Annotated in this window: 105 protein-coding genes and 2 tRNA genes (2 of these 107 only partly in view); 53 read left to right on the top strand and 54 right to left on the bottom strand. The window is 67.0% G+C overall.

Going from position 1 to position 112346, the window contains the following annotated elements; genetic code table 11:
- On the top strand, positions 1-760 hold the 3' portion of the coding sequence (locus tag Q0Q48_RS05200) for an ABC transporter permease (protein ID WP_295135012.1). The gene continues 362 nt to the left of window position 1, outside the view; the window shows 760 of its 1122 coding nt (coding positions 363-1122); its start codon lies beyond the left edge, outside the window; the stop codon is at positions 758-760.
- Between the two features lie 692 nt (positions 761-1452).
- The gene (locus Q0Q48_RS05195) at positions 1453-1809 is read left to right on the top strand and encodes an Arm DNA-binding domain-containing protein (RefSeq protein ID WP_295135009.1); all 357 of its coding nucleotides are present in this window, start codon (positions 1453-1455) and stop codon (positions 1807-1809) included.
- Positions 1810-2127: 318 nt separating this feature from the next.
- Here Q0Q48_RS05195 and Q0Q48_RS05190 read toward each other — a convergent pair.
- Positions 2128-2204, bottom strand: a tRNA-Arg gene (locus tag Q0Q48_RS05190).
- Between the two features lie 325 nt (positions 2205-2529).
- On the opposite strand from Q0Q48_RS05190, the gene Q0Q48_RS05185 reads away from it, so the two are divergent.
- The 6 genes from Q0Q48_RS05185 (at position 2530) to lon (ending at position 8163) form a co-directional block, all read left to right on the top strand.
- Positions 2530-3261 (top strand): hypothetical protein, encoded by a 732-nt coding sequence (locus tag Q0Q48_RS05185; RefSeq protein WP_295135006.1) that lies wholly within the window; start codon positions 2530-2532, stop codon positions 3259-3261.
- A 28-nt stretch (positions 3262-3289) separates the two neighbouring features.
- On the top strand, positions 3290-3712 hold the full coding sequence (locus Q0Q48_RS05180) for a DUF4864 domain-containing protein (RefSeq protein ID WP_295135003.1): 423 nt from the start codon (positions 3290-3292) through the stop codon (positions 3710-3712).
- A 285-nt stretch (positions 3713-3997) separates the two neighbouring features.
- Positions 3998-4300: an antibiotic biosynthesis monooxygenase family protein gene (locus tag Q0Q48_RS05175; protein WP_295135000.1), complete on the top strand. Its 303-nt coding sequence runs from the start codon at positions 3998-4000 to the stop codon at positions 4298-4300.
- 91 nt (positions 4301-4391) lie between these two features.
- Positions 4392-5267: a DMT family transporter gene (locus tag Q0Q48_RS05170; RefSeq protein WP_295134997.1), complete on the top strand. Its 876-nt coding sequence runs from the start codon at positions 4392-4394 to the stop codon at positions 5265-5267.
- A gap of 74 nt (positions 5268-5341) precedes the next feature.
- A complete protein-coding gene (locus tag Q0Q48_RS05165; protein WP_295134994.1) occupies positions 5342-5764 on the top strand; it encodes an Hsp20/alpha crystallin family protein in 423 nt (140 codons plus the stop codon).
- 17 nt (positions 5765-5781) lie between these two features.
- On the top strand, positions 5782-8163 hold the full coding sequence (gene lon, locus Q0Q48_RS05160) for an endopeptidase La (protein WP_295135216.1): 2382 nt from the start codon (positions 5782-5784) through the stop codon (positions 8161-8163).
- A 52-nt stretch (positions 8164-8215) separates the two neighbouring features.
- Here the strand turns inward: lon and Q0Q48_RS05155 are convergent, their stop codons facing one another.
- Positions 8216-9664: an amidohydrolase family protein gene (locus tag Q0Q48_RS05155; protein WP_295134991.1), complete on the bottom strand. Its 1449-nt coding sequence runs from the start codon at positions 9662-9664 to the stop codon at positions 8216-8218.
- Between the two features lie 89 nt (positions 9665-9753).
- Between Q0Q48_RS05155 and Q0Q48_RS05150 the strand changes: the two genes are divergently transcribed.
- Positions 9754-11319, top strand: coding sequence for an ABC transporter substrate-binding protein (locus Q0Q48_RS05150; RefSeq protein ID WP_295134989.1), 1566 nt, complete (start codon positions 9754-9756; stop codon positions 11317-11319).
- 47 nt (positions 11320-11366) lie between these two features.
- Here Q0Q48_RS05150 and Q0Q48_RS05145 read toward each other — a convergent pair whose 3' ends face one another.
- The 11 genes from Q0Q48_RS05145 to phbB form a co-directional block, all read right to left on the bottom strand.
- On the bottom strand, positions 11367-12212 hold the full coding sequence (locus Q0Q48_RS05145) for a GNAT family N-acetyltransferase (protein WP_295134986.1): 846 nt from the start codon (positions 12210-12212) through the stop codon (positions 11367-11369).
- A gap of 51 nt (positions 12213-12263) precedes the next feature.
- On the bottom strand, positions 12264-14831 hold the full coding sequence (gene mgtA / locus Q0Q48_RS05140; RefSeq protein WP_295134984.1) for a magnesium-translocating P-type ATPase: 2568 nt from the start codon (positions 14829-14831) through the stop codon (positions 12264-12266).
- A gap of 37 nt (positions 14832-14868) precedes the next feature.
- Positions 14869-16215: an LLM class flavin-dependent oxidoreductase gene (locus Q0Q48_RS05135; protein ID WP_295134981.1), complete on the bottom strand. Its 1347-nt coding sequence runs from the start codon at positions 16213-16215 to the stop codon at positions 14869-14871.
- Between the two features lie 81 nt (positions 16216-16296).
- Complete coding sequence (locus Q0Q48_RS05130) at positions 16297-17691, bottom strand: amidase (protein WP_295134978.1); 1395 nt, start codon at positions 17689-17691, stop codon at positions 16297-16299.
- A complete protein-coding gene (locus tag Q0Q48_RS05125; RefSeq protein WP_295134975.1) occupies positions 17688-17870 on the bottom strand; it encodes a hypothetical protein in 183 nt (60 codons plus the stop codon). The genes Q0Q48_RS05130 and Q0Q48_RS05125 overlap by 4 nt, the downstream gene beginning before the upstream one ends.
- Before the next feature lie 58 nt (positions 17871-17928).
- A complete protein-coding gene (locus Q0Q48_RS05120) occupies positions 17929-19128 on the bottom strand; it encodes a patatin-like phospholipase family protein (RefSeq protein ID WP_295134972.1) in 1200 nt (399 codons plus the stop codon).
- Positions 19129-19151: 23 nt separating this feature from the next.
- On the bottom strand, positions 19152-20336 hold the full coding sequence (locus tag Q0Q48_RS05115) for a class I SAM-dependent rRNA methyltransferase (RefSeq protein ID WP_295134969.1): 1185 nt from the start codon (positions 20334-20336) through the stop codon (positions 19152-19154).
- Positions 20337-20338: 2 nt separating this feature from the next.
- Positions 20339-21994 carry a gamma-glutamyltransferase gene (gene ggt, locus Q0Q48_RS05110; RefSeq protein ID WP_295134966.1) on the bottom strand — a complete coding sequence of 552 codons (1656 nt, stop codon included), beginning with the start codon at positions 21992-21994 and terminating at the stop codon, positions 20339-20341.
- On the bottom strand, positions 21991-22794 hold the full coding sequence (locus Q0Q48_RS05105; RefSeq protein WP_295134964.1) for a methyltransferase domain-containing protein: 804 nt from the start codon (positions 22792-22794) through the stop codon (positions 21991-21993). Before Q0Q48_RS05105 ends, ggt begins: the two co-directional genes overlap by 4 nt.
- 1 nt (position 22795) lies before the next feature.
- Positions 22796-23194, bottom strand: coding sequence for a carboxymuconolactone decarboxylase family protein (locus Q0Q48_RS05100; RefSeq protein WP_295134961.1), 399 nt, complete (start codon positions 23192-23194; stop codon positions 22796-22798).
- 71 nt (positions 23195-23265) lie between these two features.
- Positions 23266-23991, bottom strand: coding sequence for an acetoacetyl-CoA reductase (gene phbB / locus Q0Q48_RS05095; RefSeq protein WP_295134958.1), 726 nt, complete (start codon positions 23989-23991; stop codon positions 23266-23268).
- Between the two features lie 145 nt (positions 23992-24136).
- On the opposite strand from phbB, the gene Q0Q48_RS05090 reads away from it, so the two are divergent.
- Positions 24137-25357, top strand: a complete 1221-nt coding sequence (locus tag Q0Q48_RS05090; protein WP_295134955.1) for an MFS transporter — start codon at positions 24137-24139, stop codon at positions 25355-25357.
- 43 nt (positions 25358-25400) lie between these two features.
- Positions 25401-25838, top strand: a complete 438-nt coding sequence (locus Q0Q48_RS05085) for a hypothetical protein (protein ID WP_295134952.1) — start codon at positions 25401-25403, stop codon at positions 25836-25838.
- A 61-nt stretch (positions 25839-25899) separates the two neighbouring features.
- Here Q0Q48_RS05085 and Q0Q48_RS05080 read toward each other — a convergent pair whose 3' ends face one another.
- The 4 genes from Q0Q48_RS05080 to Q0Q48_RS05065 form a co-directional block, all read right to left on the bottom strand.
- Positions 25900-27078 (bottom strand): acetyl-CoA C-acetyltransferase, encoded by a 1179-nt coding sequence (locus Q0Q48_RS05080; RefSeq protein WP_295134949.1) that lies wholly within the window; start codon positions 27076-27078, stop codon positions 25900-25902.
- 34 nt (positions 27079-27112) lie between these two features.
- Positions 27113-28297: an acyltransferase family protein gene (locus Q0Q48_RS05075; protein ID WP_295134946.1), complete on the bottom strand. Its 1185-nt coding sequence runs from the start codon at positions 28295-28297 to the stop codon at positions 27113-27115.
- 114 nt (positions 28298-28411) lie between these two features.
- Positions 28412-29269, bottom strand: coding sequence for a LytTR family DNA-binding domain-containing protein (locus tag Q0Q48_RS05070; RefSeq protein ID WP_295134944.1), 858 nt, complete (start codon positions 29267-29269; stop codon positions 28412-28414).
- Positions 29253-30437, bottom strand: a complete 1185-nt coding sequence (locus Q0Q48_RS05065; protein WP_295134942.1) for an alpha/beta fold hydrolase — start codon at positions 30435-30437, stop codon at positions 29253-29255. Before Q0Q48_RS05065 ends, Q0Q48_RS05070 begins: the two co-directional genes overlap by 17 nt.
- A 432-nt stretch (positions 30438-30869) precedes the next feature.
- Here Q0Q48_RS05065 and phaR point away from each other — a divergent pair, with 432 nt between their 5' ends.
- Both phaR and Q0Q48_RS05055 read left to right on the top strand, forming a co-directional pair.
- A complete protein-coding gene (gene phaR, locus Q0Q48_RS05060) occupies positions 30870-31520 on the top strand; it encodes a polyhydroxyalkanoate synthesis repressor PhaR (protein ID WP_295134939.1) in 651 nt (216 codons plus the stop codon).
- Between the two features lie 7 nt (positions 31521-31527).
- A complete protein-coding gene (locus Q0Q48_RS05055; protein WP_295134937.1) occupies positions 31528-31716 on the top strand; it encodes a DUF1289 domain-containing protein in 189 nt (62 codons plus the stop codon).
- A 40-nt stretch (positions 31717-31756) separates the two neighbouring features.
- Here the strand turns inward: Q0Q48_RS05055 and Q0Q48_RS05050 are convergent, their stop codons facing one another.
- Positions 31757-33931, bottom strand: a complete 2175-nt coding sequence (locus tag Q0Q48_RS05050; RefSeq protein ID WP_295134934.1) for an adenylate/guanylate cyclase domain-containing protein — start codon at positions 33929-33931, stop codon at positions 31757-31759.
- Between the two features lie 85 nt (positions 33932-34016).
- On the bottom strand, positions 34017-34826 hold the full coding sequence (locus tag Q0Q48_RS05045) for an enoyl-CoA hydratase/isomerase family protein (RefSeq protein WP_295134931.1): 810 nt from the start codon (positions 34824-34826) through the stop codon (positions 34017-34019).
- A gap of 81 nt (positions 34827-34907) precedes the next feature.
- On the opposite strand from Q0Q48_RS05045, the gene Q0Q48_RS05040 reads away from it, so the two are divergent.
- A complete protein-coding gene (locus Q0Q48_RS05040; protein WP_295134928.1) occupies positions 34908-36512 on the top strand; it encodes a serine hydrolase domain-containing protein in 1605 nt (534 codons plus the stop codon).
- Between the two features lie 52 nt (positions 36513-36564).
- Here Q0Q48_RS05040 and Q0Q48_RS05035 read toward each other — a convergent pair whose 3' ends face one another.
- The 7 genes from Q0Q48_RS05035 to Q0Q48_RS05005 all read right to left on the bottom strand — a co-directional run bounded on the left by Q0Q48_RS05035 (position 36565) and on the right by Q0Q48_RS05005 (position 43192).
- Positions 36565-37593 (bottom strand): amino acid ABC transporter substrate-binding protein, encoded by a 1029-nt coding sequence (locus Q0Q48_RS05035; RefSeq protein ID WP_295134925.1) that lies wholly within the window; start codon positions 37591-37593, stop codon positions 36565-36567.
- 55 nt (positions 37594-37648) lie between these two features.
- The gene (locus Q0Q48_RS05030; RefSeq protein ID WP_295134922.1) at positions 37649-38428 is read right to left on the bottom strand and encodes a succinate dehydrogenase iron-sulfur subunit; all 780 of its coding nucleotides are present in this window, start codon (positions 38426-38428) and stop codon (positions 37649-37651) included.
- A gap of 32 nt (positions 38429-38460) precedes the next feature.
- Positions 38461-40305 (bottom strand): succinate dehydrogenase flavoprotein subunit, encoded by a 1845-nt coding sequence (sdhA, locus tag Q0Q48_RS05025; RefSeq protein ID WP_295134919.1) that lies wholly within the window; start codon positions 40303-40305, stop codon positions 38461-38463.
- A gap of 3 nt (positions 40306-40308) precedes the next feature.
- Positions 40309-40695, bottom strand: coding sequence for a succinate dehydrogenase, hydrophobic membrane anchor protein (sdhD, locus tag Q0Q48_RS05020; RefSeq protein ID WP_295134916.1), 387 nt, complete (start codon positions 40693-40695; stop codon positions 40309-40311).
- A 10-nt stretch (positions 40696-40705) separates the two neighbouring features.
- A complete protein-coding gene (gene sdhC / locus Q0Q48_RS05015) occupies positions 40706-41104 on the bottom strand; it encodes a succinate dehydrogenase, cytochrome b556 subunit (RefSeq protein ID WP_295134913.1) in 399 nt (132 codons plus the stop codon).
- A gap of 136 nt (positions 41105-41240) precedes the next feature.
- Complete coding sequence (locus Q0Q48_RS05010; RefSeq protein WP_295134910.1) at positions 41241-42314, bottom strand: MaoC family dehydratase; 1074 nt, start codon at positions 42312-42314, stop codon at positions 41241-41243.
- Positions 42311-43192, bottom strand: coding sequence for a CoA ester lyase (locus Q0Q48_RS05005; RefSeq protein WP_295134907.1), 882 nt, complete (start codon positions 43190-43192; stop codon positions 42311-42313). The genes Q0Q48_RS05010 and Q0Q48_RS05005 overlap by 4 nt, the downstream gene beginning before the upstream one ends.
- 68 nt (positions 43193-43260) lie before the next feature.
- Here Q0Q48_RS05005 and pdxY point away from each other — a divergent pair, with 68 nt between their 5' ends.
- Complete coding sequence (gene pdxY / locus Q0Q48_RS05000) at positions 43261-44124, top strand: pyridoxal kinase PdxY (RefSeq protein WP_295134904.1); 864 nt, start codon at positions 43261-43263, stop codon at positions 44122-44124.
- Positions 44125-44131: 7 nt separating this feature from the next.
- Positions 44132-44827 carry a LysE family transporter gene (locus Q0Q48_RS04995; RefSeq protein ID WP_295134902.1) on the top strand — a complete coding sequence of 232 codons (696 nt, stop codon included), beginning with the start codon at positions 44132-44134 and terminating at the stop codon, positions 44825-44827.
- A gap of 1 nt (position 44828) precedes the next feature.
- Here the strand turns inward: Q0Q48_RS04995 and Q0Q48_RS04990 are convergent, their stop codons facing one another.
- Positions 44829-45410, bottom strand: a complete 582-nt coding sequence (locus tag Q0Q48_RS04990) for a malonic semialdehyde reductase (RefSeq protein ID WP_295134898.1) — start codon at positions 45408-45410, stop codon at positions 44829-44831.
- Between the two features lie 150 nt (positions 45411-45560).
- Here Q0Q48_RS04990 and Q0Q48_RS04985 point away from each other — a divergent pair, with 150 nt between their 5' ends.
- From Q0Q48_RS04985 to Q0Q48_RS04975, 3 genes are read left to right on the top strand one after another with little or no spacing between them, the layout of a single operon-like run.
- On the top strand, positions 45561-46502 hold the full coding sequence (locus Q0Q48_RS04985) for a radical SAM protein (protein WP_295134895.1): 942 nt from the start codon (positions 45561-45563) through the stop codon (positions 46500-46502).
- Positions 46499-47176, top strand: coding sequence for a TIGR04283 family arsenosugar biosynthesis glycosyltransferase (locus Q0Q48_RS04980; RefSeq protein ID WP_295134892.1), 678 nt, complete (start codon positions 46499-46501; stop codon positions 47174-47176). The genes Q0Q48_RS04985 and Q0Q48_RS04980 overlap by 4 nt, the downstream gene beginning before the upstream one ends.
- Positions 47176-47769: a TIGR04282 family arsenosugar biosynthesis glycosyltransferase gene (locus tag Q0Q48_RS04975; protein WP_295134890.1), complete on the top strand. Its 594-nt coding sequence runs from the start codon at positions 47176-47178 to the stop codon at positions 47767-47769. Before Q0Q48_RS04980 ends, Q0Q48_RS04975 begins: the two co-directional genes overlap by 1 nt.
- Here the strand turns inward: Q0Q48_RS04975 and Q0Q48_RS04970 are convergent.
- From Q0Q48_RS04970 to Q0Q48_RS04955, 4 genes are all read right to left on the bottom strand, one after another.
- On the bottom strand, positions 47766-49199 hold the full coding sequence (locus Q0Q48_RS04970) for a tetratricopeptide repeat-containing glycosyltransferase family protein (RefSeq protein ID WP_295134888.1): 1434 nt from the start codon (positions 49197-49199) through the stop codon (positions 47766-47768). The two genes, Q0Q48_RS04975 and Q0Q48_RS04970, sit on opposite strands and share 4 nt — an antisense overlap.
- A gap of 108 nt (positions 49200-49307) precedes the next feature.
- The gene (locus Q0Q48_RS04965) at positions 49308-50321 is read right to left on the bottom strand and encodes an aspartate-semialdehyde dehydrogenase (RefSeq protein ID WP_295134885.1); all 1014 of its coding nucleotides are present in this window, start codon (positions 50319-50321) and stop codon (positions 49308-49310) included.
- Between the two features lie 98 nt (positions 50322-50419).
- Positions 50420-51391 carry a tripartite tricarboxylate transporter substrate binding protein gene (locus tag Q0Q48_RS04960; RefSeq protein ID WP_295134882.1) on the bottom strand — a complete coding sequence of 324 codons (972 nt, stop codon included), beginning with the start codon at positions 51389-51391 and terminating at the stop codon, positions 50420-50422.
- Between the two features lie 13 nt (positions 51392-51404).
- Positions 51405-52820, bottom strand: a complete 1416-nt coding sequence (locus tag Q0Q48_RS04955) for a sulfatase-like hydrolase/transferase (protein ID WP_295134879.1) — start codon at positions 52818-52820, stop codon at positions 51405-51407.
- A 104-nt stretch (positions 52821-52924) separates the two neighbouring features.
- On the opposite strand from Q0Q48_RS04955, the gene Q0Q48_RS04950 reads away from it, so the two are divergent.
- The 5 genes from Q0Q48_RS04950 to Q0Q48_RS04930 all read left to right on the top strand — a co-directional run bounded on the left by Q0Q48_RS04950 (position 52925) and on the right by Q0Q48_RS04930 (position 57454).
- Entirely contained in the window at positions 52925-54136 is a 1212-nt protein-coding gene (locus tag Q0Q48_RS04950) for a CoA transferase (protein WP_295134876.1), read from the top strand.
- Positions 54133-55347 carry a CaiB/BaiF CoA-transferase family protein gene (locus Q0Q48_RS04945; RefSeq protein WP_295134873.1) on the top strand — a complete coding sequence of 405 codons (1215 nt, stop codon included), beginning with the start codon at positions 54133-54135 and terminating at the stop codon, positions 55345-55347. Before Q0Q48_RS04950 ends, Q0Q48_RS04945 begins: the two co-directional genes overlap by 4 nt.
- 9 nt (positions 55348-55356) lie before the next feature.
- Entirely contained in the window at positions 55357-55692 is a 336-nt protein-coding gene (locus Q0Q48_RS04940; protein ID WP_295134870.1) for a DUF962 domain-containing protein, read from the top strand.
- Positions 55693-55785: 93 nt separating this feature from the next.
- Positions 55786-56715 carry a thioredoxin gene (gene trxA, locus Q0Q48_RS04935; protein ID WP_295134867.1) on the top strand — a complete coding sequence of 310 codons (930 nt, stop codon included), beginning with the start codon at positions 55786-55788 and terminating at the stop codon, positions 56713-56715.
- 10 nt (positions 56716-56725) lie between these two features.
- Positions 56726-57454: an LON peptidase substrate-binding domain-containing protein gene (locus Q0Q48_RS04930; protein ID WP_295134863.1), complete on the top strand. Its 729-nt coding sequence runs from the start codon at positions 56726-56728 to the stop codon at positions 57452-57454.
- A gap of 3 nt (positions 57455-57457) precedes the next feature.
- Here the strand turns inward: Q0Q48_RS04930 and Q0Q48_RS04925 are convergent, their stop codons facing one another.
- The 3 genes from Q0Q48_RS04925 to Q0Q48_RS04915 are packed head-to-tail and all read right to left on the bottom strand — an operon-like array spanning position 57458 to position 59644.
- Complete coding sequence (locus tag Q0Q48_RS04925) at positions 57458-58372, bottom strand: aminotransferase class IV (RefSeq protein ID WP_295134860.1); 915 nt, start codon at positions 58370-58372, stop codon at positions 57458-57460.
- Between the two features lie 44 nt (positions 58373-58416).
- Positions 58417-59358 (bottom strand): CDF family Co(II)/Ni(II) efflux transporter DmeF, encoded by a 942-nt coding sequence (dmeF, locus tag Q0Q48_RS04920; RefSeq protein ID WP_295134856.1) that lies wholly within the window; start codon positions 59356-59358, stop codon positions 58417-58419.
- 10 nt (positions 59359-59368) lie between these two features.
- The gene (locus Q0Q48_RS04915; protein WP_295134853.1) at positions 59369-59644 is read right to left on the bottom strand and encodes a metal/formaldehyde-sensitive transcriptional repressor; all 276 of its coding nucleotides are present in this window, start codon (positions 59642-59644) and stop codon (positions 59369-59371) included.
- Positions 59645-59769: 125 nt separating this feature from the next.
- Here Q0Q48_RS04915 and Q0Q48_RS04910 point away from each other — a divergent pair, with 125 nt between their 5' ends.
- From Q0Q48_RS04910 to murJ, 4 genes are all read left to right on the top strand, one after another.
- On the top strand, positions 59770-59988 hold the full coding sequence (locus tag Q0Q48_RS04910) for a Trm112 family protein (protein ID WP_295134850.1): 219 nt from the start codon (positions 59770-59772) through the stop codon (positions 59986-59988).
- A 44-nt stretch (positions 59989-60032) separates the two neighbouring features.
- Positions 60033-60395: a DUF971 domain-containing protein gene (locus tag Q0Q48_RS04905; protein ID WP_295135214.1), complete on the top strand. Its 363-nt coding sequence runs from the start codon at positions 60033-60035 to the stop codon at positions 60393-60395.
- A gap of 20 nt (positions 60396-60415) precedes the next feature.
- Positions 60416-61669, top strand: coding sequence for a flavin-dependent oxidoreductase (locus Q0Q48_RS04900; RefSeq protein WP_295134847.1), 1254 nt, complete (start codon positions 60416-60418; stop codon positions 61667-61669).
- Between the two features lie 162 nt (positions 61670-61831).
- Positions 61832-63418, top strand: a complete 1587-nt coding sequence (gene murJ / locus Q0Q48_RS04895; protein WP_295134844.1) for a murein biosynthesis integral membrane protein MurJ — start codon at positions 61832-61834, stop codon at positions 63416-63418.
- Here murJ and Q0Q48_RS04890 read toward each other — a convergent pair.
- Positions 63387-64328 carry a succinylglutamate desuccinylase/aspartoacylase family protein gene (locus tag Q0Q48_RS04890; RefSeq protein WP_295134841.1) on the bottom strand — a complete coding sequence of 314 codons (942 nt, stop codon included), beginning with the start codon at positions 64326-64328 and terminating at the stop codon, positions 63387-63389. The genes murJ and Q0Q48_RS04890 overlap by 32 nt on opposite strands.
- A gap of 67 nt (positions 64329-64395) precedes the next feature.
- On the opposite strand from Q0Q48_RS04890, the gene Q0Q48_RS04885 reads away from it, so the two are divergent.
- Complete coding sequence (locus tag Q0Q48_RS04885; RefSeq protein WP_295134838.1) at positions 64396-65679, top strand: MFS transporter; 1284 nt, start codon at positions 64396-64398, stop codon at positions 65677-65679.
- Between the two features lie 3 nt (positions 65680-65682).
- Here the strand turns inward: Q0Q48_RS04885 and Q0Q48_RS04880 are convergent, their stop codons facing one another.
- Positions 65683-67473 carry a peptide ABC transporter substrate-binding protein gene (locus Q0Q48_RS04880; RefSeq protein WP_295134835.1) on the bottom strand — a complete coding sequence of 597 codons (1791 nt, stop codon included), beginning with the start codon at positions 67471-67473 and terminating at the stop codon, positions 65683-65685.
- Between the two features lie 220 nt (positions 67474-67693).
- Between Q0Q48_RS04880 and trpS the strand changes: the two genes are divergently transcribed.
- Positions 67694-68767 (top strand): tryptophan--tRNA ligase, encoded by a 1074-nt coding sequence (gene trpS / locus Q0Q48_RS04875; RefSeq protein WP_295134832.1) that lies wholly within the window; start codon positions 67694-67696, stop codon positions 68765-68767.
- 3 nt (positions 68768-68770) lie between these two features.
- Here the strand turns inward: trpS and Q0Q48_RS04870 are convergent, their stop codons facing one another.
- Positions 68771-70522 carry a heparinase II/III family protein gene (locus tag Q0Q48_RS04870; protein WP_295134829.1) on the bottom strand — a complete coding sequence of 584 codons (1752 nt, stop codon included), beginning with the start codon at positions 70520-70522 and terminating at the stop codon, positions 68771-68773.
- Between the two features lie 189 nt (positions 70523-70711).
- On the opposite strand from Q0Q48_RS04870, the gene Q0Q48_RS04865 reads away from it, so the two are divergent.
- Entirely contained in the window at positions 70712-71173 is a 462-nt protein-coding gene (locus tag Q0Q48_RS04865; protein ID WP_295134827.1) for an Hsp20 family protein, read from the top strand.
- A 34-nt stretch (positions 71174-71207) separates the two neighbouring features.
- Complete coding sequence (locus Q0Q48_RS04860; protein ID WP_295134824.1) at positions 71208-71435, top strand: DUF1150 family protein; 228 nt, start codon at positions 71208-71210, stop codon at positions 71433-71435.
- 36 nt (positions 71436-71471) lie between these two features.
- On the opposite strand, the gene Q0Q48_RS04855 is transcribed toward Q0Q48_RS04860, so the two are convergent.
- The 3 genes from Q0Q48_RS04855 to Q0Q48_RS04845 all read right to left on the bottom strand — a co-directional run bounded on the left by Q0Q48_RS04855 (position 71472) and on the right by Q0Q48_RS04845 (position 74316).
- Positions 71472-71942, bottom strand: a complete 471-nt coding sequence (locus Q0Q48_RS04855; protein WP_295134822.1) for a PTS sugar transporter subunit IIA — start codon at positions 71940-71942, stop codon at positions 71472-71474.
- A gap of 129 nt (positions 71943-72071) precedes the next feature.
- A complete protein-coding gene (gene rpoN, locus Q0Q48_RS04850; protein WP_295134819.1) occupies positions 72072-73610 on the bottom strand; it encodes an RNA polymerase factor sigma-54 in 1539 nt (512 codons plus the stop codon).
- An 82-nt stretch (positions 73611-73692) separates the two neighbouring features.
- Complete coding sequence (locus tag Q0Q48_RS04845) at positions 73693-74316, bottom strand: ribonuclease H-like domain-containing protein (protein ID WP_295134816.1); 624 nt, start codon at positions 74314-74316, stop codon at positions 73693-73695.
- A 275-nt stretch (positions 74317-74591) separates the two neighbouring features.
- Here Q0Q48_RS04845 and Q0Q48_RS04840 point away from each other — a divergent pair, with 275 nt between their 5' ends.
- A complete protein-coding gene (locus Q0Q48_RS04840) occupies positions 74592-74852 on the top strand; it encodes a hypothetical protein (protein ID WP_295134813.1) in 261 nt (86 codons plus the stop codon).
- Positions 74853-74927: 75 nt separating this feature from the next.
- Here Q0Q48_RS04840 and Q0Q48_RS04835 read toward each other — a convergent pair.
- A tRNA-Leu gene (locus Q0Q48_RS04835) sits at positions 74928-75012 on the bottom strand.
- 136 nt (positions 75013-75148) lie between these two features.
- Here Q0Q48_RS04835 and Q0Q48_RS04830 point away from each other — a divergent pair.
- The 9 genes from Q0Q48_RS04830 (at position 75149) to Q0Q48_RS04790 (ending at position 86435) form a co-directional block, all read left to right on the top strand.
- Positions 75149-76102: a complex I NDUFA9 subunit family protein gene (locus Q0Q48_RS04830; RefSeq protein ID WP_295134810.1), complete on the top strand. Its 954-nt coding sequence runs from the start codon at positions 75149-75151 to the stop codon at positions 76100-76102.
- Positions 76103-76357: 255 nt separating this feature from the next.
- Complete coding sequence (locus Q0Q48_RS04825) at positions 76358-77800, top strand: NAD(P)-dependent oxidoreductase (protein ID WP_295134807.1); 1443 nt, start codon at positions 76358-76360, stop codon at positions 77798-77800.
- A gap of 3 nt (positions 77801-77803) precedes the next feature.
- Complete coding sequence (locus Q0Q48_RS04820; protein ID WP_295134804.1) at positions 77804-78415, top strand: glutathione S-transferase family protein; 612 nt, start codon at positions 77804-77806, stop codon at positions 78413-78415.
- A gap of 18 nt (positions 78416-78433) precedes the next feature.
- Entirely contained in the window at positions 78434-78619 is a 186-nt protein-coding gene (locus Q0Q48_RS04815) for a 4-oxalocrotonate tautomerase (protein ID WP_295134801.1), read from the top strand.
- Between the two features lie 82 nt (positions 78620-78701).
- Complete coding sequence (gltB, locus tag Q0Q48_RS04810) at positions 78702-83246, top strand: glutamate synthase large subunit (RefSeq protein WP_295134797.1); 4545 nt, start codon at positions 78702-78704, stop codon at positions 83244-83246.
- A gap of 37 nt (positions 83247-83283) precedes the next feature.
- The gene (locus Q0Q48_RS04805; RefSeq protein WP_295134794.1) at positions 83284-84174 is read left to right on the top strand and encodes a DMT family transporter; all 891 of its coding nucleotides are present in this window, start codon (positions 83284-83286) and stop codon (positions 84172-84174) included.
- 4 nt (positions 84175-84178) lie between these two features.
- Positions 84179-84988, top strand: a complete 810-nt coding sequence (locus Q0Q48_RS04800; protein ID WP_295134791.1) for an enoyl-CoA hydratase/isomerase family protein — start codon at positions 84179-84181, stop codon at positions 84986-84988.
- A gap of 75 nt (positions 84989-85063) precedes the next feature.
- On the top strand, positions 85064-85765 hold the full coding sequence (locus Q0Q48_RS04795) for a CoA transferase subunit A (RefSeq protein WP_295134788.1): 702 nt from the start codon (positions 85064-85066) through the stop codon (positions 85763-85765).
- A 10-nt stretch (positions 85766-85775) separates the two neighbouring features.
- The gene (locus Q0Q48_RS04790; protein WP_295134785.1) at positions 85776-86435 is read left to right on the top strand and encodes a CoA transferase subunit B; all 660 of its coding nucleotides are present in this window, start codon (positions 85776-85778) and stop codon (positions 86433-86435) included.
- Positions 86436-86586: 151 nt separating this feature from the next.
- On the opposite strand, the gene Q0Q48_RS04785 is transcribed toward Q0Q48_RS04790, so the two are convergent.
- The 5 genes from Q0Q48_RS04785 to cobS form a co-directional block, all read right to left on the bottom strand.
- Positions 86587-87273, bottom strand: a complete 687-nt coding sequence (locus Q0Q48_RS04785; protein ID WP_295134782.1) for a lipid-binding SYLF domain-containing protein — start codon at positions 87271-87273, stop codon at positions 86587-86589.
- A gap of 95 nt (positions 87274-87368) precedes the next feature.
- Positions 87369-87938: a bifunctional adenosylcobinamide kinase/adenosylcobinamide-phosphate guanylyltransferase gene (gene cobU, locus Q0Q48_RS04780; RefSeq protein WP_295134779.1), complete on the bottom strand. Its 570-nt coding sequence runs from the start codon at positions 87936-87938 to the stop codon at positions 87369-87371.
- Positions 87938-88792, bottom strand: a complete 855-nt coding sequence (locus Q0Q48_RS04775; RefSeq protein ID WP_295134776.1) for a class I SAM-dependent methyltransferase — start codon at positions 88790-88792, stop codon at positions 87938-87940. Before Q0Q48_RS04775 ends, cobU begins: the two co-directional genes overlap by 1 nt.
- Positions 88789-89460 (bottom strand): histidine phosphatase family protein, encoded by a 672-nt coding sequence (locus Q0Q48_RS04770; protein ID WP_295134773.1) that lies wholly within the window; start codon positions 89458-89460, stop codon positions 88789-88791. The genes Q0Q48_RS04775 and Q0Q48_RS04770 overlap by 4 nt, the downstream gene beginning before the upstream one ends.
- A 36-nt stretch (positions 89461-89496) precedes the next feature.
- The gene (cobS, locus tag Q0Q48_RS04765) at positions 89497-90321 is read right to left on the bottom strand and encodes an adenosylcobinamide-GDP ribazoletransferase (RefSeq protein WP_295134770.1); all 825 of its coding nucleotides are present in this window, start codon (positions 90319-90321) and stop codon (positions 89497-89499) included.
- Between the two features lie 54 nt (positions 90322-90375).
- Here cobS and cobT point away from each other — a divergent pair, with 54 nt between their 5' ends.
- Positions 90376-91398: a nicotinate-nucleotide--dimethylbenzimidazole phosphoribosyltransferase gene (cobT, locus tag Q0Q48_RS04760; protein ID WP_295134767.1), complete on the top strand. Its 1023-nt coding sequence runs from the start codon at positions 90376-90378 to the stop codon at positions 91396-91398.
- Positions 91391-91852 (top strand): nuclear transport factor 2 family protein, encoded by a 462-nt coding sequence (locus Q0Q48_RS04755; RefSeq protein ID WP_295134764.1) that lies wholly within the window; start codon positions 91391-91393, stop codon positions 91850-91852. The genes cobT and Q0Q48_RS04755 overlap by 8 nt, the downstream gene beginning before the upstream one ends.
- Positions 91853-92404: 552 nt before the next feature.
- On the opposite strand, the gene katG is transcribed toward Q0Q48_RS04755, so the two are convergent.
- Entirely contained in the window at positions 92405-94588 is a 2184-nt protein-coding gene (gene katG / locus Q0Q48_RS04750) for a catalase/peroxidase HPI (protein WP_295134761.1), read from the bottom strand.
- Positions 94589-94768: 180 nt separating this feature from the next.
- On the opposite strand from katG, the gene Q0Q48_RS04745 reads away from it, so the two are divergent.
- Entirely contained in the window at positions 94769-96370 is a 1602-nt protein-coding gene (locus tag Q0Q48_RS04745) for an ABC transporter substrate-binding protein (RefSeq protein ID WP_295134758.1), read from the top strand.
- A gap of 187 nt (positions 96371-96557) precedes the next feature.
- Here Q0Q48_RS04745 and Q0Q48_RS04740 read toward each other — a convergent pair whose 3' ends face one another.
- The 5 genes from Q0Q48_RS04740 to Q0Q48_RS04720 all read right to left on the bottom strand — a co-directional run bounded on the left by Q0Q48_RS04740 (position 96558) and on the right by Q0Q48_RS04720 (position 101781).
- Positions 96558-97889: an FAD-binding oxidoreductase gene (locus tag Q0Q48_RS04740; RefSeq protein ID WP_295134755.1), complete on the bottom strand. Its 1332-nt coding sequence runs from the start codon at positions 97887-97889 to the stop codon at positions 96558-96560.
- A 129-nt stretch (positions 97890-98018) separates the two neighbouring features.
- Complete coding sequence (locus Q0Q48_RS04735; protein WP_295134752.1) at positions 98019-98798, bottom strand: ABC transporter permease; 780 nt, start codon at positions 98796-98798, stop codon at positions 98019-98021.
- A complete protein-coding gene (locus tag Q0Q48_RS04730) occupies positions 98795-99601 on the bottom strand; it encodes an ABC transporter permease (protein WP_295134749.1) in 807 nt (268 codons plus the stop codon). Before Q0Q48_RS04730 ends, Q0Q48_RS04735 begins: the two co-directional genes overlap by 4 nt.
- Positions 99602-99663: 62 nt before the next feature.
- Positions 99664-100668, bottom strand: coding sequence for an ABC transporter ATP-binding protein (locus Q0Q48_RS04725; protein ID WP_295134746.1), 1005 nt, complete (start codon positions 100666-100668; stop codon positions 99664-99666).
- Between the two features lie 48 nt (positions 100669-100716).
- On the bottom strand, positions 100717-101781 hold the full coding sequence (locus Q0Q48_RS04720; RefSeq protein ID WP_295134743.1) for an ABC transporter substrate-binding protein: 1065 nt from the start codon (positions 101779-101781) through the stop codon (positions 100717-100719).
- Positions 101782-101946: 165 nt separating this feature from the next.
- Here Q0Q48_RS04720 and Q0Q48_RS04715 point away from each other — a divergent pair, with 165 nt between their 5' ends.
- From Q0Q48_RS04715 to Q0Q48_RS04695, 5 genes are read left to right on the top strand one after another with little or no spacing between them, the layout of a single operon-like run.
- Positions 101947-102996 (top strand): extracellular solute-binding protein, encoded by a 1050-nt coding sequence (locus Q0Q48_RS04715; RefSeq protein WP_295134740.1) that lies wholly within the window; start codon positions 101947-101949, stop codon positions 102994-102996.
- On the top strand, positions 102993-104075 hold the full coding sequence (locus Q0Q48_RS04710) for an ABC transporter ATP-binding protein (protein WP_295134737.1): 1083 nt from the start codon (positions 102993-102995) through the stop codon (positions 104073-104075). The genes Q0Q48_RS04715 and Q0Q48_RS04710 overlap by 4 nt, the downstream gene beginning before the upstream one ends.
- A gap of 10 nt (positions 104076-104085) precedes the next feature.
- The gene (locus Q0Q48_RS04705; RefSeq protein ID WP_295134734.1) at positions 104086-105531 is read left to right on the top strand and encodes an amidase; all 1446 of its coding nucleotides are present in this window, start codon (positions 104086-104088) and stop codon (positions 105529-105531) included.
- A 1-nt stretch (position 105532) separates the two neighbouring features.
- Positions 105533-106372, top strand: coding sequence for an ABC transporter permease (locus tag Q0Q48_RS04700; protein ID WP_295134731.1), 840 nt, complete (start codon positions 105533-105535; stop codon positions 106370-106372).
- Entirely contained in the window at positions 106369-107169 is an 801-nt protein-coding gene (locus Q0Q48_RS04695; RefSeq protein ID WP_295134727.1) for an ABC transporter permease, read from the top strand. Before Q0Q48_RS04700 ends, Q0Q48_RS04695 begins: the two co-directional genes overlap by 4 nt.
- A gap of 25 nt (positions 107170-107194) precedes the next feature.
- On the opposite strand, the gene Q0Q48_RS04690 is transcribed toward Q0Q48_RS04695, so the two are convergent.
- Positions 107195-108088 carry a LysR substrate-binding domain-containing protein gene (locus Q0Q48_RS04690; RefSeq protein WP_295134725.1) on the bottom strand — a complete coding sequence of 298 codons (894 nt, stop codon included), beginning with the start codon at positions 108086-108088 and terminating at the stop codon, positions 107195-107197.
- Positions 108089-108189: 101 nt separating this feature from the next.
- Between Q0Q48_RS04690 and Q0Q48_RS04685 the strand changes: the two genes are divergently transcribed.
- The 3 genes from Q0Q48_RS04685 to Q0Q48_RS04675 are packed head-to-tail and all read left to right on the top strand — an operon-like array spanning position 108190 to position 112169.
- A complete protein-coding gene (locus Q0Q48_RS04685) occupies positions 108190-109515 on the top strand; it encodes an FAD-binding oxidoreductase (protein ID WP_295134722.1) in 1326 nt (441 codons plus the stop codon).
- On the top strand, positions 109512-110591 hold the full coding sequence (locus tag Q0Q48_RS04680; protein WP_295134719.1) for a M14 family metallopeptidase: 1080 nt from the start codon (positions 109512-109514) through the stop codon (positions 110589-110591). Before Q0Q48_RS04685 ends, Q0Q48_RS04680 begins: the two co-directional genes overlap by 4 nt.
- Positions 110592-110600: 9 nt before the next feature.
- Positions 110601-112169 (top strand): ABC transporter substrate-binding protein, encoded by a 1569-nt coding sequence (locus Q0Q48_RS04675; protein WP_295134716.1) that lies wholly within the window; start codon positions 110601-110603, stop codon positions 112167-112169.
- Between the two features lie 12 nt (positions 112170-112181).
- On the opposite strand, the gene Q0Q48_RS04670 is transcribed toward Q0Q48_RS04675, so the two are convergent.
- On the bottom strand, positions 112182-112346 hold the final stretch of the coding sequence (locus Q0Q48_RS04670; RefSeq protein ID WP_295134714.1) for a carboxymuconolactone decarboxylase family protein. 393 nt of this gene lie beyond the right edge of the window; 165 of the gene's 558 nt are visible here — the last part of the coding sequence; its start codon lies off the right edge, out of view; the stop codon is at positions 112182-112184.

The following is a 112346-nucleotide window of genomic DNA, read 5'->3' as shown; positions in this document are numbered from 1 at the left end:
TGCCACGCGCATGAGCCAGGCCTTCACCGGCGCCGGCTATGTCCAGAGCATCGTGGCCAGCGAAATCGATGCCTTCGTCCGGCGCTACCGCGCCAATGTCCCGGCATCCGTCGAGCTTACCTTGCGCGCGCGCTTCAACCCGTCGCTCACCATCTCCTGGTTCGGGTCGGTGATCGAGGTCGTCAACAACGTCACCATGCTGTCGATCATCCTGACCGGAGCGGCGCTGATCCGAGAGCGCGAGCACGGCACCATCGAGCATCTCCTGGTCATGCCCGTCACGCCGCTCGAGATCATGGCGGGCAAGATCTGGTCGATGGCGCTGGTGGTGCTGACAGCCTGCGCGCTTTCGCTGCTGCTCGTCGTGCAGGGGCTGCTCGCCGTGCCGCTGCAGGGCTCGGTCGCCCTGTTCCTGGCCGGCGCCGCCGTGCACCTCTTCGCCACCACGTCGCTCGGCGTGTTCCTGGCGACCGTCGCGCGATCCATGCCGCAGTTCGGGCTGCTGCTCATCCTCGTGCTCCTGCCCCTGGAGATGCTGTCGGGCGGCACGACGCCGCGCGAGAGCATGCCCGAGATCGTGCAGTACCTGATGCTGGCGGCCCCGACGACGCACTTCATCATGCTCGCCCAGGCGATCCTCTTCCGCGGCGCCGGGTTCGAGACGGTGTGGCCTCAGTTCATCGCGCTGGCCGTCATCGGCCTTCTCCTGTTCACCATGGCCCTCGCCCGCTTCCGCAAGGCCGTCGGCGAGACGGCCTAGCCGCAGCGCGGGGCACGGGCACTCCTGCGACCAGAGGAGCGATCGGGTGGCCCCGGAAAGGGCCGATTGGCGACCGAGCCGGCAGGCCTGAAACGCTCCCGCCAGGAGGGGCAAGACCCGAGGACATCAACCAGATCCTGAGGCGCCAATCGGGAGGCACACAATATCGAGTGCCGGAACCTCCTGTGTAAGGGGGTGCGACCTTCGTTTCATTTGTTTCGCTTATTTCGTTTATTTCGTTTGTTGGACGGGACTCGGACGCATCCAACGGAAGGCCAGGCCTCCTGCCTGGTTCCTCACGTGACGTCATCGCCTGCAGCGATCGGCGTGGCTTCGCGGACGCCAGAAGATACGCCGGCCATCGAAGCACTCGAAGTTCCATGGGGCCATGGACCGAAGAGTATCTTCGGTGCGGCCAGCAATCCTTACCGCGACCAGGAAGCGACCAACGCTCCCCCGGAAGGGGCTGTTGGGCTGCTAGGTCATTGAAGAGAAATGGCGCGCCCGGAAGGAGTCGAACCTCCAGCCTTCTGATTCGTAGTTAAAGATTTTGCCATTCCGCCCGGTTCTCTCTCATACCAACACGTCCCTAAAACGTTTATTTTATTGGCGTTCTGGCGTCATGATGATACCTCCACAGGCAGGAACATTCTTCTGTGGTGGGTCCCCCGTGGGTCCCATGAAGGCCCAAAATGAAGTCCAAGAAGCTCACCAAACAGCAAATCGATAGCGTCCAGCCCTCCGCGAAAGATGTGTATTTGTGGGATACCTCCCCGCCGGGGTTTGGCGTGAGAATTCGCAGCTCCGGGGCCAAGACCTTCATTTTCAGCTACCGCCCTGGTGGCGGGCGTTCAGCCAGCAAGAAGCGGCACACGATTGGGCGCTACGGAAAGATCACGCTGGAGCAGGCACGCACGCTGGCCCAGCAGCTTGCGGGGCATGTCGCGGCGGGGGGAACCCACCTGCGAGAACTGAAGCTAGAAGCGGAAATGTCAAAACTTCGAGGCCGACTTCCTTCTGTTGGGCTGCACGAAGTCTGCGCATCTTAAATGCCAGTGGCCCAGAAACCACAGCTGCCCGTCGCGCAACTGGTGCGACCTTTACATTACCGAGCGTCCTGATCTGACGCGGGCTAGCCATTAGAATTCGCTCCCTCTACAATTACGCTAGAGCAGACCTAGCCTGCGGCGCTTCTGGTTGCGGGCCATGCAGCTAGCATGAGGGTCGCGTAGTGGTGTTGCAAATTGCTGAATACACGGTGGGTCCCTGGTGGGTCCCCGGATCCGCCCGAACAGCTACAGCAATTTAGAGGAAAAAATCGGACAACAAGAAAGCCCCGTCTTTCGAGGCTTTCTTGTTAGGAGAAATGGCGCGCCCGGAAGGAGTCGAACCTCCAGCCTTCTGATTCGTAGTCAGATGCTCTATCCAGTTGAGCTACGGGCGCACGGCCGAGCCCCGAGGGGTCCGGCGAAGAGGGCGCACACTAGTGAAACTGTTCCGGCGATGCAAGCCGAGTCGACGGGGCATCATGGGCTGCGACCGGGCGCCGCCCCACCCCTCGAACAGGCCGCGAAACCGCCCCGGCGCCGAAGGCGCGACAACGCCAAGTCGTTCAACTGGTTGGGAAAAAGCCGGTCGGTTTTGCTTGCTTTCAATCGGCATGACTGCCATCTGGTTTTGGGGCATGTGCCCCGAGTCGGGCCTGTTTCGTGCGGGTGCCGCATCGGAGCACCAGAACGATGATACCGGGGGCGGGTTCGAGGCCGAAGATGGCGCTAAGAGTTCCACGATCCGCGCTTCTCCTGGCAGCGATCGTCCTCGGCGGATGCACAGAGGGCAGCGTCTTCGCACCGGCCGGCAGCCCCCCTCCGTCGAATACCAATCCCGCCATCACCCAGACCGGCACGCAGACGGTCCGCAAGACCATCGAGCAGCTGCGCAGCGACCAGGCCGCGCTCAACAGCGGCATCGCCGCCCAGCAGGGCCAGTTCAACACGACCCGGGCACAGCTGGCCACCGACGCGCGCACCTATTCCGGCCTGGTGAGCGGTATCACCTCGCGCCTTCAGGCCGGCACGACTCCGGGCAACCCGGACCTCGTGAACCAGTGGAACGCCGCGCAGGGCAGGCTCGACGCCGTGACCCTGGGCGTCGGCACGCTGAATTCGCTGGCCAGCCAGGTGACGACCCAGGCCTCGGTGGCGGGCTACCTGCTCGAGAACGTGCGCCTTGCCCTGATGGTGGGCGGCGCGACCGATGCCGATCATCGCAGCCTGCGCGCCATCGAGAGCGAGACGCGACGCTCGATGCAGCAGATCGACCGGCTGATCGCCGATCTCAACGCCGAGATCGCCCGCGAGAACACGTTCCTCGGCCGCGAGCGCACCAACCTGGCCGCCCTGTCCTACAACGTGAACATCGGCCGCCTCGGCGCGCCCGTCGGTGGACCGGGCGGAGCTGCCCCGTCGCAGCCGACCCGGCGGCCCGTCCCGCTTCAGTAGCCCCGCGCTTGGGCGTAGACTTGCGCCTATGGTCCTTCGCTTCTTCATCCTTTTCGGCGTGATGCTCGCCCTGGTATTGCCGGCACAGGCGCAGGTGTCGACGTCGGACCAGACCGCCATTCGCGAGGTCATCGAGCGTCAGGTCGAGGCCTTCCGCCGCGACGACGGTGCCGCTGCCTTCGGGTACGCCTCGCCGAACATCCAGGGCATGTTCGGCACGGCCGAGACCTTCATGGACATGGTGCGGCAAGGCTACCAGCCGGTCTATCGGCCGCGCGTCTTCGAGTTCCGCGAGATCGTCACCCTGCAGGGGATGGTGACGCAGAAGGTCCATGTGATCGGCCCCGACGGCCGGCCGGTCACCGCCCTCTATCCGATGGCCCAGCAGCCCGACGGCAGCTGGCGCATCGAGGGCTGCTACCTGCAGGCGCCCGAAGACCCTCAGGCCTGATCGTCCGCAGTCTCGCCCGCAATTGGGACCGGTAGGCCACTCTCGCTTTGGGCCGGGGCGGCCGCCCCGGCCCAAAGCGAGCAAACAGACTGATCAATTGCCCAACGGTGTCAGGGAAGTATCCAGACTATTCTGTCAGGCATCTATCGGGCTGCTCAGGGTCATTCCGTGCGTCGCCCCCCTCTCCTGGCCTCTCCCCCTAGCGGGGGCGAGGAACATGAAAGAGGGTCAACGCGCGCGCAGCTTCGGGCGAGGCATCAGGCAACAAGAGAGAGGACCGACCGTATGATCAGCCTAATAAATGTCTTCACGGTAGATCCAGCCAACCAGTACCGGCTCCTCGATTTGCTTGCGCGCGCGACCGACGAATTCGTCAGCCGGGCACCTGGCTTTGTTTCTTCGACCCTTCATCGGAGCCTCGACGGCACGAAGGTGACGATGTATGCACAGTGGCGCAGCGCGGAAGATTATGAGTCCATGCGTCAGGATCCTGGACCGCGACCCTTTCTCGAAGAGGCGCTCACGATCGCGAAATTTGAGCCGGGCATGTATGAGGTCGTGCGCACATTCTCGCCCATTGACAGGTAAGGCGCGCGCCCGCGCGTGAATCCAGAATCCCGCTGCTGGTCCGCGGCGTAATGAGTACTCACCCTAGCCCGCCATCTCGACCGCAACATCCATGTCTCGCGTTTCGCCCAAGGTGCTGGCGCTGCTCGGCACCCTGACCCTCATGTGGGGCACGAACTGGCCGCTGTTCCGGATCGCGCTCGCCGAGCTGCCGGTCTTCACCTTTCGCACCCTCGTCCTGTTGTCGGGTGTCACCGTCCTGGCAGCCATCCTGCTGGCGCGGCGCGAGACCTTCGCCGTGCCGCGAGACAAGTGGCCGGTGCTCCTGCTGGCCTCGACGATGAACATCGGCATCTGGAACATCGCGACATCGCTCGCCGTCCTCTACGTCCCCTCGGGCCACGCCTCGGTGCTGGCCTACACCATGCCGCTCTGGGTCGCGGTGCTGGGCTTCGCGGTGTTCGGCCAGAAGCTGACGGGCCGGCTGCTCGCGGCCATCCTGATCGGGGCCGCCGCGGTCGCCGCGTTGATGATTCCCAACTTCCAGAGCTACGCGACCGCCCCGGCCGGCCTGTTCTGGGGCTTGCTGGCGGGCTTCTGCTGGGCCGTCGGCACCCTGGTCGTGAAACGCACGAGCTGGCCCGGCATGGGCCTGTCGCTCACCTTCTGGCAACTCGTGCTGATGCTGCCGCCGATTGCCTTGGGCGCGCTGATCTTCGACGGGTTGCCGGCGCACCTTCCGTCGGCAAAGGTGCTCGTCGCCACGATCTATACCGGCGCCATCCCGATGGCGATCGGCACCAGCATCTGGTTCACTCTCGTGAAGCTGCTGCCAGCGCAGGTCGCCGCGATCTCCTCCATCGCCATCCCGATCGTGGCGATCGTGAGCGGCATCGTGATCCTGCAGGAGCCGCTCTCCACCCTGCAGGCGATCGCGATCGGCTCGACGGCGATCTCTCTCTGGCTCGCCCTCGTGCCCGGACGATAGCGGCAGCGGACAACGGTAGTTGCCTCCGGCTGCCGCAATTCCCACATTGGTGCGGGTATTGGAGGCCCGGGCTCATGAAGAGAGGCGATCCACGAGACTGGATGTGGTCGGAAGCGCTGCAGATGCTGGCGCAGGCCGAGCGACTGCATCAGCAGGTTTTCCGGCCGCAGACCGCGGGCCGCCTGCGTCCCAGCTGGGAGCCGCCGGTCGACGTGCTCGAGACAGAGCGCGAAGTCCTGATCCTGGCGGCGCTACCCGGCGTCGACGTGCAGAAGGTCGAGGCCGTGATCGAGAACGGCACGCTCGTCCTGTCTGGCGAGCGCACGGTGCCGGCCGAACTCAGGACCGCCAGGATCCATCGCATGGAGCTGCCGCAGGGCCGCTTCGAGCGCCAGGTGGCGCTTCCGCCCGGCGTGTACGGCGAGGTGCGACGCTTCGAGGCGAACGGTTGCCTCGTCGTGACCCTGGCCAAGGCCGGCGCACGGAGGCAGCCATGAGCCCGCAGGATGAAGTGATGCAGCCCGTGACCGCGAAGCCCGCCACCACGCCGGAAGCGAAGCCCCTGCCGTCCGACGCGCTGATCGTCGTGCCGGTGCGCGACCTCGTGCTGTTTCCCGAGATGGTATTCCCGGTGAGCGTCGGCCGCCCCTCGTCGGTCGCCGCCATCCAGCAGGCCGTGCGCGAACAGCGCCAGATTCTGCTGGTGCTGCAGCGCGACCCCGCGAAGGAAGAGCTGGCGCCCGCCGACCTCCACGCGGTCGGCACGGTCGTCAACATCCTGCGCTACGTCACGACGCCCGACGGCAACCATCACATCGTCTGCCAGGGCGTGCAGCGCTTCCGCATCACCGAGGTCGTCGAGGGATACCCGTTCCTGCTGGCGCGCGGCCTGCACCTGGCCGAGCCGACCGGCAGCGGACCGGAGATCGAGGCGCGCTTCCTCGTTCTGAAGCAGCAGATCCGCGACACGCTGGAACTGCTGCCACAGGTCCCGCAGGAACTGCGGCAGACGGTCGAGAGCACGACCTCCGCGGGCGCACTGGCCGACCTCGCCGCCTCCTATCTCGATTCCAAGCCGGAGGAGAAGCAGGAGATCCTGGAGGCGCTCGACCTCGTGCCGCGCCTCGACAAGGTGACCCAGCTCCTGTCCAAGCGGCTCGAAGTGTTGCGCATCAGCAGCGAGATCGGCAAGCAGACCAAGAGCTCGCTCGACGCCCGCCAGCGCGAGATGGTTCTGCGCGAGCAGATGGCCGCCATCCAGCGCGAGCTGGGCGAGGACGATTCGAACAAGCAGGCGATCGCCGATCTCGACAAGGCGATCACCGAGGCGAAGATGCCGCCGGAGGCCGAGACCGCCGCCCGCAAGGAACTGCGCCGACTGCAGCGCACGCCCGAGGCCTCGGCCGAGCACGGCATGATCCGCACCTATCTCGACACGCTGGTCGAGCTGCCCTGGGCGCTGCCCGAGACGCAGCCGATCGACATCGCCGAGGCGCGCAAGGTGCTCGACGCCGATCATTTCGGCCTGGAGAAGATCAAGAAGCGCATCGTCGAGTATCTCGCCGTGCGCAAGCTGGCGCCCGAAGGCAAGGCGCCGATTTTGTGCTTCGCCGGACCGCCGGGCGTCGGCAAGACGTCGCTCGGCCAGTCGATCGCCCGGGCGATGGGCCGCAAATTCGCGCGCGTGAGCCTGGGCGGCGTCCATGACGAGGCCGAGATCCGCGGCCATCGGCGCACCTATATCGGCGCGCTGCCGGGCACGATCATCCAGGCGATCCGCAAGGCGGGTTCGCGCGACTGCGTGATGATGCTCGACGAGATCGACAAGATGGGCAGCGGCGTGCACGGCGATCCGTCGGCGGCGATGCTGGAAGTGCTCGACCCCGAACAGAATGGCACGTTCCGCGACAACTACCTCGACGTGCCGTTCGACCTGAGCCGCGTCGTCTTCATCGCGACCGCCAACATGCTGGACACGATTCCCGGCCCGCTGCGCGACCGCATGGAGATCATCCAGCTCAGCGGCTACACGGCCGGCGAGAAGCTGCAGATCGCCAGGCGCTATCTCGTGCGCCGCCAGCTCGAAGCCAACGGCCTCACCGCCGAGCAGGCCGGCATCGACGACGAGGCGCTGCGCCTGATCATCGACGGCTACACGCGCGAGGCCGGTGTCCGCTGGCTCGAACGCGAAATCGGCCGCGCCCTGCGCCACGTCGCGGTGCAGGTGGCCGAAGGCTCGGCGACCAAGGTGCAGATCGGCAAGGCCGACGTCGAGGAGCTGCTGGGGCCCGTCCGCTTCGAGAACGACGTGGCGATGCGCACCAGCGTGCCCGGCGTGGCCACCGGCCTCGCCTGGACGCCGGTGGGCGGCGACATCCTGTTCATCGAGGCGACGCGTTCGCCCGGCAACGGACGGCTGATCCTCACCGGCCAGCTCGGCGACGTGATGAAGGAGAGCGCGCAGGCGGCATTGAGCGTCATCAAGAACAAGGCGAAGTCGATCGGCATCGACGCCGCCCTGTTCGAGAAGAACGACATCCATGTCCACGTGCCGGCCGGCGCGACGCCCAAGGACGGGCCGAGCGCCGGCGTGGCGATGTTCATGGCGCTGGCGTCGCTGATGACCGGCCGCACCATCCGCAGCGATACCGCCATGACGGGCGAGATCAGCCTGCGCGGCCTCGTCCTGCCGGTCGGCGGCATCAAGGAGAAAGTCGTGGCCGCCGCGGCCGCGGGCATCACCCGCGTGATGCTGCCCGCGCGCAACAAGCGCGACTACGACGACATCCCCGAGGAAGTCCGCAACACGCTCGAGTTCATCTGGCTCGAGAAGGTCGACGACGCGGTGGCGCAAGCGCTGACGCCCGACGCACCGGACGACAGCAACGAGGGGTAGACCTTCTTCATGTTCCTCTCCCCCTATCGGGGGAGAGGAGCTCGATAGAGAATCAAGCAATCGGCAGCGACAGCGGCGCGATCTCGTCGCCGGGACGGTGGGCGTAGTCGAGCTTGACCGAATCACGCAGCATCCGGGCCTGAGCCTCGGCGAGACGTTCCATGGCGGCCTTCGGGTCGAGATGGACGGGATCGCCGTCCTTCAGCACGACTTCGCCGTCGACCAGTACGATGCGCACCGCGCGGTCGGCGGCGTGGAACACGAAGGAGCGCAGCGGGTCGCGGGCCGGCTGCATCAGCGGATGCTCGAGGTCGACCAGCACGATGTCGGCCATCATGCCCGGCGCCAGCGCGCCGATATCGTCGCGGCCGAGCGCGGCCGCGCCACCGAAGGTCGCGGCCTCGAAGGCCCCGGCCGTGTCGAGGCTGCGGATGTCCTCGCTCATCAGGCGGCCGGCGACGATGGCCAGCCGCATCTCCTCGATCAGATTGTGCGGCGCGCAGTCGGTGCCGAGGCCGACATTGACGCCGCGCGCGCGATAGCGGCCGACATGGTCCATGGCGAGGCCGTAGCGTGCAAAGGGCTGTGGGCAGTGCGCCACCGACGCACCGGCCTCGGCGATCAGGTCGAGATCCTTGCGGGTGTGCCAGTTAACTTGCGGGTGGTCGTCCAGCAGGATGCAGTGCGCCATGATCGTGTCGGCCTTCATCAGGCCCTGCTCCGCGGCCCACTGGATGGGCGTCCTGTTGTGGCGGCGGATCATCTCGCGGACCTCGACCACCGACTGGCCGATATGGGTCGAGAAGCGGCGGCCCGTTTCATCCGCATGCTTGCGCCCCGCGGCAAACAGTTCCGGCGTCACCGTGTCGATCTGCGCCGGAAAGACCACGGCGTCGAGACGCCCCGAATTGTGCGACTCGGCTTCGTCCATCACGCGCTTGGCCTTCTCGAACTGGGCGAGGCCCGCCGCCTCGTCCCATTTCCAGGTCACGGTCTGCGGTGAGGCCATGCCCCAGCGCGCCGAGGCGAAGGTCGGCGCCGCGAAGAAACGCATGCCGCTCAGCGCCATCGTCTCCAGCCAGCCGTCGAACGGCATGGTGACGTCGCACGCGGTCGTGGTGCCGGCGCGCAGCATCTCGGAATAGGCCATCGTCGCCGCGCCCTGGCGGCCATCGTCGCCGAGCCGAAAGGCCTGCAGCCGCTCCATCAGGCCGGTCATCTGCTGTTCCGGCACGCCGTGATCCTCGCGGACACCGCGATAGCCGGGCTCGGTCGAGGGATGGGAGTGGATGTTGATCAGGCCGGGCAACGCCAGCATCCCCCGCCCGTCGATCACCGTCTCACCCGGTCCCGCCGGTCGCGCGCCGGCCGGCGTGATCTCGACGATGCGGCCGTCCTTCAGATGCAGGTCGACCTCGCGCCGGTAGACGTGGCGCTTCTCGGCACCGTCCCGGACCACGGCCCAGGAGACGTTCCGAATCGAATTGGGCCGCATCGACATGAGTTCTGCTCCCGCAAAGGCATGCCTGTTGCATAGGCACCGCAACGGGACGATAGAATCGGGAAAACGAGAGAACAAGGAGGCAGGCGATGCGGAAGATGAAATGGGCGGCTCTTGCCGCGGCGACGACGGCACTGTTCTCGGCCACGGCCGAGGCTCAGACCCTGAAGGTCGTGATGCATTCGGATGTGAAGATCGTCGACCCGATCTGGACCACCGCCTACATCGTCCGCAACTACGGCTACATGGTCTACGACACGCTGCTGGCGGTCGACGACAAGCTCGACGTCAAGCCGCAGATGCTCGAGGGCTGGAAGGTCAGCGACGACAAGCTCACCTACACCTTCACCCTGCGTGACGGCTTGAAGTTCCACGATGGCGCGCCGGTGAAGGCGGAAGACTGCATCGCCTCGATCAAGCGCTGGGCGTCGCGCGACGCAATGGGCCAGAAGCTCATGAGCTTCACCAAGGATCTCGCCGTCGTCGACGACAAGACCTTCACCCTCACGCTCAAGGAACCCTACGGTCTGGTGATCGAATCGCTCGGCAAGCCGAGTTCCAACGTACCGTTCATCATGCCCAAGAGGGTCGCCGAGACACCGGGCAACACGCAGATCACCGACTTCACCGGCTCCGGCCCATTCGTATTCCGCAAGGACCTGTGGCGGCCGGGCGAGAAGACGGTCTACGACAAGTTCAAGGACTACAAGCCGCGCGCCGAGCCGCCCTCGGCCCTGTCAGGCGGCAAGAACGTCTATGTCGACCGGGTCGAGTGGATCAATATCACCGACCCGCAGACCGCTGCGAATGCGCTGCAAACCGGCGAGATCGACATCCTCGAACAACCGCTGATCGAGATGTTGCCGCTGCTGGAGAAGGACAAGAATATCGAGGTCAAGGACCTCAATCCGCTGGGCAGCCAGTACAGCCTGCGATTCAACGTGCTGCACAAGCCGTTCGACAACGCCAGGATCCGCCAGGCCGCGCTCTACGCACTGAACCAGAAGGATTTCCTCCTGGCCGCCATCAACGACCCGAAATACTTCAAGGAGTGCAAGGCGCTCTTCATCTGCGGCACGCCCTATGCCACCGACGCGGGCTTCGAGGACAAGCTCGAATCCAATTTCGCGAAATCGAAGGAGATCCTCAAGCAGGAAGGCTATGACGGCACGCCCGTCGTGCTGCTGTTCGCGACCGACACCAACACCGGCCGCCTGACGCCGATCGCGAAATCGCTGCTGGAACGCGGTGGCTTCGTTGTCGACATGCAGGCGATGGATTGGCAGACGGTGCTGTCGCGCCGCGCCCGCAAGGAGCCCCTGAACGCAGGCGGCTGGAGCGCGTTCATGACTTCCTGGGTATCGGCCGACCTGCTCAATCCCATCGTCTCGGCCTTCGTCGGCGCTGCCTGCGAGAAGGCCGCGATCGGCTGGCCGTGCGACACCAAAATCGAGGAACTGCGCGACGCCTTCGCCAAGACGACCGATCCCGCCAAGCGCAAGGAACTGGCGACCGCGGTGCAGGTGCGCGAGTCGGAATATCCGACCTTCGCCCAGCTCGGCCAGTTCAACGTCCCGATGGCGTTCCGCAAGACCATCACCGGCAGCCTGTCCTCGCCGGCCCCGGTCTTCTGGAACATCAAGAAAGCGCAGTAGGCAACTCTTTCACCTCCCCCGCCTCACGGGGGAGGAAAGCTGAATCGTCAGCCGAGTTCGAGGCTGGTGATGCCGAACAGGCCGGCATAGTCGACGTCAGGGTCGGCACCCGTATACATGCGCGCGGTCTCGAACGAGGGTTTGAGGCCGATCTGTTGGGCAAGCTTCACGGCCGGCTTGTTGCGATCAGGTACGTCGATCGCAACGGCCGTCGCACCGAGCGTCGTGGCAAGCGCACCCACCAGCGCTGAAGCGATCTCCGGCGTCGCGGCGTAGAGCGGCCCGACGCGCGACGCCGCGGCGCAGGCGCGCATCACGGCAAAGCCCGCGATCTCGCCGTCGCGCAGGGCGACCAGGGCCGCGCGCTCCGGCAGCGAGATCCACGAAGCGAGGAATGAGTCCCGCGCCTCGGGAAAGAATCGGCGATCGTAGGCGGCGAGCCGGTCGAAGCCGACGCTGCGGGCATCGACCAGGGCGACACCCGCCGGCGGCTTGCCGGACGGTGGCGCGCCTTCATGGCGGATATTGTTCCAGGCCAGCCGGAAACCCGATTTCCGATAATTGCCCTGCTGCGCGACGACACCGTCGAGCCCGACATTGCGGCCCGTGAGTCGCGCCATGCCGGCCTGCCAGACCCGGATGCCATAGCCCTTTCCGCGCACCGCCGGCCGGGCGATGTAGAAGCCCAGGAAGCCGAAGCCCGGGCCGTATCTGACCACGGAGATGCAGGTCAGGGGCTCGCCGTCGAGTCGGCCGATCAGGAAGGCGCCGGGGTCCGTGGCAAAGAAGGCGTGGGCATCGGTGTTGCCCGGATTCCAGCCTTCGTCATTGGCCCAGGAAGCCATGCGCTGAACGTCGTCGGCGCTGCCGACGTTGATATCGAAGACCGGCATGACGCCTCCCCCTCACTCCTGCCCGGAAATCTGCGGATATTCGGCGGATGGTCAAGGTGCGTTAAGCCCAGCCCCCACACGAAGTCCGTCGGCCCGCCGCCGGATCGCCGGCGCGATCGCGAACTGCTTCAGGAGTTCGGCGCACACCAGATAGGCCACGACCAGAGCGGCGACGCTGGCGGTGACGGCAGGCGGCGGCGCCTGGAAGCCGAACCAGGCGTCGGCCTGCGTGAAGGGCAGGACCATCGCCACCAGCAGCGCGGCGAGCGACGACAGGGTCAGGGCGGGATGCGGCCAGTTGCGCCACGGGCGGCCGTTGGTGCGGATGATGAAGATCACCAGGATCTGGGTCGCCATGGACTCCAGGAACCACACGGTGCGGAACTCCTCGGGCACGGCGTGAAAGACCAGCAACAGGCCGGCAAAGGTCAGCAGGTCGAAGGCGGACGATAGCGGCCCCATGATACCCGCGAACACCATCAGACCGCGCATGTTCCAGACCTGGGGCGACGCCACCGCCTCGGGGCGCACGGTGTCGAAGGGAATGCCGATCTCGGAGAAATCGTAGAGCAGATTGTTGAGCAGGATCTGCGTCGGCAGCATGGGGAGGAAGGGCAGGAACAGCGACGCGACCGCCATGGACAGCATGTTGCCGAAGTTCGAGCTGGCTCCCATGCGCACGTACTTCAGGATGTTGGCGAAGGTGCGCCGGCCCTCCTCGACGCCGTCGGCCACCACTTCGAGATCGGGTGCCAGCAGGATCATGTCGGCAGCGGCCTGGGCCACCCCGGTGGCGCCGTCGACCGACAGGCCGATGTCGGCGACCTTGAGGGCCGGCGCATCGTTGATGCCGTCGCCCAGGAAACCCACGACATCGCCTCGCGACTGGAGCGCCTTGATCAGCCGCGATTTCTGGTCGGGGGCGAGCCGTCCATAGGCATCGACCGTCTGGACCTGGACCGCCAGCGCATCGTCGCTGAGCTCGTCGATGTCCGATCCCGACAGAACCATCTCCGGATTGAGCCCGACCAGGCCGGCCAGCCGCTTCACCACGACCGGATCGTCGCCCGACAGGATCTTGACCCGGATGCCGGCCGCCGCCAGCCGTGCGATGGCCGCAGTGCAGGTGGCCTTGGGCGGATCCGCGAAGGCGCAGATCCCCTCGAACGTAAGGCGGGTTTCATCGCTCGCCTCCAGCTCATGCGAGGTACCGGACCAGGGACGCGAGGCGACGGCCACCGCCCGCAGCCCCTGCTCCGCCAGCGCCCGCACGCGCGCCTGGGCGGCGAGATGACCGGCCGCATCCATGGCGACCAGCCCCGCCGCCGTCCGCATCGACGTGCAGAGCGGGATGAGCGCTTCCGGCGCGCCCTTGGCGATCAGCAGCTTCTCGTCCGGCCCCTCGGCCAGCACGGAGCCCACGCGTCGATTGAAGTCGAAGGCATGGCGCGCGAGCAGGCTCCAGCCCTCGGCAGCCCCCGGCGAGCCGGCCACCAGGGCGGCGTCGAGCGCCCCGCGATCGCCGCCGAGCGCGGCGGAGATCGCGCCGAGACGCGCCGCGCGGTCGTCAGCGGCGCCTTCGGCATCGAGGCTCTGCGCCAGGGTGATCTCCGCCGACGTGAGCGTCCCGGTCTTGTCGGTGCACAGGACCGTCATGGCGCCGAGATCGTGGATCGAGGCCAACCGCTTCACGATCACCTTGCGCGCCGCCATGCGCAGCGCCCCGCGCGACAGGGTGACGGTGGTGATCATGGGCAGGAGTTCCGGCGTCAGGCCGACGGCCAGTGCCACGGAGAACATCAGCGATTCCAGCACCGGCCGGCCGAACAGCACATGCGTGGCCAGCACCACCAGAACGAGGGCGATGGTGAGTCGCGCCGTGAGCAGGCCGAACGTGTGCAGGTCGCGCTGGAACGGCGATGGCGCCTGCGCCTCGGCCAGTGCCGAAGCGGCGGCGCCGAACAGGGTCGAGCGACCCGTGCCGACGACCAGTGCGAGGGCCTCGCCGGTCTGGGCGACGGCGCCCCGAAACAATGCATTGGAGGCTTCTCCGGCATTGCGGGCCGTCACCCTGCCCGGGCGCTTCTCGACGGGATAGGGCTCGCCCGTCAGGGCTGCCTCGCCGACGGTGAAGGCAGCCGCCTCCAGCACTAGCGCGTCGGCCGGAATGATATCGCCCGCGCGCACCCGCACGAGATCGCCTGGTACCAGAGTTTCGACCTCCACACGCACGAAGGCGCCGTCGCGCTTCGCCTCGGCCTTCAGCGCCACCGACCGCCGCAGCTCTTCGGCCGCCCGGAGCGCCCGGCCTTCCTGGAAGGTATCGAGGCCGATCGACAGCGCCAGAATGGTGACGATGATGGCGCCGCCGATACCGTCGCCGGTTCCGGCCGACACGATGCCGGCCGCCAGCAGGATCAGCGACAGCGGCTCGAGCAGGCGCCGGAAGATGGCGACCGCGGCGTTCGCACGCCGCGGTGGCACATCAGAGTTCGGTCCGTGGCGGGCGAGCCGTGCCGATGCCTCGGCCGAGGTGAGTCCGTCCGGACCACAACCCAATTCGGCCGCCGCCTCCTCCTTGCTGCGGGTCCAGAACGGAACGTGGTTCGGGGCGCCCATGCGGGGACATTATAGCCCCGCCTGCTCTCGCCGGGAGCTATTCCGCCGCCTCGCGATGGGCCGGGAAGAACTGGTTCTCCGGCCGCGGCAGGCCGAGATTCTCGCGCAAGGTCGTGCCTTCATACTCGGTGCGGAAGAGACCGCGGCGCTGCAGCTCGGGCACGACCTTGTCGACGAAGTCGTCCAGCCCGCCCGGCAGGTAGGGGAACATGACGTTGAAGCCGTCGCAGGCTTCGGTCACGAGCCACTCCTCCATCTGGTCAGCGATCATCGCCGGTGTGCCCAGCATGCCGAGCCCGCCATAACCGCCGAGGCGACCGGCGATCTGGCGCACGGTCAGGTTCTCGCGCTTGCCGAGTTCGATCACCCGCTCGCGACCGCTCTTGCTCGCCTCGGTCTCGGGAATGTCGTCGGGCAGCGGCTTGTCGGGATCGAACTGGCGGGCATCGACGCCCAGCGCCATCGAGACGGCGGCGATCGAGCTGTCGTAGTTCACGAGACTGTCGAGCCGTGCCCGCTTCTCCTTCGCCTCGTCGAGGGAGTCGCCCACCACCACGAAGGCGCCGGGCAGGATCTTGATGTGGTCGGGATTGCGGCCGATCTTCGCGGCGCGGCCCTTCACGTCGGCATAGAAGGCACGTGCGCCGTCGATCGGGCCGCCGGCGGCGAACACCATCTCGGCCGTCTCGGCCGCAAGCTGGCGTCCGGCATCGGAGGCGCCGGCCTGCACGATGACGGGCCAGCCCTGGACCGGGCGGGCGATGTTCAGCGGCCCGCGCACCTTCAGGTACTTGCCCTTGTGATCGAGCACATGCAGGCGCGACGGATCGAAATAGACGCCGCTCTCGACATCGCGGATGAAGGCATCGTCGGCCCACGAGTCCCAAAGACCGATCACCACGTCGAAGAACTCGCGCGCGCGCGCATAGCGCTCGGCATGGGGCATCTGGTCGTCCAGGCCGAAGTTCAGCGCCGCGTCGGGATTGGACGTCGTCACCAGGTTCCAGCCGGCGCGGCCCTCGCTGATATGGTCGAGCGAGGCGAAGCGGCGGGCGATCGTGTAGGCCGGCTCGAAGGTGCTCGACGCGGTGGCGATCAGGCCGAGATGCTTGGTGGCCATCGCCAGCGCGGGCAGCAGGGTCAGCGGATCGAACGAGGTCACCGTGGCGCTGCGCTTCAGTGCGTCCATCGGCATGTTCAGGACGGCCAGGTGATCGGCCATGAAGAAGGCGTCGAACTTGCCGCGCTCCAGCGTCTGCGCGTACTTCACCAGCGCCTTGAGATTGAAGTTGGCGTCCGGCGTGCCGCCGGGATAGCGCCACGCGGCAGTGTGGATGCTGACAGGGCGCATGAAGGCGCCGAGGCGAAGCTTCTTCTGGGTCATGGGCGGTATGTTGCGCCCGCCGAGCGGACCGGCAAGGCCCGCTCGGACGACAAGAACTAATTCAACGAATTATTTCCCCAATCAGACGATCGGCGGATGCTTTTTGTCCGTCCCCGCCACGCGTTCCCAGGCGCGCGCCACCTGGAAAACCGTCGCTTCGTCGAAGTAACGGCCGACGAACTGGACCGAGACCGGCATGCCGCCGACCGAGAGGCCGGCCATCATGGCGAGCGCCGGATGGCCGGTGACGTTGAACGGCGTGCGGGCCTGGCGCGGATAGGTACGTGCGACCTCGGCCGTATCCTCGATGCGGCAGGCCGGGTCCATCGAGCTGGCGCAGAGCAGCACGTCGACCTCGCGGAAGGCGGCCTCGACCTCGGCGATCATCTGCAGGCGGCGGCGGCTCGCCAGCATGTAGTCGCCGGCGCTCATGAAGGCCCCGGCCATCAGGCGCTGACGACCGAGCTTCCCGTAGTCGCCGGGACGTTCGCTGAGCCATGGTCCATGGATCGACCAGGCCTCGCTCTGGAGGATCACGCGGTTCACGGCGCCGAACTCGTTGAGCGACGGCAAGGTGATGGTACGCACCTCGGCACCCTCGACCTGCAAGCTGCGCGCGACATGCTCCAGTGCCGCCGTGACCTCGGGATTGGCGGGCGTGTCGATCTCATGGAAATGACGGACGAAGCCGACGCGAAGGCCGCGTATGCCGCGGTCGAGCGCGGCGCCGTAGTGACCCTGCGCGGACGCCGCGCTGCCGGGATCGAGCGGATCGTGGCCGGCGATCGCTTCCAGCATGAGTGCATTGTCGGCGACGGTGCGCGTCATCGGCCCGACATGGTCGAGCGTGAAGGAGAGCGGAAAGACGCCGCGGCGCGAGACCAGCCCATAAGTCGGCTTCAGGCCGACGATACCGCAGCAGCTCGCGGGGTTGCGCACGCTGCCGCCGGTGTCGGTGCCCAGCGCCATCGGGAACAGGCCGGCCGCCACGCCCGACCCGGAGCCGGACGAGGAGCCGCCGGGATGATGATCGGTGTTCCACGGATTGCGGGCCGGCGGCCACGGCAGGTCGAAGCTCGGCCCGCCGATGGCGAACTCGTGCGTCGAGAGCTTGCCCAGCACGATGGCCCCGGCGCCCCGCAGCTTCTCGACGCAGACCGCGTCGGCGGTCGCCATGTTGTCCTGCAGGACCTTGGAATGACAGGTCGTCGGAAGGCCTGCGACGTCGATGATGTCCTTGATGCCGACCGGCACGCCGTGCAGCGGCCCGCGCAGGCGGCCCGACTGGGCCTCCGTTTCGGCGGCCAGGGCGGCCGCCATCGCGGCCTCGCCGTCGATCCGGATGAAGGCATTGAGCGTGGGATCGAGCCGCTCGATGCGGTCGAGCAGCGCCTTCGTGAGATCGACCGGCGAAAGCTCCTTCGCGGCGATGGCGCGGGCGGCCGCGCCGACCGTCATCCAGTGCAGGTCGCTCATAGCGTCGTCCCCGCCTTCATCGGCGGCCACGGCTCGGCCCTCGGATCGGCCGGGCGCTTGATCTTCTGCGCCACGTCGGCCGCCTGCGTCGCGGCAATCGTCACATCTTCCGGGAAATCGGCCAGCGCCCTGGCAAGGCCGGCGCGGCGTGCCAGCATTTCAATCGTGTCCTTGTCCACGGCACCTCTCCATCATTGCGAAGGATGCAGGCACGAGTCGTGCCAGCCACCGCAGAGACTAACGCGTCGGAACCGCGGCCGGCGAGGCGAGACCCGGCGGGTGCTTGTGCCAGGCGCGGCCCTCCACGATCTCCCGCACGCCATATTCGTAGAGAGCGTTCATGTAGGCTTGGTCGAATTCGCCCTTCTTGGGCGCCTCGAAATCACGGCCGATGTAGGCAAGGTTGTAATCGACCTTGTCGCGCTGCGAGACGAAGTAGGTCCGCAACACGTCGTTGAAGCCGCTGGCCGCCAGCATCGCCACGATCGCGCGGCCGGCGATGGTGATGGTGCGGCGCTCGGCCATCGCATAATCCGGATCGAGGCGGGCATTGCGGATGATGTAGGCGTGCCGTTCGCGCTTCAGGCTCGCAATGTCGATCGACGGTGGATAGAGGAAAAGCTGGGCGATGGCGCCGCCGTCGACATGCAGCTCCTGGTACTTCTTGCCGTCGAGTTCGACGTCGATCAGCACCGGCTGGAAGGCACCGGGAATGGCGGCCGACGCGCGCAGGATCTTGCGGAAGAGATCGAGCGAGCCCGGATGCCCGCTGGCGGCGATGGCGCCGATGTTCCAGATCACCGGCCGCTGGGCGTCGAGGTCGGTGGTGCCGATCATCAGCAGCCGCCCCTTCTTGTACTCGGCGGCAATCGCATCCAGCATCTTCTGGTCGGCATACTTGGCAATGACCTGCGCGAGGGGCGTGGTATCCGCCATGGCGTCGTCGAACAGGGCCGCCGTCAGGCCGCGCATGCGGAAGACCTTGTCCGGCGTCATGGTCGTGTAGACCTCGCGCAATTGCGCGTCGTAGTCGGAGCCCAGGAAGGCAAAGGGCGCGATCAGCGCACCGGTGCTGACGCCGGTGACCATCTTGAAGGTCGGACGCGTGCCGACGGCCGTCCATCCATTCATGATCCCGGCCCCGAACGCGCCATTGTCTCCGCCGCCGGACACGGCGAGGAAATAGGCTGGCGGGATCCGCGTCAGCGGCTTGCCCTCGGCACGCAAGGCGGCTGCCTCACGCTCGCCGGACCGCACGCCCTCCTCGACCATCAGCCTGGCGTCGCCATCGGCGTAGAAGCGCGCGTTGGGAATGCCGAGCGGCTGCGCCAGATCCGTGTGGGTCCGCGGCACCGCGTCGCCGCGGTCGGGAATGGAACATCCCGTTCCGACCACGCACACCAAGGCCAATACAAGAAGAAAGCGAATTGCCGACATGTCCCCTCCCCCGAGGTCTCCGATCAGTCGAGTTGTAGCACCATCGCCTTGAGATAGGCCGTCTCAGGCAGGTTCGGATGAACCGGATGATCCAGCGCCGCGCCGCTGCTCAGCAGGATGCGGCCGGTCCGCTCGGCATCGCGCAAGCCGCGCCGGACCTGCTCGGCGAACAGCGGCGGGTCGACGAGGTGCGAGCACGAGGCCACGAAGAAGAAGCCACCCTTGGTGACCAGCGGTGCCGCCAGACGCACCAGCTTGCGATAGCCCTGAGCACCGGTCTTGAGGTCCTTGCGGCTCTTCACGAAGGCCGGGGGATCGCAGATCACGACCTCGTAGCTGCGCGGCTTCTCCTTCTCCAGCGCCTCGAACACCTCGCTCTTGCGGAAGGACACGATCTTGTCGACCCCGTTCAGCGCCGCCGCCTGCTGGGCCGCGTTGAGGGCGGGCTGCGAACGATCGAGGCAGACGACGGACTTCGCCCCGCGCGTCGCCGCCAGGACGCCGAAGCCGCCGCTGTAGCAATAGGCATCGAGGACACGCGCGTCCTTTGCGAGGCCCGCCATGAAGCGCCGGTTGTCGCGCTGGTCGTAGAACCAGCCGGTCTTCTGGCCTTCCGAAAGATCGGCGACGAAGCGCGCATCGTTCTCGATCAGCTCAATGCTGCCGGCCTCTCCCTTGGCCACGACCACCTCGCGCTTCAGCCCTTCGAGCTCGCGCACCGGCGAATCGTTCTTGAGAACGATCGTCTTCGGCGAGAACTCGGCTTCCAGGGCCTCCAGCAGGACCGGCGTCAGCGCGTCCATGCCGGCCGTATTGACCTGGACCACGAAGGCATCGCCGAAGCGGTCGATGATCACGCCCGGCAGGCCGTCGGCCTCGGCATGGATCAGCCGGTAATAGGGTACGCCGACCAGCCGGTCGCGCAGCGCCGCCGCCTGGGTCAGGCGACGACCGATGAACAGCGCATCGACCTGCGCTTCAGGGTTCGTGCTGAGAACGCGCGCCGCGATCAGCGAATGCGGATTGAAGGTGACCAGCGCCAGCGCCTCGCCGCCCGGGGCGCGCAGGGTGGCCAGGCTGCCGACCGGGATCGCCTTGGCGTCGGCGTCCATCAGGATCTCGTTGGAGAAGGCCCAGGGATGGCCGGCGCGGACGCGGCGATCCTCGCCGGCGCGCAGGATGACGGTGGGGAGCTTCTTCAGGGCCAAATCTATTCTCCTCGGGCAGCGCCATCGCGCCGCGGATCGGCGCCACCCTCCCACCCGTCGCCACTGCGGCGGAGGGCGGTCAGGCCGCCTTCATGCCGGCGGACTTGTACTTCATGGCCCAGCGCGCGCAAGGCGGCCGCCTGGTCGGCAATCGGCGTCCCCTCCTCCAGCTCGGTCGCGCCGTTCAGGTTGATCACCCGCGGCAAATCGACTGCGGCCTGGGCCGACAGGTCCCAGTCGAGCAAGCCGATCAGGGCCTGCAGCGTGTCGCCGATGATGCGTGCGCCGCCAGCCGACCCCAGCGCCGCCACCAGCCTGCCGTCGCGATCGAGCACGAAGGTCGGCGACATTGACGAGCGCGGCCGCTTGCCGGGCTGCACCCGGTTGGCCACCGGCTTCCCGTCGAGCTCAGGCCGCGGCGAGAAATCGGTGAGTTCGTTATTCAGCAGGAAGCCGCGCACCATCATGTGCGACCCGAACGGCGCCTCTATGGTGGTGGTGAAGCTGACGGCATTGCCCCAGCGATCGACGATGCTGACATGACTGGTGCCGCGCTCGACATAGCCCGGCGGGATGCCGGGACCGACCGGTCCCATGCTGCGGTCCGGCGACATCAGCTTGCGGCGCTCCGCGAGATAGGCGGGCGACAGAAGGCCGGCCACCGGCACGTCCACGAAGGCGGGATCGGCGACGTAGCGGTCGCGGTCGGCGAAGGCGAGCCGGCTCGCCTCGGCGATCAGATGGACGGCGCGAAGATCGTTGGGCGCATCGCGCTGGATGTCGAAAGGCTGGATCAGGCCCAGCACCTGCAGGATCGCGATGCCGCCCGACGAGGGCGGCGGCATCCCGCAGACGACCCAGACGCGATAGGGCCCGCACACGGGCTCGCGCTTGACCGGCTTGTAGTCGGCGAGATCGGCGGCGGAGAGCGTACCGGGCCGGGGGTGGCTTCGCACGCGCTCGACCATCTCCGTCGCGATCGGGCCTTCGTACATCACCCGCGCACCCTGCGCGGCGATCAGGCCCATCGTCTCGGCAAGCGCCGGATTGGCGATGCGCTCATTCAGCTTGCGGGGCGAGCCATCGGCATTGAAGTAAGTCTCGCGGATCGCCGGCTCCGCGCGCAGGGCGGGAATCCTTTGCAGCCACGCGGCGAGGCGCGACGAGACCGGGAAGCCGTCGCGTGCCGCGGCGATCGCCGGACTGAACAGGTCGGCCCAGGCAAGCTTGCCCTTTTCCTTGTGGGCGAGTTCCAGCATGGCCAGGAGACCGGGAACGCCGACCGAGAGTCCGGAAACGACGGCTTCGCGATAACCCAGCGGCTTGCCGTCGGGCGCGAGGAACATGCCAGGCGTCGCGCCGGCCGGCGCCGTCTCGCGACCGTCATAGACGGTGATGGCGTGGCTGGCGCCATCGTAGTGCAGCAGGAAGCCGCCGCCGCCAATGCCCGAGGCTTGCGGCTCGACGACACCCAGCACCATCTGGACGGCGATCGCCGCATCGAGGGCGGTGCCGCCGCGTCGAAGCATCTCTAGCCCCGCCTCGACCGCCAGCGGGTGCGCCGCGGCCACCATCGACTGCGGCGCCGCCTGCGCCAGCGGCACGCGGCAGGTCGCGACCAGCAGCAGCGCCATACCCAGCAGGCGGCTTAACTTCATGCGCGGCGCGCCACGATGAAGAGACGGCGGAAGGGAAACAGCGTGATGCCGTCGGGACGCGTCGGATAGGCTTTGCGCAGCAGCGCGGCATAGGCCTCGTAGAACTCTGTGCGCTCCGGCTCCTGCAGCAATTCGAGGTACGGCCGCAGGCCGGTCGACGACGTGTATTGCGCGACCGGATCCTTGCCGGTGAGCGGCTGCTGGTAGATCGTCTCCCAGATTTCCAGGTCCGAACAGAGCGGCTTCAGTACGTCGTAGTAACGCTCCGGGTCCTCGACCTTCACGATCGGGCGCACCCTGGTGAGCTTGTCGCGCCACGGACCGGCCTGGGCTGCCGTGTGCATCGACGCATGCGAGGGCGCTTCATGGTTGCGCGGCATCTGGATCGCAAGCTGTCCCCCCGGCGGCAGGAGCTTCACGAGGCCCGGGAACATGTCGATGTGTCCGTCGAGCCACTGATAGGCCGCGTTGCTGTAGAGAATGCCGGGCGGCAGGCCGGGCTTGAAGTGCGCGAGGTCGCCCTTCTCGAACGTCACGCGCGTATCGTTCGTCTGGCTGCGCGCCTTGGCGAGCATCTCCTCCGACGAATCGATGCCGATGACCGGCGCCCCGGGGAAGCGCTCGGCAAGAATGCGCGAGATGTTCCCCGCGCCGCACCCGAGATCGTAGATCGCATGCCCCGGACGCGCGGCGTTCGCCGGATCGAGTCGGCCCATCAGGTCGAGCGCGGGCCGCGTGCGATGGTCGGCGAACTTCAGGTAGAGGTTGGCATCCCACACCGTGGACTTCTGCTCGCTCACGTCACTTCTCCTCGAACGCCTCGTCGATCGGCACGCGATAGGCCGTCGCGATCTTGTTGCCCTTCTGCGCGGCCAGCACGACCGCCATGAACTCCCCGAACATCTCCTCGGTCATGCCCTTCTGGCGCGCCATGTAGCCATGCGAGTTGATGCAGTAGTCGCACTGGTTGGCGACGGAGACTGCGAGATAGATCAGCTCTTTCGTGAGACCGTCGAGCGCACCCGGCGCCATCACCGCCTTCATCTCGGCGGCGAAGCGTTCCATCGTGTCGGGATGGCGGGCCAGCGCCTTCCAGACATTGTTGATCTTCGCCGGATCGCTGCCGCGCGCTTTTGCGATTCCCTCGACGACCGCCTTGGCCCGCGGGTTCATGTCCTCGTACTCGGTCAGCTTGGCCATGCGTGATTGCTCCAGGAATGAAAAGGGCCGGCAGTGTGCCGGCCCCATCTTGGCTTTTTCAGGCCAATTGGTCAGTACATATGCTGGCCGCCGTTGATCGACAGGGTCGAGCCGGTGATGAAGCCGGCGTCGTCGGCGACCAGGAACATCACGCCGCGGCCGATTTCCTCGGCCTTGCCGAGGCGGCCGACCGGTATCTTGGCCACGATCTTCTCCAGCACGTTGGCCGGCACCGCCGACACCATGTCGGTGTCGGTGTAACCCGGCGCGATTGCATTCACGGTGATGCCCTTGGGCGCGCCTTCCTGGGCCAGCGCCTTGGTGAAGCCGTGGATGCCGGACTTGGCGGCGGCGTAGTTCACCTGCCCGTACTGGCCACCCTGGCCGTTGATCGAGCCGATGTTGACGATGCGACCGAAGCCGCGCGCATTCATGCCGTCCCACACCGCCTTGCTCATGTTGAAGCAGGAGCCGAGGTTGGTGTCGATGACGGCCTCCCACATGTCGCGCGTGAGACGGCGCATCGTGGAATCGCGTGTGATGCCCGCATTGTTCACCAGGACCTCGACCGGTCCGAGATCCTTCTCGATCTCGGCGACGGCCTTCTGGCAGGCATCGAAGTCGCAGACGTCGAACTTGTAGACACCGATACCGGTCTCGGCCTTGAACTTCTGCGCAGCCTCGTCGTTGCCTGCGTAGGTTGCGGCGACCCTGTAGCCCTTGTCCTTCAGCATCCGGGAGATGGCACCGCCGATGCCACGTGTTCCGCCCGTCACGACTGCTACCCGTCCGGCCATTTTTTCCTCCCTTGAGATGACGCTCCGCAGTCTAGCCGGTTATCCCCCGTCGCGGGCAAGCGTCAGATTGCCGTCGCGGCCCGGTTCGAATTGAACGACGCCGCCGGATAGAGAGGGCCGGCGCCTCGCCTCTAGAAGCAACGTCATGAAGCCCTTCACCGCCCTGCTCGGCGCCGCCGCCGGGACCCACGCCGCCGACCAGATGGCGCTCGCCACCCTGCCCCTGACGGCTACCCTCGTCCTCGGTGCCGGCCCCGACCTGCTCGGCCTGCTCGTCGCCGCACAGAGTGCGGCCTGGCTATTGGTCTCCCTGCCCGCCGGCACCTGGATCGACCGCCTGCCGCGCCGGCGGATGCTGATCGTCGCGCTGGCGCTCGGCCTCACCGCCTCTCTCGTCGCGGTTGCGGCGGCGGCCACCGGCCAGGTGTTCCTGCTGGGCCTTGCCGCCATCGCCGGCGCCTCGGGCACGGTCGTCTATGTCCTGACGTCGGTCTCGTTGTTGCCGAGCCTGGTGCCGGCGGGCGACCTGCCCCGCGCCAATGCCCGCCTCGAGCTGGCGCGCGCCGTCGTAAGCCTTGCCGCGCCGTTCGTGGCCGGCTTGCTGGCGCAACACCTGTCACCGACCTGGGGCTATGCGCTGGCCACCCTCGGCGCGGCCCTGGCGCTGGTCTGCGTGCTGGCACTGCCGAAGGGGGCGGCGCCGACCTCCGAAACCGGCCGCCCGGGCTTCGCCAACGCCATCCGGATCGGCGCCGTCTTCGTCGTCCGCAACGAGCTGCTGCGCGGCATCAGCCTCTGCGCGATCTTCTGGAACTTTGCCTTCTTCGCCCTGCTCGCCGTCTGGGCGCCTCTGGCGCTGGGCCCGCTCGGCCTCGACCCGGCGCATATGGGTCTCGCCCAGTCGACCTACGGCGCCGGGCTGATCCTGGGCGCGCTGGTGGCGCCGGTCAGCGCCCGGCGGCTGCCGCCACTCGTGACCCTGATCTTCGGGCCGGCCGTATCGATCATCGCTGCCATGCTGTTCCTGGCGGCTCCTTCGGGCAGCGGCCTGATCCTCGCGGCCGCCGGCTACTTCCTCGTGGGCTTCGGCCCGATGCTGTGGGCGATCTGCCAGACCACGGTCCGCCAGCTGGTGACGCCCTCGCCCCTGATGGGCCGGGTCAATGCCACCGTCCAGACGGCGATCTACGGCGTCCGTCCGCTGGGCGCCCTGGCCGGCGGCTTCGTGGCGGCACAGGCCGGCCTGCACGCCGCGCTCCTGATGATTGCCGTGGCCTTCGCGCTTTCCACCCTCGTCATCGTTCTGTCACCGCTGGCCAGGATGCGCGTCCTGCCGCAGCCCGCGGCGGGCGACGCACAGGCTTGACCCGCAGGCCGGTCCGTCGGACTTTGCCGCCGGAGGTCGTTGCATGATGAAGTTCCTGGGCGCCGCGTTGCTGGCGCTTTCCCTGTCCGCTTGCCAGAACTCGCCGTCGCCCTGGTACCAGGCCTATGGCACGACGTCCTTCCCCGTCGCCAAGGAGGGCATGGCCGCCCTCTACATCGTACGCGACAAGGCGCCGCCGGATGCGCCGAGCATCCCAATCTCCATGAGCCGCCATCCCGTCGGCGGGCTGACGGGTTCGACCTGGATGCGCCTCGACCTGCCGCCCAATCCCTACGACCTGCGCGCCTTCGGCAGCAGCGAGAGCACCGAGGTGGTCATCACCGTAGTACCGGGCGAGACGCGATTCCTGCTGGCGCAGCCCAAGGGCACCGACGACGCCGAACTCCTCTGGCTGTCGCAGGAGGACGGACGACGCCTCGTCCGCGCCGGCACCCAGGTCGGCAGCTACTACAATCCCTGAAAAGAAAACGCCCGAAGGATCACTCCTTCGGGCGTTTGAACTCTGAAGCGTCGACCGCAGATCAGTCGCGCTGGACGCACATGGCGATGCCCATGCCGCCGCCGATGCACAGGGTGGCGAGGCCCTTCTTGGCGTCGCGCTTCTGCATCTCATAAAGCAGCGTCGTCAGCACGCGCGCGCCCGAGGCGCCGATCGGATGGCCGAGCGCGATCGCGCCGCCATTGACGTTGAGCTTCGCGGCATCGAGGCCGAGTTCCTTGCCGACGGCGACGGCCTGGGCCGCAAAGGCTTCATTGGCCTCGACGAGGTCGAGATCCTTGACCGTCCAGCCGGCCTTCTTCAGCGCGGCCTGCGAGGCCGTGACCGGACCGATGCCCATGATCGACGGATCGACGCCCGTGGTCGCCCAGGACACGATCTTCGCGAGCGGGGTGATGCCGCGCTTCTTGGCCTCGTCGGCGCTCATCAGAACCAGCGCCGCGGCGCCGTCGTTGATGCCCGACGCGTTGCCGGCGGTGACCGAGCCGCCTTCCTTGGTGAAGGCCGGGCGCAGCTTGCCCAGCGCCTCGACCGTCGTGCCGTGACGCGGAAACTCGTCGGTATCGACGACGACCTCGCCCTTGCGGGTCTTGATCGTCACCGGGACGATCTCGTCCTTGAAGCGACCGGACTTCTGCGCCGCCTCGGCCTTGTTCTGCGACGAAGCCGCGAAGGCATCCTGCTCGGCGCGGGTGATCTGGTACTTCTGCGCGACGTTCTCGGCGGTGTTGCCCATGTGATAGCCGTGGAAGGCATCCCACAGACCGTCCTTCAGCATGGTGTCGACCATCTTGAGCTCGCCCATCTTGGTGCCGTCGCGCAGATGCGCGGCGTGCGGCGCCTGGCTCATGCTCTCCTGGCCGCCGACCACCATGATGCTGGCGTCGCCGTTACGGATCGCCTGCCAGCCGAAGGCGACGGCGCGCAGGCCGGAGCCGCAGAGCTGGTTGATGCCGAGCGCGGTCTTCTCGACCGGGATGCCGGAGTTGACAGCCGCCTGCCGCGCCGGGTTCTGGCCCTGACCGCCGGTCAGGATCTGGCCCATGATGACTTCGTCGACTTCCTCGGGCTTCACCTTGGCGCGCTCCAGCGCACCCTTGATGGCGACCTTGCCGAGATCGTGTGCCGGCACGGCGCCGAACGCGCCGTTGAACGAGCCGATTGGCGTGCGCGCAGCACTCGCGATAACGATGTCCGTCATGAAATCCTCCTTGGCAGGCCGCCCTTGCCGATATTTATAGGCCTGCCGCGCGGCGGGGCAAGGACCGCCGCTCCCCCGGAACGGTCGCCTTCATTCCGAACAGCGGCCTGATCCAGCGCCACGGCCGCACCAGACCTGCATAAATCAGCCATGTCCCGGCGAAGGTCGCCACGACCGCGGCGACGAAGCCGGCGAGCGGCGGCATGCCGATCTCGAGGAGCCCGTAGACCGCCACGACCGTCACGGTCTGGTGGATCAGGTAGAAGGGATAGACCGCCTCGGTCGCTTCCGGGAGGAAGGCGGGTCGCCGGACGAGATACCGGTGCGCGAACCCGATGATTGCGAACAGCCACGCCATGAGGTTGACCGCCGACAGCAGCGCAAAGACCGGACGCGCCTCCGGTGCGATGGACGGCCGGACGGTGCCCGCGAAGAAGCCGGCATAGAGGATTGCATAGGCAATGAGTCCGACGGCCAGCGAGAAAAGACGCTGGCGCTGCAATGCCTCCAGCAGCTCGGGGGATCCGAAGATGAAGGCGCCGTAGAGCAGCAGTGCGCCGTAGGAGACGAGCCCGTGCCAGTCGCCGATCAGCCCGTTGACGTTCCACGAGACCGGCGCCAGCCAGAGGGTCGAGGCGGCGAGCGGCAGGACCATCGCCCACTGCAGGCCCTGGCGGGCCGCAATCCGGCCGGCCTGACCCATGGCCGCCCGTCCTGCCGCCGACCGCGCCCACAGGAAGACCGGCAGCAGCGCCAGCGTCAGCACGAGGACGTAGGCCACGAACCAGAGGTGATGCCAGCTCAGGTTGCCCGTCGGATAGACTCCGTCGAAGGCCTGCGGCAGCCATTGCAGGAACGAGCCGCTGAACTGCCCGCGCGACAGCCGCTCCAGATAGACCTGCGGCGGCACGATCACGACCATGCCGAAGGCCAGCGGCAGCAGCAGGCGCTTCAGCCGATCGCGGACGAAGGCTCCCGGTGTGCGATCGCCCAACGCCAGCATGATGGCCGCGCCCGAGACCACGAAGATCAGCGGCATGCGCCAGCGGTTCAGGAACCGCATGGCCTCGCGCAGGCCTTCGAGACTGTCCGGGCTGGTGACGTGCCAGCTCCAGCCCGACCAGGCCATCCCGGGGTGATAGAAAATCAGCAGGCCGAAGGCGAGGACCCGCAGCCAGTCGAGATCGGCACGGCGGGTGGCTGGGGCGGCAGGTTGCATCGCGGGGCTCCAGGGCGGATGCCCCGACCTACTCTTCAAGCCCTTGATTCGGTGTCGTTTTGTGATGACCGGCGCATCCAATGGGACGACCGGCGCCCGTTGCGGGACGTCCGGTCAGGCCCTGACGGGCGCCAGCGCCTCGAAGCGCTGGCGATAGCGCCGGCTCAGGTTCACCTCGGCCCCGCCCTGCAGGCGGATGCGCCAGTCGCCGTTCACCCACGGCGTCACCTCGGCGACACGGGCGATATTGACCAGATGGGATTTGTGCACCCGCACGAACCGTTTGGGATCGAGCTCGCCTTCAAGCTTCGTGAGCGAGGAGCGGATCTCGAAGGTCTCGTCGCCGACATGCAGCACGGCGTAGTTTCCCGAGGCTTCGATCCAGTCGATGTCGGCGACCTCGACCATGATCTCCCGACCCTTGCGGCGGACGGCGAAGCGCTCCGGCAGCGGCCTCGGTGAGGATTCCGGTGCCGGTTCGGGCGTCGCCGCGCCTTGCACGGCCGGCGGCGGGACCGGCCGAGTGAGGTAATGGCGCAGCGCCACCGTGCCGGCGCTCAACAGGGCGTAGGCGATGATGTCCTTGGCGAATTCGTAGAGCAGCCGCTCGAGGGTGAGGGGAAAGCTGTACGGTATGCCGACGATGCCGCCGAACCACAGGAACCTTAGTGCCGCCATGCCAAGCGTGTGGGCGATGCTGAAGGGCACCAGCGCCGCGACGTGGAAGAGCAGGTTGCGCGGATGCTCGCCGATCGGCCAGCGCCGGTGCAGCCAGTAGATCGCGGGCAGCATCGCCGCCACGACCAGGTGGCTGGAAACCTGTATCGCCAGCGCGGTGCCGTAGGCCATCGGAATGCCGCGCGCTGTCTCGTTCGCCATCTCGACATGGGCATGCGCGAAGACGGAGACCGTCAGCAATGCCGCCCAGATCGCCGGCACGCGCCTGTCGAAGGGCCTAGCCGGTGACGACACGGGATCGCCGGGCGGGAAGAGCGGAGATCCACTCGATCAGCGGCGTCCAGCACAGCTCGCGGGCACGGCCGCTCACCACCATGCCGATATGGCCGAGCGGCAGATCGATCCGCCTGGCGTTCTTCAGGCCCTTCTTCGGGTCCGCCAGCGCGGCGGCCGACAGCGGCGGCACGATGCGGTCGCCCGAGGGAATCATGACCAGCGACGGTACCTTGATCTTCGCGGGCACGACGCGACGCCCGGCGACCACCCATTTGTTGCTGCCCGTCGTGTTGTTGCCGTACCAGTCGACGAGGCATTCGCGCGCCGTCGGGCCGGCGAGCGGCGCACCGCCGTTCAGCCAATCCTCGAGCAGGATGAATTCCCTTGCATGTTCACTCTTCGGATCCATGCCGATGAAGCGGCTGAACTTCTTCACCGCGAGCCAGGGATCGAGCGACCAGAACAGGGTCTGCAGGATGTCGACCGGCAGCTCGCCCACCTTGTCGGCGACCTCGGCGAGCACCGGCCCCATCGACAGCAGGAAAGCATGGCCGGTGCGGTCGGCGTGGAAGTCCCACGGCGCCGCCATCAGCGCCAGCCCGGCGACGCGGCGCGGCTTGCGCGCAGCCAGCGCCACGGTGAGCGTGCCGCCCATGCAATAGCCCAGGACTGCCGGCGCCCGGCGCGCGCGCTTCGCGACGAACGCGAGCGCCCGTTCGAGGCGTGCCACATAGGCCGTCGTGTCGAAGCCACGCTCCTCGGCATCGGGCGTTCCCCAGTCGACGAGATAGGGCCGCAGTCCTGCCACCGCCATGGTGCGCAACAGGCTCTTCTCCTGCGTGAGATCGAGCACTTCCCAGCGGTTGATCAGGGACGGCACGACGAGAACCGCGCGCGTGCCGCGCCTGCGGGCCGTGCGATTCGTGGTGCCGTAGTCGAGCAGCCGCGTATTTCCTTCGCGCCACACCGAAGGCGGATCGATCAGGGTGCGCTGAACGTCATTGCGCTGATAGGCCAGCACACCGTCGGCCAGCCGGACCTGGCGCCGGCGGATCTCGCGCTGCAACGCCTGCTCGAACTGGCCGGCGCCGGCCTTCGCTTCGAGTGCGGCAATCTCCGGCAGCAGGGCCGTCAGCGAATCAGGAGCCCCGGCTGCGGGATTCGAGCTCGGCGAGCCTTGCTTCAAGAGCCTCCACGCGCTTTCGGAGCTCGCCCACGTCATCAGGGCCGTTCCCAGATGGAGCGGCAGCGGACGGGGACCTAGTCGGGTCTGCATGAGACGCTCCCTGGGCAACCTGCATGGCCGCCGCGACCTGGGCGTTCGCGGCCGCGAACAGACGGGCGATCTGCTCGGTCACGGCCTGATCCGAGGCGAGACCGGATAGCTGGCTCTGCCACAGATCGAGGTAGCGCCGCGCCAACCTGTCGAAATCGGAGCCGGAATCGCCTTTCGTGTCATCGTTCTCTGAGGCCATCCACATAGTATAACGCATCGATGCGCAGACGCTGCTTTCGCGTGAGCAAAGCCTGCCTTGTCGCACTGCGGCATCGGCGCTAAGGTGACCAATCCCAGTAAACGAGCGTTCACCGCGCGCGGGAGCTAGAGGAGCGAAGCGTAATGGCCGATCAGGCAGTACCCGAAGGCGGACCGAAAGCGGCGCCTGTGGTGATCAAGAAGTACGCGAACCGGCGGCTCTACAATACCGCGACCTCGGCCTATGTGACGCTCGACCATCTATCGCAGATGGTGAAGGACAAGACCGACTTCGTCGTCTACGACGCCAAGACCGGCGACGAGATCACGCGCTCGGTGCTGACGCAGATCATCTTCGAGGAAGAGAGCAAGGGCGGCCAGACGTTGCTGCCGATCCCGTTCCTGCGACAGCTCATCTCCTTCTACGGCGACAGCCTGCAGGGCGTGGTGCCGCAGTACCTTGAAATGTCGATGACCCAGTTCGCGCGCAATCAGGACCAGATGCGGCGCTACATGCAGAATGCCTTCGGCTTCAATCCGTTCCAGCAGTTCGAGTCGATGGGCAAGCAGAACATGGCGATGTTCGAGAACGCCATGCGCATGTTCAACCCGTTCGGCACCGCGCCCGGCAGCCAGCCTCCCGGTGGGCAGGCCTCCACGCCGGCGGCGGCCAACGGCCACGAGCCGGCCAAGCCGGAGACCTCGGCGCCCTCCGGCGACACCGCGATCGACGACCTGAAGCGCAAGCTCGACGAGTTGCAGAACCAGCTCGCGGAACTCGGCAAGAAGCCCTGACGGCGCCATGACGTCGTCGCCAACATCCGCGGTCCGTCGCGTGATGTCGCCCTGTATCGGCATCTGCAAGCTCGACCAGAAGAGCGGCTTCTGCCTTGGCTGCAGGCGCACCATCGAGGAGATCGGCCGCTGGGCGATGCTCGACGACCCCGCGCGCCAGGCCATCGTCGACCAGTTGCCGACGCGGAAGTTCTAGCAAACAGGCCGCTGGAGGAGTCAGCGCCGGAAACGAAAGATCAGCCGGGTTGGACTTTCGCGTTCTCCGACACCTCGATCAACTGAGCGCTCGGCCTTCCCTCACGACAGCGTCGCCCCATCTCCACGGCCAACGGATCGTTGAAGGTCCTCGCAATGTCGTCGTAGGCGCGGGCCGCCGTCGCAAGGTCGCCTTCCGCCATGAGGGCGTAGGCCTCGGCGGTGCGTCGGCAGATCTCCTGCTCTGCCGGTGACGCCGCAAGATCGGCTTCCCCGCCGCGTATCGCCAGCAGCTCATAGATGAGAATACCGCCACGCCGTCCCTTGACGGCAACCTGATCGATCGGCCGCAGCCACAACCGCTCGCCGCACTCGCGGAACACCGAGTGGCTGACGCAGATCGCGGTCCCGAACTGCTTGTTGATGCCCTCCAGTCGGGCGGCGATGTTCACACCGTCACCCATGACGGTATAGCTCATGCGCTCCATCGAGCCGACGTTTCCGACCAGCACGGCGTCGCTGTGGATGCCGACCCGCATGCGCAGCTCAGGACTCCCCTTCTCCTGCCAAAGCACGTTCTGCGCGGCCAGCCGGCGCTTGGCATGCACGGCGGCAACGCAGGCATGATAGGCGTGGTCGTCATCGGCCAACGGCGCGCCCCAGAAGGCCATAACCGAATCGCCGATGAACTTGTCGACCGAACCCGACGTCTCGTTCACCGCGTGCGTGACCATGCCCAGGTAGGTCGAAACCTGATCCAGGAGAGCTCGCGCCGGACTGTTCTCCGCCAGCGTCGAGAAGGCTTCCAGATCGGTGAACATGATGGTGAGGTGACTGCTGCGCCCGCCGAGCTCGATCGGCCGGCCGGAAAGCAGCAGGCCCCGGACGACCTCGCGCGGCACGTAGGCGGTGAAGGCCCGCAGCGCCGTCTTCATCATCTGCGTCGCTGCGATGAGCTGCTTCACTTCCCTGATATTCGACGAAAGCCGGACCTCCGTATCCAGCGAGAATCTCTCGATGGTACGGATCTCGCGGACCAGGCCGACCAGGGGGCGCGAGATCAGCCGCGCGAAGCCGCTGATGAGAAGCAGCAGGACGACGATCACCGCCGTACCGACTATAGCCATCAATCGATTGTTCCGGCGCAGCGGCCCGATGAAGTCGTCGGTCGGCGCCACGATCACGATTTCCCAGGGTTTCCCGAACTCGGCAAGGAAGGGCACGAAGAGCGCCACATATTCGGCACCGTCCGAAAGCGCCGTGAACGTGAAGTAGTCGCTCTTCAGCTCGCTGCGCCGGGCGAAGGCGGCGCGAACCGCGGCGTTGGAGATATCGCCGACACGCCGCGACACGATCTCGTCGCCCTTCCGATCCGCCATCTCGGCGGGGTCCGGGTGGACGATGACCGTACCATCGCGCGACACCACCAAGGTCGTGGCATTCGCACTCGCAGGATGGGCCTGCAGGTACTGGGACACCCGATCAAGGGTGAAGTTCGTCGCCACCGCCGCCACGAGCTGCCCGTTGCGCACGACCGGCGCCGACACCGACATGCCAAACTTGCCGACGCTGCCGATGACATAGGGATCGGCGATCGCCACGGCGGATTGCGTCCGGTCGGATTTGAGCCGCTCGGCGAGGCGCCAGAAGGAACGCTGTCGGGCATCGTAGGTCGTGGGCCCGGCGGAGCCGTCGCCGAGACGCCGCGCCTCGGCATCCAGGAAGACATATCGATCGAGGGCGACATCACCCGAGGACCGGTCGATCATCCGGGACGCGAAGCGCGTCTCGGCCGGCGGCGTGATGCCGCTCACCTTGGCTCCCAGCGCGACCCGCTGCATCTGCCGGAAGGAGCCATCTGCAAAGCCGACATAGTAACTCGTCAGGCCGGGGCTATTACGGAGCTCCTGGATCATCATACGGTCCGAATCCGGGCCGCGCAGAAAGCCCGGCATCGCCGCCTCGACCTGTGCCGCAATCAGGACGGAATCGGCAAACCGCCGGAGCGGCGCGGCCATCGTGTTCTTGGCGTCCTCGGCCGCATTCTTGACGTCGCGTTCCGCATATTGGCTGATTAGGGCCAAGGAAGTATCATAGGACCAGTAGATCAACCCGGCGATCGACGGCGTGACCAGGATGGCGAAGATGGCGCCGATGCTGAATTGCAGGCGCCAGCCCTTCGGCCGCAGATAGGCAAGTATGCGCCCGGGATTCATGTCGCTGCCTCGGTCAAGTATTCCGTCCATTCGGCGCAACGGAGTGCAATAAGTATAGATGCCGCGGCAATGACGCGCTCCCGGCTCAACGCCCCCTGAAAGAGGGCTTGCGCTTCTCGCGGAAGGCGGACGTGCCTTCCTTGTAGTCCTCGGTAAGACCCGTCAGCACATTCTGGTCCGCATCCATGTGCGCAGCGAGATCGTCGAGGGCATGGGCGAGACGGTTGACCGACGCCTTGCTCATGCGCACCGGGATCGGTGGCTGGCGCGCGATGCGCCCGGCGAATTCCATCGACGCGGCGAGCGCCTGTCCGTCCTCCACGACGTTCTCGACCAGTCCCCAGTCCAGCGCCTCCGCCGCGCCGATCCGGTCGGACGCCAGGATCACCGCCTGCTTGGTGCGGGCCGGACCCATCAGCGCCAGCATGCGCGGGATCGAGCCCCAGCTCATGTTCATGCCGAGCTCGACCTCGGGAATGCGGAAATGCGCCGAGCGGCCGCAGGTGCGGAAGTCGAGCGACACGACGAGCGCCGCGCCGCCGCCGATGCAATGGCCTTCGATGGCGGCGATCGTCACCTGGTCCATGTCCTGCCACGCCTTGCACATCTTCGGCCCCAGCCGCTGGCGATGGATGCGCTCGCCGATCGGCAGACCGTCGCGGGCACGGCCGTCGCCATCCTTGAGGTCGAAGCCGGCGGAGAAGGCCCGGGCCGAGCCCGTCAGGATCACGACCGAGGTTTCGAGATCGTCCTCGAACTCGCGCGGCACGTCGCGCAGTTCGCGCATCGCCTGCTGGCTCAGCGCATTGATGTTGTCGCCGCGGTCGAAACGCACGACGGCGATGCGCCCCTGCGGCCCCAGGCCCTTCTCGATATTCACGAACTGACGGTCCATCGCGCGCATTTCCTCCGGCATGTGCCGCGACCCTAACGCCTCGCCTTTACAAGGGCGAGCCGCTTCGATTGACTGATCCTCATGCCGAAAGCGATTGAATCCACCGTCTTCGAACGCCGCGTCAACGCGCTGTTTGCCCCCTACACCAAGCCCGGATCGCCGGGCTCCGTCGTCGGCGTGATGCGCGATGGCGAGATCGAGTTCTGCAAGGGTTTCGGCCTGGCCAGTATCGAACTGGGTGTCCCGATCCGGCCCGACACACGCTTCCGCATCGCCTCGGTGAGCAAGCAGTTCACGGTGACGGCAGCCCTGATGCTGGCCGCCGAAGGCAGGCTGAAGCTGTCCGATCCGCCGCACAAATACCTGCCCGAGCTGCCGCCGCTGCCGGTGACGGTCGACCAGATGATGCGCAATTCGAGCGGCCTGCCCGACTTCCTCGAGCTGCTGCGGCTGGGCGGCCACGGGCTCGACAGGCCGGCGCGCCCCGAGGATCTGTTCGACGCCTGCACGCGCAACCGCCACCTCAATTTCGCACCGGGCAGCCGCTTCCTCTACAGCAACACCAACTTCCTGCTGCTGGGCCTGATCGTCGAGAAGCTGGCGAAGAAGAAGCTGGGCGACCTGCTGGCCGAACGCATCTTCAAGCCGCTCGGCATGGCGCAGACCTCGCTGGTGGCCGAAATCGATGCGGTGATCCCGAACCTCGCCACCGGCTATCTCGGCGACGCCGAGCAGGGTTTCCGTCGCGCCGCGCATGCCTATCCGCAGGGCGGCGAAGGCGGACTCACCTCGACCGTCGAGGACCTGTTGATCTGGAGCCGGCATTTCGACAAGCCAATCCTCGGCAAGACGATCCCCGCGCAGCTCACAGCCATCGCCGGCCTCACCGGCGGCCACGCCAACAACTACCGCCGCGGTGTCGCCGTCGAGGAGCTGCGCGGCCTGCAGACGGTGGGTCACGGCGGCCTGTGGCCGGGCTTCCGCACCGAATTCCTGCGCGTGCCGAGGGCCGGCCTCACGGTGGTGGTGATCGCCAACCTGGGCAGCATCGATCCGTGGCGGCGCGCCCGCGTCATTGCGGCGCTGGCTCTCGAAGACAACAGGAATATGAAGCCCGCCCTGCCCGCGATCACGCAGGCCGAGATCAAGCCGCTCGCCGGGACCTGGTTCAATGCGCAGGAGCCGTCGCTGTTCGACCTGGCGTGGCGCAACGGCGAGGCGACCGTGACGCAGAACGGCCTGCCCTTCGCGCTCGGCCGCCGCGCCGGCGGCTGGCTGGCGGCGGAACGCGGTTCCTACGAGTTCGCGCTGAAGCCCGGTCCGAAGGGCACGATGAAGGTGAATCTCGGCGCGGGGCGCGTGCTCACCTTCACGAAAGTGGGCAAGCGCGCAGCCGTGCCGACCGACCTCGCCGGAACCTACGTCTCGTCCGACTGTGCCGCCGTGTGGCGCATCACCCGCGACGGCAAGGACTGGAAGATGGACGTCGGCGGACCGCTGATCTCCGGCGGCGCGCCGTGGATCGTGCGCGGTCTCGACGCCGACACGGTGGAGCTGGAATCGCCGGGCAGCTGGATCAAGGCCACCCAGCTCGCCCATCTGGTCCGCGACCGCGACGGTGCGATCGCCGCGCTCGAAGTCTCGACCGGCCGTATCAAGAAGATGCGGTTCGATCGCGAGGATTGAGCCTTCGGACTCTTCCCCTTTGCGGATTCCGCAAAGGGGAAGAGCTTGATTCCTAGCGGAACGGGATCGCGTAGAGCAGGCCGCCGTTGGTCCACAGCGCGTTCTGGCCACGCTCGAGCTTGAGCGGCGTGGCCGGGCCGACATGGCGGTCGTAGCTTTCGCCGTAGTTACCGACCTGCTTGATGACGTTGTACATCCACTTCTCGTCGACGCCGACGGCCTTGCCGAAGCCCGGCGTGACGCCAAGGAAGCGCTTCACGGCGGGATCGTCGCTCTTCATCATCTCGTCGACGTTCTTCGAGCTGATGCCCATTTCCTCGGCCTCGATCATGCCCATCAGGGTCCATTTCACGAGATCGAACCACTGGTCGTCGCCATGGCGCACGATCGGGCCGAGCGGCTCCTTGGAGATGCGCTCGGGCAGGATGACATGCTCGCCCTTGCCGGCGAGCTGGCCGGCACGCACCGCGGCGAGACCCGACGCGTCGGTCGTGTAGGCGTCGCAGCGGCCGGCGGCATAGGCCTGCAGCAGCTCGTCGAGCTTCTCGATCAGCACCGGCTTGAAGGTCATCTTGTTCTTGCGGAAATAGTCCGCGAGGTTGAGCTCGGTCGTGGTGCCCGGCTGCACGCAGATCGTGGCGCCGTTCAGCTCCTTGGCGCTCTTGATGTTGCTCTTGGCCGGCACGATGAAGCCCTGGCCGTCGTAGAAATTGACGCCCGCGATGTTGAAGCCGAGCGAGGTGTCGCGCAGCAGCGTCTGCGTCGCGTTGCGGGTGATGACGTCGACCTCGCCCGACTGCAGGGCGACGAAGCGCTGCTGGGCGGTGGTCGGGGTGAACTTGACCTTCTCGGCGTCGCCGAACATCGCCGCAGCGATGGCCTTGCAGAGATCGACGTCGAGGCCCGTCCACTTGCCCTGGCTGTCGGCGAAGGAGAAACCCGCCAGGCCGGTGTTCACGGCGCACTGGACGAAGCCCTTGGCCTTGACCGCGTCGAAGGTCTGTCCGGCCGAGGCCGGTCCCGCGGCGAACGCCGCCATGCCGGCAAGCGTGGCGGATATGGTGATGGATTTGAATGACATTGCTGAAGCCCCCTGTCTGTCCCCGGTGGCCCCAGCATAGCAAAAGATGAGCCGTCTAGATCGTGCGTTCGACCATCAGCTTCTTGATCTCGGCGATCGCCTTCGCCGGATTGAGGCTCTTCGGGCAGGTCTTGGTGCAGTTCATGATCGTGTGGCAGCGATACAGCCGGAACGGGTCCTCGAGCTGGTCGAGACGCTCACCCTTGGCCTCGTCGCGGCTGTCGGCGATCCAGCGATAGGCCTGCAGCAGGATGGCCGGCCCCAGGTAACGATCGCCGTTCCACCAGTAGCTGGGGCACGAGGTCGAGCAGCAGAAGCACAGGATGCACTCCCACAGGCCGTCGAGCTTGGCCCGCTCCTCCGGCGACTGCAGGCGCTCGCGCGTCGGCGGCTGGGTGGTCGACTTCAACCACGGCTCGATCGAGCTCAACTGGGCGTAGGGCACGTTGAGGTCGGGCACCAGGTCGCGCACCACCGGCATGTGCGGCAGCGGGTAGATCTTGATGTCGCCCTTCACGTCGTCGATGAACTTGGTGCAGGCCAGCGTGTTGGTGCCGTCGATGTTCATGGCGCACGAGCCGCACACCCCCTCGCGGCACGAACGCCGGAAGGTGAGCGTGCTGTCCATCTCGTTCTTGATCTTGATCAGCGCGTCGAGAACCATCGGCCCGCACGTGTCCATGTCGACTTCATAGGTGTCGACCGTCGGGTTCTTTCCGTCTTCCGGGGTCCAGCGGTAGATCTTGAACTTCCGGATGTTCTTGGCGCCTGCCGGAGCCTTGTGGGTCTCGCCGACGCCGACCTTGGAATTGGCGGGAAGAGTGAACTCGGCCATGTCGTCCTCTCGAACTCAGTTCACGCGGGCGGTTAGTACACGCGGGCTTTTGGCGGGAACGACTGGACGTCGTTGCTCATCGGCTGCAGGTTGACCGGGCGGTAGTCGATGCGGGTCTTGCCGGTCTTCTCGTCGACCCAGACGACCGTATGCTTCAGCCAGTCCTTGTCGTTGCGGTTCGGAAAGTCCTCGTGCGCATGGGCGCCGCGGCTTTCCTGGCGGTTGGCGGCCGAGCGGATCGTGCCCTGCGCCTGAAGGATAAGGTTCTCGAACTCCAGGGTCTCCATGAGGTCGGAGTTCCAGATCATCGAGCGGTCCTTGACCTTGATGTCGTCCTTGCCGGCGAACACCTTGTCCATGTTCACGCAGCCCTCTTCGAGGGTCTTGGTCGTGCGGAACACCGCGCAGTCGTTCTGCATGGTCTTCTGCATCATGGCACGCAGCTGGGCAGTCGGCGTGCCGCCGTTGGCGTGGCGCGCCTTGTCGAGGCGGGCGATCGCCTCCTCTCCGGCGCGCGGCATGTCCTTGTGCGGCCGGCCTGGCGTCATCTGCTCGGCGACGCGATTGGCGGCCGAGCGGCCGAACACGACCAGTTCGAGCAGCGAGTTCGAGCCGAGACGGTTGGCGCCGTGGACGCCGACGGAGGCGGCCTCGCCCAGCGCCATCAGCCCGGGGACGACGGTGTTGGGATTGCCGTCCTTCACCGTCATGACTTCGCAGTGATAGTTCGCCGGGATGCCGCCCATGTTGTAGTGGCAGGTCGGCAGGATGGGGATCGGCTGGCGGGTGACGTCGACGCCGGCGAAGATGCGCGCGGTCTCGGCGATGCCCGGCAGACGCTCGTGGATGATCTTCGGATCGAGATGCTCGACGTGCAGCTCGATGTAATCCTTGTTGGGGCCGCAGCCGCGGCCTTCGCGGATCTCGATGGTCATCGAGCGGCTGACGACGTCGCGCGACGCCAGATCCTTGGCCGTCGGGGCATAGCGCTCCATGAAGCGCTCGCCGCTGGCGTTGGTGACGTAGCCGCCCTCGCCGCGCACACCCTCGGTGATGAGGCAGCCCGCACCGAACACACCGGTCGGATGGAACTGCACGAACTCGAGATCCTGCAGCGGCAGGCCGGCGCGCAGCACCATGGCGCCACCGTCGCCCGTGCAGGTGTGGGCCGAGGTCGCCGTCTGGTAGACGCGGCCGTAGCCGCCGGTCCCCAGCACCACCTTGTGGGCGCGGAAGCGATGGATGGTGCCGTCGTCAAGGTTCCAGGCCATGACGCCGCGGCAGACGCCTTCGTCCATGATCAGGTCGAGGGCGAAGTACTCGACGAAGAACTCGGCGTGGTTCCGCAGCGACTGCTGGTAGAGCGTGTGCAGGATCGCATGGCCGGTACGATCGGCCGCGGCGCAGGTGCGCTGGGCGATGCCCTTGCCGAATTCCGTGGTCATGCCGCCGAACGGGCGCTGGTAGATCTTGCCCTCGGGCGTGCGGCTGAACGGCACGCCGTAATGCTCGAGCTCGATGATCGCGCCGATGCCGTCGCGGCACATGTATTCGATCGCGTCCTGGTCGCCGAGCCAGTCGGAGCCCTTGACGGTGTCGTACATGTGCCAGCGCCAGTCGTCCGGGCCCATGTTGCCCAGCGCCGCCGAGATGCCGCCCTGCGCCGCCACGGTGTGGCTGCGAGTCGGGAACACCTTGGTGATGCAAGCCGTCTTGAAGCCCTTGTTGGCCATGCCGAACGTCGCCCGAAGGCCGGCGCCGCCGGCGCCGACGACGACCACGTCGTATTCGTGATCGATCACCTTGTAGGCGGTGTTGCCGATGTTGACCGTCCCTGCGACGGGCGGGTTGCCCTTGCCGCTGCTCGCCTCGGCCATGACTTAGCCTCCGAATCCGATGCGCATGCTGGCCACGATCGCAGCCAGCCCGAAGAATACCGCGATGAACTTGATCGCCACGATCAGCGCCAGCTTGACGCCTTCATTGTGCACGTAATCCTCGATCACGACCTGCATGCCGAGCTGGCCGTGGTACAGGCCGATGCAGATCGTCAGGATCAGCAGCACCATGACGAACGGCGAGCCGAGCCATGCGCGGGCCATTCCATAGTCGGCACCGCTCAGCATTACGAGTGACACGGCAAACCAGATCACGAGCGGGATCAGCGCGACCGCCGTCAGGCGCTGCATCCAGAAATGATGCACGCCGCTCTTGGCCGAGCCGAGGCCGCGCGCGCGGTTGAGGGGGCTTCTGAGATCGCTGTTCATCGGTCGCTCCTCAGATCAGCCGCAGGCCGACGATCCACGAGATCGCGGTCGCAACGAGGGAAGCCGCCACCACCAGCCAGCCGCTGCGGTAGGCGTCCTTGATCTCGAACCCGTACCCCACATCCCAGAAGAGGTGCCGGATGCCGTTGAACAGGTGGAAGAACACGCAGAACAGCCAGCCGCCGAGCACGAAGCGGCCGACGATCGAACTGTTGAACGCCTGGAACTTCGCATAGACCTCGTAGCTGCCCGACGCGCACACGACCCAGGCCGTGAGATACAGCACGCCCGCCGACAGGGCGATGCCCGTCGCGCGATGCAGGATCGAGAGAGTGGAGGTGAGCTGCGGGCGATAGACCTGCAGATGCGGAGAAAGCGGCCGATGCACCGGCCGGTTGGCGACGCTCATCCGTGATGACCTCTAGTGCCGAATATCGGCTGGCGCTGTTTTTAGCGCTCAGCCGCATCAAGTCAATGAATGTCGGCGTCGCGCGCGAGTTAAGCCCCGGATTTGCAAGCGAAAATCCGACTGCCGAGCGGAATTTCTAGGCAATGCGCCGCGGCATGAGCAGCCAGTAGTCGAGATCGAGCACGACCGCGGGATGGTACTTGCCGTCCGAACCCTTGCCGGGGAACGAACTGCACGGGCAGTCTTTCGCCGCAATGCTTCTCACTCGCAGCGCGCCGACGTCATTCCGGCCGGGCAGCGGCGCCGTCTCGAGCACTTCGGACCAGGCGTAGATCGTGTCGCCGCCGAAGGTCGGCGCGACGTGGCTGCCGGCGTTGATGGCCGCGACCCGGAAGCCGTTGGCCAGCCCGTCGAAGGACAGCGCCCGCATCAGCGAGATGACGTGGCCGCCATAGGCGAGACGGCGACCGAAGCGCGTGCTCTTGCCGGCGAAGGCGTCGAAATGCACGCGCGCGGTGTTCTGGTAGAGCCGCGTCGAGAACATATGGTCGGAGTCCTCGAGCGTGATGCCGCTCACATGGTCGATGCGCTCGCCCGGCGCATAGTCTTCCCAGCGATGCGGGGAACCGGCGGCTCCATCGTCGTATCCGGCGAGCGACAGGCCCTCCGGCACGATGAGATCCTCCGGCTTCACCGATGGCGCCGTCTTCGGCACGACGGCCGGCGGCACCACGGCGCCGGGGTCACGCTTGTGCACCATCACCCAGCGCACATAGTCGAGCACCATCTCGCCGTTCTGGTTGACGCCGGTCGAGCGCACCCAGACAACGCCGCTCGCCTTGTTGGAGTTCTCGCGCAGTCCCAGCACGGTGGAACGCGACGAAAGCGTGTCGCCCGGATAGACCGGCACGCCCCAGCGGAACTCCGCGTAGCCGAGATTGGCCACGGCGTTCAGGGAGATGTCGGGCACCGTCTTGCCGATGACGACATGGAAGACGTGCAGATCGTCGATCGGCGCCCGCGGCAGGCCGATGGCCCGCGCAAACACGTCCGACGAGTTGACGGCGAACCGCGAGCCGTAGAGCGCGATATTGAGCGCCGCATCGGCCTCCGTCAGGGTGCGCGGCGTGGCATGGTGGAATTCCTGCCCGACGCGGAAATCCTCGAAGAAGTTGCCAGTGCTGGTCTTGTTCGTGCTCTTGAGGTTCATGTTGCGGCCTGCAGCTCCTTGATCGCGGTGGCGAGCGCCAGCGCCCGCTCGGCCTGCTCGACGTGAAGGTTCTCGATCATGCGGCCATCGACCGTGACCACGCCCTTGCCTTCGGCCTGCGCCGTCTTGAAGGCGGTCACGATCTTGCCCGCCATCTCCAGCTCGGCGGCAGACGGCGCGAAGACCTCGTTGCACGGCTCGACCTGGCTGGGATGGATCAGCGTCTTGCCGTCGAAGCCCATTTCCAGCCCCTGCTGGCAGACGGCGCGGAAACCTTCGGCGTCCTGGATGTCGTTGTAGACGCCGTCGAGGATGGTGAGCCCATGGGCGCGGGCGGCGAGCATACCGAGCCCCAGCGCCGTCACCATCGGCAGGCGCATCGGCGTGTGGCGCGCACGCATGTCCTTGACGAGATCGTTGGTGCCCATGACGAAGAGCGTGAGCCGCGGGTGCGAACCCGCCACCTCTTCAGCGCGCAATATGCCCTTGGGCGTTTCCATCATCGCCCACACGGCCATCGACGAAGGCGCGCCGGCAGCGTCGAGCAGTCCGATCACGCTCGCCACCTCGGCCGCGCTCTCGACCTTCGGCACCAGAACCGCGTCGGCGCCGGATTTGGCGATCGCGGCGATGTCGGCCGCACCCCAGGGCGTCGCGAGCCCGTTGCAGCGGATCGCGATCTCGCGCTTGCCATAGGCTTTGCTCTGCGCCGCGGCGACCACGTTGGCGCGCGCCGCCTCCTTGGCATCGGGCGCCACCGCGTCCTCGAGGTCGAAGATCAGCGCGTCGGCCGGCAGGGTCCGCGCCTTTTCCAGCGCACGCGTATTGGCGCCCGGCATGTAGAGCACGCTGCGGCGCGGACGGACGGACTTGGACATCACTGGGCCTCCCCGAAAACGCGGCGGACTATAATGACGGGCCGCCTTGTGGCAAGGTGGCGCCGGCCATGCGCTTTCTCTCCCTCCAGAGCCATGTCGCCTACGGCTACGTCGGCAATCGTGCAGCAGCCTTTCCCCTGCAACGATTGGGCCACGAGGTCTGGGCGGTGAACACGGTCGAGTTCTCGAACCACACGGGCTATGGCGCCTGGCGCGGTCGCGCGGCTTCGGCAGAGCAGGTGGCCGAGATCGTCCAGGGCATCGAGGCGCTGGGCCAGTTCGCGCGGTGCGACGGCCTGCTGACCGGCTATGTCGGCGACGCGGCCCTGGCCGATGTCGTTCTCGATACCGCACGCCGCGTGCGGGCGGCCAACCCGCGCGCCCTCTGGTGCTGCGATCCCGTGCTGGGCGACACCGACACCGGCATCTACGTGAAGCCGGGGATCGACGCCTTCTTCCGCGACCGCGCGATCCCGGCCGCAGACCTCGTGACGCCCAACCACTTCGAGCTCGAATACCTGACCGGCCGGACCGTCTCGACCATGAGCGAGGCGCTGTCGGCGGCGCGCCTTCTGCTCGCAGGAGAACGACGGGGGCCGCGGCTCGCCCTGATCACCAGCCTGCGCCGCGCCGATGCCGCGCCCGACACGATCGAGATGGTGGCCGTGACACCCGACGCCGCCTGGCGGGTGGCGACGCCGATGATCGGGTTCCCCATCGCGCCGAACGGCACCGGCGATGCCGTCGCCGCCCTCTTCACCGCCCACTGGATCGCCGGCGACGATGTCGCCGAGGCGCTGGGCAAGGCTGCCTCGTCGATCTTCGCGGTCCTCGAAGCCACCGAGGCGATGGGCGAGCGCGAGCTTCAGCTCGTGGCGGCACAGGACCGGCTGGTCGCACCGCCGCGCCTGTTCACCGCCGAGAGGCTATAGCCGCGCGATGGCCGTGCCGGGCTTCGTCTTCAATCCCCTCTCGCTCGCCATCGAGGGCGCAGCCATCGGCTTCCTGATCGCCGTGCCGGTCGGACCCGCGGCCGCGCTCTGCATCCGGCGCTCCATCACCGTCGGCGCCATGGCGGGCTACATGACCGGCATCGGCGCCGCGCTGGGAGACGCCGTGTTCGGCGCCGTCGCGGCGTTCGGCCTGTCCTTCGTGCAGCAGTTCGTGATCGAGCGCGAGGCCTGGCTGCTCGGGATCGGCGGTCTCGTGCTGGTCATCATGGGCTGGACGACGATGCGTCACCGGCCGCGCAACGTCGGCGATCCCGTCGCCGACGATCGCGAGCACCAGTTCTCGACGCACTTCCACTACGCCAGCTCGAGCTTCTTCATCACCGTGTTCAATCCGCTGACGGTGATGGCCTTCGGCGCGGCCTTCGCCGGTCGCAACCTGGCCGGCGTGGGCGCGAGCCTGCCCGACGCCACCCTGCTGGTGGCCGCCGTGTTCTGCGGCGCACTCGCCTGGTGGACGATCATCTGCACGGCGTCGGTATCGCTGCGGTCGCGCTTTACCGGCGCCGGCCTGCTGTGGCTCAACCGCGGTTCCGGTGCCGTCATCCTGGGCTTCGGTCTGGCGGCCCTGATTTCGCTCCTGCCGCTGCCCTGGAAGAAGATCGGCGCCGTCTTCGGTTTGTAGCTCAGACGATCTTGCAGACCTCGTCGAACGCGAAGCGCGGGCTGCGGGCAAACACCTTCGAATGGTCCCCGTAGCCGATATTGCACAGGAAGTTCGTCTTGAACTTGCCGTCGGGGAAGAAGGCCGCGTCGACCTTGGCATTGTCGAAGCCGCTCATGGCGCCGCAATCGAGGCCAAGCGCGCGGGCCGCGACGATCAGGTAGGCACCCTGCAGGCTGCCATTGCGGAACGCGGTCGGCTCGGCCGAGGGCTTGCCCTTGAACCAGTGGACGGCGGTCTGGTCGTGCGGGAACATCCGCGGCAGATGCTCGAAGAATTCCGTGTCGTAGGCGAGGATCGCCGTCACCGGCGCGGTCATCGTCTTCTCGGTGTTGCCTGCGCTGAGCGCCGGCTTGAGCTTCTCCTTGCCCTCCTTCGTGCGCACGAAGACGATGCGCGCCGGCTGGCAATTGGCCGAGGTCGGGCCCCACTTCATGAGGTCGTAGATCGCGTGGAGCTGGTCGTCGGTGACCGGCTTGTCGAGCCAGCCATTGTGCGTGCGGGCGTCTCGGAAAATGGTGGCAAGCGCCTTGTCGTCGAGCATTCAGTTCCCCTTGAAAGTTGACCGACCGTAACGAAGCTTCGTCGAGCGGTCGAGACGCGCACATGTGATCGAGTTACCGTCCGGAACCCGGGCATTCCATTGCACGAATTGTGCTAGCGTCGGTCGCCAACGTTTGCTCAGGGTTCATGGATGCTGACCGTTCCGCTCGATCCCGCAAAATTCAAGGATGCCTGGATCACCGCCCGGGGCGAGACGCGCGCGCATGTCGGCCTGAAGGCGCTCGATACCCTGTGGTTCAATACCGGCACCCTGTGCAACCTCACCTGCCGCAACTGCTACATCGAGTCCTCGCCCCGTAACGATCGGCTCGTCTATCTCACGGCCGGTGAGGTTGCCGCCTATCTCGACGAGGTCGAACGCGATGGTCATGGCACGCGGCTGATCGGCTTCACGGGCGGCGAGCCATTCATGAATCCCGACCTGCCGGCGATGCTGGACGACGTGCTGTCACGCGGCCTGCAGGCCATCGTGCTGACCAATGCGATGAAGCCGATGCACAAGATGAAGACGGCGCTGCTCGACCTGCTGGCGCGGCATGGTCGCGACAATCTCGCAATCCGCGTCTCGGTCGATCACTACGAGAGATCGCTGCACGAGGAGGAGCGCGGCGCGAGAAGCTGGAAGCCGACGATCGACGGGCTGGTCTGGCTGGCCGAAGCGGGCTTCCAGGTGCACGTGGCCGGCCGCCACTTCTCGAATGAGACCGACGACGAAGTCCGCGCCGGCTATGCGCGGCTGTTCGAGCGGCTGAGTGTACCGATCGATGCCGGAAATCCGGCGACCCTCGTTCTGTTTCCCGAGATGGATCCAACCGTCGACGTGCCGGAGATCACGACCGCCTGCTGGGGCATCCTGAAAAAGTCGCCCGACAGCGTGATGTGCGCATCGGCCCGCATGGTCGTGAAGCGCAAGGGCGCGCCGCGGCCCGCCGTCGTGGCCTGCACCCTGCTGCCCTATGACCCGCAGTTCGAGCTGGGCGAGACCCTGGCGGAAAGCGTCGGCCAGGTGCGCCTCAACCATCCGCACTGCGCCAAGTTCTGCGTCCTGGGCGGGGCCGCCTGCAGCGCGTGACGACGGCGGTCGACATCGTCATTCCGACGCTGAATGCAGGGACGACGCTCGCCCGCACATTGACGGCGCTTCCCACCCATCCCGATCTCGCTTTCTCGACGACGATCTGCGATGGCGGCTCGCGTGACGACACCGTCGCGATCGCGCGGCAGGCCGGCGCCGCGGTCGTGACGGCACCCGCAGGACGCGGCGGCCAGCTCGCAACCGGAGCCGCGGCCGGTCGCGCGCCCTGGATCCTGTTCCTGCACGCCGATACGAGACTGGGCGGCGGCGCAGGCAACGTCATCGCCCGCTTCGTCGGGTCCATCGCCGACAAGGCCGGCTATTTCGACCTTCGCTTCGATGCGGACGAGGCCGGCGCCCGAAGAGTGGAGCGCCTCGTGGCCTGGCGCTGCCGCACCTTCGGCCTTCCCTATGGCGATCAGGGCCTGCTGATTTCGCGCGCGCACTATGAACGTCTCGGCGGATTCCGGCCGCTGCCGCTCATGGAAGATGTCGACCTGGTGCGGCGCATCGGCCGGGACAATCTGGCTCCCCTCGGCGCCGACGCGATCACCTCGGCGGCGCGCTATCGACGGGATGGCTGGTGGCTCCGTCCCCTGCGAAACCTGAGTTGCCTCATGCTCTATTTCGCCGGCGTCGCGCCGCGCACCCTGCGGCGACTCTACGGATGATGCAGCGCCATCTCGTCATCTTCGCCCGCGCACCGCAGGCCGGCCGCGTGAAACGCCGTCTGGCCGAGGAGATCGGCATGATGGAAGCCGGCCGCTTCTATCGCCGGATTCTCGACGCCCAGATAAGACGCATGACGCGCGATCCGCGCTGGACGGTGTGGCTGTTCGTGACGCCCGATACTGCGCTTCGTCATCCGGCCTGGCATCTCGTGCCCTTCCCGCACCGAAAACCGCAGCGGCCGGGCGATCTCGGCCGGCGCATGAAGCTGCCCTTCGCCACCTTGCCGCCGGGACCGGTCGTGCTGGTCGGCAGCGACATCCCGGCCATGCACGCGTCTCACATCGCGCGGGCCTTCGCGTTGCTCGGCCGGCACGATCTCGTCTTCGGCCCGGCACGCGACGGCGGCTTCTGGCTGGTCGGCGCACGGCGCTCGCGCCCATTGCCGTTCGCCCTTTTCGAGGGTGTGCGCTGGTCGACGCCAACGGCTCTTGCCGACACGCTGGCCAGCATCCCGCGTCAGGTCACGGTGGCGCTGGCGGACACGCTCGACGACGTCGACGATGCCGATTCCCTGCGGCGGCTTTCGATCTAGGCCGGAGTCGCTTTCTTCAGCGCGTCGAGTTCGCGTCGCACGGCGGCGAAGACGTCGTTCCAGTTTCCAGGAATCGTCTGCTGGAAAATTCGCGCCGTTGGATACCACGGCGCCTCGGTGCCACCCAGTTGCCAGCGCCAGTCGGCGACCGAAGGCAGCAGCACCCATGTCTTCACGCCCATCGCCGCCGCGAGATGCGCCACCGGTGCGTCGATCGAGATCAGCAGGTCGAGCTGCGAGAGGGCCGTGGCGGCCTCGGCGAAATCGAAGATGCCACGGCCGACATCGTGCACCAGCCCGCCGGCGCCGAACGACTGGATGTCCTTCTGGTGGACGCCGCCCTGCAGACTGAAGAACAGCAGCTCCGGATCGCCCGAGAGCGCCAGGAAATGCTCGAACGACACCGACCGCTGGCGATCCTGCGCCTGGCCCGGCATCGCCGCCCAGTAGATGCCGATGCGCAGCTTTGCCCGCTCCAGCCGGCCGAGCTTGATGCGGCTTTCCTCGGGCGCCCCGAGATAGGGCGGTTCGCTCGAAAGTGCTGCGAAATCAGCGCGACAGAGATGCGGCAGCGAGACCAGGGAGGCATGAACGTCGAACTCAGGCACCGTCTCGCCTTCGGCTACGACCACATCGATGTAATCGACCGAGCGCAGCAGTTCCTTCAGCAGCGCCTGGCAGAGGACGATCACCGTGGCGCCGCGCCGCTTCAGCTCGCGGGCGAAGCGAACGAACAGCAGCACGTCGCTCAGGCCCTGTTCGGGATAGAGCAGGATGCGTTTGCCCTGCACCGGCTCGCCGGTCCAGGCCGGCTGCGCGAAGTCCGGCGTCGGCGTTTCGGGCAGGCGCTTGCGGATCTCGTAGGCGTCGAAGCCCGCCTCGAGCTCACCGCGCATCAGGAGCGCGAGCGCGAACTCGACGCGCGCACGCCGATTGTCGGGATGGATCGTCAGCGCACGACTGAAGCAGCCGATGGCTTCGTCGAGCCGGCCAAGGTCGCGCAGGCAGAGCGCCAGATTGAAGAAGCCCTCGGCGTAGTCGCGGCTGAGGGCGATCGACCGGTAGTGATGCTTCACCGCCTCGTCGAGGCGATGCACGGAGCGCAGCGCGTTGCCGAGATTGGAATGCAGGGCCGGATTTTCCAGGTCGGCCGCCAGCGACAGGCGATGATGCGCCACCGAGGCTTCGAGCTTGCCCACCAGGCGCAGGGCAACGCCGAGATTGTTGTGCAGCTCTGCATTGTCGGGACGAACTGCCAGCAGCCGCAGATAGGAAGCGATCGCCTCGTCGAGGCGCCCCGCACGATGGGCCTGCGACGCCAGGCGCAGTTGCTGGACGAAGCTGTCGGCCGCGCTGCCGAACAACGGCGTGGGCGCGCCGGAGGCCGCGGATTCACGCTTCGTCGGATGGATGTGGGGCGTGTCGTTCACCTTCCCATTCTACCTCAGCGGCCCCTCGCAAGCATCCGCCCTCAAACGAAAACGGCGCGGACCGCGAGGTCCACGCCATTCGAAGTCGCGTCCGCGGAAGCGAAGCGGCTAGATGTAGCCCTTGATCAGTTCTTCGGCGATCTGGACGGCATTCAGCGCCGCGCCCTTGCGCAGGTTGTCGCTGACGACCCACATCGCCAGGCCGTTCTCCACCGTGGGGTCGGAGCGGATGCGGCTCACGAACACGCCGTCCTGGCCGGTGACCTCCTTCGGCGTCACGTAGCCGCCCGGCTCGCGCTGGTCGACCACCAGCACGCCGGGCGCCGCCGCGAGGATGCGCCGCGCCTCATGATCGTCGAGCGGCCGCTCGAGTTCGAGGTTCACCGCCTCGGCATGACCGACGAAGGTCGGCACGCGCACGCAGGTCGCGTGGACCTTGATCTTCGGGTCGAGGATCTTCTTGGTCTCGACCACCATCTTCCATTCTTCCTTGGTCGAGCCGTCATCCATGAAGACGTCGATCTGGGGAATGACGTTGAAGGCGATGTTCTTGGTGAACTTCACCGGGTCGAGCGTCTGGTTCACGAAGAAGCTCTTGGTCTGGCTGACCAGCTCGTCCATCGCTTCCTTGCCGGCGCCCGAGGTCGACTGATAGGTCGACACGACGACGCGCTTGATGCCGGCGGCCTCGTGGATGGGCTTCAGCGCCACGACCATCTGGATGGTCGAGCAGTTCGGATTGGCGATGATGCCACGGCCCTTGTAGCCGGCGATTGCCTGCGGGTTGACCTCGGGCACGACCAGCGGAACATCCGGATCCATGCGCCAGTAGGAGGTGTTGTCGACCACGACCGCGCCGGCCTTGGCGGCGCGCGGACTGTGCTCGGCCGACACCTTGGCGCCCGGCGAGCTCAGCACGATGTCGATGCCCTTGAAGTCGAACTTGGCCAGGTCCTGGACCTTCAGCACGGATTTGTCGCCGAACGAGGCCTGCTGACCGACCGAGCGGGCCGACGCAAGTGCCACGACATCATCGGCCGGGAAGTTCCTCTCGGCCAGGATCTGCAACATTTCGCGACCGACATTGCCGGTCGCGCCGACGACGGCGACTCTGTAGCCCATGACTATATGCGCCTAGCGTGCGCGCACCCCTGATTGAAGGACAGCGGGAGATACGCGCACGGCCCTGCTTTGGCAAGGATAGGGCCGGCCGCAGCCGGCTAATCGGCCGAGGCGCCCGAGGCCTTGATGATGGGCAGCCACAGCGCGAGGTCGTCGCGGACCAGCTTCTGCGCTGCCGCCGGCGAGCCCGGCGGCAGCATCTCGATGCCCTGTCCCATCATCTTCTCGCGCACCTGCGGCAACTGGCCGATGCGGTTGATCTCGGCATTGAGACGCGTAACCACCGGCTCGGGCACGCCGGCCGGGACGGCGAAGCCCATCCAGGTGTTCACGACGTACTCCTTGACCCCGGCCTCGATCATCGTCGGTGCGTCGGGCAGGAGGGTGGAGCGCGACTCGCTGGTCACGGCCAGTGCCTTGAGCTTGCCGCCCCTGATCAGGCCGATGACCGTCGGCGTGTTGAAGAGGCCCATCGCCACCTCGCCGTTGGCGACGGCCTGGATGCCGGCCGGCGTTGCGCGATAGGGCACGTGCTGCAGCTTCACGCCGGTCCGCAACTCCAGCAGCACGCCGGACATGTGGTGGCTGGTGCCGACGCCGCCCGACGAGTAGGTGAGCTCGCCAGGCTTGGCGCGGGCCTGCGCCAACAGGTCGGCCACGGTTCTGGCCGGATTGTCGGGTGAAACGATCAGGACGTTGGAGACCCCGCCGGTCACCGCGACCATCGCGAGGTCCTTCAGCGGATCGTAGCCCGGAGTCTTGTAGAGGCCGATGTTGAACACCATCGTGCCCTGCGAGACCAGGCCCATCGTGTAGCCGTCGGCCGGAGCGCGGGCCAGCTCGGCGGTGGCGATCGTCCCACCTGCGCCGGTCTTGTTGTCGACCACTATGGTCTGCCCCAGAGACTTGCCCAGCTCCTCGGCGAAGACGCGCGCGACGATGTCGGCCGTGGCGCCGGGCGCCAGCGGCACGATCATGCGGATCGGCTTGGAAGGCCAGGCCTGCGCCATGCTCCTCGTCGAGACGACGGCCAATCCGGCCGCCAGCAGGGTTCTCTTCGTCAGGACCATGGCTTTCAGTCTCCTAGAGGCCGACAGACTTCGCGACCAGGGATGCGAGCTGCTTGCGCAAGCGCGCGACCAGCCCCTTCTCCGATCGCTTGCCGATCAGGTTCTTCATTTCATAGGGATCGCTCTTCAGGTCGTAGAGTTCGTCGCACGCGACACCGTCGAGCGATTTCTGCGTCCAGTGGATGTACTTGTGACGCTTGGTGCGGATCGCCTTGTAGCTCATGCCCACGAGCCACGGCATGGCGTTCTCGCTGAAGTATTCGCACATGAACGAGGTGCGCCAGCCCTTTGGCTTGGCGCCCTTTGCGAGGGGCTTCAGCGACTGACCTTGCATCGTCTTGAAGTCGGCCGCCTTGCCGCCCGCGAGGTCGACCAGGGTCGGCGCGATGTCGAGCGCGAGGACCAGTTCGTCGTTCAGCGTGCCCGGCTTGAACCAGGCGGGGTAGCGGATGAGGAACGGCGATTTGATGCCTTCCTCGTAGGCGAAGCGCCGCTCCGGTCCCAGCCCGTGCTCGCCGAAGAAGTAGCCGTTGTCGCCCAGGAACAGGATGAAGGTGTTGTCGAGCTCGCCATTCTCCTCGAGCACCTTGAAGATGTCGCCCATGCCCTCGTCGACCGAGGCCATCATCGCGGCGCGCAGGCGGATCTCCTCGTCGGTGCCCGCGAGGATTCCATCCAGCACCTTGCGCGAGGCCTCGTTGACCCTCATCGCATGGGCTTCCGTCCAGGCCGGCTTGTCCTTCACCACATCGGCGGCCGGCAGCGCATTGGGCCGGCGCGGAAAGTGTTCGCCCTTGTAGAGATCGGCATGGCGCGGCGCCGGGCGGTAGCCGCCATTCGTGAAATCGATCGTGCCGTCGGCCGCCTGGAAGGCATCGGGATGCACGGCCTTGTGCGCGAAGAACAGCGCGAAGGGCTTGTCGCGCTTCTTCTTCAGGAAGTCGACGGCGTGACCGTTCAGCAGGTCGGTGATGTAGCCTTCGTACTTCTTTTCCTTGCCGTCGATGTTCAACACCGGATCGATGATCGAGCCGTGGCCCGGAAAGCTCACCCACTTGTCATAGCCCGGCCGCGGACCGCCGGAATTGCCCATGTGCCACTTGCCGATATGGGCGGTTTCGTAGCCCAGGCGCTGCAGGATGACGTGGTAGTTCGGCAGGCGATGGCTGTGAGCGTCGCGCGCCACGTTGTCGATGATACCGTGGCGGCTGGCATACTGGCCGGTCAGGATCGAGGCGCGGTTGGGCGAGCAGAGCGGCGTCGTATGGAACGCCGAGGTGAACATCGCGCCTTCATGGCCGATCCGGTCGATGTTCGGCGTCTTCATGTAGGGATGGCCGCAGATCCCCAGCTCGTCGAACCGCAGGTCGTCGATCAGCACGATCAGAAAATTCGGTTTGCGCTTCTTTGCCACGATCGGGGTTCCCATTTTCGAAATTCCGGCAAGCACACCGCGTGCCGAAATCAAACTAGCGAGCGCTGTTGACGGAGACCAGAGCGTCGCGCCCATATCGGCCGCGAAAGGGAAAATCCATGACCGAGACTGCCCTGCCGCTGGCGGGATTGCGCGTATTGGACATCAGCTCATTCATCGCCGCGCCGGCCGCGGCCGTCGTGCTGGGCGACTGGGGCGCCGACGTCATCAAGGTCGAGGGACCGGACGGCGATCCCAACCGCCGGATCATGCAGGATTCGGCGAACTATCCGAAAAGCCCGGTCAACTACCCCTGGCAGATGGATTCGCGGAACAAGCGGTCCATCGTGCTGGATCTCAAGCAGGCCGACGCCCGCGCCGCGCTCGACCGGCTGATCGCGGTCTCCGACATCCTGATCTGCAACTTCCCGCCGCCGGTGCGCGACAAGCTGAAGCTCGCCTACGAGGACGTGAAGCAGGTGAACCCCAAGCTGATCTACGCCTCCCTCACCGGCTACGGCGAGAGCGGCCCCGATCGCGACCGGCCTGGTTTCGACGCGACCGCCTACTTCGCCCGCTCGGGCCTGCTCGATGCGCAGCGCTATGAGGGCGGGCCGCCGGGCGTGCCCGGACCCGCGCAGGGCGACCGCGCCACGGCGATGGCGCTGGTCTCGTCCATTCTGATGGCGCTGATCCATCGCATGAAGACCGGCGAAGGCTCCTGGGTCGGCACGTCGCTGCTCGGCAACGGCCTGTGGTCGTGCGGCGTGATTGCCCAGGCGGCCCTTGTCGGCGCGTTCCTGCCGCACCGGCCGCCGCCCGACCGGCCCCGGTCGGCGCTGGGCAACATCTATCGCACCGCCGACGACCGCTGGCTGCAGCTCACCATCGTGCGCACCGACAAACTGTGGGCGCCGCTCTGCCGGGCGATGGGACTGGAGTCCCTGATCGACGACCCGCGCTTCGCCACCGAGCCCGAGCGTCGCGCCCGCGCCGGCGAGTTGGCCGGCATCCTGAGCGATACCTTCGCCACGCAACCCTACGAGCATTGGCGCGACGCGCTGGCGGCGCACAGCGTCACCTTCGGCGTCATCAGCCGCCCGCAGGACGTTCCCGACGATGAGCAGGCCGTGGCCTGCGGCGCCGTGGTCGAGACGGCGATTCCCGACATGCCGCGCACCCTGGCCGATCCGATTCGCCTGGGCTTCGCCCGCCAGCGCATGGCGCATCCCGCGCCGGAACTCGGCGAGCACAGCGAGCAGGTGCTGCGCGAGGCCGGCATGAGTGCGCAGGAGGTGGCGGCTCTCAAGGCGAGCGGTGCGCTTCGATGACGCCAGACGAACCGCTGCCGCTGGCCGGCCTCACCGTCCTCGACATCAGTTCCTTCATCGCCGCGCCCGCCGCGGCGGCCGCGCTGGGTGACTACGGCGCCGATGTCATCAAGATCGAGCCGCCGGTCGACGGCGACCCGCATCGCAACAGTTTCCGCAACGCCAGCTACCCGCAGAGCGACCGGAACTTCCCGTGGCAGCTCGACGGTCGCCACAAGCGGTCGATCGCACTCGACCTCAAGACCGACGGCGCGCGCACCATCCTGGAGCGGCTGCTGAAGCGGGCCGACGTGATGATCGTGAACTTTCCGCCGCCGGCGCGAGAACGGCTGCGGCTGCGCTGGGAAGACATCGAGCCGATCAACCCGCGTCTGGTCTACTGCTCGCTCACCGGCTACGGCGAGACCGGCCCCGACCGCGACCGGCCGGGCTTCGACATCACCGCCTATTTCGGCCGTTCCGGCATCCTCGATGCGGCACGCTACGACGGCGGGCCGCCGGGGGTGTCGCTGCCGGCGCAGGGCGACCGCGCCACCGCCATGACCCTGGTGGCGGCGATCCTGATGGGCCTGAGGCGCCGCGACCAGACCGGCAAGGGCGGCTGGGTCGGCACCTCACTTTACGCCAACGGCGTCTGGGCCAACGGCACCACCGCCGCCGGCGCGCTGATCGGCGCGCAACTGCCGGTCCGTCCGCCGCCCGACAAGCCTCGCAATGCGCTGACCAACCTCTACCGCACCAAGGATGATCGCTGGCTGCAGCTCCTGATGGTCCGCGACGACCGGCTCTGGGCCACCTTCTGCGACATCGTCGAGCGGCCCGATCTTGCCTCCGATCCGAGATTTACCGGACGGCCGGAGCGGCGGGCCCATGCCCAGGAACTGCACGACCTGCTGGCACCGGTCTTCGCCTCGCGCCTGTATGCCGACTGGGAGAAGCGCCTGTCCGGTACCGGCATCCCCTTCGGGGTCATCGGACGGTTGGCCGACGTGATCGACGACGAACAGGCCGAACATGCCGGCATCTTTGCCGACACGGCCAATCCCGAGATTCCACGCACGGTGAACACGCCGATTCGCCTGGGCTTCGCCAGGCCGCGCACCGCCGGGCCTCCGCCCGAGGTCGGACAGCACAATGACGAGGTGCTGCGCGAGACCGGCTTCAGCGAGGAAGAGATCGCGGCTCTCAAAAAGGCCGGCGCTTTGGGGTAGGCTCTGCGGATGGCCTCCCGCTTCCGGACCTACGCCGAGTTCTGGCCCTTCTACCTGCGCGAGCACGCGAAGCCGTCCACGCGGGCGGTACACTATGTCGGCACCATCGCGTCCGCTGTCCTTCTGGTCTGGGCGATCGCGTCGCAGAACTGGTGGTGGCTGCTGGGCGTCCCCGTGTTCGGCTACGGGCCGGCCTGGTTCGGTCATTTCTTCATCGAGAAGAACAGGCCCGCCACCTTCGAGGCCCCCGTCTGGTCGCTGATCAGCGACTACAGGATGTGCGGCCTCTTCCTGACGGGCCGGCTCGGTGACGAGTTGATGAAACACCAGGTCCGCGCGCCGTAGAACGAGCCCGATTCGGAGGTACGCTGGCCCCTTGCTTCCCGGGGGGGCCGACGCCACATTGCGGGCGAACACCCCAATTCCGCTCGAGGACCCATGGAAACGATGCTGCAGGGCGCCGCACCGCAGGCTGCCCCCGCCGACCTGATCAAGGACAGCGACCAGACGAAGTTCGCCAAGGACGTGCTCGAAGCCTCGCGCACGGTGCCGGTGATCGTTGATTTCTGGGCACCGTGGTGTGGGCCGTGCAAGACGCTCCAGCCGATGATCGAGAAGGTCGTCAAGGAGGCCAAGGGCGCGGTCAAGCTGGTCAAGATCGATATCGACAAGAACCAGATGCTGGCCCAGCAGCTGCGCATCCAGTCGATCCCGGCCGTCTATGCCTTCTTCGGCGGCCGCCCGGTCGACGGTTTCATGGGCGCCGTCCCCGAGAGCCAGCTGAAGGAGTTCGTCGCCCGCCTCGTCCAGGCGTCCGGTGGCGCCGGCGATCCGGCCGCCGCGGAACTCGCCGAGCTGCTCGAGCAGGCCAAGGCCGCGATCGCGCAGAACGACATGGATACCGCGGCCCAGCTCTACAGCGAGATCCTGGGCGTCGAGCCGACCAACGTCGTGGCCCTCGCGGGCCTCGCGCGCTACCAGGTCTCGATCGGCGACGTCGAGCAGGCCAAGGAACTCCTCGAGCAGATCCCCGCCAAGGAGCGCAACGGCGCCGACGTCGTGGCCGCGCAGGCCGCGATCGACCTGGCCGAGAAGGCAAAGGACGCCGGCCCGATCGGAGACCTCAAGGCCAAGGCCGAGGCCAACCCGAAGGATTTCCAGGCGCGACTCGACCTCGCCATGGCCTACTGGGCCGGCAACCAGAAGCAGGAAGCCGTCGACGAGCTGCTCGCCATGATCAAGGCCGACCGCAACTGGAACGAAGCCGCTGCACGCCAGCAGCTCCTCAAGTTCTTCGAAGCGCTGGGCTTCACGGATCCGATCTCCGTCGACGGCCGCAAGCGCCTGTCGACGATCCTGTTCTCATGAGCCCCTCTTCATGAGTGATTCGGAGCGCTCCTCGCAGAGGCCGGCGCGCAATCCCTTCGAACCGACCTTCGAGCAGCTGCCCGAGACGCTGCCGATCTTCCCCCTGTCGGGCGTACTGTTGCTGCCCGGCGGCAAGCTGCCGCTCAACATCTTCGAGCCCCGCTACCTCGCCATGATCTCCGATGCCCTGGCGGGCTCGCGCATGATCGGCATGGTGCAGCCGGTCCAGCCCGGCGGTTTCGCCGGCGACGGGCTGCCGACGGAGTATGGGCCGCCCAGGGTGCACCGGGTCGGCTGCGCCGGGCGCATCACCAACTTCAACGAGACCGAGGACGGGCGGTTGATGCTGGTGCTGAGCGGCGTCTGCCGCTTCGACATCGTGCGCGAACTGGATCTCGCACAAGGCGGCTACCGCCGCGTCTCCTCTGTCTTCTCGCCCTATCGTGCCGATCTCGACCATGCCGACGACGTCGTCGAGCTCGACCGCGACCGGCTGATGGCGGCGCTGGCCGCCTTCTTCCGCGGGCGCCAGCTCTCGACCGACTGGGATGCCGTGAACAAGGCGGCAGACGCCAACCTCGTCACCTCGTTGTCGATGGTGCTGCCATTCGGCCCGGCCGAGAAGCAGGCCCTGCTCGAGGCCGCCGACAGCACGGCGCGCGCCAAGCTGCTCATCGCCTTCCTCGAAATGAACGCCTTCGGCGACGCGTCCGACACGCCGCCCAGCCGCAAGAACTGATCGTCAGTCGCCGTAGGGCACCGGCGTGGACAGCGTCGGCTCCTCGTGTCGCGCCCAGTAGAGTTCCTCGATTCGGCGCGTCAACGAGCCGGGCCGGCCGTCGCCGACGGGTCGGCCTTCGTAGTTCACGACCGGCATGATGCCGCCGGCCGTGCTGCTGATGAAGATTTCCTCCGCCTCGGCCACTTCGCGCGCCTGCACGGAGCGTACCTCGCAACGCAGCTGGAGCGCCTCGGCGATCTCCATCACGGTGCGGCGGGTGATGCCCTCGAACAGGCCGTGCGCCGGCGTCGCGAGCGCGCCATTGCGGACGACGAAGACGTTGAAGCCCGGGCCTTCCGTCACGGTGCCGTCGGCGGCCGGCATCAGCGCGATGGTCGCATCGCGGTCATAGGCCTCGAAGATCCCCATCGTCAGGTCGAGCCAGTGGAAGTTCTTGATCCGCTGGTCGAGCGATTCCGGGGGGATGCGCTGGGTATGCGACAGGATCATGCGCAGGCCTTCTTGCCGCTGGGCCTCGTCGGCGATCCAGACGAAAGGCTGCGCGAAGGCATAGAGGCGGTTGCGGCACAGGCGCGGGTCGCGCGTACCCGCCGGCGGCAACCCGCGGGTACAGGTCACCTGCACGTAGGCGTCGCGCAGGCCCGACCGGCTGGCACACTCGATCATGATGTCGGCGATCTGCTGCCCCGTCAGCGGCAGCGACATACGGAGACCGGCCATCGACGCCTGGAAGCGTTCGACATGGTCCATAAGCCGGAAGAAGCGCCCCTTCCAGACGTGCGCCACATCGTAAGTCGCATCGGAGCGGACGAAACCGCGATCGAGGATCGGGACCGCCGCCTCGGACAGCTTCATCCAGCGCCCGTCCATGTAGGCAACCCCCTTGATGGCGGCGGTCTCGCTGTCATGGTCCATTGTCGGGCCTCGATCCATTTCGGGTTCTCAGACCCGACCATGACTCATCGGGTTTCGATCGTCACATGCGCAAGTTCATGCACCGGCACGAGGCGTTCGCGAATGGCCTCCCGGCCGGCGGTGCCGGCGACACTGACGATCGCGGCGTGGGCGCCGGGGCCGATCTGCCAGATGTGCAGATCCGTGATGCGCGCATCGCCCGGCCCCTCGACCTGTTCCCGCACCTCGGCCTCGAGATGCGGATCGCTCGTGTCGAGCAGCACCGCGGAAGTGTCGCGCAGCAGGTTCCAGGCCCAGACCGCGATCACGACCCCGCCGACGATGCCCATCACGGGATCGAGCCAGACCCATCCGAGATAGCGGCCGGCCACCAGGGCGACGATCGCCAGGACGGAGGTCAGCGCATCGGCCACGACGTGGGCGAAGGCCGAGCGGAGATTGTTGTCGTGATGGCCGTGCCCTTGCCCATGCTCGTGCCCATGCTCTTGCCCGTGGTCATGATGATGGTCGTGATGGTGTTCATGGCCGTGCCCACCCGACAGCAGGAAGACGCTGGCAATGTTGACGACCAGGCCCACGATCGCGACGAGAGTCGCCTCGCCGAAGGCCACGGGTGAGGGATCGAAGAGGCGCCCGATGGACTCGGCAGCAATCCCCAGCGCGACCATCGCCAGGATCAGCGCCGACGCGAAGCCCGAGAGATCGCCGACCTTGCCCGTGCCGAAGGTGAACCGGCGATCGGCGGCATGCCGCCGCGCGAACGCATAGGCGGCGGCCGCCACGGCAAGGGCGCCGGCATGGGTCGCCATGTGGAAGCCGTCGGCCAGCAAGGCCATCGAATTGAAGACGATACCGGCGGCGATCTCGCCCACCATCATCGACGCCGTCAGCATCACGACCCACAGAGTGCGCCGTGCATTTTCATCGTGCCGCTCACCCAGGAACACGTGATCGTGCACAGGCGACTCGATATCGCGCGTGGTCATGCCGTCCTCCTCACTTGGCGTAACGGCGAACCACGGCGATGAGCTCCTCGGCACCCGCCGCGCGCGCGGCCGCGTCGAGCCCCGGCCGCGCGACATGCTCGCGCACATGATCCTCGATCAACTCGCCCATCAGGCCGTTGAGCGCGCCCCGCGCACCGGCGACCTGCTGAAGGACCGCGGAACAATCCGCGTCCTGCTCGACCGCCTTCTCGATCGCCGCCATCTGACCGGCGATCCGGCGGATACGCGCGACCAGCTGCGCCTTGTTCTTCTGGAGATGTGCCATAGTATACCCCCCTATACTAAACCCCCTGCCTTGGAAACCCGCATGTGGCATCGTCGGCGCGGGCTAGGGGTGCCGGTGGACGCCGTGCTATAAGGGCGGCACAAGAATCAGGGAAACACCGCACGATGAGCCCTCCGTCGGACGAACCCGCAGCTCCCCGCCGTGCCGGCGTGGATCCGAAGCTGCTCGAGATCCTCGTCTGCCCGGCGACGCACGGTCCGCTGGAGTACGATGCCGCGGCCGGCGAACTGATCAGCCGCAAGGCCGGCCTCGCCTATCCGATCCGCGACGGCATCCCCATCATGCTGGTCAGCGAAGCGCGCCCGCTGCGCGACGTGCCATGACCGCGGACTTCCCCAAGGCGGTGCCCGACGGCGGCAGCTACGAATTGGACGCGGCGCCGTGGCCCGTCGAGTTGCGGGTCTTCAAGGAGGAGGGACGGCTCGAGATCGACTTCTCCGACGGTCATGCCTGCGCGCTTTCCGCCGAGTACCTGCGCGTCGAGAGTCCGTCGGCCGAGGTACAAGGTCACGGTCCGAACCAGAAGAAGATCGTCGGCGGCCGCCGGCACGTGAAGATCGCAGCGGTCGAACCGGTCGGCCATTACGCGATCCGCATCGTGTTCGACGATCGGCACGACAGCGGCATCTACAGCTGGGCTTACCTCCGCGAGCTCAGCGAAACGCGAGCCGAGCGCTGGGCTGCCTACGAAGCCGCCCTCGCCCAGCGCGGCCTGAGCCGGGATACCTGACGAAACCTGACGAGCCACCCATGAAGATCATCATTGCCGGCGCCGGAATCGGCGGATTGACCGCAGCCATGTGCCTGCATCGCGCAGGACACGACGTCCAAGTGTACGAGGCGGTGTCGGAGATGCGGCCGCTCGGGGTCGGCATCAACATCCAGGCCGGCGCGGTGCGCATCCTGTGCAGCCTGGGGCTCGAGCCCGCCCTCGCCGCCACCGCCATCGAGACGCGCGAGCTGCGCTATGCCAACCGCCACGGCCAGACGATCTGGGCCGACCCGCGCGGGCGCCATGCCGGCCTTCCCTGGCCGCAATTCTCGATCCATCGCGGCGAGTTGCAGATGATCCTGGTTCATGCGGCCCGGGAAATGCTGGGCGCGGACCGTATTCGGATGGGGCGGCGCATCGCGCGCTTCGCACAGCATCACGGCAAGGTCTCCGCACAGTTCGTCGATCGCGACGGCATGCCCGTCGAGAACGTCGAGGCAGACATCCTGATCGGCGCCGATGGCATACACTCCGCGGTGCGTGCGCACTACTACCCGGACGAGGGCCCGCCCAAGTGGCAGGGCATCCTGATGTGGCGCGGCGTGACCGTGGGCAAGCCCTTCCTGGGCGGCAACACGATGGTGCAGGCCGGCCATCACAATCAGAAATTCGTCTGCTATCCGATCAGCCGTGCCCATGCCGACCGCGGCGAGGCGCTGATCAACTGGATCTGCGACCTCCACATGGGCGATGGCGCCCTGCCCTCGCGCGAGGACTGGAACAAGCCGGGCCGGCTGGAGGACTTCCTGCCGCGCTTCGCCGATTGGAACTTCGGCTGGCTCGACGTGCCGGACGTCATCCGCAACGCCCATACGATCCTGGAATTCCCCATGGTCGATCGCGATCCGCTGCCGCGCTGGAGCCATGGCCGCATCACCCTGCTGGGCGATGCGGCCCATCCCATGTATCCGATCGGCTCCAACGGCGCCTCGCAGGCGATCCTCGACGGCGAGGCGATCACGCAGGAGCTGGCGGTCGGCGACGATCCCGAGGCCGCGCTCAAGCGCTACGAGGAGCGCCGCCTGCCGCCCACCGCGCGGATCGTCGAGAGCAACCGGCGCAAGGGGATCGACGTCATGCTCGACATCGTCGAACAGCGCGCGCCGCAGGGATTCACCGATCTCGAAACCGTGCTGCCGTCGGACGAGCTCGAAAAGATCGTCGGCGACTACAAGAAGCTCGTCACGCAGGACCGCGAGACGCTGCTGAAGCTCGCCGCCGCCGCGAAGTGACCGGCCCAAAAGAAAACCGGCCCCTCTCGGGACCGGCCGTGGCAGCGGTTTAAACCGACCATCACATCGCCGGCCGCTACCGAGGAGTAATATGCCCGAGAGCGATGACGAATTTATGGCTATGACGCAGTCAATTTGCGACCTTTCGCGGAGACCGCGCACGTGAGTCTCGCCCGCGCGATCGCGACGGTCGGTGGATTCACGCTGCTGAGCCGCATCGTGGGTTTCGTGCGCGACATCGTGCTGTCGGCGGTGCTGGGTTCCGGCGCTGTGGCGGACGCGTTCTTCGTGGCCTTCAAGCTTCCCAACTTCTTCCGCCGCCTGTTCGCCGAGGGCGCCTTCTCGGCCGCTTTCGTCCCACTGTTCGCCCGCGAACTCACGGGTGGCGGCCGCGAGGAGGCAATGGCCTTCGCGCGCCAGGCCCAGGCCGCGCTGCTGCTGGTGCTGGTTCCGTTCACCGCGCTGCTGATCCTCGCGATGCCCTGGGTGATGGTCCTGCTGGCACCCGGCATGCGCGACGATGCGCCGACCTTTGCCATGGCCGTCGAGTTCGGCCGCATCGCTTTCCCGTACCTGCTGTTCATCTCGCTTACTTCGTTGTACGGCGGCGTGCTGAACGGCATCGACCGCTTCGCCCATGTCGCCGCGACGCCCGTTCTCCTCAATCTCACCCTGATCGCCGCCGTACTGGGGCTGACGCCGATCCTTCCCAATGCGGGCTATGCCGCCTCGATCGGCGTGGCGATCGCGGGCGTCCTGCAATGGGTCTGGCTGATGGTCGCCTGCGGCCGCGAGGACGTCGCCATGGCGCTGGTGCGGCCGCGCTGGACGCCGCGGGTGGCGCGGCTGGTCAAGCTCGCGACACCGGTCGCGATCGGCGGCGGGGTGCAGCAGATCAGCGTCGTACTCGACGTCGTCTGGGCCTCGCTGCTCCCGGTGGGCACGATCTCGGCGCTCTACTACGCCGACCGCATCGCCCAGCTGCCGCTCGGGGTCGTTGGCATCGCCATCGGCACCGCACTGCTGCCATTGCTCGCCCGCGAGCTGCGCGCCGGCAACACGCAGTCGGCCATGACCAACCAGAATCGCGCCCTCGAGTTTGGCCTGCTGTTCAGCCTGCCGGCCGCCGTGGCGCTGTGGTTGCTGGCCGATCCGATCATCCGCGTCCTGTTCGAGCGCGGCCGATTCCTGCCCGAGGACACGCTGCGCACCGCGAGCGCGCTCGCCGCCCTGGCCGTGGGCCTCCCGGCCTTCGTGCTGGTCAAGGCGCTGGCCCCCGGCTTCTTCGCCCGCGAGGATACCCGTACGCCGCTCTACATCGCCGTAGCGGCGATCACCGCCAACGTCCTGTTGAATGTCTATTTCCTGTTCGCCACGTCGCTGGAGCTGGTCGGCATCGCGCTAGCCTCCTCGCTGTCGGGCTGGCTGAACGCGGCGCTGCTGGCCGCCGTCTTGCGCCGGCGCGAGCAATGGATCCCGGACGGCCGATTGATCTCGCGCGGCATCCGTATCGCTGGCGCCAGCGCCGGCATGGGGGCGGCCCTCTGGTTCGGTCTGCACTGGCTCGCCCGGCCCCTGTCGCGCGCCGACGTCGAGGGCGGCGTGGCGCTGGCCGGCATCTGCCTGATCGGAATCGTGGCCTATGCGGTGCTGGGCGCCGCACTCGGTGTCGTGAGAATCTCCGAGCTGCGCTACGTGATGCGCCGCCAGCCTGGCCTCAGGTCAGCCGACCCAGGCGAACAACCGTGACGCCGGGCCGCAACGGCCGGCTCGACGAGGGCATGACCAGCACGCAATCGTCGTAGGGCGTCGTCACAGGCTCGTCGTCGTCGTGGCCCAGCACGGTGCCCGCCTTCGCGATCACGTCCTGGCCCTCGAAGCGCTGCGCCGGCGTGAAGTTGCCGCGCTTCGTGGCGATCGCATGGGTCACCTCGACGACTCGCTGGCTGGCCGGCGTCGGTTGGCGCCACCCGGCCGGCAGATCAGACTCCTCGAGCGCTCCGGTTTCGACAAGGAAGCGCGCCGTCACGTCCTTGGCGACGACGACCGAAGAGGCGCGCCAGTGCTGGCCTGTCTCGATCAGCAGGGCATTCTTGGGGCTGTCGGGATCGCCGAACCCGCCATAGTCGCGCATGCGCATGCCGGCGGCGTGGCCTGCATCGCGCACGATGTCGACCGGGGTGCCGATCTTCTTTGCGAAGGCCACGCCCTTGTCGAGCGGGCCGGACAGCATCAGCGGCACGCAATCGTCATGCATCGAATGGAGATCGAGCAGCAGGTCGGCGCGCTCGACGAAGGGCTTCAGCACCTGGGCGCGCCGCGTCTCGACGGTGGTCGCGGGCTGGTCGAGGCGGCCCCAGACGCGGTTGAAATCCTCGTCGACCAGGCGCGACTTGAAGGGCGTGCGCCGATCGAACGAGTGATAGGCCTCGATGTTGTTGAATGACAGGATCAGCGTGCCCCTGCGCGGCTTCACCTTCAGTCCGAGCAGCGCATCGACCACGATGGCCCCGGAGACCTCGTTGCCGTGGGTCAGCGACGCCACCATGACCGTCGGTCCGGGCTCACCGCTCTCCAGCACGTGGATATAGGGGGCGGCCCCCTTCTCCCACTGGCGCAGGTCAGGAAAGGCGAACTCGATCGGCGGCGTATCGGACATGTTTCGGACCATCGGCAGGTTGCACCGTTCCTTCGCATGCTAGTTTGCGAGGAACAAGGAGAAGCCAATGGCGCGCAGCCGGTATCGCTGGTTCATCGTCATCCTGCTGTTCGCGATCACCGTGGTGAACTACATCGACCGGGCGGCGCTCTCCTACGCCATTCCCCTGATCCACCGGGATCTCGGCCTGTCGCCGGCCGAGACCGGCGCCATCCTGGGCGCGTTCGGCCTGGGCTATGCCGTCACGACCCTGCTCGGCGGTTTCGCCGTCGACCGCTACGGCGCCCGGCTGGTGCTGACGGTTGCAGCCGTGCTGTGGAGCCTGTCCATCGGGGCGACCGCCCTCGCGACCAGCGTATCCATCCTCTATGCAGCGCGTGTGCTGCTGGGCGTCGCAGAGGGACCCAACTTTCCCGCCCTCACCGGCGCGGTCAGCCATTGGCTGTCACCCCACGAGCGGGTGACGGCGCTGGCGAATGCGCTGCTGGCGGTCCCGCTGGCGCTGGCCATCGGCGGGCCACTGGTAACGCAACTGCTCGGCTGGCTCGACTGGCGGCTCACCTTCGTCGCGCTGTTCGCACTCTCCGCCGCCTGGATTCCGCTCTGGTACTTCTGCTTCCGGGACGACCCGTCCCAATCGCGCTTCGTGAACGCGGCCGAGCTCGCCCATATCCGCAAGGCCGAGCCCGGCATCACCGCCCCGCCGCACGCCGCGCTGAAGTTCTGGCCCGATCCTGGCGTGCTGAAGGCGCTCCTGACCAACCGCACCCTGCTTGCCAACTACTGGGCCTTCTTCGTCTTCGGCTACTTCCTGTTCTTCTTCATGACCTGGCTCCCGAGCTACCTGGAGCGCAAGTACGGGCTGAACCTGGGCGCCATCGGGCTGTTCTCGGTCCTGCCGTGGCTGTCGGCCGCCATCCTGCTGGGGGTGATGGGACGCTGGTCGGATCACCTGCTGAAGACCACCGGCAGCCTGCGCATCTCGCGCTCCTGGCTGATCGCCGGCAGTCAGCTGGTCGCGGCCCTCGCCGTCGTGCCGGTGGCCCTCACCGACAACCTCACCGTCGCCATCGCCGGCATCACCGTGGCCGTCGCGGCCTCGATGGGGGCCAACGCCGCCTACTTCGCGGTGAACGTCGATATCGCGCCGCAACGCGCCGCGACGGCACTCGGCCTCATGGATCTCGCCTTCGCCATCGCCGGCTTCCTGGCGCCGGTCATCACTGGCTGGGTGCTGCATCTCCGCGGCTCCTTCGCCGACGGCTTCCTGCTGATGACGGCGCTCGCCCTCTCCTCGGTGTTGGTGGTCGTGCTGTTCCACCACCCCGACAGGGATCGCGAGAAAGCGTGATGCTCAGCCCTCGCGATACCAGTTCGCGAGATCCCAGGTGTTGTTGTCCCAGCCGCTGATCTCGAGCACGAGGTTCGAGGCGGCGGCGGCGGCACCCGGTCGCATGACCAGCGGGATCACCACATAGTTCTCGATCACCAGCTCGTTGCACCGGATGAGCAGGGCGGCGCGCTTCACCGGGTCGAGCTCGACCTGGGCCGCCTTGTGCGTGGCGTCGTATTCCTGGTTCTGCCAGCGCGTGATGTTGCGGCCCTGCCACTTGTTGTCCTTGGTGGCGGCTTCCCAGGAGCAGAACTGACGCAGGAAGACCTCGGGATCCGGCGCGTTCATGCCGTTGCTGTATTCCTGAAGGTCGGCATAGAACTTGGTGTAGGTGTCGGGGTTGGCGACGTCGGAGGAGAAGAACACCGAGGCCGTCACCGACTTCAGTTCCATGTCTATGCCGGCGCGCTGAGCGGCCTGCTTGATGATCTGCTGGGTCTTCTGGCGCGGCTGGTTGATCGAAGTCTGGTAGACGAACTTCAGCCTCTGGCCATCCTTGGCCCGCACGCCATCGGCGCCGCGCACCCAGCCCGCCTTGTCGAGTACGGCATTGGCCTTGTCGACGTTGAACTCGTAGGACGTCTTCTTCGAGCGGAAGCGCTCGGGATTGTTGATGTAGTTGGCCGTCGCGATGCCGATGCGGCCGTAGATGTGGTCCTGGATCGACTTCTTGTCGATCACCAGCGAGAGCGCCTCGCGCACGGCGCGGTCCGACAGGATCGGATGCTTCGTTTTGAGGCTGGACCGCTCGCCGTCGACCTCGGTCCACGGATCGGTGGTGTTTAGCTGCATGTGCTCGATGCCGCCGCCCAGGGTGACGATGACCCGTCCCTTGCCGCCCTTCTCCATGCGCACGAGGATCTCGTCCTCGACCTGCAGGTTCCAGGCGAAGTGGTATTCGCCGGTCTGCAGCACGGCGCGCGCCGCCGACACCGCATCGCCGCCGCCCTTCATCTCGATGGCGTCGAAATGCGGCCGGTTGGGCTCGTGATAGTCCGTGTTGATCTCGCCGGTCACGAGATCACCCGGCTTGAAGTCCTTGAACTTGTAGGGCCCGGTTCCGACCGGCTTCAGGTTGGTCGGCGCCTCGCGTGATTTCGCACCGATATAGTCGGCGAAAAGATGCTTCGGGATGATGCAGCCCGCCCAGCCGACGAAGGTGTCGGCCCAGAATGGCGTCGGCTGCTTGAACTTCACGCGCACGGCATGGTCGTCGACCTTCTCGACCGTGACGTCGCGGTAGGAGCCGTTCGATACGGTGGCCGTGGCCGGGTCGTTCGAATACTGCCAGGTGAAGACCACGTCGTCGGCGGTGAAGGGCTTGCCGTCGTGCCAGCGCACGCCCCTCTTCAGCTTCCAGACCACCCAGAGCCCATCGGCCGACAGCGTGCCGTCGGCGCGGTTCGGAATCGACGCCGCGAGCTTCGGCCTCAGATTGCCGTCACGGTCCCAGGCCGCCAGTGGCTCGTAGAAGAGCCGCGAAGCGTCCTGGTCCTTGGTGCCGACCGCAAAGTGCGGATTGAGGAGCGTCGGCCCCTGCCACCACATCACCTTGAGCAGCCCGCCGCCGCCGCGCTTCGTGGGCTTATAGACCGGCTTGGACTGGGCCATCGCCAGACCGGAGAGCGCCAGCAGCTGGGTCGCCATCGGTGCGGTCAGGCCCGCCGCCGTCAGGCGCCGGATGAAGCCGCGGCGCGACAGGCGGCCGGCTTTCACCTTGTCGACGAGACTCCGCAAGCCACGCTCGTTCATGGACGCCTCCATCCAGAGTGTCGAAGCAGCTTCCCTGACGCTCCTGCTATCCTGCAAGATGCGTGCAATTCGATGGGAACAGCCGGAGCCGCCGCCGTCAACCGCGCCGCCTTGATTAAAAGAGCCAGCTGCGCGATACCCGCGCGCCCCTGGCCTTCCACCGGCGGGGTGCGCGGAGGTCCAAACCCCGCGCCATCGACCTCCAGCGGAGTCCACATCCATGCCTGACGCGACAACCGCCACCACGGGCGCGCCCAATCCGCATCTCGCCCCCTACGAAGCGCGCGGCCTCAAGGGCCGGATCCTTTCTGGCGTGCAGCCCACCGGCAATCTCCATCTCGGCAACTATCTCGGCGCGATCCGCAATTTTGCGCGCCTGCAGAACGACTACGAGTGCCTGTACTGCGTCGTCGACCAGCATGCGATCACGGTCTGGCAGGAGCCGGCCCAGCTCGCCGCGCAGACGCGTGAGATCGCCTCGGCCTTTCTCGCGGCCGGCGTCGACGGCACCAAGCAGATCGTCTTCAACCAGTCGATGGTGCCCGAGCACGCGCAGCTCGCCTGGATCTTCAACTGCGTCGCCCGCATGGGCTGGATGAGCCGCATGACGCAGTTCAAGGAGAAGGCCGGCAAGGACCGCGAGAACGTCTCGCTGGGCCTCTTCGCCTATCCGGCGCTGATGGCGGCCGACATCCTGATCTACAAGGCCACGCACGTGCCGGTGGGCGAGGACCAGAAGCAGCATCTCGAGCTGACGCGCGACATCGCCATCAAGTTCAACAACGACTTCAAGGCGCCGGACTTCTTCCCGATCACCGAGCCCCTGATCTTCGGCGCGGCAACGCGCGTCATGAGCCTGCGCGACGGCACCAAGAAGATGAGCAAATCCGACCCGTCGGACTATTCGCGCATCAACCTCACCGACGATGCCGACGCGATCGCCCAGAAGATCCGCCGCGCCAAGACCGATCCGCTGCCGATGCCCGACACGCTGGAGGATGCCGGGAAGCGGCCGGATGCCGACAATCTGCTGGGCATCTACGCCGCCCTCGCCGACCAGGAGAAGGACGCCGTCGTCGCCCAGTTCGCGGGCAAGCAGTTCTCCGAGTTCAAGACGGCGCTGACCGAACTGGCGGTCGCCAAGCTCGGCCCGATCGGCGCGGAGATGCAGCGGCTGATGAAGGACCCCGGCCATGTCGACGGCGTGCTGCGCAACGGCGCCCAGCGCGCCCGCGCCGTCGCGGCACCGATCCTCGACGAGGTCTACCGCGCGGTCGGCTTCCTCAAGCCGTAGCCGTCAGCCTTCCATGCGCGTGAGGGCCCACTTCACGGTGGTGCCCTCGGGCGGGACCTGACCGACCAGGACGATCTGTTCGGTGCGCCGCACGCGGCCTTCCTCGCCGAGATAGATGCTTTCGGCCAGGCCGATGCCGGCGCCGGTCGCGCGCAGGCGCCAGCCGCGGCCGCTCGGCAGCCGCATCAGCACGGCCTGCCCGCTCTGCGCCAGGGTCGCCTTGACCGTCGGATGCAGATGGAAACGCACGATGTAGCGCCGGTCCGGCACGGTGACCGGACGGCCCTCGTAGCCGAGGAACGAATCCTCGCCGCGCAGGTCGCCGCCGTCGGGCGACAGCCACAGCCGCCGGCGATGGATGATGCCGTAGAGCGAGCGGTAGCCGTCGTGGCACATGTCGAGCCACTGGGCGCCGGCATCGTCGGCGCGATCGATCAGCACGTTGCCGGCGCGATATTCCAGCGCGCCATGGTTGGTGATCTCGGTCGAATTGACGTCGTCGACCACCGCCGTCGAATGCGCGGCCGTGAAGCGCATGAAATGCTGCCAGTCGCGCGGCGCGCCGGGATAGGTGCCGCAGTTCACGACCAGCCGCTCGTGCGCGGCGCTCATCTCGAAGCTGAGCGTGCCGGCATGGGCGATGCCGTCCATGCCGCGGCCCGGTGGGCTGCCGGCATCGGCGATCACCAGGGAGGTCCCGGCGGACAGCCGCTGGAAGCCGCTGGCCAGCGCCATCGCCGGCGCGACCTCTCCCGAACCGGTTCGCGCCAGTACGAGGTCGATCAGGCGGCGGTCGCCTTCCCATGTGCCATTGAACAGCGCCAGCCCGCCGTCGCCATGGCGGAAGAAGCGCAGCATCGGCGCCATGCGATCGATCGCAGCCACCAGCTCGGCCGGCGCCCGGCGCTCGGCCGAAGCAAGGGCCGCGCGCACGTCGATCAGGTGGCGCAGCACCGTGAGCTGCAGGTGCGGCGCCCTCTCCGACACGATGCCGTCATGCAGCACGTAGCGCTTCAGGAACTTCGAGAGCCGCGCCAGCGACTGGTCGAGGCTCTTCTCGAAGTGCTTGCCATCGCGAATGAACGCGAGATCAGCGAAGATCAGCGCCTTGTAGACGGAAACGGCCTCGTGGCCGACCATGCCGCGGCGTGCGACGCGGCGCAGATGGACCCGCTGGCGACCGAGCGAAAAGACGAAGCGGGCCGGAAAGCCGGAATCGGCCGCGGCGGCCATCCATTCATAGTGCCGGATCCAGGCGACCATGCGCGCCGCCAGCACGTCGCGCTTCCAGGTCACTGGCGACCAGCGCCATTCGCGGTTGGTCCAGTCGTCGACCAGCTTCGCGGCGAGCAGCGCGCCGTGCGGATCGCCGTTGTCGCGCAGGTCGCGCAGCCAGGCGAACCCGTTCAGCGCATCGAGCCAGAGTGGCGTCGCGCCGGCGCGCTGCCACGGCGGATCGTCCGAATCGGGCAGCACCGCGCCAACGCTGCCGGCGGCGGCCAGTTCGCCGGTCAACAGCAGCCGCTGCCCCAGCACCGGATCGCCCGGCCAGGAATCGGCCGCCACCGCGAAGAAACTGCGCGGCGTGGCCTGGCCCAGGGTCAGGGAATAGAGCGACGAGCCGAGGAACCAGCGGCCGAAGCCGCGACGCTCTCCCTTTGCTGCGGCAGAGGGGCGTGTCGGAACGGAACGGATGGGCCGGGCGCCGGAAACCAAAGGTTCCCCGGGCCGTCTTGTGTCAGCGACCAACGTCATCTTTTCGTTCTTTGGCCCGGGAGTCTCGAGCAGCCGGGCGGTGGAGGGATTTTGACAAGTTTACCCCAGCCGGAGCCCTCTGGCGATGGGTGGGCGGCCCCTTGAATGGCGACGACCGCATCCCAGATTCATTCCAAGGGAAGGCCCTCAGGGATTCCCCGCCACTCGCTCCACGGAGGGGGGTTCAGAATGAGTCGCGTTTCCATGTTTAGTTCACCCTTGTTGCTGGGCTTCGACCAGTTCGAACGGACGCTCGACCGGTTGGCCAAGAACGCCGAGGGTTACCCGCCCTACAATATCGAGCGGATTGGCGAGAACGGGCTGCGCATCACCCTGGCGGTCGCCGGCTTCACGAGTGCGGAGCTCGCCATCGAACTCGTCGAGAACCAGCTCACCGTCCGCGGCAAGCAGGCCGAGGATGGCAGCCGGGTCTACCTCCATCGCGGCATCGCCGCGCGCCAGTTCCAGCGGGCCTTCATGCTTGCCGACGGAATCGAGGTGACGGGAGCCCGTCTCGACAACGGCCTGTTGTCGATCGACCTGATGCGACCGGTACTGGAGCCCCGCATTCGAACCATCCGCATCGACTCCGGCAATGCCGCCGGCGACGCGGACCATATGATCGATATCACCGCACATCGCAGCCGTTGAGGCGGGGTGCGTTGACGCTGCCAAGGAGGTAGCCATGCAAAACGAAAACAATGTCGTGACGTTTACCCCTCTCGCCGAGGAAGCGTTTCTCAGCCTCGGTGCCGAGCACATTGCCTATGTAAAGGACGTCAGCCTTCCCGATGGCGCGCACGCCGTCGGCATCTTCTCGGCCGACGGCAAGCCGATGGCATCGGCTCCCTCGATCGAGATCGCCCAGGCGCTGATCCGCCAGCACGAGCTGGAGCCCGCGCTGGTGCACTGAGGAAGCCGGGCCGGGAAAGCTCAAGACTGAGGCGGTTCAGGCAGCGCTCTGTGCCTGCACCGTCTCGACAAGTAGCGCGTAGAGCGCCTCGGCATTCTCCGTCGCCCGCAGCTTCTCCACGAGGCTGCGGTCACGCAGCAGGCGTGACACGCGCGCCAACGCCTTGAGATGATCGGCGCCGGCACCCTCCGGCGTGACCAGCAGGAACACGATGTCCACGGGACGTTCGTCGATCGCGTCGAAATCGACGGGATGTGCCATGCGCGCAAAGACACCCATCGGCTTCGTCATGGTCGACAACCGGCCGTGCGGGATCGCGATGCCGCCGCCGATGCCGGTCGATCCCAGGCGCTCCCTCTCGAGCAGGCGGTCAAACAGCTTGCGTTCGTCGATGTTGAAAAGACCGGCGGCACGATTGGCGAGTTCCGCCAGCAGCGCCTTCTTCCCGGTCGCCTTGGCGCTGGCCAGAACGGCGTCCGGACCGGTCAGCAAATCGGCGATTTCCACAATGTCACCAATGGGTTAGCGAGCGCAAACTTTGGTCGCCCCTGCGAAGGGTGCGCCCCTATAGGCGCGTCCCCCGGTCGGGTCAAGCCATGGTTCGCGGGCACGCCGCGCCCCGCCGCGCGACCCGCCTCAGTCGGCCGAGCCGCTCATCGCCTGGGCGGCGGCGGCGGCATGCGGCAGAACTGAGGGCATCTGGCGACTCATGCCCAACCGGCCCAGGCGACGACGCTCCGCCGACGACGGTATGCGCATGGCCTCACGATACTTCGCCACGGTCCGACGCGCGATTTCGATGCCCTCGCCCTTCAGCAGGTCGACGATACGGTCGTCGCTGAGCGGCTGGTGCGCGTTCTCGCCGCCAACGAGCAGGCGGATACGCGACCGCACTGATTCCGAGGAGACGACGACGCCGGGCGTCCGCGCCGGCAGTGCCGAGGTGAAGAAGTACTTCAGTTCGAAGATGCCACGCGGCGTATTGATGTACTTGTTCGAGGTGACACGGCTCACCGTGCTCTCGTGCAGCTCGGTGGCGATGGCGATATCGCGCAGGACCAGCGGCTTCAGCGCGCTGACGCCGTGGCGGAAGAAGCCGTCCTGCTGGCGCACGATCTCGCGCGCGACCTTGAGGATCGTGGTGGCGCGCTGCTCCAGCGTCTTGACCAGCCAGTTGGCTGACTGGAATCGCTCGGCGACGAAGTCGCGATCGGGCTTGGCGCGGGCGCCCTTCATCAACGTCGCGTGATAGTTACGATCGACCAGGACCTTGGGCAGCGCGTCGGTGTTGAGCTCGATGTGCCAGCCATCCTCGCCGGTCTCGGGATCCTTGGCCGGCGTCAGATAGAGATCGGGCTGCACCGGCTGGATCGGCTCGAACTCGAAGGCCTGGCCCGGTCGCGGGTCGAGCGTGCGGAGCTCGGCCAGCATGTCACGCAGATCCTCGTCGTCGACGGCACAGCGACGGCGGAGCTGGCCGAGTTCGCCGGCGGCGACGAGATCGAGATTCTCGAGCAACGCCTTCATCGCCGGATCGAGACGATTGCGTTCGACGAGCTGCGCCGCAAGGCACTCGGCGACGGTCCGGGAGAACAGACCGGCAGGCTCCATCTGACGCAGCCGGGCCCAGATCTTTTCGACGAGTGCGATGTCGCTGGCGACGGCCTCGGCAACGGCGGCGACGTCGAGGCGGCAGTAACCGGCCTCGTCGAGGCCTTCCGCGATCTTCAGCGCGATACGGCGCTCCGCCGGATCCTTGAACATGAGCTCGATCTGCTCGAGCACATGAACGGCCAGCGATTGCGGACGCTCGGCCACGAAATCCAGCGCCTCGGGCGCATCCTCACGCTGGCCGGCGCGGCTCGCGGCGGCGTCGCCGCCACGGTCGGCATGTTCACGGGTCCAGCGATCGTCGGCTTCGGCAAGGGCCGGCGCGGCGGCCGAGAGCGCTTCGGCCGTATCGCGCGGCGTCTCGATGGCGGGGCCTTCATGGTCGACCGAAGGGCCCTCGTCCGAGGAGCCCTCGGCCAGCAGCGGATTCTTTTCCAGTTCCTGTTGAATGAAAGCGGCAAGCTCGAGGTGCGAGAACTGCAGCAGCTTGATGGCCTGCTGGAGCTGCGGCGTCATTGCCAAAGTCTGGCGTGACGCGAGGATTAGACTCGGACCGATACGCATGGCACCCCACCCTGAAGGTCTACGGACCTCCCCGTGAGGAAACTACAGCAAAAACCGTGCCAAATTCATCACGGCCGATATTTCAATGTGCGAAAATATCCGTCTCGGGCCAGCCCGCAATGTCCAGCCGTGCACGGGTGGGCAAAAAGGCGAAGGCGGCATCCGCCAGCTCACGGCGCCCCTCGCGTTCCAGAAGCAGGTCGAGCTTGGCCTTGAGGGCGTGCAAATGCAGAACGTCCGAAGCGGCGTAGGCAAGCTGCTCATCGGTCAGGCTATCGGCCCCCCAGTCCGAGGTCTGCTGCTGCTTGGAGAGATCGACACCCAACAACTCCCGGCACAGTTCCTTCAGCCCGAATCGGTCGGTGAAGGTGCGCACCAGCTTGGCCGCGATCTTGGTGCAATAGACCGGCTCGCAGCGAACGCCGAGCGAATGCTCGAGCACGGCGATGTCGAAGCGGCCGAAATGAAAGAGCTTCAACACCTTGGGATCGGCGATCAGGGCGGCGAGCCGCGGCGCCTTGGCCGCGCCCTTCGGCGCTCCCCGCGGAATCTGGACCAGATGGGCGTTGCCGTCGCCCGCCGAAAGCTGCACGAGGCAAAGCCGGTCGCGATGGGGGTTGAGGCCCATGGTCTCGGTATCGATGGCGACGACGGAGCCGAACGAGAGATCCGCGGGAAGGTCGCCCCGGTGAAGGCTGATCGCCATCTATAAATGCTCCAGCTGGCCAGCACGTCGTCCGGAGGCAAATGCTCCGGCGGCGCCTAAACTATTGATATTCCACATGAAGATGCGGCACGCGGTCAGTATGTACGCCAGTCCGGAAGCGACGTCCATATTGCCGGGATTGACGGTGACGTGCGGTACACACTTGATCCATCGGCCTCAGTGCCTGCTTTGTCGCAGCGACCGTAATCGATCCGTGCGAGAAGAAATGGCTATACTGAATCGTCGGCATCGGACCGAGGCAAGAGACAGATGCGATGAACTACATGGTACTGGCGGTCGTTGCGTTGTTTGCCATCATGGGCGCCGTTGTGGGTTGGCGGCGCGCGACAGCCAACATCGAGGACCCCCCGGGCAAATATGATTTCCCGGGCGGCATGACCCGCCGTGAACATCTGCGCATTCTCGCCCACAAGCACCGCAAGTGGCGAATTCCGATCACCCTGGCCTACGCAACCGCAAGCGGCGCAGCAGGCTTCGCCATATTGATGGTCTATGCTGTTTTTATCCGGCGTTGATCCGGGCGGCGACGTTGCTGCCGACGGCCGCGGATGCGGCTCGAATATCTGGCTTCAAAGGAGAAACCAGCCGCATGGTGCCCAGGAGAAGACTCGAACTTCCACGCCTCGCGGCGCTAGTACCTGAAACTAGTGCGTCTACCAATTCCGCCACCTGGGCACGGCATGCGGTCTAGTGCGGGCGCTGAGTTAGGGCCGCGTCGCGCCGATGTCAACCGGTGTAGACACTCGCGCGACAGCGCGCGGGCGCGCTTCGCCCCTTGAACCGTCATGGCATTGGGCTATAGGCAGCATCCATGAGCATCAAGCAGGTCACCGTCTTTGGCGGCAGCGGCTTCGTCGGCCGCGCCATCGTGCGCGCGCTGGCGCACGAGGGATACCAGGTTCGCATCGCCTGCCGGCGCATCGAGCTGGCGGAGCGGATCAAGACCGCAGGCGATGTCGGCCAGATCACGCTGGTGCGAACCAACCTGCGCAACGCCGCGTCGGTGAAGGCCGCCGTCGCCGGCAGCCAGGCGGTGGTCAATGCCTCCGGCATTGCCTTCCAGCGCGGCCGCCAGAGTTACCAGACCGTCCATGTCGAGGGTTCGCGGGCCATCGCCGAGGCCGCTAAGGCCGCAGGCGTCCAGCGCCTGGTACATATGTCCGGCATCGGCGCCGACCAGCGCAATTCGACGAACAAGTACATCCGCTCCAAGGTCGACGCCGAGGATGCGATCGTCGCGGGATTCCCGGACGCCACGATCCTGCGCCCGAGCGTGGTCTTCGGGCCCGAGGACGCGATGTTCAACCGCATGGGCCAGATCGCCAAGCAGGCGCCGTTCCTGCCGGTGGTCGGCGACGGGTCGGCCAGGGTCCAGCCGGTTTTCGTGGGCGATCTCGGCGCGGCCGTGGTGGCCGTGCTGGAACGTCCCGACACGGCCAGGACCGTGTTCGAACTGGGTGGTCCGCGCGTCTACACCTACCGCGAGATCGCCGCTCTCGTGCTGCGCGAAACCGACCGCCACAAGCGGATCGTCGGCATCCCGGCCAGCCTGATGCGGATCGCGGGGTTCTTTTCCGAGTTCCTGCCCGTCCCGCCCCTGACCCATGACCAGGTCGACCTGCTGGTGACCGACAATGTCGCCCGCCCCGGTGCCCCCGGCCTGGCGGCGCTCGGCATCGAGGCAACGGCCGCCGAGGCCATCCTGCCGATGTACCTCGACCGCTACCGCATCGGCGGCCGCTACAATCTCCACGCCCCGGCCTGACTGATCCAACAAAGACGTCACAGACGGCTCTTATGCTTGCCTGAAGCAATTAGTCCCATAATGGAATCATCTCAGGATTGACCGAATCGCTCCACGAGAGAATGATGGGTGGAGGCGTGAAGGCCGTCGATAATTAGGTCAACATAGTTGACTATCGACGAGAGACATGGTCTAAGGCCTCCAACAATGGCGTGAAGGCGCGGTCGGCGCGCTTCTTGCGTAATAAAATTTCACAATTTGTCCGAGGAGCCGGGGATGGCCGAGAGGATGCTGAAGTTCGTCGGAACGCCGCAAGCCATGCCCGACAAGCGGCCGGCCGCCGAACGGCGCCGCGACTTCGACGAGATCTATGAGGGCTTCGCCAGGGACAAGGCCGCCGAACAGGCCGCCCGTTGCTCGCAATGCGGCGTGCCGTTCTGTCAGATCCATTGCCCGCTCCACAACAACATCCCGGACTGGCTGAAGCTCACCGCCGAGGGCCGGCTCGAAGAGGCATACGAACTCTCCTCCGCGACCAACAATTTCCCGGAGATCTGCGGACGCATCTGCCCGCAGGATCGGCTCTGCGAAGGCAACTGCGTCATCGAGAAGGGGTTCGAATCGGTCACGATCGGCTCGGTCGAGAAGTACATAACCGACACGGCCTGGCAGCGCGGCTGGGTGAAGCCGATCCAGCCACGGCGCGAGCGGCCCGAGAGCGTCGGCATCGTCGGCGCCGGCCCCGCGGGCCTCGCCGCGGCCGAGCAGCTTCGCCGCAAGGGCTACCAGGTCGCCGTCTACGACCGCTACGACCGGGTCGGCGGGCTGCTGATCTACGGCATCCCGAACTTCAAGCTCGAGAAGGAGATCGTGCAACGCCGCGAGAAGCTGCTGCGCGATTCGAAAGTCTCCTTCCACCTGAACTGCGACGTCGGGCGCGACGTGTCGCTCGAGGAGCTGCGCGCGCGCCACGCCGCCGTACTCATCGCCACCGGCGTCTACAAGGCACGCGACATCGCCGCCCCCGGCGTCGGTCTCGCGGGCATCGCCCCGGCGCTCGACTATCTCACCGCCTCGAACCGTCACGGTCTGGGCGACTCGGTACCGGAATTCGAATCGGGCATGCTGAATGCGGCGGGCAAGGACGTCGTGGTGATCGGCGGCGGCGACACCGCGATGGATTGCGTGCGCACGGCTGTGCGCCAGGGCGCGAAGTCCGTGAAGTGTCTCTATCGCCGCGACCGCGCAAACATGCCTGGCTCCCAGCGCGAGGTGAAGCACGCCGAGGAGGAAGGCGTCGAGTTCGTGTGGCTGGCCGCGCCACAGGCGTTCCTCGGCCAGGAGACGGTGAGCCACGTCCGCACCGTGCGCATCCATCTCGGCATGCCCGACGCCTCGGGCCGCCAGACGCCGCAGGAGATTCCCAACAGCCACGTCAACATCGAGGCCGATCTCGTGCTGAAGGCGCTGGGCTTCGATCCCGAGGATCTGCCGGCGGCGATGAGCGCGCCTGACCTCGGAGTCACCGGCTGGAACACGCTGAAGATCGACTGGAAGAGCATGATGACCAGCCTCGACGGCGTGTTCGCCGCCGGCGACATCGTGCGCGGCGCTTCGCTGGTCGTGTGGGCGGTGCGCGACGGCCGCGACGCCGCCGAGCGCGTCCACACCTATCTCGCGGGCAAGGCGCTGGCCGCCGCACGGATCGCAGCGGAGTAGACGATGCTGAAGGTCTATGACTTCACCGGGTCGGGCAACGGCTACAAGGTCTGGTTGCTGATGTCGCAGCTCGGCCTGCCGTTCGAACGCATCGAGCGCGACATCCTGAAGGGCGAGACGCGCACGCCGGAGTTCCTGGCGAAGAACCCGAACGGCCGCATCCCGACGCTCGAGCTGGAGGACGGCACGTTCCTTTTCGAATCGGGCGCGATCCTCTGGTACCTCGCCGAAGGCACGCCGTTCGCGCCGACCGACCGGCTGGCGCGCGCGAAGACGCTGCAATGGATGTTCTTCGAGCAGTACAGCCACGAGCCCTATATCGCCGTGGCGCGCTTCTGGAAGCATTTCCTCGACAAGCTCTCGCCGCAGCAGGAAGCCAACCTGCCCGACATCATGAAGAAGGGTTACGCCGCCCTCGACGTGATGGAGAAGCATCTCGCGACCCGCACCTTCTTCGTCGACGACCGCTACGGCCTCGCCGACATCGCGCTCTATGCCTACACGCATGTCGCCGACGAGGGCGGGTTCGACCTGTCGCGCTATCCGAACATCACCGCCTGGATGGCGCGCGTGAAGGCAGAGCCCTGCCATGTCGCGATCGATCACACGTTCTGACCAAGGGAGAAGAAGAAGATGCCGATGATCAACGTCCAGATGTTCGAGGGCCGCACCATCGAGCAGCGCCGCGCGCTGGCGAAGGAGCTGACCGAGGGCACCTGCCGCGCGCTGGGCTGCACGCCCGACGCCGTGCAGATCATCCTGACCGACATCAAGAAAGAGAACTGGGCCGAAGCCGGCAAGCTGTTCTCCGACACATGACCTTCTGACCGAAAGACCCGTCGCGCTGCCTGCCCCCTCCCTGAAAAGCCGGAGGGGGGAAGCCACGGTAAGGATTAGTCCCATGACCACACGCCCCTTCGATGCCGAGCAGTTCGTCCGCGACTACAGGAGTGGGACCGAGAAGCTCACCGCCGCCTATGGCTACAACCCTGCCGCGGAGCTCGATTCCTGCGGCGTCGGGCTCGTGGTCGCGCTGGACGGCAAGCGACGCCGCGATGTGGTCGCGGCGGGCATCGACGCGCTGAAGGCCGTGTGGCACCGCGGCGCAGTCGACGCCGACGGCAAGACCGGCGACGGCGCGGGCCTCCACGTCGAGATCCCGCAGGACTTCTTCAAGGAATATGTCCGCGACTCGAGCGGCGAGGTCCCTCAGGTCGGCCGCATCGCGGTCGGCATGGTGTTCCTGCCGCGCACCGACCTCGGCGCGCAGGAGCGCTGCCGCACCATCGTCGAGACCGAGATCCTGCGCTTCGGCCACACGATCCTGGGCTGGCGCCAGGTGCCGGTCGACATCTCCGTCATCGGCGCCAAGGCCAACGAGACGCGGCCCGAGATCGAGCAGATCCTGATCGGCCGCGGCGACGCGAAGCTCGACAACCGCGAGTTCGAAAAGCAGCTCTACATCCTGCGCCGGCGCATGGAGAAGGCAGCGCTGGCCGAGAACATCGCCGAGTTCTACGTCTGCTCACTCTCCTGCCGCTCGGTCGTCTACAAGGGCATGTTCCTCGCCGAGCATCTGTCGGCCTTCTATCCCGACCTGCTCGACGAGCGCTTCGTCTCGCGCTTCGCGATCTTCCACCAGCGCTATTCGACCAACACCTTCCCGCAATGGAAGCTGGCGCAGCCCTTCCGCGTCCTCGCCCACAATGGCGAGATCAACACCATCCTGGGCAACGTCAACTGGATGAAGAGCCACGAGGCCCGTCTCGAGCACGAGAATTTCGGCCGCTTCATCGAGGACCTGAAGCCGATCGTGCAGCCCGGCGCGTCCGACTCGTCGGCGCTCGACAACGTGTTCGAGCTGCTGGTGCGCGGCCATCGCAACCTGCCGATGGTCAAGACGATGATGATTCCCGAAGCCTCGGCCACGAACCCCAACGTGCCGGCCGAGCATCGCGCCATGTACAACTACGTGAACGGCGTCATGGAGCCGTGGGACGGGCCGGCCGCCATCGCCGCCGTCGCCGGCAAGTGGGCGCTGGTCGGGCTCGACCGCAACGGGCTGCGGCCCATGCGCTACGTGATGACGTCCGACAACCTGCTGATTGCCGGCTCGGAGGCCGGAATGGTGCCGCAGGAAGAGGCCAAGATCGTCGAGAAGGGCCGTCTCGGTCCCGGCGAGATGCTGGCGGTCGATATGGACCAGCCCAGGGTCTACAAGGACCGCGAGCTGAAGGACATGCTGGCCGCCACGCACGACTATGCGAGCTGGACGCAGCGCACGGTGGAGCTCGATTCGCTGATCCGGCAGGACGCGCCGGCCGCCGAGCATTTTCCCGCCGACGAATTGCGCCGCCGGCAGTTCGCGGCCGGCTGGTCGATCGAGGATCTCGAGGCGATCCTCCATCCCATGGTGGAGGACGGCAAGGAAGCCGTCGGCTCGATGGGCGACGACGCGCCGCTCGCGGTGCTGAGCGACACCTATCGCGGCATGCACCACTACTTCCGTCAGAACTTCAGCCAGGTGACGAACCCGCCGATCGACAGCTTGCGCGAGCGCAACGTGATGACGATCCGCACGCGGCTGGGCAATCTCGGCAACATCCTCGACGAGACGCCCGACCAGAGCGAGATGCTGTCGCTGCAATCGCCGATCGTGCTGAACGCCGAGTTCGAGGCGATGCGCAAGTACATGGGCGACACGGTGGCCCGTATCGACTGCACCTTCGATCCGAAAGGTGGCCTCGACGCGATGCGCCAGTCCTTCGAGCGCATCTGCAAGGAGGCCGAGGACGCCGTCCGCAGCGGCTGCCTGCACATCGTGCTGACCGACGCCAATATCGGCCCGGACCGGGCCGCGCTGCCGATGATCCTGGCGGCCGGCGCCGTGCACTCCTACCTGGTGCGCCAGTCGCTGCGCACCTTCACCTCGCTGAACGTGCGCTCGGGCGAATGCCTCGACGTGCACTATGTCGCCGTCATCATCGGCGTCGGCGCGACGACGGTGAACCCCTACCTCGCCGAGGAGACGATCGCGGCCCGTCATGCGCGCGGCCTGTTCGGCAAGCTGTCGCTCGGCCAGTGCCTCGCCAACTACAAGAAGGCGCTGGACGAGGGCCTTCTCAAGGTGATGTCCAAGATGGGCATCTCGGTTCTGTCGTCCTATCGCGGCGGCTGCAACTTCGAAGCGGTCGGCCTGTCGCGCTCGCTGGTGGCCGAGTTCTTCCCCGGCATGCCCTCGCGCATCTCCGGCATCGGACTGCGCGGCGTGCAGGAGGAGATCGCCGAACAGCATGCCCGCGCCTTCGACGAGGACGTGATCGCGCTGCCGATCGGCGGCTTCTACAAGGCGCGCCGCGGCGGCGACCGGCACAATTTCGAGGGCGCGCTGATCCACATGCTGCAGGACGCGGTGAACACCGGGTCCTATGCGAAGTACCGCAAGTACAGCGAGGCGGTGCGCCGCCAGCCGCCGATCAACCTGCGCGACCTCCTGGATTTCAAGCCCGACCGCGCGCCGGTCGCGCTCGACGACGTCGAGTCGATCACCGAACTGCGCAAGCGGCTGGTCGCGCCCGGCATTTCGCTCGGCGCTCTCGGCCCGGAGGCGCACGAGACGCTGTCGATCGCCATGAACCGCATCGGCGCCAAGTCCGACTCGGGTGAAGGCGGCGAGGATGCCGCGCGCTACCGGCCGCGGCCGAATGGCGACAACGCCTCCTCGGCCATCAAGCAGGTCGCATCCGGCCGATTCGGCGTCACCGCCGAGTACCTGAACAACTGCCGCGAGCTCGAGATCAAGGTGGCGCAGGGCGCCAAGCCCGGCGAAGGCGGCCAGCTTCCCGGCCTCAAGGTCACCGAGATGATCGCACGGCTGCGTCACTCGACGCCGGGCGTCACCCTGATCAGCCCGCCGCCGCACCACGACATCTACTCGATCGAGGATCTGGCGCAGCTCATCTACGACCTGAAGCAGATCAATCCCGAGGCGCGCGTCACCGTGAAGCTGGTCGCGCGCTCGGGCATCGGTACGATCGCGGCGGGCGTCGCCAAGGCCAAGGCCGACGTGATCCTGGTGTCGGGCCACAATGGCGGCACCGGTGCCTCGCCGCAGACCAGCATCAAGTATGCCGGCATCCCGTGGGAGATGGGCCTGTCGGAGGCGCACCAGGTGCTGACCCTGAACCGCCTGCGCGAGAAGGTGCTGCTGCGCACCGACGGCGGCATCAAGACCGGCCGCGACGTGGTGATCGCCGCCATGCTGGGCGCCGAGGAGTATGGGCTCGGCACGGCCTCGCTGATCGCCATGGGCTGCATCATGGTGCGGCAGTGCCATTCCAACACCTGTCCGGTGGGCGTCTGCACCCAGGATCCGAAGCTGCGCGAGAAGTTCGAGGGTTCGCCGGAGAAGGTGGTCAACCTGTTCAGCTTCGTCGCCGAGGAGGTGCGCGAGATCCTGGCGCAGCTCGGCTATCGGTCGCTGCTCGAGATCGTCGGCCGCTCCGACCTGCTGAAGCAGGTCGGCCGCGGCGCGCGCCATCTCGACGATCTCGACCTCAACCCGCTGCTGACGCGGGCCGATGGCGGTCGCGAGATCGTTCACTGCACGGTCGAGGGCCGCAACGAGGTACCCGACACGCTCGACGCGCAGATGCTGCGCGACGTGCAGCCGCTCTTCACGCACCGCGAGAAGATGCAGCTCCAGTACAGCGTGCGGAACACCCATCGCGCCGTCGGCACGCGCCTGGCCGCCATGATCACGCGCAAGTACGGCATGACCGGCCTGCCGCCCGACACGGTGACGGTCCTCCTGCGCGGCACCGCCGGGCAGTCGCTGGGCGCGTTCGCCGTGCAGGGCATGAAGCTCGAAGTGTTCGGCGACGCCAACGACTATGTCGGCAAGGGCCTGAGCGGCGGCACCATCGTGGTGAAGCCGACCGTCTCCAGCCCTCTCGTGCCGGAGGCCAACGCCATCATCGGCAATACCGTCCTGTACGGTGCGACGGCCGGCAAGCTCTTCGCGTCGGGCCGCGCCGGCGAGCGCTTCGCCGTGCGCAACTCGGGCGCCGATGCCGTGGTCGAGGGGTTGGGCTCGAACGGCTGCGAGTACATGACCGGCGGCACGGCGGTGATCCTGGGATCAGTCGGTGTCAATTTCGGCGCCGGCATGACCGGCGGCATGGCGTTCCTCTACGACCCGGAAGATGCCTTCAAGCTGAAGGTCAATCCCGAGACGGTGACGTGGCAGCGCATCGACCATCCGCACTGGGAGTCCGTGCTCAAGGCCCTGGTGGTCGAACACGTCGCCGAGACCAAGTCGCCGCTGGGCGCGCGCCTGCTGAACGACTGGACCCGCGAGGTCGAGCGCTTCTGGCAGGTGGTGCCAAAGGAAATGCTGACGCGCCTGCCGCAGCCGCTTAGCCTCGCTCAGGAAAAGCGCGCTTAATCGCGCCCCGAAGAGCAGACGGCAGGAGGAAACCTCCATGAGCGACGCGCGGCCCTCGCGCGTGGCGTGGCTGCAGCTCGGCCTCGTCGTCGTGCTGTTCGGCCTGGCCTGGCCGGTAATCCGGATCGGCCTGGGCGCCGGCACGCCGATCTGGCTGGCAGCGGCGCGCGCCACCCTGTCGGCGACGACGGCGTTCGTCCTGGTGGCGGCGCTAAAGCGGCTCGCCTGGCCCGGCCGCGCCGACTGGCCGATCATCCTGTCGGTCGGCGCGCTGCAACTCACCTGCTTCTTCGCCTTCGCCAATCTCGGCGTGCAGATCGTGCCACCGGGCCGTTCGGGCGTTCTGGCCTACACGACCATGCTCTGGATGGTGCCCCTCTCCTGGATGGTCGGCGAGAAAGTCGGAAGCCGGGCCTTCCTCGGCGCCATGCTGGGGGTCGCGGGCATCCTTGTGCTGGTCGATCCGCTGCGCTTCGACTGGAGCGACCGACGGGTAATGCTGGGCCACGGCTGGCTGCTGGCTGCGGGCTTCACCTGGGCGCTGGCCATCCTGCATGCCCGCCGCCACTCCTGGCGCATGTCGCCGCTCGACGTGCTGCCCTGGCAGATGGGCGTGGCCACGGTGCTGCTCTGGATCCTCGCCTTCGTCCTCGAACCCGCCGGCCATCTCGACCCGCGGCAGCCGTCGCTGTGGCTGTCCCTGCTCTATCTCGGCGTACTGGCCGGCCCGACGGCGACCTGGGCCGCCGTCTCGGTCGCGCGCGCCCTGCCGCCGGTCACCGGCTCGCTCGGCATGCTGGGCGTGCCGCTGCTCGCCATCGCCAGCTCGGTCGTGCTGGTGGGCGAGCCCGTCACCTGGCCGCTGGCGATCGGCACGGCGCTGGTGATCGCGGGAATTGCCATCGTGATCCTCGACAGGAACAATTGAGCCCATGTCCCTGATCGAAATCGAACGGCGTGACGCCGGCGCCGCCACAATCGCCGTCGTCCGTTTCAACAATCCGCCCAAGGGCTACATGAACGCCGCGATGGTCGGCGAACTCGACGCGGCGGTCGACGGGCTGCTGGCCGACGACACCGTGCGGGTGCTGGTCTTCACCGGCGCGCTGAAGGGCGTATTCATCGAGCACTATGACGTGTCCGAATTGCTGGCGCTGTCGGCGAAGCTGCGTGCCAAGGGCGCAACCTTCTCGCTCGACCGGCCCTCGCCCGAAAGCGCCTTTCACAAAATCCTGACCCGCCTCGAAGCCGCGCCCAAGCCGGCGATCGCCGCGATCAACGGCACGGCGATGGGCGGCGGCTTCGAGTTCGCCATGGCCTGCGACATCCGCCTGGCCGAGCGCGGCCCCTATTGGCTCGGCCAGCCCGAGATCAACATCGGCATCCTGGCCGGGGCCGGCGGCACGCAGCGCCTCGCGCGCCTGGTCGGCGAGGCGCGAGCCCTCGAACTGTCGCTGCTGGGCCGCACCGTGTCGCCCGACGAGGCGGCGAGCCTCGGCATGGTTCATGCCGCAGTCGACGGGCCGGTGCTGGACCATGCGCTCACCCTGGCCGGGCGCCTGGCCGCCCAGCCGCCGCGGGCGGTGGCGCACATCAAGCGGCTGGTCCGGTCGGCGGCTGAAACGCCTCTGTCACAAGGGCTGGCCAACGAACGGACGCTGTTCATGGACCTCGCCGTGAGCGACGATGGACACCGGCTGATGGGGGAATTCGTCGCGGGAAAGCGCAGCATCCGCGACTGATTGACAGGTCAGTGCGACGGCTTCCATATGCCGAGACCCCCAGCGACTACGGGCAGGCGAGGACGGAACACAGCGATGGCGAACAAGGTCTACAAGGATGCGAAGTCGGCGCTCGAGGGCCTGCTGCGCGACGATCTGATGCTGATGTGCGGCGGCTTCGGCCTGGTCGGCATTCCCGAGAGGCTGATCGGCGCGGTCCGCGACTCAGGCGTGAAGGGCCTCACCTGCGTCTCGAACAACGCCGGCATCGACGGCGCGGGCCTCGGCCTGCTGCTCGAGACCGGGCAGGTGAAGAAAATGATCAGCTCCTACGTGGGCGAGAACAAGACCTTCGCCAAGCTCTACCTCGAGGGCAAGCTGGAGCTCGAGTTCAACCCGCAGGGCACCCTGGCCGAGCGCTGCCGCGCCGGCGGCGCGGGTATCCCGGCCTTTTACACCAAGACCGGCGTCGGCACCCTGGTGGCCGAGGGCAAGGAGACCAAGGTCTTCGACGGCGAGGAATATGTGATGGAGCGCGGCCTGTTCGGCGACATCGCGCTGGTCAAGGCCTGGAAGGGCGACACGTCGGGAAACCTGATCTACCGGAAGGCCGCGCGGAACTTCAATCCGATGATGGCGACCGCCGCGAAGGTCTGCGTCGCCGAGGTCGAGGAGCTGGTGCCGGTCGGCGAGCTCGATCCGGATCACATCCACACACCGGCGGTCTTCGTGAAGCGCATCTTCTGCGGTGCGCCCTACAACAAGCAGATCGAACAGCGCACCATTCGCAAGGCTTGAGGAGAGAACGATGGCCTGGACCCGCGATCAGATGGCGGCACGCGCCGCCAAGGAACTGGAAGACGGCTTCTACGTGAACCTCGGCATCGGCATCCCGACGCTGGTGTCGAACTATGTGCCCGAGGATGTCGACATCACGCTGCAGAGCGAGAACGGCATGCTGGGCGTCGGCCCCTTCCCCTACGACAACGAGGTCGATGCCGACATCATCAATGCCGGCAAGCAGACCGTGACCGAGGTGAAGGGCACGTCCTATTTCAGCTCGGCCGACAGCTTCGCGATGATCCGCGGCGGCCATATCGACCTCTCCATCCTGGGCGCCATGGAAGTGGCGGAGAACGGCGACCTCGCCAACTGGATGATCCCGGGCAAGATGGTGAAGGGCATGGGCGGCGCCATGGACCTGGTCGCCGGCGTGAAGCGCGTGATCGTCACCATGGAGCATGTCTCCAAGGACGGCGCCTCGAAGCTGCTCGCCGAATGCACCCTGCCGCTGACCGGCCGCCGCGTGGTCGACATGGTGATCTCCGAACTGGGAGTCTTCACCGTCGACAAGAAGGGCAATGGCGGCGTCACGCTGATCGAACTCGCCGACGGCGTCACCGTCGACGAGGTCAAGGCGAAGACCAAGGCCAAGCTGTCGATCACGGCTGGATTGAAGGTTGAGTAGGGATCCAGCCCTACAATAGCTCCGTCATCTCGACCGGAGCGCCGAAGGCGCGGAGTGGAGAGATCTTCTCTCCACCAAAAGCCGTCAACTCGTTGAGAGAAGGTCTCTCCACTCCGCCTCGCTGCGCGAGGCTACGGTCGAGACGACGGGGTTACCACTTCGACAGATACTGCCTGATCGGTTCGGCGCCAGGATTGGTGTAGCGGCGATCCAGCACGACGCCCTTCGCGGTCGCGCCGGCGCCGTAGTAGAGCGCGTTCCAGTCGTTGTCGGCGTCGATGTAGGAGCCCTCGATCGAGGCGCCGGCGAACAGGCCCTGCGAGTTGGCGAAGGCCACGATGTCGGCGCCGCCGGCCGCCGTCGAGGCGCCCTCCAGGCCGATGCCGACCGCGACCATGGTCACGCCCGCTTCCGCGCCGAACTTGAACTTGTGGTCGATGACCGCCTGCAGACCCTTCTCGGTCCGGATGATGAACACGATCTCGGAGACCTTGCCGCCAACCTGCAGGCCGACGCTGCCGGAGCCCATGAGGTAGAAGGCCGGGTAACTCCAGTTGTTGGGCGAAGACCGGCCCAACAGCACGCCGCGGCCGCCGGCGGCGCCGAAGATGAACCCGCCCTGGACGAGTTCGGGAATGATCAGGACGCCGCGTGCATTGACCATCTGTCCGGCGGCATCGGGAAAGTCGGGACCGCCCAGGATTTTCCGGGCCGTGGCGAGACAGGAATCGACCAGCGACTGCCGCTTGGCATCGGCGCGGGCCGGCTGGGACACGAGGAACGGCGCGGCGAACGCGGCCGCAGCCCCCGAAAGGACGGTTCGGCGATCGAGCTTCATTTATGGCTCCGTTTGGCTGGCGACCGACGCCGGGGAGCGCCTGGATGGTCACAACGGCCGAACCATACCACGTTTCGCCGCCGGGTTGAGGAGCCTCAGCGCGGCCGGGCCGGCCGGTCCTTCATGGTCAGGGGGAGGCCCGCTGCCATCAGGATCACCCGGTCGGCGCGCTCGGCAATGCGCATATTCAGCCGGCCCATCGCGTCCCGGAAGGTCCGGCCGAGCGGGGTCTCGGGCACGATGCCGAGGCCCACTTCGTTGCTCACGAACACCACCGGCTGGTTGTGATCATCGAGTGACCGCACCAGCTCGTCGGTCGCCTGGTCGACGTCCTCGCCGGCATGCATGAGGTTCGAGAGCCAGAGGGTGAGGCAGTCGACCAGCATCGGCTGGCCCCTGCTGGCCGCCTGCTCCAGCACCTCGGCGAGCTTCAGCGGCTCCTCGATCGTGGTCCAGACGGCGCCGCGGCGGGTGCGGTGGGCCATGATCCGGGTCGCCATCTCGACGTCGCCCGGCTCGGCGGTGGCGATATAGACCGCCGGCCGTGGCGCCCCGCCATGCAGGGTACCCGTCACCAGGCGCTCGGCATGGGTGCTCTTGCCCGAGCGCGCGCCGCCGAGGACGAGCGTCACCGGCGGCAGCGGGAAGGTCGAGATATGTTCCATCAGCCGGGCCGGGCGCTCACCAGCCAGCAGCCGCCCGGCAGCGACACGCCGTCCTTCGTGGCGTGCGGCGCCAGCGCCTCGACGATGGCGGCCTTGGCCCGGGCGGCCGCCGCCGGCTCGGCCTCGGCCAGCGGCCGGGCCAGCGGGCCGAAGCGGCCGGCATTGACCACGACATCGGCCGGGTCGCGGCCCATCCAGATCTCGACGTCGAGCGGCTCGATCGCGAGGCCGGTAAAGCCCGCCCCCTTCAGGATACGCTCGACCCGGGCACGGTCGCCGAAGGCGAACTGGCCGGGATCCTCTGGACCGGGCCGTGGCGGCAGCGTCAGAAACGGCGCAGCCGCCTTCACCGGCGCGAGGCTCCAGGGATTCTCCGGCGCGCTGCGCCAGCAGACGAAGGCCAGCCGGCCCGACGGCCTCAGGGCACGCCGTAGGTTGGTGAAGGCGGCGACCGGATCGGCGAAGAACATGACACCGAAGCGCGAGAAGATCAGGTCGGCGGACGCCCGCTCGAAGGGATGCGCGCCGGCATCGGCCACCACGAAGGTCGCGTTGGAGAGCCGCCGTGTCAGGGCGGCGTCGATCAGCACCCGGGAAATGTCGACGCCCAGCACGTGACCCGCGAGTCCGACCGAGGCCGCCAGCGCCGCCGTCGTGGTGCCGGGGCCGCAGCCCACGTCGATCGCCTTTTCACCGGGCTGCGCGTTCGCCAGCGCCAGCGCGTCTCGGGTGATCCCGGCCATCAGATGGTCGAGCCGCGCCTGCGCCTTCAACCAGTTCTGCCCGCCCGCACCGTTCCAGTGGGCCGCCTGTTCGGCCGCCAGCTCGACGGTGGACTTCGCGGCCGCCGTCACGCAGGCCCGCCGGCATGGGCCAGCACGATCTCGCGCGGCATGTAGTTCACGAAGGCCACGCGCCAGGCATGCTGGGGATCGGCCTGCTCGAAATGCTCGATGAGCGTGATCGAGACATTGTCGATCTCGAAACGCACCGCCGCCTCGGGATGGAGGTCGAAGGCATGCGCCAGCGCGGCGCGGATCGTGCCGCCATGCGCCGTCGCCACGATGTCGCGGCCTTTGTGTTCGGCGGTCAGCCGGTCGATGCTGCGCACCGTGCGCTCGCGCAGGTCGACGAAGCTCTCGCCGCCCTCGGGCCGGAATTCCGGCGGCCCCAGCCAGAACAGATGGTTGTTGGCGTGGTTCTCGGCGATCTCGACATAGGTCAGTCCCTGCCACGAGCCGAAATGCTGCTCGGCGAGGTCGGGATCGATGTTGAGCGTGTCCATCTCCGCCCCTGCCTTGGCGAGCGTTTCGGCCGTCTTGCGTGCGCGCAGCAGGTTGGAGGCGTACCAGACCGCGCCCTTGGGCAGAAGCTTCGCCTGGTGACGGAACAGCGCCTCGTTGCTCACGTCGCAATCCATGTCGGACTGGCCGTAGCAACGGCGCTCCGGATTGGGCACCGGCGCGTGCCGCACCCACCACCACCGCGTCACCGCTCCCGTGATCTTGGCGCCCGTCGCCATGCTCTTCCTCCGCTGGACTCTTACGCGGAGGCTTTCTTAGCCGCCGATGAACAGCGCCGCCACCACGAGGAAGACGACCTCCGCCTTCTGCTGCACGGCGCCCAAAGTGTCGCCGGTGTAGCCGCCGAGCCGCCTGGCGATCCAGTGCGAGGCGAACCAGGCGGAGGCGAGGACGGCGAGCGGCGCCAGGATCGCGACGAACAGGCCCTTGCCGAGCATCAGCAGGAACGCCAGCCCCGCGCCGATGCCGATGGTGATCCAGACATCGTTGTCGGTCGGCTTGCCCACGGTCGCGCCCAGCCCGTCGGCATGGACGGGCGAGAAGGCCAGCAGCGGATAGGCGAGCACGGCGCGCGACAGCGCGTGGGCCGAGATCAGCACCACCAGCCCGGTGGCGGCGCCGAACTGCGCGAGGCAGGCAACCTTGATCAGCACCGTGAGCGCCAGCGCCAGCACGCCGAACGTGCCGTTGCGGCTGTCGCGCATGATCTCGAGGCGCCGCGCCGGCTCCAGCGCATGCGGCCCCAGCCCGTCGGCGGTGTCGGCCAATCCATCTTCGTGCAGGGCGCGCGTCAGGATCACGGCGGCGCCGACGGCCAGCACGGCCGCCAGCCAGCCCGGCCCCGCGATGCCGCGCACGATGGCGAAGACCAGCCCGGAAGCCAGCCCGATCGCCGCGCCGACGAAGGGCAGCACCGGCAGGACGTCGGCCAGTGGCCAGCGCGGCAGGCCGACATCGAGCTTCAGCCCGGTGAAGAACGTCATCTGCTCCTTGAAGGCCTGCAGCCATTCGTCGAACGACGCCGGGCGGTGGGCGCCGCCGCCGAAGGAGGAAGAGGAGGGCTCGTGGGGACTGGTCATGGTGCCCCGAATATAGGATGGTCCGGCCCCTTCCAGAATGCCCCCGGACAAACAATGTCGGCTGCCTCCTTCGATGAAATGCGCCGGATCCTGCGCGACCTGCCGGGACCCGATCTCACCGCCCAGACCGAGGTGGTCCGCCGCCAGGCCGAACTGACCAAGCCGCCGGGCTCGCTCGGCCGGCTCGAGGAGATCGCGGAGTGGCTGGCCTGCTGGCAGGGCCGCGCCCAGCCGCGGGTCGAGCGGCCGCGCATCGCGGTTTTCGCCGGCACCCATGGCGTCGCCGCCCGCGGCGTCTCGGCCTATCCGCCCGAAGTCACGCAGCAGATGGTGAAGAACTTCCTGAACGGCGGCGCCGCCATCAACCAGCTCGCCGCCGCGATCGACGCCGACCTGCGCATCTACGAGCTCGACCTCGACCATCCCACCGCCGACTTCACGCGAGGGCCGGCGATGGACGAGACGCGGGCGGCCAACGCCATGGCCTACGGCATGATGGCGGCCGAACCCGGCATCGACGTGATGTGCCTCGGTGAAATGGGCATCGCCAATACGACGGCCGCCGCCACGCTCTGCGCCGCACTCTTTGGCGGCAGCGGCGCCGACTGGGCCGGGCCCGGCACCGGCGTCTCCGGCAAGGCGCTGGCGCACAAGGTCGCGGTGATCGACGAGGCGCTGGCCTTCCACAAGGACGCGATCGCCCGCCGCGATCCGCTCGAACTGCTGGCCGCGGTCGGCGGCGAGGAATTCGCGGCCCTGACCGGCGCCATCGTGGCCGCCCGCATGGGCCGCATCCCGGTGCTGCTCGACGGCTTCGCCTGCACCGCCGCCGCCGCGGTGCTGCGCGCCGTCGACCGCCGCGCCCTCGACCATTGCCTGGTCGCGCACCGCTCGGCCGAGCCCGGCCACACGCGCCTGCTCGCCGAACTCGGCCTGCGCCCGCTGTTCGACCTCGACATGCGCCTGGGCGAAGCCTCGGCCGCCGCGCTCGCCGTGCCACTGCTCAAGGCCGCCGCCGCCTGCCACAACGGCATGGCGACCTTCGCGGAGGCCGGCGTATCCTCGAAGGATGCGTAGACGCACCCTGCTCGCGGGACTCCCGCTTCTCGCTCTTGCCTCCGAAGCCTTCGCCCATCCGCCGCGCCAGCCCGATTCGGCGGAAGCGAAGAAGTTCATCCAGGAAGTCACCGACTTCCGCGCGAAACTCGCGAAGGCCGTACGCGCCAAAGACCTCGCCGCCCTGCGCGCACTCTACGCCGACGGCTTCACACACACGACCGAGACCGGAAAACTCGAAACTAGGGACGCCCGCCTCGCCGCCGCGATGGCCGGCGAGCCCATGATCGAAGCCGCCCCCGCCTCCGACCTCGTCTTCCGAGTCTTCACCGGCCCGACCGTGATCGTCACCGGCACGAGCCCGATCCTGAACGTTGCCGACCAGAAGACCTACGATGTCCGTTGGGTCTCAGTGTACGTGACGGCGAAAGACGGGTGGGAGCTGGCGGTGAGTCAGGCGACGCAGTTGGCGTAACCTCAGCGGATATCGTCGTCAGAAAGCAGGCTGCGGACTCGTAGTCGACGGTCGACGAACCAAAACGCGATAGCGCCGATAGCCGCCGACACGATCAAAACGAAAGCCATGCGAATACACCGTTCCTCGAACGTCGGTGGGAAATCGCTGAGATCGTCGTACAGCAGAAGCCATGCAGCTAGACAAAGTAGTGTTCCGTGCTTTCTCTAAATCATAAGCCAGATTTAGATTTATCCAGATGGCTCTTGGTCATTAGCAATAAATCGGACCGCACATCTGTCGACATCGCTTCGCGCCGCTCGCTTGATCGACCCAATAGGAAATTTGGGCGGAAACAATGGATCTTCTCAAAACCCTGTCGGCGCGGCCGTCTCTTGATACAAGGAGACGTGCCTAGCACGTCGTCTCGAAGGATGGGCAACAGGCGTGGCGCTCGTGCCCACCCTTCGAGACGCGCTCCTGCGAAGCGCTCCTCAGGGTGAGGTCGTTGTTGAAGCAAAAAGCCCGCCACGGCTTTCACCGGGCGGGCTTTCTCTTTTCAGGTACCGCGGCTCAGGCGTGGAGGCCGAAGCGGTCGAGGTTCATGACCTTGGTCCAGGCGGCGACGAAGTCGTTCACGAACTTCTCCTTCGCATCGGACTGGGCATAGACCTCGGCGAGCGCGCGGAGCTGGCTGTGCGAGCCGAAGATCAGGTCAATCCTCGTGCCGGTCCACTTCACGGCGCCGGACTTGCGGTCGCGGCCCTCGTAGACGCCGTCATCGCCGGCGACCGGCTGCCACTCGGTCGCCATGTCGAGCAGGTTGACGAAGAAGTCGGTGCTGAGCGTCTCCTTCCTGTCGGTGAAGACGCCGTGCGTCGAGCCACCGACATTGGCGCCCAGCATGCGCAGGCCGCCGACCAGCACCGTCATCTCGGGCGCGGTCAGGGTCAGGCGCTGGGCGTGGTCGACCAGACGTTCCTCCGGCGACTGCGCCATCTTCGTGCCGACGAAGTTGCGGAAGCCGTCGGCGGTCGGCTCGAGCGGCGCGAAGGAGTGCGCGTCGGTCTGTTCCTGCGAGGCGTCCGTGCGGCCCGGCGTGAAGGGGACCTTCACGTCATGGCCGGCGGCCTTCGCCGCCTTCTCGACGGCGGCGACACCGCCCAGCACGATCAGGTCGGCCAGCGAGACCTTCATGCCGCCCGTCACCGAGGCGTTGAACTCGGCCTGCACCGCTTCGAGCTTCTGCAGCACCGAGGAGAGCTCGGCCGGCTGGTTGACCGCCCAGTCCTTCTGAGGTGCCAGGCGGATGCGCGCGCCGTTGGCGCCACCGCGCTTGTCGGCGCCGCGGAAGGTCGCGGCCGAGGCCCACGCGGTCGTGACGAGCTGCGACACGGTGAGGCCCGACGCCAGCAGCTTCGCCTTGAGGGACTCGATCTCGGCCTCGCCAACCAGCGGATGGTCGACGGCAGGGATCGGGTCCTGCCAGATCAGGTGTTCCTTCGGCACGAGCGGGCCGAGGTAGCGCGCGATCGGACCCATGTCGCGGTGCGTGAGCTTGAACCAGGCCCGCGCGAAGGCATCGGCGAACTGGTCGGGGTTCTCGTAGAAGCGCCGCGAGATCTTCTCGTAGGCCGGGTCGAAGCGCAGCGACAGGTCGGTGGTCAGCATCGTCGGCAGGCGACGCTTCGACGGGTCGGACGGGTCCGCCGGATCGGGCACGGTCGCCTGGGCGTTCTTGGCGACCCACTGATGGGCGCCGGCCGGGCTCTTGGTCAGCTCCCAGTCGTAGCCGAACAGGTTCCAGAAGAAGTTGCTGCTCCACTTGGTCGGCGTCGAGGTCCAGGTGACTTCGAGGCCGCTGCCGATCGCGTCATGGCCCTTGCCGGTACCGAAGCTGCTCTTCCAGCCCAGCCCCTGCTGCTCGATCGGCGCGGCTTCCGGCTCCGGCCCGACCAAGGCGGCATCACCGGCGCCGTGGGTTTTGCCGAAGGTGTGGCCGCCGGCGATCAGCGCCACCGTCTCCTCGTCGTCCATCGCCATGCGCGCGAAGGTCTCGCGGATGTCGCGCGCCGCGGCGACCGGATCGGGGTTGCCGTTGGGGCCCTCGGGATTGACGTAGATGAGGCCCATCTGCACCGCGCCCAGCGAGCCCTGGAGCTGGCGGTCGCCGCTGTAGCGCTCGTCGGCCAGCCATTTGCCCTCGGGGCCCCAGTAGATGTCCTGCTCGGGCTCCCAGGTGTCGGCGCGGCCGCCGCCGAAGCCGAAGGTCTTGAAGCCCATCGATTCCAGCGCGACGTTGCCGGTGAGGATCAGCAGGTCGGCCCAGGAGAGCTTGTTTCCGTACTTCTGCTTGATCGGCCAGAGCAGGCGGCGCGCCTTGTCGAGATTGACGTTGTCGGGCCACGAATTCAGCGGGGCGAAGCGCTGCTGGCCGCCGCCGGCGCCGCCCCTGCCGTCACCGACGCGATAGGTGCCGGCGCTGTGCCAGGCCATGCGGATGAAGAACGGGCCGTAATGGCCGAAGTCGGCCGGCCACCAATCCTGCGAATCGGTCATCAGGGCCTTCAGGTCCTTGATGACGGCATCGAGGTCGAGGCTCTTGAACGCCTTGGCGTAGTCGAAGGCCTCGCCCATCGGGTTGGAGAGCGGGGAATGTTGGTGCAGGACCTGCAGGTCGAGCTGGTTGGGCCACCAGTCGCGGTTCGAAGGTCCCTTGGGGGCGCCGCTGAAAGGGCACTTGCTCTCGGTCGTCATCGTCCATCCCTCATGTTCTAGGCTCGCGGCCTAAATTTAGAACGATTCTAAATTAGAAGTCACGTTCTTTGTCGAACGGACTTGAGTTTCGAACGGGTGGGACGGGGGCGCCACCTATCCTTTGGCATGGTTCTCGCGTCTGCGGCGGCAACGACCACAAGGAAGACAGGGACCTTCGTCATGATTCTCGCCAAGAAAGCCGTTCTGGGAACCGTCGCGCTGCTGGCCTCGCTGGCCGCGACCCCGGTTCTGGCGCAGGGCACGCTGCGCATCGGCATGACCGCCTCCGACATTCCGCTGACCACCGGCCAGACCGATCAGGGCGGCGAAGGCATGCGGTTCATGGGCTACACGCTCTATGACGGGCTGATCAATTGGGACCTGTCCTCGGCCGACAAGGCCTCGGTGCTGGTGCCGGGCCTCGCCACCTCGTGGAAGGTCGACGAGGCCGATCCGACCCGCTGGACCTTCACCCTGCGCGACGGCGTGAAGTTCCACGACGGCAGCGACTTCAAGGCCGACGCCGTGGTCTGGAACCTCGAGAAGCTGCTGAACGAGAAGGCGCCGCAGTTCGACCCCAAGCAGGCGGCGCAGGGCCGCTCGCGCATTCCCGCCGTCGCCTCCTACAAGGTGATCGACGACCGGACGGTCGAGATCACGACCAAGACGCCCGACGCCTTCCTGCCCTACCAGATCTCCTGGGTGATGATGTCGAGCCCGGCCCAGTGGGAGAAGGTCGGCAAGGACTGGAACAAGTTCGCGCAGACGCCGTCGGGCACCGGCCCGTGGAAGCTGACGGCCTTCCAGCCGCAGACCCGCGCCGAGCTGTCGCCGAACAAGGACTATTGGGACAAGGCGCGCGTACCGAAGCTCGACAAGATGGTGCTGCTGCCGATCCCTGAGCCCGCGACCCGCACGGCGGCGCTGCGTTCGGGTCAGGTCGACTGGATCGAGGCGCCCTCGCCCGACGCGATCCCCAGCCTGGAGAAGGCCGGCTTCAAGCTGATCAGCAACGCCTATCCTCACAACTGGACCTGGCACCTCTCCTTCGCCGACGGCTCGCCGTGGAAGGACATCCGCGTCCGCAAGGCGGCCAACCTCGCCGTCGACCGCGAGGGGCTGAAGGTGCTGCTGAAGGGCATGATGATCCCGGCCAAGGGCTTCCTCACGCCGGGCAGCCAGTGGTTCGGCAATCCGAGCTTCGACGTGAAGTACGATCCGGAGGCGGCGAAGAAGCTGCTGGCCGAGGCGGGCTTCAGCAAGGCCAAGCCGGTGACGGCGAAGGTGCTGATCTCGAGCTCCGGCTCGGGCCAGATGCTGCCGCTGCCGATGAACGAGTACATCCAGCAGAACCTGGCGGACGTCGGCATCAAGATCGAATTCGAGGTCGCCGAGTGGAACACGCTGATCAACCTGTGGCGGGCCGGCGCCAAGTCGGATCAGGCCAAGGGCGCCAGCGCGCTGAACTTCAGTTACTTCATCCAGGACCCGTTCACCGCCTTCATCCGCCATCTCGATTCGAAGCTGGTGGCGCCCAACGGCACCAACTGGGGCTTCTACCAGGACCCGGGCATGGACGCCCTGCTGGAGAAGGCGCGCACGACCTTCGACCAGAAGGCGCAGGACGAGGCGCTGAAGAAGGTCCACGAGAAGATCGTCGACGACGCGCTGTTCCTGTTCGTGACGCATGACGTGGCGCCACGCGCCCTGTCACCCAAGGTCACGGGCTTCATCCAGGCCCAGAACTGGTTCCAGGACTTCTCGCCGATCACGATGAAGTAGAAAGCGGGACTTCAAGAGCATCACAAACACTTGGCCTCATCCCGAGGAGGTCGCCCCTCGAGTACCTCGGGGTAAACTCCACGACCGTCTCGAAGGATGGGCAACAGGCGTGGTGCTCGTGCCGACCCTTCGAGACGCACCGCTACGCGGTGCTCCTCAGGGTGAGGCCATATTTGTTTGAGCGGCCTTACGCCCGCACCCGGTCCCACCAGTCGCGGGTGCGATACCAGGCGCCGACGAAGGGCAGAACCCATTCGGGGTTGCCGTTGTAGAAGGGGACGGTCGGGAAATCCTGGCCGTCGAAGGCGTTGACCGGCGCGTTCGAGCCGCCGGCGATCTTCCGCGCCGTCTGGTAGCCGAGATAGGACATCATTGCGACGCCCGAGCCGTTGCAGGCCATCAGATAGTGCATGCCCTGCTCCATGCCCATGTGCGGCAGGAAGTCGAAAGCGAAGGCCACGTTGCCGGTCCAGGCATGGGTCACCTTCACGCCCTTGAGCTGCGGCCAGCGCTCCAGCATGTAGCCGTGCAGCACCGGCGCGCTGACCTCGGGCGTCACCTGGGTGAAGCGGGCGCGACCGCCGAAGATCACGCGCTTGTTGTCGGGCGACTGGCGGTAATAGCAGAGCACCCGTTTGGTGTCGGAGACGACGCGGTTCTTTGGGATCAGGCTCTGCACCAGGTCCTCGGGCAGCTCCTCGGTCGCGATGATGTGGCTGGCGACCGGCACCAGCTTGCGCCGCAGCGTCGGCGTCAGCTCGGTCGTGTAGCCGTTGGTGGCGATCACCACCTCGCGCGCCTCGATCGGGCCCTTGCTGGTCAGCACGCGGAACCCACCCGGCTTACGCTCGATCTTCTCGGCATCGCAGTTGGCGCAGAGTTTCGCGCCGGCACGGTGCGCCGCCTTGAGCAGGCCGCCATAGTAGAGCGCGGGGTGGAGCTGGCCGGTGCGCTCCACGACCATGCCGCCGTAGTAGTAGTCGGAGGCGATCTCCTCGCGCTGGCGCTCGCGCGGCACCATGTAGGTGCCGAGCGCCGCCTGCTCGTTGTAGGTCGCGACCTTGGCCTGCTGTTCGGCGAAGTGCCGGGGCGTATAGGCGCCGCTGAAGCGGCCGTTCATGCGCCAGAAGCATTCGATGCCCTCGCGCTGGATCACCGTCTCGACCTGGCTCAATGAATCGGCGGCATCGCTCAGCATGCGCGCCATCACCTTCTTCCAGGCCTCGGGATCGCCGCCGACGCCCTTGCCGGAGAAGCCCTTGCCCATGGTCGTGCCGCCGCTCACGCCGCCGCCGTTGCGGGTCGAGGCACCGACGCCGAAATCGCCGCGCTCCAGCACGGTCACGTCGACGCCCGAGCGCGCCAGCTCGAGTCCCGTCGACAGTCCGCCATAGCCCGCGCCCACCACCAGTACGTCGGTCTTGAGCGGGGGGTCCTGGCTCAGCTCGTTGGAGGGATGCCACCACTCCCACCACCAGGGCGTCGCCTTGAAATCCTTGTGGAAGACGCTGTCGGCCATCACTTACTCCTTGGCCCATCCTTCGAGACGCGGTCCTTCGGACCGCTCCTCAGGATGAGGACTTCACTACACTTCCACCTCACCCTGAGGAGGCCTCTTCGCGGCCGTCTCGAAGGGTTGGCAACACACTCATCGCGCACTATCCCTGAGGCCGCGGCCGAAGCGGCCGATCAGCACCAGGACGATCGACACCAGAAGGATCTGCATCACCGAGACGGCGGCAATGGTCGGGTCGATCTCCATCATGATGTTGTCGAACATCTTCTTCGGGAGCGTCATGTTGGCGCCGGCGAGGAACAGCGCCACGACGACTTCGTCGAACGAGGAGATGAAGGCGAGCAGCCCGGCCGAGACGAGGCTGGGACGCAGCAGCGGCAGCGTGACCCGCGCCAGGGTACGCCAACGGCTAGCACCCAGCCCCTCGGCGGCCTGTTCCAGCGAGCGGTCGAAGTCGCGCAGCCCCGCCCCGATCACCAGCACGACGAAGGGCAGCGCCAGCACCGTGTGCGCCACGACGAGTCCGTACCAGGTGCCGATCAGTTTCAGTTTCGCGAACAGGCCATAGACCGCCACCGACAGGATGATGGTCGGCACGATCACGGGCGCGAGCGCCAGCCGGTCGATCAGGATGCGGCCGAAGAATTTTCCGCGCACCAGCGCGAAGGCCAGCGGCACGCCCAGCGCCAGCGCGAAGACCGCCGTCGCGCTGCCGATATAGAGCGAGCGCCATGTGGCATCGATCCATTGCGGATCGTCGAGATAGCGCTCGTACCACTGCCACGACAGGCCGGGCGGCGGGAACTGCATGTAGGGCGCCGACGACAGCGAGATCGGGAAGACCACCAGCAGCGGCAGCATCAGGAAGAAGTAGATCAGGCCGCACGAGATGACCAACAGGCGGCGGCTCATCGGGCCACCTCCGTCCGCGTGAAACGCTGAGCCAGCGCATAGACGGCGAAGGTGAAGACCAGAAGCACCGCCGACAGCGCCGCGGCAAACGGCCAGTTCAGCGCCTCGCGCACCTGCTGCTCGATCAGCACGGCGATCATCATCACCCGGCCGCCGCCCAGCAGCGCCGGGGTGATGAAGAAGCCCAGCGACAGCACGAACACCAGCACCGAGCCCGCGAAGATGCCGTTCAGGGTGAGCGGCAGGTAGATGCGCCGGAAGATCGCGAAGCTCGACGCGCCGAGTCCCGCGGCCGCCGCGGGAATGGCGGGATCGACCTTGCGCACCGCGCCGTAGATCGGCAGCACCATGTAGGGCAGCAGCACATGCACCATGCCGATCAGCACGCCGGTGAAATTGTGCAGCATTGGAATCGGATCGCTGATGATGCCCGCTTCCATCAGCGTGCGATTGAAGACGCCGTTGCGGCCGAGCAGCACCATCCAGGCATAGGTGCGCACCAGCACCGAGGTCCAGAGCGGCAACAGGACGAAGATGAAGCCCACGGTCGCCCAGAAGGGTGTGGTCGTCGCCATCAGGAAACCCAGCGGATAGCCCAGCAGCAGGCAGAAGAGAGTGACCAGCAGCGCGATCTCGAAGGTGTTCCAGAAGACCCGCAGATAGAGCTGCTCGCCCAGCGCCTTGGCGTACCAGTCGAGCGTCCCGCCCTCGACGCTGAAGCCCAGCATGCGCACGACCGGGAACAGGAAGAACACGAAGAGCAGGATCAGCGCCGGCAGCGCAGGGAGGATCGACCTATTCATGGGAGCGCGCCACTCCAGTGGCGCCCTCATGAGTGCCACTGGAGTGGCGCGCTCCTCCGAACTCAGAACACATGGATCGACTCAGGCTCGATGCCGACGGTCATGCGCGCGCCAGCGGCGGGCAGCGCGCCGCGTGCGGGCTGGCGCACCAGCAGCTCGAGGCCGCCCTCGCAGGCGAGGCGCAGCTTGAACGACGTGCCGAGATAGACCGACTCGATCACCTCGCCGGCGAAGGCGTTGGCGCCCGACGGGGCGAATCGCTCGGGGCGCATCAGCACGCCGACCTTGCTTCCGGCTGGCCTGTCGCTGCGCACCTGCAGGACGCGGCCGCCGTCGAGCGTAACCGTGCCCGGCGCGCTCATCGTCCCGTGGAAGATGTTGCTCTCGCCCACGAAGTCGGCGACGAAATCGTTGGCCGGCCGCTCGTAGATCTCGGTCGTCGTGGCAATCTGCTGGATCGTGCCCCTGCTCATCACCGCGATCCGGTCGGACAGGACCAGCGCCTCCTCCTGGTCGTGGGTGATGAAGATGGTGGTGAGGCCGAGACGGCGCTGCAGGCGGCGCACCTCGAGCTGCATCGTCTCCCGGAGCTTGCGGTCCAGCGCCCCGAAGGGCTCGTCCAGCAGCAGGAGCCGCGGGTTGAACACGATGGCGCGCGCGAGGGCCACGCGCTGCTGCTGGCCGCCGGAAAGCTGCCGCGGCAGGCGCGCCTCGTAACCTTTGAGCTCGACCATCGCCAGGGCCTCGGCGACGCGCCGCTCGATCTCCGGCTTCGCGACGTTGCGCATCTCCAGCGGGAAGGCGACGTTGGCCGCGACGCTGAGATGCGGGAACAGGGCATAGTTCTGGAACACCATGCCGATGTCCCGCCGGGCCGGCGGCAGCGCGGTGATGTCGGCGCCGCCCACCGTCACGCGGCCGGCGTCGGGCGTCTCGAAGCCCGCAACGACCTTGAGCAGGGTCGTCTTCCCCGAGCCGCTGGGCCCCAGGATGGTCAGAAGCTCCCCCTGGGCCACCTGCAGGGAGACGTGATCGAGCGCGACCACCTCTCCGAAACGTCTGGCCACACCCTCGATGAGAAGGTCGGCCGATCCCCCGCTGGCACTCAAGAGAGGTCAGCCCTTCTTCAGCATCCAGGCGTTCCACAGTTCCGCCGCCTTGGTGCCGTTCTCGGCATACCACTGGTCGCTCACCCAGAACTGCTGGTCGAGATAGGCGGTCGGCAGGAACGGCTTCACCTTCGGATCGACGAAGTTCAGCGATTCGAGGTTGAGGCCGGGATAGCCGAGCTCCGAGGCATAGACCGCCTGCTGCTGCGGTATCGCGAGCTCGGCCAGCATCTTGTTGGCCCAGTACGGGCTCTTGGCGCCGCGCGGGATGGCGAAGCTGCCCTGCTTCAGGGCTCCCTCGTTCCATTCGATGCCGACCGGCGCGCCCTTCTTGATGATGTCGTAGAAACGGCCGTTCCAGCCGGTGGCCAGCACCACTTCCTTGTCGAGCAGCAGCTGGGCGGGCTGCTGGCCGGTCGACCACCAGACGGTGATGTGCGGCTTGATCTGGTCGAGCTTCTTGAAGGCGCGGTCGAAGTCGATCGGATAGATCTTGTCCTTCGGCACCCCGTCGGCGATCAGCGCGAATTCGAGATTGTCGGTCGGATGGTTGCGCATGGAGCGCGCGCCCGGGAACTTCTTCACGTCCCACCAGTCGGCCCAGCTCTTGGGCTGACTGCCGTTCTTGAACACGTCGTTCCGGAACCCGATGATGGTCGTATAGACCGACGAGGCGAAGACGTAGGGATTCTGCGCCGTCGCCGGATACTTGGAGCGGTCGACGACCTTCGGGTCGATCTTCTCCAGGAGATTGGCCTTGCCGGCGCGGATCGCATCCTGGCCGCCGATCTCGGTCAGATCCCACTCGACGTTGCCGGAATCGACCATCGCGCGGAGCTTGCCGAAATCGACCGGGCTCGTCTCGACGACCTTGATCCCGTACTTCTTCTCGAAGCCGTTGAAGAAGGCCTTGCGCATGGCCGAGCCCATCGACCCACCGGAATGGTTGACCACGAGTTGGGCGGGCTTCGCCGGCTCGGCCTGTGCGAAGGCGGGCCCGGCGGCGCCGACCGCGGCGGCGCCTCCCAGCAGCGAGAGAGCGTGGCGGCGATGCAGGCGCTTCAAGTCCATGGCGTTTCCCCTCCGTGATCCCCTCGGGACTGTAGAAGCGGCATCTGCATGGAGCAATACCGAACACCATAACCTTCTGGAATGACCAGACGGGACGAATGAATTTCTCGACTACTGCAGGAGGCGTCTAACGTCGCTGCCAAGCAACAACGGTGGGGGCCAGCGATGATGAACCGATTGAAGGCGTTGATGTGCAGCGCGGTCCTGGCCTGTGCGAGCACGGGTGTCGCGTCTGCCCAGGAGCTCACCATGGCGGTGTGGGGCGGGGGCGGCGCCAACACCTGGCGCGAGGCCTTCATCAAGCAGTTCAACCCCGGCAACGGCTCCACCATCAAGATGGTCGAGGTGCCGAACCCGGCCGGCGCGCTGCGCTCTCCCGCGGCCGCCGGACAGTACAGCCTGGCGCTGGTCACCTACTTCGAGGCGATCGCGCTGTCCAATGCCGGCCTGATCGAAAGCTTCGACGACAAGCAGCTTCCGGGAATCTCCGACGTCGATCCGAAGTTTCTGACCAAGGACAAGGCCGGCCGCCATGTCGGACTGCCGGTCTACTTCACCTACTACGGGATCGCCTACAACACCGACCTCGCCAAGGCCCAGGACTTCGCCTCCTGGCAGGGGCTCGCCGATCCGAAGTGGAAGGGCAAGCTGTCTCTGACCCGGCCAGTCTATCTCGCGCCCTACGACGCCGTCATCATGGCCAAGGCGATGGGCGGCAGCGAGAAGGACATCGATCCGGGCTTCAAGCTGCTCGAGAAGATCGTGCCGAACGTGCTCGCGACCTACACCTCGCTCGCTCACATGAACACGCTGCTGACGCGCGGCGAGGTTGCCGCGGTGCCGTTTTACGCGTCGCGCGTCTGGGCACTGCGCCGCCAGGGCGCCGCCAATGTCGGCATCGTGATTCCCAAAGAGGGTGCGCTGATGCTGCCCTACGTCGTGGTGGTGCCGAAGGGCGCCAAGAACCAGGACAAGTCGCTGGTCTGGATGAACTACATCGCCGGCGCCGAGCCGCAGCTGCGCGCGGCCCTGCTCGACGGCTGGCTGCCGATGAACGCCAAGGTCAAGCTGCCCGAGGATCTGCAGAAGACGCTTGGCCAGCCCTACGACGAAATCGTGAAGTCGCTCTACTCGCCCGACTGGCGCATCGTCGTCGAGCACAACGAGGCGCGGGTCGACCGCGCCGAGAAGCTGATGTCCGGCGTCAAGCAGTGAGCCGGGGTTCGATCTCGATCGACGGTGTCGGCAAGGCGTTCGGCACCGCGACGGTGCTGCACGAGGTGAATCTTTCGATCGAGGGTGGCAGCTTCGTTACCCTGCTCGGCCCCTCCGGATGCGGCAAGACCACCCTGCTGCGCCTGATCGCGGGCTTCCTCGAACCGAGCCGCGGCACCATCGCCATCGACGGCGCGCCCATGCAGGGCGTACCGCCGCGGCGTCGCCCGCTCGGCATGGTGTTCCAGAACCTGGCTCTGTTCCCGCATCTCGACGTCTTCGAGAACGTGGCCTACGGCATGCGGATCCGCGGCACGGCTGCCTCCGAGATCGCGGCCCGCGTCTCGCGGTTCCTGGGCCTGGTGGGCCTGGCCGGATTCGAGCGCCGGCGCATCGGCCAGCTCTCCGGCGGCCAGAAGCAACGCGTGGCGCTGGCGCGGTCGCTGGCGCTGGAGCCGGCAATCCTGCTGCTCGACGAGCCGCTGAGCGCGCTCGACCTGCAGCTTCGCCGCCAGCTCCAGGTCGAGCTCAAGTCGATCCAGCGTCAGCTCGCCACGACCTTCGTGTTCGTCACCCACGACCAGGAAGAGGCGACGATGCTTTCCGATACGATCGTCGTGATGGAGGGCGGGCACGTCCGGCAGGTTGGCACGCCGGGCGAGATCTACCGCCGCCCCGCCTCGCCCTTCGTCGCGCGGTTCGTGGGAGACATCAACATGCTGGACGGCCGCATCGAGGCGGTTGATGCCACAACGGTCTCGGTCTCCGTCGCGGGGCAGGCGATCTCCGTTCCCCGCTCAGCCGTCGTCGGCGCCGCGTCGGCCGGCCGCGCCTGCCAGCTCGCCTGCCGACCCGAGTCGGTGCGGCTGACGACACAAGCGGGCACGCTGTCGCTCGAAGGCCGCGTATCGGCGCTGCATCGTCTCGGCCCCACCGTGAAAGCCGTGCTCGACACGCCGCTGGGTCCCCTCACGGCGCTCTCCATGGCCGACACGCCGCACGTTGCGGAACTCGCCGAAGGAAAGACGGCGCACCTCTCGGTCCCGTACGACACATTCACGCTCTTCGCCTCAACCTGAAAGAACGATCATGCCTGCTCAGGATTTCGCCGGCCGCACCGTCGCAGCTCATGTCAAAGCCTTCATGTCCGGCAAGGTCGCCGCGCGCGACATCGTCGAGGGCGTGCTGGAGCGCACGAAGAAGGCCGAGCCCTTCAACCCGATCGCGACGCTCGATGCCGAAGGGGCACGCGCCGCCGCCGATGCGCTCGATGCGCGACGCAAGGGCGGCGGCTCCTTCGGCGCGCTGGCCGGCGTGCCCGTCTCCGCCAAGGACCTGATCCTGACCAAGGGCCTGCGCACGGCCTTCGCCTCGATCACTATGAAGGACAACGTGCCGTCGATGGATGCCGAGGCCATCGCCCAATGGCGCGCGGCCGATGCCGTCCTGTTCGCCAAGACGACGACGCCGGAGTTCGGGCACAAGGTGCTGACCGACAGCCCGCTGCACGGGATCACGCGCAACCCGTGGAATCGCGAGCACACGAGCGGCGGGTCGAGCGGCGGTGCCGCCGTCTCGGTGGCCCTGGGCCTCGGCCCGATCGCCATGTCGACCGACGGCGCGGGCTCGGGCCGCATTCCCGCGGCCTGCTGCGGCGTCTACGGTCTGAAGGCGACCCTGGGCCGCGTGCCGCACGAGGTGCCGCCGGACCAGTTCGGCCAGCTCACCTATCTCGGCGTGATGGCGCGCCATCCGACCGATCTCGGCGCCGGCCTCGCCTCGATGTCGGGCAGCCATCCCAACGACCCATGGACCCTGGCCATCGGTCGCGAACCCTTCGCCTGGCCTGACAAATCCGGTGGGCATCCGATCGCCGGCAAGCGCATCACCGTGATCCGCCGCATGACCGGCGGCTACCTCGATCCCGACACCGAGGCCCGCCTCGATGCAGCGCTCGCCCTCCTCGACAAGCAGGGCGCGAAGATCAAGGAGATGGACGGTCGCGAGATCGACTGGAAGCTTGATGTCGCGCGCATCATCCTGCGCGCCAACCAGATCGAACGCTTCGCCGACATCCTGAAGAACCGGCGCGGCGATCTCGATCCGTCCTTCGCGAAGACGCTGGACGAGGGCAATGCCGTCGACGTGGTGCAACTGCGCCGCGCGCTGGTCGATCGCACCACCGCCTTCAAGGCCGTCCAGCGCCTGTTCGCCGACTGCGACCTGCTGCTGACGCCGACCGTCGCCACGCCGGCGCCGCTCGCCACCCAGAACCAGTTTGAGCCGCTGGTGGTCGACGGCAAGCCGCTCGGCGACCTGCGGGCCGCCTGGTACACCTACACGATCCCGTTCAACATGACCGGCCATCCGGCGATCTCGATCCCGTTCGGGCACTCGAAGGCCGGCCTGCCGATCGGCCTCCAGTTCGTGGCGCCGTGGTACGGCGAGGCACATCTCATCAGGCTCGCCGAGGCGTTCGACGCCGAGACCGGCGCCTCGGCCGAATTCCCGCCGGGCTTCGCGGCCGGCGCCTGAGATGCGCGGCGCCACCTCCGCCCCGCGAAGCCTGGGCTGGCTGCTGCTGCCCGCCCTGCTGGTGCTCGCGCTCTTCCTGGGCTCGGTGGCGCTGCTCCTCTTCCACGCCTTCTGGAACAAGGACGGCTTCTCGCTGGTCTATTTCAGGCAGATCCTCGAACGTGCCGATTATCACGACGTCTTCCTGCGAACCGTGTCGATCGCCGCCATCGTGGCGGTCGCCGCGGCGGTGCTGGCCTATCCCATCGCCTGGCTGCTGTGGCGACTGCCGCGCTGGCGCAACCTGCTGCTGGTGATCGTGCTCGTGCCGTGGCTGGTCAGCCTCGTGGTCCGCACCTATGGCTGGCTGGTCATCCTGGGACCCAAGGGCTTCCTCAACGAAACACTGAAATGGGCGGGCGTCATCCAGTCGCCGCTGCCGCTGATCTTCAACGATCTCGGCGTGGTGATCGGCCTCACCCACGTGCTGATGCCCTTCTCGGTGATTGCCACCCTCTCGGTTCTGCTGCAGATCGACAACCGCCTGGAGGAAGCTAGCGAATCGCTGGGCGCCGGCGGCTTCGAGACCTGGCGCCGCGTGGTGCTGCCGCTCTCCCTGCCCGGCGTCTTCACCGGGCTCAGCATCACCTTCCTCACCTCGATGGGCGCCATCGTGACGCCGATCCTGCTGGGCGGCATCCGCCAGAAGATGGCGGGCACGCAGATCTATCAGGAGGTCGTCTACAACTTCAACATGAGCAAGGCATCGGCCTGGGCGATCTGCCTGCTGCTGCTGAGCGGGCTGGGCCTCGCCCTGCTGCGCGCGGCCGAGGCGGCGCTGGTGCCGAAGGCCGACCGATGAACACCCCGATCGTGAGACTGGGCCGCGCCGCGTCGTTCGCGCTGCTGCTGTTCCTGCCGCTGCCGATCGTCGTGATCGGCGCCACCTCGTTCGCCGCCGCCGGGTATCTCAGATTCCCGCCGGGCGAACTCAGCCTGCGCTGGTATGCCGAGGCCGCCACCGATCCGCGCTGGATCGAGGCCTTCATCACCAGCCTGGGCATTGCCGCGGTGGTGTCCGTGGTCGTCACCGCCATCGCCTTCGCGGGCGCCTATTCCTGCCACCGCCTGCGGCCGCGCTGGCTGCCGGCCTTCGAGCTGGCGGTCATGTCGCCGCTCTTCTTCCCGCATGCCGCGCTAGGCGTCGCCCTGGTGAACGTGCTGGCGATGGCGGGCTATCTCGGCTCGGCCACCGGCATCGTCATCGCCCACATCGTCTGCACCCTGCCCTTCGCCTGGCGGCCGATCGTCGTTGCCCTGCAGCGCATCGACGGCGAGATCGTCGAGGCGGCGTCACTTCTGGGGGCCGACGAGCGCCGCATCGCCCTCGGCATCGCGCTGCCGCTCGCCCGCTCCGGCCTCGTCACCGCGCTGCTCTTCTCGTTCATCATCTCCTTCGACGAGGTGACGATCACGATGTTCCTCACCGGACCGCAGGTCACGACCCTGCCGGTCCAGATCTATGCCTTCATCCAGGAGAATGCCTCACCGGTTCTGGCGGCGATCTCGACCGCGACCGTCGTGGTAACGCTGGTGGTGGTCATGCTGCTGGAGCGGCTGATCGGCCTCGAGTTCTTCGTGGCCCATGACCCGCCTTAGCTTTCGGCCCGAGCTTCGCTCGGGCCTACCAGCCCTTGGCCTTCATGTGGGCCTTCACGGCATCGAGGAAGGCGTCGGCCAGCCGCGAGGGCTTGCGATGGCGCGGCCGCATGGCGCGGAACAGATAGCGGATGCGCGGCTCGAACGGCACGACGGCAACGCCGGCGCCGAGATAGTCGCGGGCGGTGAACGGATCGACGATCGAGACGCCGAGGCCGCGTGCGGCGAGCGCGCAGGCATCGGCCGAGGAGTAGACGTCGATCTGCAGCTGCCGCTCGATCCTCTCCTGCTCGAAGGCGGCATCGATCAGATGGCGCATCCGGCCATCGAGCGGGAAGGACAGGAATCGTTCGCCGCGCAGGTCGGCGGCCCGGATCACCTTGCGCCGTGCCAGCCGATGGTTGCCTGGCAGCACGCAGACCGCTGCCGCGCGGCTCAACTCCTCCGTGACCATCGCGGGATGCTCGAACGGCATCATCGAGAAGCCGAGGTCGATCTGCTGGTCGATCATCTTCTGGTTGATGTAGGTCGAGCTGCGGACCTGGAAGACGATGTGCGCCTTGGCGTGGCGCTTCATGAAAGAGGCCATGACGTCCGGCAGGACGCTGCGGCCGAGCGCCGGCGTCGAGTAGATCAGCAGGTCGCCGACCTGGCGTTCGCGGATCTCGCGCGCCACCTCCGTCACACGTTCCAGGCTGTGATAGAGCCGGGTCACTTCCTGTTCGAGAAGCCGGGCCTCGCTGGTCGGCGCCAGCCGGCGCTTGATCCGGGTGAACAGCGGATAGCCGATCTCGTGCTCCAGTCCCGCCAGGATCTTGCTCACCGCGGGCTGCGAGACTCCCAGCCTCTCCGCCGCGGCGGTCACCGTTCCGTGCGCCATGATGGCGCGAAAGGCTTCGAGCTGACGCGACGTGATCATCATAACCTCGACGACTTAACTTCGTCTGACAATGACTTTGACCCTCTCGCTGCTCAAGCCCTTACTCATTCCAGTCAACGTTTCTGCGTGTGAGCCCCGTCATGCCTGCGATTAGCCAGTCGATCTTCTCCAGCGACTTCAAGGACGAGCCCTACTGGTGGGAAGGCTTCCGGCCGCAGAGCATCACGACGCCGTCGCTGCCCGCGCGGACCGACGTGGTGGTCGTGGGGGGCGGCTATGCGGGCCTCGCAACGGCGCGCGCGCTGGCCGATGGCGGCGTGCAGAGCGTCGTGCTGGAGGCCGACGAATTCGGCGCGGGTGCCTCGACACGCAGCGGCGGCGCACTCAGCGCCGGCCTGTCGATCGGCAAGAGCTTCACTGGCCGCACGCTCGACTATTCGCCAGAGCTGGTGCGCGAGGTGGTGGGCTGGGCGATCGACGCCTATCGCGCGCTGGTCGACCTGGTCGAACAGGAGAAGATCGACTGTCATCTCGAGCAGCGCGGCCGTTTCCTCGGCGCCTGCGCTGCCTCGCACTATGAGGGCCTGCGCACGCGCTTCGCCAAGCTTCGCGACGGCGGCGCCACCGACTGCCGCCTGATCACCCGCGAGGAGCAGCGCGAGGAGATCGGCAGCGATTTCTACCACGGCGGCATGGTCTTCGAGACGGCGGGCAAACTGCATCCCGCCCTGTTCTATGGCGGCCTGCTGGCGGCGGTGCGCCGGCGCAATTCGGTCACCCTCGCCGGCCACTGCCGGGCCACCGGCCTTGCTCGCGACGGCGAGGGCTGGCGGGTCACCACCAGCATGGGCGAGGTCCGCGCGCGCCATGTCGTCGTCGCGACCAACGGCTATACATCGGGCGTCACGCCGCGATTGCAGAAGCGCCTGGTGCCGATCGCCAGCCACATCATCGCGACCGAGGAACTGCCCGCGGACCTGATCCGCGAAATCTGCCCCAAGGGCCGTACCTTCTCAGAGACGCGTCGTGTGCTGCATTACTACCGCATCTCGCCCGACGGGAAGCGCGTGATCTTCGGCGGCCGCGCCCGCTTCACCGAGATCGACGCCGAGCTGCGCGCCCAGCTCCTGCACCGGGCGCTGGTCGAGCGACTGCCTCAGCTCGCGGACACCAAGATCACCCACACCTGGCAGGGCAACGTCGCCTTTACTTACGACGCGCTGCCGCATGCCGGCGAGCTCGACGGGCTGCACTTCGTCCTGGGATGCAACGGCTCGGGCGTATCCATGATGCCTTTCCTCGGCAATGCGATGGGCCGATCGATTGCCGGGCGCCTGCAGGGCAAGGTTCCCTTCGCCGGAACCGAGCTGCCGTCCATTCCGCTCTACTCCGGCAAGCCCTGGTTCCTGCCGATGATCGGCGGCGCCTTCCGCACCCTGGACTACATCGACGAGAAGGTCAGATGAGCGCCACATTCTTCTCCGCCACCTACGGTGAGGCCCGCCAGCGCTTCCTGGAAGCCGCACGCGGTGCCGGTGCCGCCGTCCAGCATCACGTCCATCCGCTGAAGGGCGCGGCGGGCGAGGAGATCGGCACCGACACGGCGCTGCTGGGCCCAGCAGACGCGACGAAGCTGTTCATCGTGAGTTCGGGTACGCACGGCCCGGAGGGCTTCTCCGGCTCGGCCTGCCAGCTGGCCCTCCTGAACGACGAGCTTTCGAAGCGCGCGACCGATCGCGGCATCGCACTGCTGATGATCCATGCGGTCAATCCCTTCGGTTTCTCGCACCTGAAGCGGACCAACGAGGACAACATCGACCTCAACCGCAACTTCAACGACTTCTCGGCACCCTATCCCGACAATCCGGTCTACGAGCAGATCCACGACCTGCTGGTGCCGGCGCACTGGCCGCCCTCCGCCGACAACGAGGAGCGCCTGACCGAGGCCATGGGGCGCCTCGCCGGGCAACGCAATCCCGGTGTTTCCAGCGGCCAGGACAAGCATCCCGACGGGCTTTTCTACTGCGGCACCGCGCCGGCCTGGAGCAACGGCACCATCCGCTCGATCCTGCGCACTCATGGCACGAACAAACGGCATATCGCCTGGATCGACGTCCATACCGGGCTCGGGCCATACGGCCACGGGGAGAAGATCTTCGGGCGCCATTCCGAGGAAACGACGCGGCGCGCGAAAGCCTGGTGGGGCAGCGACCTGATCGTCAGCACGGCGTCCGAATCGGTTTCGCCGCGCACGATCGGGCACATCACGGGCTGTGCACCGGAGGAATGTCCCGGCGCGGCGATCACGCCGACGACACTCGAATACGGCACGGTGCCCAATCCCGTGGTGCGCCACGCACTGCGCGGCGAGGCCTGGCTGGCGGGCCATCCCGACGCGCCGGCGCCTCTGACGAAGGACATCAGGCGGGCGGTGCGAGACGCCTTCTACGTCGATGCCGACGACTGGAAGGGCATGATCCTCGGCCAGTTTCGGGCCCAGGCGCTGCAGACGATCAACGGGCTGATCAACGAACAAATCTAGGGAGGAACCATGAACTTCAAGGCCCTGCTGGGCGCCGTCGCCGGTCTCGCGCTCGCGATGCCGGCCGTCGCGCAATCGACACTGAAGATCGTCATGCACTCCGATCTCAAGATCCTCGATCCGATCTGGGCGTCGGCGCAGATCAGCCGCACGCACGGCTATCTCGTCTACGATACGCTGTTCGGCCTCGACGGCGATCTCAAGCCGCAGCCGCAGATGGTGGGCAACTGGACCGTCGATCCAGCCGGGCTGGTCTACAGCTTCACCCTGCGCGACGGCCTCACGTGGCACGACGGGGCGCCGGTGACCGCCGAGGATTGCGTCGCCTCGCTCAGGCGCTGGGGCAGCCGCGACCCGGTCGGCCTCAAGCTCATGGCCAACATCAAGGACCTCTCCGCGCCCGACACGAAGACGATCCGCCTCGAACTCGCCCGGCCTTACGGCCTGGTGATCGATTCGCTCGCCAAGCCTGCCGGGGTCGTGCCCTTCATGATGCCCAGGCGCGTCGCCGAAGCGCCGGCCACGCAGCAGCTCAAAGACCCGACCGGCTCCGGCCCCTTCATCTTCAAGGCCGATGAATGGCGGCCCGGCGACCGCGTCGTCTACGTGAAGAATCCGAACTATGTGCCGCGCACCGAGCCGCCGGCCAACTTCGCGGGCGGCAAGGTGGCAAAGGTGGATCGGGTCGAATGGGTGTCGATCGCCGATCCGCAGACGGCGGTGAACGCGCTGCAGAACGGCGAGGTCGATGCGCTCGAGTCGGTGGCGCATGACCTGCTGCCTCTGGTCGATAAGCAGCGCGGCATCGAGGTGCAGCGCGGCGCCTACGCCGGACAGTATGCTTTGCGGCCGAACTGGCTCCATCCCCCGTTCAACGATCCCCGGATGCGCCTCGCCCTGGGTTACGCGATCGACCAGAAAGGCTTTCTCGACGCCGCCGTCGGCGATCCGAAATACTGGCGTCTGTGCAAGACCTACTATGGCTGCGGCACGCCGCTCGCCTCGGACAAGGGCACATCGGGCCTGCTCGAAGGCAATGTCGAGAAGGCGAAGGCCCTGCTCAAGGAAGCGGGCTACGACGGACGGCCGATCGTGCTGCTGCAGGTCACTGACCTCGCCTCGCTCGCCAATCTCGGCCCCGTCGCCAAGGCGCAGCTCGAACGGGTCGGCTTCAAGGTCGACATGCGCCCGGCCGACTGGCAGACGCACCTCGCGAGGGTCATGCGCAAGGAGCCGCCAGAGGATCGCGGTTGGAACATCACCCTGTCGAGCACGGGCGTGATCGACGTCGCGAACCCGATCACGTCGCTGTTCCTGAACTCGGCGTGCGACAAGGCCTCGGCCGGCTGGTCGTGCGATGCAGAGATCGAGGCGATGCGAGACGCCTACGCACTGGAGCCCGATGCGGCAAAGCGCAAGGCCATCGCCGAGGAGATCCAAGCACGCGCCCTGCAGGTCGGCACGCACTATCCGCTCGGCGAGTGGTACAGCGCCTCGGCCGTCAGCGCCCGCACGACGGGCTGGATCCGCCCGCCCTCGACGATCGCCTTCTGGAACGTCGAGGTGGCGAAGCGCTGAAGGCGTCGGTTCCTACTTCTTCTGGGCGCCCGGCAGGAAGTCGTCGAGCGGCACGCCGAAGCTGTTGAGCGCCCAGGAGACGAGATTGTACTGACCCACCGTGAACACGGCGTCCATGAGCTGCTCCGTCGAATAGGTCTTCGACAGGGTGGCCCAGGTCTCGTCGGAGGCGACCGA

The organism is uncultured Reyranella sp. (assembly GCF_945957355.1).
GTDB lineage: Bacteria > Pseudomonadota > Alphaproteobacteria > Reyranellales > Reyranellaceae > Reyranella.
This window is presented reverse-complemented; position numbering and strand designations above follow the sequence as displayed.

Excerpts from the sequence above, each read along its gene's own strand:
- Q0Q48_RS04730 (WP_295134749.1), bottom strand. The coding sequence starts at position 99,601 with ATGAATAGGTCGATCCTCCCTGCGCTGCCGGCGCTGATCCTGCTCTTC.
- Q0Q48_RS04865 (WP_295134827.1), top strand. The coding sequence starts at position 70,712 with ATGAGTCGCGTTTCCATGTTTAGTTCACCCTTGTTGCTGGGCTTCGAC.
- Q0Q48_RS04915 (WP_295134853.1), bottom strand. The coding sequence starts at position 59,644 with ATGGCACATCTCCAGAAGAACAAGGCGCAGCTGGTCGCGCGTATCCGC.
- Q0Q48_RS05150 (WP_295134989.1), top strand. The coding sequence starts at position 9,754 with ATGCGGAAGATGAAATGGGCGGCTCTTGCCGCGGCGACGACGGCACTG.
- Q0Q48_RS04700 (WP_295134731.1), top strand. The coding sequence starts at position 105,533 with ATGCGCGGCGCCACCTCCGCCCCGCGAAGCCTGGGCTGGCTGCTGCTG.
- Q0Q48_RS04805 (WP_295134794.1), top strand. The coding sequence starts at position 83,284 with ATGAGCGACGCGCGGCCCTCGCGCGTGGCGTGGCTGCAGCTCGGCCTC.
- Q0Q48_RS04910 (WP_295134850.1), top strand. The coding sequence starts at position 59,770 with ATGAGCCCTCCGTCGGACGAACCCGCAGCTCCCCGCCGTGCCGGCGTG.
- Q0Q48_RS04735 (WP_295134752.1), bottom strand. The coding sequence starts at position 98,798 with ATGAGCCGCCGCCTGTTGGTCATCTCGTGCGGCCTGATCTACTTCTTC.
- Q0Q48_RS05035 (WP_295134925.1), bottom strand. The coding sequence starts at position 37,593 with ATGTCATTCAAATCCATCACCATATCCGCCACGCTTGCCGGCATGGCG.
- trpS (WP_295134832.1), top strand. The coding sequence starts at position 67,694 with ATGCCTGACGCGACAACCGCCACCACGGGCGCGCCCAATCCGCATCTC.
- Q0Q48_RS05085 (WP_295134952.1), top strand. The coding sequence starts at position 25,401 with ATGATGAAGTTCCTGGGCGCCGCGTTGCTGGCGCTTTCCCTGTCCGCT.
- Q0Q48_RS05075 (WP_295134946.1), bottom strand. The coding sequence starts at position 28,297 with ATGCAACCTGCCGCCCCAGCCACCCGCCGTGCCGATCTCGACTGGCTG.
- ggt (WP_295134966.1), bottom strand. The coding sequence starts at position 21,994 with ATGAAGTTAAGCCGCCTGCTGGGTATGGCGCTGCTGCTGGTCGCGACC.
- Q0Q48_RS04705 (WP_295134734.1), top strand. The coding sequence starts at position 104,086 with ATGCCTGCTCAGGATTTCGCCGGCCGCACCGTCGCAGCTCATGTCAAA.
- Q0Q48_RS04965 (WP_295134885.1), bottom strand. The coding sequence starts at position 50,321 with ATGGGCTACAGAGTCGCCGTCGTCGGCGCGACCGGCAATGTCGGTCGC.
- sdhD (WP_295134916.1), bottom strand. The coding sequence starts at position 40,695 with ATGAACAGCGATCTCAGAAGCCCCCTCAACCGCGCGCGCGGCCTCGGC.
- Q0Q48_RS05120 (WP_295134972.1), bottom strand. The coding sequence starts at position 19,128 with ATGTCGGCAATTCGCTTTCTTCTTGTATTGGCCTTGGTGTGCGTGGTC.
- Q0Q48_RS04795 (WP_295134788.1), top strand. The coding sequence starts at position 85,064 with ATGGCGAACAAGGTCTACAAGGATGCGAAGTCGGCGCTCGAGGGCCTG.
- cobT (WP_295134767.1), top strand. The coding sequence starts at position 90,376 with ATGTCGGCTGCCTCCTTCGATGAAATGCGCCGGATCCTGCGCGACCTG.
- Q0Q48_RS04955 (WP_295134879.1), bottom strand. The coding sequence starts at position 52,820 with ATGGGAACCCCGATCGTGGCAAAGAAGCGCAAACCGAATTTTCTGATC.
- Q0Q48_RS04995 (WP_295134902.1), top strand. The coding sequence starts at position 44,132 with ATGGCCGTGCCGGGCTTCGTCTTCAATCCCCTCTCGCTCGCCATCGAG.
- Q0Q48_RS04800 (WP_295134791.1), top strand. The coding sequence starts at position 84,179 with ATGTCCCTGATCGAAATCGAACGGCGTGACGCCGGCGCCGCCACAATC.
- Q0Q48_RS05130 (WP_295134978.1), bottom strand. The coding sequence starts at position 17,691 with ATGAGCGACCTGCACTGGATGACGGTCGGCGCGGCCGCCCGCGCCATC.
- Q0Q48_RS04885 (WP_295134838.1), top strand. The coding sequence starts at position 64,396 with ATGGCGCGCAGCCGGTATCGCTGGTTCATCGTCATCCTGCTGTTCGCG.
- Q0Q48_RS04830 (WP_295134810.1), top strand. The coding sequence starts at position 75,149 with ATGAGCATCAAGCAGGTCACCGTCTTTGGCGGCAGCGGCTTCGTCGGC.
- Q0Q48_RS04680 (WP_295134719.1), top strand. The coding sequence starts at position 109,512 with ATGAGCGCCACATTCTTCTCCGCCACCTACGGTGAGGCCCGCCAGCGC.
- Q0Q48_RS04870 (WP_295134829.1), bottom strand. The coding sequence starts at position 70,522 with ATGACGTTGGTCGCTGACACAAGACGGCCCGGGGAACCTTTGGTTTCC.
- Q0Q48_RS05050 (WP_295134934.1), bottom strand. The coding sequence starts at position 33,931 with ATGAATCCCGGGCGCATACTTGCCTATCTGCGGCCGAAGGGCTGGCGC.
- Q0Q48_RS04820 (WP_295134804.1), top strand. The coding sequence starts at position 77,804 with ATGCTGAAGGTCTATGACTTCACCGGGTCGGGCAACGGCTACAAGGTC.
- katG (WP_295134761.1), bottom strand. The coding sequence starts at position 94,588 with ATGACGACCGAGAGCAAGTGCCCTTTCAGCGGCGCCCCCAAGGGACCT.
- Q0Q48_RS05185 (WP_295135006.1), top strand. The coding sequence starts at position 2,530 with ATGGCGCTAAGAGTTCCACGATCCGCGCTTCTCCTGGCAGCGATCGTC.
- Q0Q48_RS04840 (WP_295134813.1), top strand. The coding sequence starts at position 74,592 with ATGAACTACATGGTACTGGCGGTCGTTGCGTTGTTTGCCATCATGGGC.
- Q0Q48_RS04950 (WP_295134876.1), top strand. The coding sequence starts at position 52,925 with ATGACCGAGACTGCCCTGCCGCTGGCGGGATTGCGCGTATTGGACATC.
- cobS (WP_295134770.1), bottom strand. The coding sequence starts at position 90,321 with ATGACCAGTCCCCACGAGCCCTCCTCTTCCTCCTTCGGCGGCGGCGCC.
- lon (WP_295135216.1), top strand. The coding sequence starts at position 5,782 with ATGCAGCCCGTGACCGCGAAGCCCGCCACCACGCCGGAAGCGAAGCCC.
- cobU (WP_295134779.1), bottom strand. The coding sequence starts at position 87,938 with ATGGAACATATCTCGACCTTCCCGCTGCCGCCGGTGACGCTCGTCCTC.
- Q0Q48_RS05045 (WP_295134931.1), bottom strand. The coding sequence starts at position 34,826 with ATGGACCGTCAGTTCGTGAATATCGAGAAGGGCCTGGGGCCGCAGGGG.
- Q0Q48_RS05030 (WP_295134922.1), bottom strand. The coding sequence starts at position 38,428 with ATGGCCGAGTTCACTCTTCCCGCCAATTCCAAGGTCGGCGTCGGCGAG.
- Q0Q48_RS04985 (WP_295134895.1), top strand. The coding sequence starts at position 45,561 with ATGCTGACCGTTCCGCTCGATCCCGCAAAATTCAAGGATGCCTGGATC.
- phaR (WP_295134939.1), top strand. The coding sequence starts at position 30,870 with ATGGCCGATCAGGCAGTACCCGAAGGCGGACCGAAAGCGGCGCCTGTG.
- Q0Q48_RS05180 (WP_295135003.1), top strand. The coding sequence starts at position 3,290 with ATGGTCCTTCGCTTCTTCATCCTTTTCGGCGTGATGCTCGCCCTGGTA.
- Q0Q48_RS04695 (WP_295134727.1), top strand. The coding sequence starts at position 106,369 with ATGAACACCCCGATCGTGAGACTGGGCCGCGCCGCGTCGTTCGCGCTG.
- Q0Q48_RS04940 (WP_295134870.1), top strand. The coding sequence starts at position 55,357 with ATGGCCTCCCGCTTCCGGACCTACGCCGAGTTCTGGCCCTTCTACCTG.
- Q0Q48_RS04745 (WP_295134758.1), top strand. The coding sequence starts at position 94,769 with ATGATTCTCGCCAAGAAAGCCGTTCTGGGAACCGTCGCGCTGCTGGCC.
- Q0Q48_RS05175 (WP_295135000.1), top strand. The coding sequence starts at position 3,998 with ATGATCAGCCTAATAAATGTCTTCACGGTAGATCCAGCCAACCAGTAC.
- Q0Q48_RS05055 (WP_295134937.1), top strand. The coding sequence starts at position 31,528 with ATGACGTCGTCGCCAACATCCGCGGTCCGTCGCGTGATGTCGCCCTGT.
- Q0Q48_RS04930 (WP_295134863.1), top strand. The coding sequence starts at position 56,726 with ATGAGTGATTCGGAGCGCTCCTCGCAGAGGCCGGCGCGCAATCCCTTC.
- sdhA (WP_295134919.1), bottom strand. The coding sequence starts at position 40,305 with ATGGCCGAGGCGAGCAGCGGCAAGGGCAACCCGCCCGTCGCAGGGACG.
- rpoN (WP_295134819.1), bottom strand. The coding sequence starts at position 73,610 with ATGCGTATCGGTCCGAGTCTAATCCTCGCGTCACGCCAGACTTTGGCA.
- Q0Q48_RS04815 (WP_295134801.1), top strand. The coding sequence starts at position 78,434 with ATGCCGATGATCAACGTCCAGATGTTCGAGGGCCGCACCATCGAGCAG.
- Q0Q48_RS05100 (WP_295134961.1), bottom strand. The coding sequence starts at position 23,194 with ATGGCCAAGCTGACCGAGTACGAGGACATGAACCCGCGGGCCAAGGCG.
- Q0Q48_RS05155 (WP_295134991.1), bottom strand. The coding sequence starts at position 9,664 with ATGTCGATGCGGCCCAATTCGATTCGGAACGTCTCCTGGGCCGTGGTC.
- Q0Q48_RS05005 (WP_295134907.1), bottom strand. The coding sequence starts at position 43,192 with ATGTCCAAGTCCGTCCGTCCGCGCCGCAGCGTGCTCTACATGCCGGGC.
- Q0Q48_RS05165 (WP_295134994.1), top strand. The coding sequence starts at position 5,342 with ATGAAGAGAGGCGATCCACGAGACTGGATGTGGTCGGAAGCGCTGCAG.
- Q0Q48_RS04990 (WP_295134898.1), bottom strand. The coding sequence starts at position 45,410 with ATGCTCGACGACAAGGCGCTTGCCACCATTTTCCGAGACGCCCGCACG.
- gltB (WP_295134797.1), top strand. The coding sequence starts at position 78,702 with ATGACCACACGCCCCTTCGATGCCGAGCAGTTCGTCCGCGACTACAGG.
- Q0Q48_RS04675 (WP_295134716.1), top strand. The coding sequence starts at position 110,601 with ATGAACTTCAAGGCCCTGCTGGGCGCCGTCGCCGGTCTCGCGCTCGCG.
- Q0Q48_RS04975 (WP_295134890.1), top strand. The coding sequence starts at position 47,176 with ATGCAGCGCCATCTCGTCATCTTCGCCCGCGCACCGCAGGCCGGCCGC.
- mgtA (WP_295134984.1), bottom strand. The coding sequence starts at position 14,831 with ATGGGCGCCCCGAACCACGTTCCGTTCTGGACCCGCAGCAAGGAGGAG.
- dmeF (WP_295134856.1), bottom strand. The coding sequence starts at position 59,358 with ATGACCACGCGCGATATCGAGTCGCCTGTGCACGATCACGTGTTCCTG.
- Q0Q48_RS04720 (WP_295134743.1), bottom strand. The coding sequence starts at position 101,781 with ATGGACTTGAAGCGCCTGCATCGCCGCCACGCTCTCTCGCTGCTGGGA.
- Q0Q48_RS04960 (WP_295134882.1), bottom strand. The coding sequence starts at position 51,391 with ATGGTCCTGACGAAGAGAACCCTGCTGGCGGCCGGATTGGCCGTCGTC.
- Q0Q48_RS05040 (WP_295134928.1), top strand. The coding sequence starts at position 34,908 with ATGCCGAAAGCGATTGAATCCACCGTCTTCGAACGCCGCGTCAACGCG.
- Q0Q48_RS04890 (WP_295134841.1), bottom strand. The coding sequence starts at position 64,328 with ATGTCCGATACGCCGCCGATCGAGTTCGCCTTTCCTGACCTGCGCCAG.
- Q0Q48_RS04685 (WP_295134722.1), top strand. The coding sequence starts at position 108,190 with ATGCCTGCGATTAGCCAGTCGATCTTCTCCAGCGACTTCAAGGACGAG.
- pdxY (WP_295134904.1), top strand. The coding sequence starts at position 43,261 with ATGCGCTTTCTCTCCCTCCAGAGCCATGTCGCCTACGGCTACGTCGGC.
- Q0Q48_RS05195 (WP_295135009.1), top strand. The coding sequence starts at position 1,453 with ATGAAGTCCAAGAAGCTCACCAAACAGCAAATCGATAGCGTCCAGCCC.
- Q0Q48_RS04770 (WP_295134773.1), bottom strand. The coding sequence starts at position 89,460 with ATGGCGACGGGCGCCAAGATCACGGGAGCGGTGACGCGGTGGTGGTGG.
- Q0Q48_RS04755 (WP_295134764.1), top strand. The coding sequence starts at position 91,391 with ATGCGTAGACGCACCCTGCTCGCGGGACTCCCGCTTCTCGCTCTTGCC.
- Q0Q48_RS04945 (WP_295134873.1), top strand. The coding sequence starts at position 54,133 with ATGACGCCAGACGAACCGCTGCCGCTGGCCGGCCTCACCGTCCTCGAC.
- trxA (WP_295134867.1), top strand. The coding sequence starts at position 55,786 with ATGGAAACGATGCTGCAGGGCGCCGCACCGCAGGCTGCCCCCGCCGAC.
- phbB (WP_295134958.1), bottom strand. The coding sequence starts at position 23,991 with ATGGCCGGACGGGTAGCAGTCGTGACGGGCGGAACACGTGGCATCGGC.
- Q0Q48_RS04715 (WP_295134740.1), top strand. The coding sequence starts at position 101,947 with ATGATGAACCGATTGAAGGCGTTGATGTGCAGCGCGGTCCTGGCCTGT.
- Q0Q48_RS04690 (WP_295134725.1), bottom strand. The coding sequence starts at position 108,088 with ATGATCACGTCGCGTCAGCTCGAAGCCTTTCGCGCCATCATGGCGCAC.
- Q0Q48_RS05135 (WP_295134981.1), bottom strand. The coding sequence starts at position 16,215 with ATGACCCAGAAGAAGCTTCGCCTCGGCGCCTTCATGCGCCCTGTCAGC.
- Q0Q48_RS05090 (WP_295134955.1), top strand. The coding sequence starts at position 24,137 with ATGAAGCCCTTCACCGCCCTGCTCGGCGCCGCCGCCGGGACCCACGCC.
- Q0Q48_RS04825 (WP_295134807.1), top strand. The coding sequence starts at position 76,358 with ATGGCCGAGAGGATGCTGAAGTTCGTCGGAACGCCGCAAGCCATGCCC.
- Q0Q48_RS04790 (WP_295134785.1), top strand. The coding sequence starts at position 85,776 with ATGGCCTGGACCCGCGATCAGATGGCGGCACGCGCCGCCAAGGAACTG.
- Q0Q48_RS05145 (WP_295134986.1), bottom strand. The coding sequence starts at position 12,212 with ATGCCGGTCTTCGATATCAACGTCGGCAGCGCCGACGACGTTCAGCGC.
- Q0Q48_RS04925 (WP_295134860.1), bottom strand. The coding sequence starts at position 58,372 with ATGGACCATGACAGCGAGACCGCCGCCATCAAGGGGGTTGCCTACATG.
- Q0Q48_RS05010 (WP_295134910.1), bottom strand. The coding sequence starts at position 42,314 with ATGAACCTCAAGAGCACGAACAAGACCAGCACTGGCAACTTCTTCGAG.
- Q0Q48_RS04740 (WP_295134755.1), bottom strand. The coding sequence starts at position 97,889 with ATGGCCGACAGCGTCTTCCACAAGGATTTCAAGGCGACGCCCTGGTGG.
- sdhC (WP_295134913.1), bottom strand. The coding sequence starts at position 41,104 with ATGAGCGTCGCCAACCGGCCGGTGCATCGGCCGCTTTCTCCGCATCTG.
- Q0Q48_RS05170 (WP_295134997.1), top strand. The coding sequence starts at position 4,392 with ATGTCTCGCGTTTCGCCCAAGGTGCTGGCGCTGCTCGGCACCCTGACC.
- Q0Q48_RS04785 (WP_295134782.1), bottom strand. The coding sequence starts at position 87,273 with ATGAAGCTCGATCGCCGAACCGTCCTTTCGGGGGCTGCGGCCGCGTTC.
- Q0Q48_RS04860 (WP_295134824.1), top strand. The coding sequence starts at position 71,208 with ATGCAAAACGAAAACAATGTCGTGACGTTTACCCCTCTCGCCGAGGAA.
- Q0Q48_RS04880 (WP_295134835.1), bottom strand. The coding sequence starts at position 67,473 with ATGAACGAGCGTGGCTTGCGGAGTCTCGTCGACAAGGTGAAAGCCGGC.
- Q0Q48_RS04845 (WP_295134816.1), bottom strand. The coding sequence starts at position 74,316 with ATGGCGATCAGCCTTCACCGGGGCGACCTTCCCGCGGATCTCTCGTTC.
- Q0Q48_RS04900 (WP_295134847.1), top strand. The coding sequence starts at position 60,416 with ATGAAGATCATCATTGCCGGCGCCGGAATCGGCGGATTGACCGCAGCC.
- Q0Q48_RS05080 (WP_295134949.1), bottom strand. The coding sequence starts at position 27,078 with ATGACGGACATCGTTATCGCGAGTGCTGCGCGCACGCCAATCGGCTCG.